Raw genomic sequence first — 113178 nt, 5'->3', positions numbered from 1 at the left:
GGCGCGGCGCTATATCCGGTAGCACCTCGCGCCAATTGAGCACCCGGGCACCGGCGCTGCGGGCCTGCTGGGCAGTGGAATCAGTACTATCGGCATCAATGACCACCACATCGGCGGCATCGGCCAAGCAGGCTCGCACCACCGCTGCCACCGTCGCTTCCTCATTGAGCGCGGGGATAATCACACTTACCTGCATTACGCCAGACCACGCGTGGTATTTAGCGGAGCACACTCCCCCGCAATGGCCGCGGTCATGCGCAAGACATCTACTGTCTGGGCTACTTCATGCACGCGAAACGCCGCCACGCCGCGCGCCGCCGCCCAGGCCGTTGCCGCAAGCGTTCCTGCCACGCGCTCGCCCACCGGCCGGTCCACGGTCTCACCCACAAAGTCTTTATTCGACAGCGCCATGAGCACCGGCCAGCCCGTGGCCACTAGCTCATCCACCCGTCGCAGCAGCTCCAAGCCGTGGAAGGTGTTCTTGCCAAAGTCATGGGTGGGATCAATAAACGTTAGGTCGGCGCGACAGCCCAGTGCCACGGCGCGCTCGGCTAGCGCAGTGGTCTCTGCGATGACATCGGCAACAACATCATCGAAGTGCACCCGGTGTGGCCGGGTGCGTGGGGTAACACCGCCGGTATGGGAGCACACATAGCCCACGCCGTGGGATCCGGCGACCTCAATAAGCTCGGGGTCCCAGCCTGCCCAGGTGTCATTGACCAAAGTGGCGCCGGCTGTGATGGCGGCATCGGCAACCTGCGCACGCCACGTGTCCACAGAGATGGTCACCCCTGGGTGGCGGGCGTGGATGCGTTCGATAGTGGGCACCACCCGCTCAATTTCCTCGCTGGCATCAACGGCCTGGCCTGGCCCAGCTTTGACCCCGCCGATGTCAATAATCTGCGCCCCTTGGGCCACAACCTCATCGGCACGCGCCAGCGCCGGGTCTAATTCAAAGGTGCGGCCCTGGTCGTAGAACGAATCTGGCGTGCGGTTGATAATTGCCATGACCCGGGGCAGGCTTTCGGGTGCATTAACAGTCATTGTGCGCAGCAACGATGTAGGCCACGGCCTCATCGACGTCGTCGGTAAGCAAAAACAGATCCAGATCGGCTTCGTCAATATATCCCTGCGCGGCCAGGGAGTCGCGCAGCCACTCAATTAACCCGGACCAGTACTGCGTGCCCAGCAGCACGATGGGGAAATTGGTTACCTTACCGGTTTGGACCATGCACATGACTTCAAAGAACTCATCCATGGTGCCCAGGCCGCCGGGCAGGCACACAAAGGCTTGGGAGTACTTCAAGAACATGGTCTTGCGGGCAAAGAAGTAGCGGAAATTCAGCCCCAAGTCCACATACTCGTTCAGGCCTTGTTCCTTAGGCAACTCAATGCCCAAGCCCACCGATAGCCCCTGGACCTCATGGGCGCCGCGGTTGGCGGCCTCCATCAACCCAGGCCCGCCGCCGGTGATCACGGCGTAATTGGCCTGCGCCAACTTGCGCCCGACTTCCACGCCCAGGTTGTAGACCTCGGATCCTTCCGGGGTGCGCGCTGAGCCGAATACGGTCACTGCCTGTGGTAAATCCCCCAGCGCATCAAACCCGGAGACAAACTCGCCCTGGATGCGCAGAACCCGCCACGGGTCCGCGTGTTGCCACTGATAGCCCTCCTCAGATTCCAGCAGGCGCTGGTCATAGGTAGAACTCTGCTGCCCCTGGGGGCGCATCAGGATGGGACCGCGCAGCATACGGCGGGGGTTAAGGCTCATTATTACACTCTCTTTCTGGGGTTACTTGGCACTGAGGTAGGCGCGCAGTGCGTCTGCGACTTCAGTAATCTGCGCGACGGGGACCTGTTCATCCTTCTTGTGGGCAAAACCTGGATCCCCGGGACCAAAGTTCACAGCCGGTGTGCCCATCTCTGAAAAGCGGGCCACATCCGTCCAGCCGTACTTGGCGCGCACGCGCCCACCTACGGCACTGATAAGTGCCTGGGCACTCGGCTGCCCTAATCCCGGCAATGCCGCTCCGGCAGCGTCATCGACCTCAATCTCAATGTCCGGGTGCTCGCCGATAACGCCGCGCACGTGCTCCAATGCCTGCTCTAGGCTGCGGTCCGGGGCGAAGCGGAAATTGACAAACATCCAGGCCTCATCCGGCAGTGTATTGGTGGCCACACCGGCTTCCAGGTGGACAATGTTGAGCCCCTCACGATAAGTGCAGCCATCAATGGTGACCTCGCGCGGCTGATACTCAGCCACGGCCAGCATGACCGGGGCCAGCCTATGGGCGGCATTCGAACCCAGCCAAGCGCGCGCCGAGTGCGCCCGCACTCCTCGGGCCGTCACCCGCAGGCGGATGGTGCCCTGGCAGCCGGCCTCAATAATGGCCCCGGAAGGCTCTCCCAGCAGCGCCAAGTCCCCTTCCAACCAGTGCGGGTGGTCGCGCTGCAGGTGGCCCAGGCCGTTGTACTCAGTAGAGACCTCCTCGCCCTCGTAAGCAATGAGGGTGAGGTCGTGCGCCAGGGAGGGGGCACGGTAAAGGTGTGCAAAAGTGTGCAGATACACCGCCAGCCCGGACTTCATGTCCACGGTGCCGCAACCATACATGGTCTGGCCGTCGGTAGAGAAGCTATGCGGCACATTATCTGCCAGCGGGACCGTATCCACATGGCCTGCCAGCACCACGCGCGAGCCCAAACCCCGGTTGGTGCGCGCACACACCGTATTAGCAAAGCGCACCACCTCCAGGTCCGGCAAGGCGCGCAGCGCGGCCTCAATGGCGTCTGCAATCGGCGCTTCCGAGTGGGAGGGGCTGGCAATATCTACCAGCGCTGCGGTTAGGTCTATGGGGTTGGCATGTAAATCTAGGCTCACACCCCGCAATGGTAGACGATTCGCGATTGCCCGGTCACGGTGGCAAAATTTTTCCCGTCATGACTAAACACTTGCCTGCCGGTTCCGCGCCTGCTAATTCCGCGTCTGCCAATTCCGCTTCTGCTCATGCCTCGCTTGCCGATACCCCCGCCCCCTCCCGCCTCAAAACCCGCCACCTAACCATGATGGGCCTGGGCTCCGCCGTAGGAGCGGGTCTTTTCCTAGGCGTAGGGGTGGGCATCCAAGCCGCAGGTACGTCCATTCTGCTGGCCTACGCGCTGGCCGGGGTGATAATCGCCCTCGTCATGGCGATGTTGGGGGAATTGGCCGCAGCCCGGCCCTCCCTAGGTTCCTTTTCTACCTACGCCGGCCAGGCCTTTGGCAATTGGGCGCACTTCACTCTGGGCTGGCTGTATTGGTTCATGCTGATTATGGTCATGGGATCCGAAATCACTGGCGCTTCCGCGATTGTTTCTGCCTGGCTGGGGATTGACCCGTGGATACCTGCGCTGGTGGCGGTGTCTTTCTTTGCCGTGGTCAACATGGCGGCGGTACGCGGGTTTGGCGAGTTTGAGTTTTGGTTCTCGCTGATCAAGGTCAGCGTGATTATCGCGTTCATTGTCATCGGTACCCTGCTAGCGGCGGGATGGTGGCCGGGAGCTACCGGCGCGGTATCGGCCAACTTCACGCAAAACTTCCTCCCCCATGGCATTCCGGGGTTTGCGGCAGGCCTGTTGGCGGTAGCCTTTGCCTTCGGCGGTATCGAGCTGGTGACCATTGCTGCGGCTGAGTCCGAAGACCCCGCCCACAATGTGGCCACCGCCGTGCGCGCCGTGATCGTGCGCATCTTGGTGTTTTATGTGGGCTCTGTGGCGGTGATTTCCTTGCTGCTGCCCTTCGACGCCATCCGCGACGCCGACGTCGCCGCCGACTCACCGTTTACCCTGGTACTCCAACAGGCGAACTTGCCAGGGGCGGTGGGATTTATGGAGGCCATCATCGTCGTCGCCCTATTGTCTTCTTTCAATGCGCAGATCTATGCCACCTCCCGTCTGGTGCACAACTTGGCCACAACCGGCAATGCCCACCGCGGGTTCTTACGGACTTCTGCCACCGGCTCTCCCAGTGCCGCAGTGATCTTGTCTATGCTGTGTGCTTTTGGCTCGGTGGGTCTGCAGTACTGGAATCCGCCGGGGTTGTTGACCTTCCTGTTTAACGCGGTGGGCGGCTGCCTGCTGGTCATCTGGCTGTTTATCGTGTGCTCCTACATCAAGCTGCGGCCGCAGTTGGAGGGGGAAAACTCCGCCCTGCGAGCACCCGGCTACCCCGTGGTGCCGTGGCTAGTTCTGCTGGCTCTGGTGGGCTTGATTGTGTTGATGGTCTTTGACGCCTCCGCACGTGGGCAGGTGTTGGCGGTGCTGGTGCTCACCACTGCACTAGTCGTTGCGTCGAAGGTATTTCGGGTAAAATAGCCGCGATCCGCTGTCCCGTTTAACGTAAAGGTTTATTTATTTTATGACTTCTGCATCCGCACGCGGCCTGGCCACCTTGACCCATGACGGCACCGTGTTGGACGTGTGGTTTCCCGCCGTCCACCTAGACGGTGAGGTAAGCCAGTCCGGCACCGTCCGCCTGGAGACCACCCCCCAGCAATTTGCGGCGCTGGTTGGCCCCGATGAGGATCGTGGGGTCGCCCGCGTGGCCGTAGAGACCTCCATTGAGGATCTTGATGCTGCCCCCATCGACGCCTACGACGCCTACCTGCGCCTGCACTTGCTCTCCCACCGCGCGGTAAAGCCACACGGGTTGAATATGGACGGCATCTTCGGCCTGCTCAGCAACGTGGTCTGGACCAACTACGGCCCGTGTGCGGTCGCGGACTTCCAGATGGTGCGCGCTCGTTTAGCCTCCCGCGGCCCTGTCACCGTCTACTCGGTGGATAAGTTCCCGCGCATGGTGGACTACGTGGTTCCCAGCGGCGTGCGCATTGGGGATGCCGACCGCGTGCGCCTAGGCGCCCACCTGGCTGAGGGCACCACCGTGATGCACGAGGGCTTTGTCAACTTCAATGCTGGAACCCTGGGGGCTTCTATGGTCGAAGGTCGCATTTCGGCCGGCGTGGTGGTAGGCGATGGCTCGGACTTAGGCGGCGGCGCCTCCGTCATGGGTACGCTCTCCGGCGGTGGCAAGGAAGTCATTTCCATCGGTCAGCGCTGCCTGCTAGGAGCTAACTCCGGCGTGGGCATTTCCCTGGGCGATGACTGCGTGGTCGAAGCCGGCCTCTACGTCACCGCCGGCACCAAGGTGACTGTCTTTGGCGCAGTGGCCCGGGCCGCCGGCGTGGCTGAGGGAGAAACCGTCAAGGCGTCCGTGCTCTCCGGAGCCTCTGGCGTGCTGCTGCGCCGCAACTCCCTCAACGGTGCCGTAGAAGCCACCGAGTGGAAGACCGCAGCCGTCGCTCTCAACGAGGACCTGCACAAGAACTAGGCTCCACGAGGCCTAAGCCCGGGCGCGGACTAAGATGACAAGGGTGTCTGAAACATCCTCTTCTCCGGGCCAGTCTCACAGCCAATCTCTAGGCCAATCTCTAGGCCATGGCCTCAAAGTCCGCCACCTGACCATGATGGGGCTGGGCTCCACCATCGGTGCAGGCTTGTTCCTGGGAACCGGCGTGGGAATTGCCGCTGCCGGTCCCGCTGTTTTGCTGGCCTATCTCATCGCCGGCATCCTGGCCATCATGGTCATGCAGATGCTAGGCGAGATGGGCACCGTCATCCCCGCATCCGGGTCTTTTTCTGAATACGCCGAACATGGCATCGGCCGGTGGGCCGGGTTTACCCAGGGCTGGATCTATTGGCTGGCCACCGTAGCAGTATTGGGCGCCGAAATCACCGGTGCCGCCGCCTTCATCGGCTCCTGGTTCGACGTCTCCCCGTGGATCCCCGCGGCCATCTGTGTGGCGGTCTTTGGCACCATTAATCTGCTACACGTGCGCAGTTTTGGCGAATTTGAATACTGGTTCGCCGCGATCAAGGTCACAGTCATTCTCGCCTTCCTCGTCATCGGCACACTCCTGGTCTTAGGACTTTTGCCCGGACACAGCTTTGTGGGCACCAGCATTCTGCTCGAAGATGGCTTCATGCCCAATGGCCTGGGCGGGGTTGCCGCAGGTCTGCTCGCTGTCGTTTTTGCCTTCGGCGGCATTGAAGTCGTGGCGATCGCCGCAGCCGAGTCCGAAGACCCAGAGCGTTCCCTGGTCAACGCGGTGCGCTCCACCATTTTGCGCATCTCGGTGTTCTACCTGGGATCTGTGCTGGTGATTATCTTCCTGCTGCCCTACTCCTCTCTAGGTGCTGCGCAATCTGCCGCTGAGTCCCCCTTCACCCTCGTGCTCGAGCGCGCCGGTATCCCCGCCGCGGCCGGGTTCATGGAGGTCGTCATCGTCCTGGCGCTGCTTTCTGCCTTTAACGCCCAAATCTATGCCTCGTCGCGCATGATGCACTCCTTGGCCTCCCGCGGCGAGGCCCCGCGCATCTTTCGAGCCACCAACTCCCGAGGGGTGCCTACCAACGCCATTGGGCTTTCTGTAGCCTTGTCCATCGTGATGGTGGTGCTCAACTACGCCGATACCGGCTGGTTGCTCAGCTTTATGCTCAATGCCGCCGGTGCCTCACTGCTTATCGTCTGGGTCTTCATCGCGGTGTCCCAGCTGCGCCTGCGTCCCCAGTTGGAAGCCAACTATCCCCTGCCGGTGCGCATGTGGGCCTACCCCTACCTGACCTGGGCCGCCCTCGCACTCTTTGCAGGCATTGCAGTGCTCATGCTTGCCGATTCCTCCGCCCGCGTCCAGCTGCTTTCTGCCGCAGCGATGTTTGCTGTATTAGCCGTCGCGGGCGTGATCAACGCCAAGGTGCGCGGGCTCTCGCCGACCTCCACCCTGCCCTTGCCGCCCGCGCCACAAAAATAGCCCCCTCCTCAAACACCGTGGTGATCGTCGGCGGTGGTGGTCGGCGCCTCGCGCGATCCGACGAACCTAGCGCGGCACGGTTTCTTCAACCACCACAGGCTGCTTGGGCTTGGAGCGGAAGGTCCACAGCTTGTTGATGATGAAGTTAATGGGCATGGCCACGATAATGGAGAACATATTGGCCCAATAGCCGCGGTTGCGCAGGCCAGAGGAGTCATCAAAAACGTCCGTGGGCAAGGCCACCGGGGAGTTGTGATTGAGCAAGGCGACCATAACCACCTGGGAAACCAGCATCGCGCCCACGCCGGTGACCAGGAAGGGGAAGAACCCCCGCAGCCACGACACCTTATTGACGGCACCGAAGGTCCACTTGCGATTGAGCTGGTAGTTCCACACGTTGGCTACCAGGAAGGCGATGAAGGCGAAGACGTTGTAGTAACGGATGTTGAAATCCGTGAAAGGGATGGGCAGGAACGGGTCGTAGTAGTGCAAACCAAAGGCAAGGTCGAAGAGCTTCTTGGTGGCAATAAATACTGCTTGGTTCACCACAACGCCAGAGCCGCCTACGAGACCAAATTTAATAAACTGGCGCAAGTTAGCGGCCACCCGGCCAATGGTGATTGATGAGCTCACAGATACGACCTTCCGCCCAAACAGGAGACTAACTAGTCAAGACTACCGCCGAAAGAATACGGTGCCACGTATTTGCGCGCGCGTGATGTTAACGGATCGGTAAATTCCAGGCTATAGGCTAGCAGCTGTAGCGGAGAAGAAAAGTCATAGAGATCCAGGCCCTTATCCACCGGGTAGGTATCATCCCCCACTATCGGCGCTCCCAGGTGGTTCAGCAGCACCCGCAGCTGATGGGTGTGCCCTGTCAGCGGCCGCAACTCCACATATTCGGGGTGGGGCTGGACCCAGGTGCGGGTGGGGGTCCCGGCGGCATCGGCAAGCACTTGGCGGCACCCCTTAACCTTGCGCATACCCAGCACGATTTCTTGCGGGGGAGGGCTCACGGGGCTTAAGGGACGCACGGTGCGAGCCTGGTAGGTCTTGCGCACCTGCCGCTGACTAAACAACTGCTGGTAGGCAGCGCGGGTCTGGGGGTTGCGCGAGCACACCACCACCCCGGCAGTAAGCCTATCGAGCCGGTGCAGCGGCACAATATCGGGCTCAGCAAAATCCACCCGCAGGCGGGTCTGCAGAGTCTGGCGCACCAGCCGACCATTCGATGTGGTGGGCAAAAAGTGCGGCTTATGCACGATGATCAGGTCGGCATCAACGTGGAGGACCTGATAATCGAAAGGAATGGGCGCTTCTTCCGGCAGGTCTGGAAAGTGCCACGCCGGAACCGGCCCCAGCAGCTGCGTACCGGGCTCCAGCAAGGTCCCCGGGGCAAAAGGGCTATCGCCAGCCCGGGCGGCCCAAAACTGCCCGGGCGGTACTACGCCGCGCAGCACCGTCTTCGTTGCGCTAATGCCCTCGCGGGCCGGGGGCCTACCGGAGGCGGGAGACGGCGGCATCGATACGCTCATCGGTGCCGTTAAGGCCCACGCGCACGAACTTTTGGCCAGCCGGGCCATAGAAGTCACCTGGCGCCACCAAAATGCCCCGTTGGGCCAGCCAGTCCACCGTATCCCGGCAGTCCTCACCGCGAGTGACCCACAGGTACATGCTGGCTTCGGAGTGCTCAATGCGGAAACCGGCATCCGTCAGAGCGCGCACAAGCTTCGCACGACGCTGCGCGTAGCGGCGCACCTGCAGGGCCTCGGAGTCGGCATCCCCCAGCGCCTGCACCATGGCCGCCTGGATGGGGCCGGGGACAATCAGCCCGGCGTGCTTGCGCAGCTCCAACAGCTCCGCAATCAGCTGCGGATCCCCACCAAAGAACGCGGCGCGGTAGGAGGCCAAGTTATGGGACTTGGACAAAGAGTGCATGGCAATCAAACCGGTGTTATCACCGTCCGTCACCCGTGGGTCCAAGATAGAGACCGGGCGCTTGGAGTCATCCCACGCCAAGTCCAAGTAGCACTCGTCCGAGGCAATAATCGCGCCGTTCTCCCGCGCCCAAGCCACCACGGCGCGCAGGCGCTCGACACTGAGCACCTCGCCAGTCGGGTTGGATGGCGAGTTGATAAACACCATAGCGGCAGAGCCGAAATCGCGGGGGTCATCCGCACGGACCAGCGTCGCGCCTGCCATGAGTGCTGCTACCTCATAGGTGGGATAAGCCACCGAAGGAATCACTATAGTTTCTCCGCGCATGCCCAGCAGCGTGGGCAGCCAGGCAATGGCCTCTTTAAGACCCATGACGGGCAGCACCCCGATGGAGGAGTCCACGCCCGTGCGGCGCGCCAGGTTATCACGCATGGCCTGCTGCAACTCTGGCGTGCCCGTGGTGGCCGGGTATCCGGGCTTGTCCGCGTACTGAGTCAGCGCCAACTGCACGCCGGGAGCCACCGGGTCCACGGGGTTGCCCACAGACAGATCCACAATGCCGTCCGGGTGGGCCTGCGCCGTGCGCTTCGCCTCAGCCAGCGAGTCCCACGGAAAATCTGGCAATAGGTGTACAAGGGGCTGGCGCATATTAATCCTGATTCTGTGGCGGCAGCGCGGCAATCATCGCCGCGTCGAAGTCCTGCGGGCCCAGTGCGGCTGCCCCGCCCGGCGAGCCCAGATCATCAAAGAAGGCAGCGTTGGCGTCGTTGTAATCCAGCCACTCGTCCGGAACATCGTCCTCATAGAAGATTGCCTCTACCGGGCAGGCTGGCTCGCACGCACCACAGTCCACACACTCATCCGGGTGGATGTAGAGGGATCGCTTACCTTCATAGATGCAGTCAACCGGGCACTCTTCAACACAAGAACGGTCCATCACATCGACACAAGGTTGGGCGATGGTGTAAGTCATGGGGTACTCACTTCCAAATGAACGCTAAGGGCAATTTTGAACTGAACTAGTATGTCACTTCCTAGCCACAAAAGGCCAGCCGCCACCGGCAATACCTGCGAAAAGCAGGAGCAAACTGAGAATATTATTACCCAAGGCCTGGATGTTGCTCGGAATAATCACCACTGCGCCAAAGCCCACCACCCACACCATCAGCGGGATAAGGCCCACCCACACCTGCGGCGACCACAGCCGTGCCGTCCGGGTGAGCACCGCGTTAAACAAAGCCGCTATGACAATCATCAGGGGAAAGTCCAGCAAATACACCACTTCTAGCAGCAGTGACACCAAGGCGCCGACGCTCAGCCACACCAGGCCAGTGATCTTCTCCCCGCGGGTAGGCTCCACCACTACTCCACCCCCGCTAACAAAAGCTCTGCGCCAGACAAACCGGGTTCTAGCGTGCAAGCTTGTCCCGGTTGGTAGAACTCCGCGTCCAAGACAGGCATGGCCAGCTTATTGGACAGCGCGTAAGCCCCCTGCTCCTCTTGTAGCCAAATCTGCGTCGGGTGTGCCTTCATGGCTGCTAGCTTTGCTGTCAAAGCCGCGGGTGGCAACGCATAACGAACCTGGGCGACGTTGGTGAAGTTGTCTAAGTACTGCGTGCTGGGGCGGCTCCACGGCTGCGGAATCTCGCGCTCCAGCCCCGCATAGTTAGACTCCCGGTCGAAGACCGCCCACCACACCCGCTGCTGGGCAGGCACTGCCGCGTGTACCGCGCGATGAACTGCAATGTGATCGCGATGCCCGTAGCCGCCGTCCGGACCGTAAGTCAACACGATGTGGGGGGCAAAATCCGCCACCTCACGGGCAATGGCTGCAGTGGCCTCCTCCACCCGATTGACCAAGGCCCGCGGGTGGGCGGGACCAGCCATGCCGGAATCACGGAAGCACCCCAGGCCACCCAGCAAGCGAGACTCCACACCGAGGGCTGCGGCGGCATCGGCAAGCTCTCGCGCCCGGTAACCACCCAGCAGGCCAGAAGCCACCAGGCCCTGCAGCGCAGAACCAATGACCTCGCCCTCCTCCCCCAGCGTGGCGGTCACCACCCGGACCTGCGCACCACGGTGGGCCATATCCGCCAGAGTTCCACCGGTAAAAAGCACCTCATCGTCCGGGTGCGCGTGGACCGCCAGGACGCGGAACCTACTCAAATCCTCCATGCCTACTCACCTTTCTATCCAGGCTTGGCTCTGGGCCAACCCGCCACTGCGCGGCAGAGACCAGACCACTGCGCCAATCGCTGACCTTATCGCCCGGCCCAGAAATTCCGGTGCCCAGGGCGTTCATGCGGGTCTCATCCAACAGCGGAACATAGTAATAGTCCTGCGCATTGTGCTCACGCACCAACTCCAGCGCCTGGCCTGGGGGAATCTCTCCCGACAGAATCTCGCGCTGCACCGCCACCGCGTCCGCCGGGCAATCACTGGCCACCTGGCAAACGAAGAAATCCGCCATGTTTCCCGGCGTAATCGCCGTGTCATTCCAGGCCACCAGGCCATCAAGTTCGCGATAATCCGCGATCAAATCACTGAGGCGATCACTGACCACCGTGGCCGAGGCTCCGCGGGAGTTGAGCTGATCCACAATCGCGTGCGCGGCGGCCAGCGCCACCGCATCCGTCGGATCCGCCCCAATGCGCAAGGTGCGTTCTAAAGGCGGACCCGGCTGTGGCGTGCGTCCGCCATAAGGCACCCGCAGATTATCCGTGCGCCCCGTAGCCAGGCGGGCAATCTGGGCAGTATCGAGAGCACCGGCAAGCTCCTCGCGCGCCCCCTGGCGCGCACTGGTCAGGTGTAAGCGCAGCTGCCGCGTGGTGTGAATAAACTCCGCGTCGACCTCCGGCAACAAGGACAAAGCCTCCGGCGTAGTTTGCGCCGGGACAAAAGAAGCAAAGCCCACCTGACCCGAGCGCAGCATGGCCACCGCCTGCTCTGGCGCGCGCAACTGATGTAGCTCAATGATGTCGATGTGTGCCGGGTCTGCACCCCAAAAACGGTCGTTGCGGTTAAGTGTAATAATTCCGCGCGCAGAATCTACCGATTCCACCGCAAAGCGTCCCGCCGAGACAGGAATTGAAGTACTTAACGCGCTAGCAAAATCTTGCTCCGCCAGCACATGGGCGGGAAGCAACGTGGGGAAGAGACTACGCCAGTCCTCAACGCGGGAAGTAAAGTCCACCGTGACAATCTTGCCCCCGGCTGAAGACGTCACAGCCGAGATCGCCCGGTAGCCAGCCGGGTGCACCACACCCGGGGTGGTCTTCATCCCCTGCCAGACGTAGCGGAAATCCGCCCCGGAAATGGGGGTACCATCTGACCACTGGGCGGCCGGGGAAATCTCATAGCGCACGCGCTGAACACTGCCCTCCGGCGCGTCGACTTCCTCAGCGCTGCGCAACAGATCGCTGTCCATTACCCCACCGCGAAACGGCGAGGGCAGCACCAGCTGCGCTATCTCCTGGACAATCTGCTGGTTATCGGCCATCAGGTAGGGGTTAAGCCCCCCGATGAGCGCGTCTACGCCCACGCTGACCTTGGTGCGCTCCGGGGCTGGAGCTGGAGCCGGGGTGGGAGTCGTGTCCGAGGCTGAAGTCGAGGAAGTCACCGCGACTTCCGGCTCGTCTTCCACCACCGGGGGCGGGCCCGGATTGGCTGCGCACCCGCTGAGCAAGCAGGCCAGGAGCAGAGGCAGCGCGCGCTTCATGGCTCTACTTGTTTAGCTGCTTGGCCCGCGATGCCGCGCGGCGGCGGTCAGTAGCGGACAGCTCCACCTTGCGCACGCGCAAAACGTTGGGGCCCACCTCGACGCACTCATCGTTGCCACAGAACTCCAAGGCCTCATCCAGGGAGAGGGTGCGGGCCTTGGCCAGGGTCACGGTGGCATCGGCAGTAGCCGAACGCATATTGGTCAGCTTCTTTTCCTTGGTGATGTTGATGTCCATGTCTTCATCACGGTTGTTGGCGCCCACCACCATGCCCTCGTAGGCCTCCATGCCGGGCTCCACAAAGAAGTCGCCGCGGTCTGCCAGCTGCTGCAGGGCGTAGGCGGTGATCTGGCCAGAGCGGTCCGCAACCAAGGAGCCGGTGGCGCGGGACTTGATTTCGCCCGCCCACACATCCAGGCCGTCGGCAATGGAGTTGGCAATGCCAGCGCCACGGGTCTCGGTAAGGAACTGGGTGCGGAAGCCAATAAGGCCGCGGGCGGGAACGCGGAAGACCATGCGTACCCAACCGCCCTCGCGCACGTCCATAGACTGCATTTGGCCCTTGCGGGTGGCCAGCAGCTGGGTCACCGCACCCTGGTGGTCTGCAGGGGTGTCGATGGTCAGCATCTCATAAGGCTCCATGGTCTTGCCATCGATGACCTGGGTGACCACCTGCGGCTTGCCCACGGTGAGCTCGAAACCCTCGCGGCGCATGTTTTCGATCAACACAGACAGGGCCATTTCGCCGCGACCTTGCACCTCCCAGGCATCGGGACGCTCAGTGGGCAGCACGCGGATGGACACATTACCAATGAGCTCCTGGTCCAGGCGTGACTTCACCATACGGGCGGTGAGCTTATCGCCGCCACCTTGGCCCGCCATCGGAGAGGTATTAACACCAATCGTCATGGAGATGGCGGGCTCATCGACCTTGATCGGCGGCAAGGCCTGGGGGTCATCCACCGCGGCGATGGTATCGCCAATCATGATCTCCGGGATACCAGAGATAGCAATGATGTCACCGGCAATGGCTTCCGTATCAGGCTGGCGCTCGAAACCCACGGTACGCAGCAGCTCTGCCACCTTGACGTTCTTGACCACTTGGTTGCCCTCTTCGTCCCAAGAAATCCACGCCACCTGCTGGCCCTTCTTTATGCGGCCAGAGTAGATGCGCAGCAGCGCGATACGGCCCAGGAAGTCCGAGGAGTCAAGGTTGGTCACGTGCGCCTGCAGCGGGGCATCAACATTAGCGGAAGGCTCCGGGAGCACCTCATAGATAACGTCAAAAAGCGCCTGCAAGTCTTCGGCGGCGGGCACATTGCCATCGCCGGGGTTTTCCGTGGAGGCGCGCCCCTCACGGCCGGAAGCATAGAGCACCGGCAGGTCCAGCAGGGTCTCTGCCGCTGCAGCAGCCTCTTCGTCTTCTAGGCCAGCGGCAATCTCTAGCAGCAGGTCGTGGGACTCAGAGACCACCTCATCAATACGGGCGTCCGGGCGGTCAGTCTTGTTCACGCAGATAATCACCGGCAGCTTGGCCTCCAGGGCCTTGGTCAGCACAAAGCGGGTCTGCGGCAAGGGACCCTCAGAGGCGTCCACCAGCAGCACCACGCCATCGACCATAGAGATACCGCGCTCAACCTCGCCACCAAAGTCCGCGTGGCCCGGGGTGTCAATGACGTTGATAATCAAGTCACCGCCGTCTTTACCCTTGCCCTTGCGGGTAATCGCGGTGTTCTTGGCCAGGATGGTAATGCCACGCTCGCGCTCCTGGTCATTAGAGTCCATCACGCGGTCGGTGTGTTCACCATGGTCACTGAAAGCGCCGGACTGCTCCAGCATGCCATTAACAAGGGTGGTCTTACCATGGTCAACGTGGGCGACAATCGCAACGTTGCGGAACTCGGTCTGGGTCACGAGGGGGATTCTCCTTTAAGAATCTATTGAAGCTCGGTTCGATGTAATACAGGCCGGTGCCTGCGCGACGTATCTACTAGGAGAGTGGGACACTAAATAGCAACGCCGTGCAATCCTACTCCTGCACACAAAATTTAACGCAATCGCGTGACAATTGGGCTTGAAGTGTCTACTGTTACTGAAGGTACATTTGTGAACCTTGCGTTGAACCCTGCACAGAGCCTCGCTCTGCACCGCACGTCGAACCCCACTTGAAGGACTTACCCGTGAGCAATCGGACTCTAGCCCACGCCGCCCTGGCGGTCACTGCGGCTACTTTCCTCGGTTTGGCCCCGGCCACAGCCCAATCGGCCCTAGCCCAATCAGCTTCAGCCCAACCGGCCACAACCCAATCGGCCACCACCCCCGCCCAACCCGCCTTCGGTATCGCTGCGCCCCATTCTTCGGCGAACCCGCTGGATCACCTCGGCCGTCCAACACCTGCCACGCAGCAACGTGTCCGCGATTTCGCTCACCAGAAGTGGATTCCCCAGGACGTGCGCAACGCGATTCTTTCCGCCCTGGCCTTTAGCACAGGCGAAGGTACTTCCGGTGGCCCTGCCCTCATTGAAGGCGGCCCCCGGTTCAAGCAGTTCTACTGGCCCACGGTCTCCGGCAACTGTATTGGCGGCAGTAATGATGCCGTCGGTTCCGCCATTGCCGTTCCCGGCCCCACCAAGGTTCCGGCCCCCGGCGCACAAGCCGGGGAGACCGTGTTTCTCTTCACCGCCCTGGGCACCCCCGCCGCGAATCCAGAACAAGGCCGCATGAAGGTGCAGTGGTTCAACCTCAACACCCTGGCTTCCGGGGAGACTCGCCTGCACAACCACGGCATCAACACCGATGGTCCAGCCACTATTTCTGGGACCGCACGCACCGGCAAGGGCACCGTCATCGCCGTGCTTTCCGGAGCCGTGGCCGCCGGTGAGCACACTTGTACCTTTGCTCCCACTGCCGCAATCATCGAGGTGAAATAGGTGCACTCCCCTAAACTCGAGTCCTTCAACCTGGACACAAAGACCAACGTCGACCCCAAAGGCATCGACCGTGCCGTCGATTCTTTCCAGGTCACCGATTTTGGTCTCTACATGGCCCGCGGTGCCAACCACCCTGCTTTCGGCTACTTGGAGTCCTGGCTGCTGCCTTCCCTGGGCTTAAGGGTAAACAAGTTTCACGAGCGCGCCAGCAATGTGTACCAGGATTTCTACATCGACATCGCGGAGATCCGCCCCGGGCAGACCTGGTCTACCCGGGATCTTTACGTGGACCTGTTGTGCACCACGGGCACTCCGGTCACCGTCGACGACATCGACGAGCTCTCCCGCGCCGCCAGCGAGGGCCTGATTAGCGCCGAGGACACCGAGTTCGCCATCGAGGCCACCCTGCGCGCGGTGGAGGGCATCACTCGCCATGGCGATGACCCTTTAGCGTGGCTGTCCAGCTTGGACCTAGAGCTCACCTGGGCTTCCGCCGTCGAATTGACCCCGGAGGGCTAGGCCGTGGCTGGTGGTCTTTTAGCCTTGCTTGATGATGTCGCGGCTCTGGCGGCCAAGACTTCCGCCAAGGCCGCTGGTGTGGTCATTGACGATGCCGCGGTGGCCCCGCAATACTTCGAGGGTGTCTCTCCCGCCCGCGAATTGCCGATGATTTGGCGCATCACCAAGGGCTCGCTGATTAATAAGCTGGTGGTCATCCTCCCCATCCTCTTGGTGCTGTCCTGGATAGCCCCGTGGGCGCTGACCCCCATCCTCATGGCCGGTGGCACCTTCTTGTGTTTTGAGGGCGCCCATAAGATCCTGCACCGCTTCCTCCCCCATGAGGAACAGGCTGAGGAAGCCGCAGATGAGGACGCGTTGGTCTCTTCGGCTGTGACCACGGACTTCATCCTATCGGCAGAGATCATGGTCATCTCTCTTAATGCCGTCATTGCAGAGCCCTTCTGGATGCGCTTGGTAGTCCTGATTGTGGTGGGCATCTTCATCACCGTCGGCGTCTACGGTGTGGTGGGGCTGCTGGTCAAAATGGACGATATTGGCCTGCGCCTGCTAGAGCGCAGCAACGGGTCCTCTTTCCTCGGCTCCATTCTGGTCAAGGCCATGCCTGTGCTCATGCGCATCATCTCGATCGTGGGCACCGCCGCCATGCTGTGGGTAGGCGGCCACATCGTCATCAACGGTCTGCACGAATTTGGCCAGGATGAGGCCTATGACATCCTCCACCACGCCACGCAGAATTTCTCCGGCGCTACGGCATGGCTCATCGAGTCCGGCATCTCTGCCGCTTTCGGCTTTCTGCTGGGTGCGGTGGTGCTCAGCGTCGTAGAGTTCCTCAAGGCCGTGATTAAGCGAACAACTGCAACGACAACGCCATAACCGCCATTCCAGCAATCAGGCCATAGATCGCATGGTGGTGCTCGCCGGTTGCCTCCGCAGTCGGCAATAGCTCATCTAAAGAGATAAACACCATAATCCCGGCAATCGCGGCAAAGGATAGCCCCATGGTTACCGGACCTAGAAGGGGCATCAGCAGCATAAAGCCCACCAAGGCCCCTAGAGGTTCGGCCAGCCCAGACAGGGCCGCCCAGCGAAATGCGATCCGCCGCGAACCAGTGGCTTCCCGCAATGGCACCGCCACCGCAATGCCTTCGGGGATGTTGTGGATGGCAATTGCCACTGCTACCGGCAAGGCAATCTCGAAGTCTTCCATGCCCGCCAGGAAGGTGGCAAAGCCTTCCGGAAAATTGTGCAAGGTCAGCGCACCGGCGGTAAATAATCCGGTTTTCATCAGCCTTTTGCGGCGCGCAGCGTCCTCGGTAGTCCCCGGTTCATGGGGGTTAATCTCTGCAGGTACCAGCCGGTCAATGACCGCTATCAGGCCAATTCCACCGAAAAACGCCGCCACCCCAGCCCACCCGGGCAGCGATGTGCTGTCTAGTTTGTTGATGCCCTCCGGCAAAATCTCCATAAAGGACACATAGAGCATCACGCCAGCCGAAAGCCCCAGGGAACTGGCCATAAAAGCCGGTCCCGGGTTGCGTTTACTCACTGCAATAGCGCCACCGATGGCGGTGGACAGCCCAGCTAGCGCGGTGAGTGCGAATGCGAAGAGTACTTGCGACACGGCCCCTAACCCTAGCACTGCCAACTTACTACGATGGAGTAGTCCCGATTTGCCGAAGGAGGCCTGTGTGTACCCGCTGCACCACACACACTGTGGCACCACCCACCTAGTCGCTGTGGATGCGGTCTACTCCGCCGCGGCGCTGTCCATTCCGCACCTGCTTGTAGAACCAGTCACGGTGCCTGTCACCCTCAGCCGCAACACTTTCGGCAGCTGGGGCGTGCGCGCCGCAGATACCCTCCTGGGCACCCTGGACGTCACGCTCGAACGCGTGGAGTCTTTGACTTTGAGCACCCTGGCCACCGTAGAGATCACCGATGGGTGGCTCGATGTCTCAGTCCACATGGGCCTGCCGTGCTGGAACATTCCGCGTAATGATGCTCCCCTTCCCGTGCTTTCGCCAGGGGTGGGCTATCCCGTGGATACCTCCGTGGTGGATACGGACATCCATGCCCTGGGAACGTGCGCGTTCTTTTCCACCTTGCAGCGCGTGGGCGAGACCACCCTGCTTACCTTGGACGACACCCCCCTGGGCGCCATCAGCATTCCGCATCAGCTCCCCGAGGAGCCAGTGTGCGTGTGGACCTACTCCCACGCTGGGCGCTTGGCGGTAGACATCGGCTCTGGCATCCAGCCTGCTCCTCCTGCACTTGGCAACGCAGAAATCCTCCATGCCCCTAATTGGCATGTGCTTGCCGATGCCCCCTCCCCCGCCCCGCACGGCCCCCGGCCGTTTGCTCCGCTACCCCAACCAGCATTCCCCATCGATGCTGTCCCCGCCTTGCCGGTTGGCTACACGTCACAACCCACATTGCCGGTGGGGTATATTCCCCAACCCAGCCCGGGGCGCTACAGCAGCGAATCCCAGCGCGTCGCTGCGCGCCGCCAAGGCAGAACCCGTCACCGCAAAAACTAGCGCAGCATCTCCCACGGTGGAACTAGCGCAGCTGGCGCGTGCCATCCTCGAGCCGGCGGGTGATTTTTAGCTCGTCCAAATGCTCCAGCAGCGGGATAGCCACCCTGCGGGTAGTCTCCAAAGCCTGGCGGGCCTGCGAGGTACTAAACGGCTGTTCCAATTCGCGTATACGCGCAACCGCGATCTCCACGGCGTCCGGCAGAAGCACAATTGCGCCCAAGCGCACAAGCTTGCCAGCCCGGACGGCCGCAGCGATTTCGCGGGAGCTCAACTCACCGGCCTCCGGGGCGTCGAAGGGGCGTTCGCGCAAGCGCTGCTCCAGCTTGGCCACTGCCTCGCCCAAGTCCGGGGCCTCACGGAAAATGAGTCCATCCTCGTGGCGCAGCTGTGCCGCGGCAACAATGAGCGGAAGCAGGGGCTCGGGAAGCCCCAGTTTCTCTATCGCTGCGGCCTTGCTCAGCGGGGAGAGAGGATCCTGCGCGTCAACCGCGGCGATGAGCTGCTGCTTCCACTCCACCACCGCCGTGGCCAGGACAATCCAGCCGCGAAACTCCACGGTGCCGCTAACATTGCGGTGGCCCAGGAACTCCAAGTGTTCAGCTGTGACCGCCTTGACCCGCTCTATATATGCCTGGGCGGGATTGTGAAGCTCTTGCGCCCGTCGCGCAGCGTCACCGCGACGTGTTAAGGGCGCAACATCGACGTCGAGTACCTCAGCGCCAATGAGCTCCTCCGTGCGCAGCACCATCCGGTCCCCTGGCTCCAAGGCAATTGGCTCGCGGAAACGCAGCCGGGCAAACTCTGTGCCCAAAGGACGCACCCGCACTGGGTACGCCCCGGAGCCAATGTGCGCGACAGCTTCTGCCACCCGGATTCGCGCGCGTACATCCACGGTATCCGTCAGCGGCCAGGGATCACCTAACACCTGCTGGCCCCGGTGCAATTGCTTGGCCTCTACCCCGCGCAGGTTCAGCGCCACCCGGGTTATCGGCTCTGCGCACTCAATGGCCCGGTTCTCGCTATGAATCCCGCGCACCTGCACCCGGCCCACACCGGGAATCTCTACGGTATCGCCCACCTCAATGCTGCCCTGCCCCAGCGTGCCAGTGACCACAGTGCCAGCCCCAGTGATGCTAAACGCGCGGTCAATCCACAGCCGCGTCCTGCCCTCAGGCCGTGGCGTCGCCGCCAACACGGCAGCCAGCCGCTCCCGCAACTCCTCAAGGCCAGCGCCGCTGTGGGCACTGACGGGGACCACGGGGGCATCGGCAAGCAAAGTGCCTGCAAGCTCCGCTGCCACCTGCGCCCGGGTGCGCTCGATGTCGGCTGCACTCGCCTTATCACTGCGGGTAAGCGCCACCACCCCATAGCGCACGCCAAGGGCCGCGATGGCATCCCGATGGTCACTACTTTGCGCCTGCCAGCCTTCATCGGCTGCCACCACCAACAACACCACCGGCACGGGTGCCAAACCCGCCAACATATTGCTCACAAAGCGCTCGTGTCCCGGCACGTCCACGAATGCCACATCCATGCCCTGCACCTGGGTCCAGGCAAAACCCAAATCAATGGTCAGCCCGCGCTCTTTTTCCTCAGCCCACCGGTCCGGGTCCATGGCGGTCAAAGCCTCTACCAGCGTGGACTTTCCGTGGTCTACGTGGCCGGCGGTAGAAACTACGTACATGCGGCCGCCTTGATGGCCTGGGCCACGGTGGCATCGGCAGACTCGGGGATACAACGCAAATCAATAAGGCAACGACCCTCATGCACCCGCGGCAACACGGCAGGCTGCCCCAAACGCAAGGGCCGGGCCAGGTGGGCGGGCAGGGCCAATGCCCAGCCTTCCAGCGGGTACTCCGGGGCACCGCCGCCGCCCACGCGCCCAGTGTGCTCCACCACCTCACTGCCGGGAATCTGCTGCTGCAACCAGCGCGTGCGCTCTAGCAAACGCTGCGGGGAAATATGCAGCGCCGCTTGTACGGCATTGGGGGTATTCACGCTGGCCTCTAAGGCATTGAGCCGCAGCTTGTCTATACGCACGGCCCGCGCCAGTGGGTGGGTACGGATCGCGGAAATGGCGGCCTTCTTCCCCAACAAGATTCCTGCCTGCGGCCCGCCGAGTAGCTTATCGCCGCTGGCAATGACTACATCGGCGTCCAATTGCGCAATAAGCGCAGGCTCTTCCGGCAACACCGCGTCCGGGCGCAACAACCCAGAGCCCAGGTCTACGATGAGCGCCAGGCCATGTTCATCGGCCAGGCGACGCAGCGGGGCCACCCCCACGGAGGAGGTAAAGCCCTCCATGCGGAAATTCGAGGGGTGGACTTTGAGGATCGCCCCGGTGTTGTCCCCGATAGCGGCCGCGTAATCGTGCAGATGGGTGCGGTTGGTGGCGCCTACTTCGCGTAGGCGCACGGGCGTGGACTCGATGAGCTCCGGCAGGCGGAAGCCCGCGCCGATCTCTATGAGTTCTCCCCGCGAAATAATGACTTCGGATTTTCCCAGCGCGGCCGTTGCCAGCAGCAAAGCCGCCGCCCCGTTGTTGACCACCAGGGCGTCTTCGGCCGGGCAGGCCGCCAGGAGCGCTTGGGTGGCTTCCACCCCACGCGCACCACGAGTGCCCGTGTCCATGTCGAGTTCCACGTCGGTGTATCCGGCTGCGGCCACCAAGGCATCTACTGCCGCGGGTGCCAGCGGCGCGCGGCCCAGATTGGTGTGGATGATGACCCCCGTTGCGTTGAGCACCGGGTGCAGGGAATACGTCCGGGCCGCCCGGCGCTTGACCTCCGCTTCTACGTCTGCAACTGGAATGTCTCCAGCGCGGGCGGCATCTTGGACCTCGCGGATAATCTGCTTGGCCTTTGCGGGACTCAAGTGCGGGACGAGCTCCAACAGTGTGTCTGTGCGGGGGATATTTCGGCGCGGATCAGTCATAATCTTTCCCAAGTGGCGGAGGCGGACAGGAATCGAACCTGCCAAACCAAGCTACTTGATTTCACCGGTTTTGAAGACCGGGGCGCCCACCAGGACACGTACGCCTCCAGGAAGAGACTGTACACGGTAGGATGCACCCCATGGAACCTATCGCCTTGACCTCCCTGGCCGCCGGTGGCGGCTGTGCCTGCAAAATCCCTGCTGGGCAACTTGAAAGCGCTGTTGCCGGCCTAGTGGGTACCGCGGATCCAAATGTCCTGGTGGGCCTCGATGATGGTGATGATGCCGCCGCTGTGCGTCTCCATGACGGGCTTGCGGTGATCTCTACCGCAGACTTCTTTACTCCCATGCTCAACGACCCCTATGACTGGGGCCGCGTCGCCGCCGCTAACGCGCTATCCGATGTCTACGCCATGGGCGGAACCCCGCTGACCGCAATCAACTTGGTGGGCTGGCCAGACCTTCCCCTGGATATTTTGCGGGAAGTGCTGCGCGGCGGCATGGATGTGGCAACTCAGGCCGGGATCTCCGTGACGGGCGGGCACTCGATTACCTCCCCGGAGCCCATCTACGGCATGGCTGTTACCGGGACCGTTGCAGAAGACAAACTCATGCGTAACGATGCCGCCGCGGCCGGGCTGCCCATCACCTTGACCAAAGCAATCGGCGTGGGCATCTTCAACAACAAGCACAAGGCCACCGGGGAGGTCTCGGCTGAAGCCGTGGAGTCCATGACTACCTTGAATGATCGCGCAGCTCGCCTGGCGGTCGAGGCCGGAGTCAAGGCAGCCACGGATGTGACCGGGTTTGGGCTGCTGGGCCACCTCTACAAGATGTGCCGCGCCTCCGGCGTGGGTGCCGAAATTGAGTTAGACGCCGTTCCAGAGATTCCCGGCGCCAAGCAAGCCCTTGCCGAGGGCTTTGTCCCCGGCGGGTCTCGCCGCAATCTGGAGTGGGTGCGCAGCCACCTGGACACCACAGCTAGCGAGGAGGACTTGGTCTTTCTTGCCGATGCCCAGACTTCCGGAGGTCTGCTCATCATCGGCGAGGTCCCCGGCTACCCCGTTATCGGCCGCACTGTTGCTGGCGAGCCGCGCATCCGTATCGTTTAATTCCGGCGCCACCAGGACGTCTTCGACGTCTTCGTAGGGGTGATGGCCTCCTCGCCCCTACGGAAGACGAAGGTCATGCGCGCACCCACGCGAGACGGGGTGCCTACCAGCTCATGCCCTGCTGCGGTGGCATCATCCGGCACATTGCGGAAGGCTTGCGGGCAATCCGTCGTAACCTCCAAGGTCTGCCCGGGTTCAAGGCCCTCCAAGGCCTCTAGGGTGTGGATAACTGGATATGGGCAAGACTCCCCGCACAGATCCAGGGTGAAGTCAGGCCTAGTTGTCATTAAGGCTCCTTTCCGGGGAAGCGGCAACCTGGTACTGGGACTCCAAGCGAGTCTTGCGGTCAGCGCGACGCGGGCTCATGGCCACCCACCATACCGCCAGCGCCGCGAGGGAGGCCACCAGTGCCGGCCATGGCCCCCAGGCGTCATAGAAGTTGATCTTGGGTGCGTTGGCCACTAGGGCGGCGTGGATGCCCCAGTGGTCCCACCCATAGGCCAAGACCGTGGCGCCCACGATGTTGCCCGCGAACGCAACCCACGCCACCAGTTGGCCCTCCATGGCGCGATACATCATGCCAGTCTCACAGGCACCGGCAAAGATGATGCCGAGGCCAAAAAGGAACCCGCCAATAACGGTGCCCCAGCCGGCCGGTTTGGTCAGCGGCTGGGCATCGGTTGCCAGCAGCACCACAAAAGTAACCACCACCGCTGCGGCCAAGCCCAGCACCAGGGAATCCGCTAGCTTCGTCTTGCGCGTGACCCACAGATCTCGAAACGCCGCGGTGAAGCAAATCTGCCCGCGCTGGATCAGCACCCCAAATGCCAGACCAAAGACCACAGCCACCGCCAGCGAAGCCCTATCGCTAGTCAGGTACCAGACAGCCGCGCCAAGGGTGGCTACGGCCAGCGCCACAGCAATGGCAACATGCAACGTGCGGGAGGAGGCGGCAGCGGCAGACTCCCCCTGGTTTGCCGGCTGCGGGCGGGTGGGACCACGCCACCAACGCTGCTTAATTATCTGGACGCCCACCCAGGTGCCCACCGCGGTGAACAGGGTAAAAATCCAGGCGTGTAAGGAGAACTGCGGGATGCCGGTAAACATGGCCGCCAGGTTGCAACCAAAGGCCAAGCGAGCCCCGAAGCCGGCGATGATGCCACCGCACAATGCCTGAACCCACCGGCGCTTTAGCCGTGGAAAACGCAACCGGAAATCCCCCGCCGCCAGTGCGGCTATTAGTGATCCAAGCAACATGGCTACCACAATCCAACCATCGGTGCGCTCCAGCGGGCTGCCGCTAATTGTGGTGACTTCCGCGAAGTACTGCCACTGAGAAATATCTGCGCCCAAACCTGCCACAACATGGCCGCCCAGGCGGGTAAACTCCCCGGTCACCGCCCATACGGTGCCCGTGAGCCAGAAATATAGTCCACTGAGTACGCCCAACACGACGAAGACCGGACCGGGGGGCAAACCCACCCGCGTCCGGTGCGGCGAATCATAAGAGGTCTTGTTGTAGTGCGCTAGAGACATGCCCGCTAGTTTAGCTTGTGCTAATGACGTCGCCTTCTAGCCCTTGGGACTGCCGGCGTTCCTTCGCGCGGCGCGACTGCGGGCCAATGACCGCCTGGGGGTCTTGCGCGGATGCCAGGCCGGCTTCCAAGATGCCAAAGCGCGTGCAACAAGATCCTGCCGCCAGGGCCACTCCTGCCAGCACAGACACAGCCTTGGACTTCGTGACCGCGGCTGCAACCGTGCCCACGCCGCCCACGGCCACCAAGACCTCAGCCGCCTTCATCAACTTGGTGCGGTGCAGGTGGCGCACAGTCTCTGGCTGCATAGTCTCTTCCATCTTGCGCGTGGCGGCGAGGTCTGCGGCTGCGCCCACCATGGCCACGGTACGCGCGGGAGCGGCGTTTGCCACCGGGGTGGTCACCATAGCCACGCCCGAAGAGGCTAGCGCTGCCGAGGAGACAAAGACATACGGCAAATGGCCGCGAGTATCCGACCACACAGGGTTGGACGTATCGCCCAACAGCACCGCGGTATAGGCGGCCAAAGGACCGCCGAGGACCCCGGCGATAATGCCCGCGGCATTAGCCAACGGCAGCGGCTTCCGTGCCAGTTCGCTTAGCGCTGGCAGCGAGGATGCCGCGCCGAAGCTGGCCAGGATCCAGGAGCCCACGGACATGGGCGAACTCAGCTTGAACACGCGGAACATGTTCAGCAGGCGCTCCGGGCGGCCCAGGTCGAGCACCAGCATGGCTGAACCGGCTCCGGCTGCGCCAAAGGCCGTCAGTCGGGTGGCGGTGCGCAGCGGTGCATTGCCCGTTGCTTGTGCACCAGCGGCCAGCAGCGCACTGCCGCCGGCCACGCCGCCTAAGAACAGATAGGCGCCAATCGGCCATTCCCACGGCGGGGCCTTGACCACGGGCTTGCCGTAGTAATCGGAGAACTCAAAGTCTTCCGCTACCCGGACTTCCTTGCTGCCGTCCTGGCCACCGGCGCCGATGCTCCTGTTGTGACCGCCTTTGCGACCATCTTGGCGGCCGCCTTTGCGCCCCCGCTTGCGGGGTTCCTGGGGCGGGCGATATTCGTCAAACTCATTCGGCATTTAGTGTCCTCCCAGCGCAAACGAGGCCGCCACCACGGCGGTGAATCCAGCCACAGCCTTGCAGGCAGTCTTAAACATCTTGGGCAAGTCCTCCGTGGGCACCCGCGGGTCTGGCGGCAGACCATAGACCTCGGGGGCATCGAGCAGAAGGAAGATGGAGCCGGTGCCGCCGACGCCGTCTGCAGGGTTAGCACCGTAGAGCCGGGCTTCGCTGAGCCCTTGCTCATGTAGTTGGGCCACGCGCGCCTTTGCCTCAGCCAACATCGCCTCGTATGTCCCAAATTTAATAGACGTGGTGGGACACGTCTTGGCGCACGCCGGTTGCTCCCCGCCTTTGAGGCGGTCGTAACACATGGTGCACTTCTGCGCCACGCCCAAGTTCTTAATGGGCATGGCCTTACCCGGGGTGTGATCGGGCCCCTGTGGGCGCAGCTGCTTGAGCTTAGCCAGGACATTGACCCCGGCATGGGAATTATCCTGGTGCTCCACGGTGGCGGTTTTATCCGTCTTGAGGCTCACGCCGCCATCGTCGCGCCGCTCGATCACCCCAAAGGGGCAACCTGCCACGCATGTGCCGCAGCCATTGCAGACGTCATCTTGGACCACCACGGTGCCGTACTCCGTGCGAAAGAGCGCACCCGTCGGGCACACGTCCAAGCACCCCGCGTTAGTGCAATGCTTGCATACATCAGAAGACATCAGCCAGCGGAAGTCATCGGTGTCCGGAATGGTGGGCGCGCCATCGCCGGGCGTCTCATCGCCTGGCTTCCCAACGCTGGGTGCCCACACCCCGGGCGCCCCTACGCTAGGCAGGCCCAGGGCCACCAGCTGGCGGCCTTCCTCGCGCGCTTGGGTTATCCGCTGCTCATTTTGCTCCACGAATGCCACATGCCGCCAGGTGTTTGCGCCCAGGGACCCGGTGTTGTCATAGGAGTTACCAGTAACGCCATATCCCTCTACGGGGTTGCGGTTCCATTCCTTACACGCCACCTCACAGGCCTTGCAGCCGATACAGATGGACGTATCCGTGAAGAAGGCCATGCGCTGGAAAGAGTCATAGCCTGCGGCGTGACCGGCCTCGACTAAGCGGTTTGCCATTACTGGTCCTCCTTTTCCAGCTCCGAGTGGGTGGCCGTTTCCGGCTCAGGGTGCGTGGTCTGTTCCGGCTCGGGGTTGATGGTGAAGGAGTCCTCCACATCCACCAAGTTATTTCCAGACTCCACAGTCAGGCCCGCGCGCTGTTGGTATTCCTTGACCAAATCCACGCGCGCCTGTCCCCGCGGGCGGCGCCCCGGGATGATGTCACACGCGGAGACCTTGGAGTTTTGAATGAACACATTCGGCTCCAGGGTCAGCCCCAGCAGGTCATTAGCGCCATCACCTGTAACCGCCGTGGTATCGGAGTCGCCGTAGTGGAACGGCAACCCGATCTGGTGGTAGTCCTGGCCGTTGATGCTAAACATCGGCATGCGCTCAGTCACCAGGACCTGGGCCTCGATGGCTCCGCGGGGAGAGATGATGGTGGCCCATTGGCCGTTTTCCAAGCCGCGCAGCTTAGCCAGCTGTGGGGAGACCTCACAGAACAAGCCCGGCTGCAGCTCCGCCAAAAATGGCAGGCGCCGCGACATTGCGCCAGAGGTGTACATCTCCGTCAAGCGGTAGGTGGTGAACATGAACGGATACACGTCCGCGCCCGGCTCCCCCGGCTGCGGCCGAGAAAGGTTATCGGGGCGCTTGATGGTCAGGCGCGTGGGCGACTGCTGCTGCTTGTAGACCGCATTAGGCACCGGGGACTCATGCGGCTCATAGTGCGCCGGCAGTGGCCCGTCGGAAATACCCTTCGGCGCAAACAGCCAACCCAGGCCGTCGGACTGCATGATGAAGGGGTCATCACCATTCAAAGCTGCAGGGCCCACGGCATCGGCAGGCGCGCGGTAGCTGGGGTCCTTGGTCACCGGGAAGTCCGGGACATCGTCGCCGGTCCAGCGGCCAGACTCCGCGTCCCACCAGACATACTTCTTGCGCTCGGACCACGGGGTGCCATCCGGGCGTGCCGATGCCCGGTTGTAGAGCAGCCGCCGGTTCGCAGGCCAGACCCAGCCCCAATCCGGAGCCACCTCATTTTGCTGGGAACCGGGCACCTTCTTGGCGGCATGGTTAATGCCGTCCTTAAATACGCCGGTATAAATCCAGCAGCCACCTGCGGTAGAGCCGTCGGCCTTCATCTCCGTAAACGCGGGCAACAGCTCGCCCTCGTGGGGACCTTCCAGGTAGTAGCCGTTGATCTCCTTGAGGATCTCCTCATTATCCGGCTCACCCTCGGCATCCACCTTGTAGTCCCAGGTAACCTGCTGTACCGGCAGATCCCGCGGATCCGTCGAGTCCGCCAGGCGCTGCCTAATCTTGCGCCCCAAGTGGTAGAAGAACCAGGACTCACTGGTGGCATCTCCCGGCGGAGTCACCGCCTGATAACGCCACTGCAGCATACGCTGCGTCTGAGTAAAGGTTCCAGCCTTTTCCACGTGGGTGGCCGCTGGCATCAAGAAAACCTCGGTGCCAATTTCTTCCGTCTTGAGTTCGCCGCTGCGCACCTCCGGGGAGTCGTACCAGAAGGAAGCCGTCTCAATCTCCTGGAAGTCGCGCACCACCAACCACTTGAGGTTGGCTAGGCCCCGGCGTTGCATGGAACCGTTGGACTGGGCCACCGCAGGGTTTTGCCCGAAGACAATGTAGCCCTCCACCTCGTGGTCCAGCATGCCCATGAGGGTCTCATAGGTCGAGTGCGCGCCACTGATGCGCGGCATCAGGTCCAGGCCCCAGTTATTCTCCTCCGTGGCGGCGTCGCCCCAATAGGACTTCATCAAACTCACCGCGTAGTTCTCCCCTATCTGCCAGAAACCCTTTTGGTCTTCACTGCGGAAGCTATCCAGGTATTGCTGCCAGTTCTGCGCCTGCACGTGCGGCATGGGCAGATACCCCGGCAGCGAGTTAAACAGGGTGGGGATGTCGGTGGAGCCCTGGATGGAGGCGTGTCCGCGCAGGGCCATAATGCCCGAGCCCGGGCGACCCACGTTGCCCATCAGCAATTGCAAGATGGCCAGGGTGCGGATGAATTGCACGCCCATCGTGTGCTGGGTAAAGCCCAAAGCATAGGCAAAACACGTGGTGCGATCCGGCTTGGAGTTATCCGCAATCGAGTTCGCCAGGTAGTAGAAGTCCTCCTGGGAAATACCACAAACGTCCTGCACCATCTCCGGTGTATAGCGCGAATAGTGGCGCTTGAGAATCTGGAACACGCAGTTCGGATGCTGCAGAGTCTCATCCTTTTCCACGTTCCAGGAAGAACCCTCCTCCTTGGAAACGTAGCTCCACGAATCCGTGACGTACTTGCCCGTCTCCGGGTCGTAGCCAGAAAACAGCCCATCTAGATCCTCGGTGTCCTGGAAATCAGGAGAGATAATGGCCGAGGCATTGGTATAGGCCACCACGTAGTCATGGAAGTACAAGTCATTATCAATGAAGTACTTGATCAGCGCACCAAAGAGCACAATGTCACTTCCAGCACGGATCCCGATGTGACGGTTCGCCGACGCCGAGGTACGGGTGTAGCGCGGATCAACATGGATCACGCGAGCCCCGCGCTTTTTGGCCTCAATCACCCACTGGAAACCCACCGGGTGGCATTCAGCCATGTTGGACCCTTGAATGACAATGCAGTCCGCATTTGCCATGTCCTGCAGCGGTTGGGTCGCTCCGCCGCGGCCAAACGAGGTTCCTAAACTAGGAACGGTGGCAGAGTGTCATATGCGCGCCTGATTTTCGATCTGTATCGCCCCTGTGGCGGTAAACAGCTTCTTAATCAGGTAGTTTTCCTCGTTATCCAGGGTCGCACCGCCCAGCCCGGCCACACCCATGGTGCGGCGCAGCGGACGGCCTTGCTCATCAACGTCCTGCCACTTATTCTTGCGGGATTCCACAAAGCGGTCCGCAATCATATCCATGGCGGTCTCGGTATCCAGCTCCTGCCACTCGGTGGCATAGGGCGCGCGGTACTTAATCTTGGTCAGGCGGGTTGCGGAGTTGACCAACTGTTCAGACGCCGCACCCTTGGGGCACAGGCGCCCGCGCGAGATCGGTGAATCTGGGTCGCCTTCAATCTGAATGACCTGGTTATCTTTGACGTACACGCGCTGCGAGCAGCCAACAGCACAATACGGGCACACCGATTGCACCACGCGGTCTGCTTCAACCAGGCGACCGTCAAGCTCACGGCTCTTTTTCGACTGGGTGTTGACATCCCGCGCAAACGGGTCACTGCCGCGGAGCTGCCGTACCACCGGCCAGTTGAGCGGACTGAATCTAGACATGTGTCCAACCTAGCGGGTTACACCCCCAATTCCCAGGAAGGATTGCCTTACTTTACCCGCCCTTAAGCTTGCCGATGCCTCCCCACCCTCCCGCTTTCTTATGCGCGCCGCTTCTCTGCCGATCCACCAACGTCGGGAATACGGTCAAGCGGTAGGGTGTTGATTGTCGGAGTGAACCGCTTTATTCACACCTTCCGTACCGATCGGTCTATTATTGTCGGTCTGCTGGTGGCGCTCGGCCCCCTTGGCCCTGCCCCACGCATGGACTCTCTCAAATACAGAACCTCCAGTTAAGGACTTTCTATGAATAACTCTTCCCGCCTGCCCCGGTGGGCCACGGGCTTTGGCGCGCAGGTCATCGCCGGCCTCATCATCGGGCTTATCCTGGGCTTTATTGCCGCCAACCTGGATGCCTCCCAGCCTGATGCTGACAACGGCAGCTGGCTAACCCAGCTGCTTGGCGGTGTAGGCAGCGCCTATGTGCAATTGCTCAAGGTCATGGTCCCACCGCTCATCTTCGCCGCGGTAGTCACCTCGGTAGCTAATTTGCGCAAGGTGGCCAACGCCGCCTCCCTGGCAATTTCTACCCTGGTGTGGTTTGCCATAACGGCATTCTTCTCCGTCATCGTCGGCATCCTAGTTGCCCTGGTGATGCGCCCCGGCGTGGGCACTACTGTCGATGCCTCCACCGCCGCTGATCCGTCTCGCGTCGGCTCCTGGACCGCATTCTTACAACAACTGGTGCCGGCAAACTTCCTGGGGCTAAATGCCAACTTGGGCTCTGATTCAGTCTCCTTAAGCTTTGGTGCCCTCCAGCTGCTGGTCATCTCCCTGGCCCTGGGCATTGCCGCAGTCAAGGCCGGCGAGGCCGCAGACCCCTTCTTGCGCTTTACGGAGTCCTTCCTCAAGGTCATCCAGGTAGTCCTGTGGTGGATTATTCGCCTCGCCCCCGTTGGCACCGCAGCACTAATCGGTACAGCCGTAGCCACCTACGGTTGGGACGCACTGAGCTCCTTGGGCAAGTTTGTCCTGGCCATGTACATAGGCTTGGCCCTGGTCATCCTAGTGGTCTACCCCGGCGTGCTGGCCTTCAACCGTATCCCGGTGCTGGGCTTCTACAAGCGCATTTGGCCAGTGACCTCCCTGGGATTTGTCACCCGCTCCTCCATGGGCGTGATGCCGGTAACCCAGCGCTTTACCGAGCGCGCCATGGGTGTGCCCCGCGAATACGCCTCCTTTGCCATCCCCCTGGGAGCAACCACCAAGATGGACGGCTGCGCCTCGGTCTACCCCGCCATCGCCGCGATCTTCATTGCCCAGTTCTACGGCATTGACCTGAGCCTGACGCAGTACCTGCTTATCATCTTCGTCTCCGTGATCGGCTCTGCCGCTACTGCGGGTACCACCGGCGCTACCGTCATGCTCACCTTGACGCTGTCTACCCTGGGCTTGCCGCTAGCTGGCGTAGGCTTGCTCCTGGCCGTCGAGCCGATAATTGACATGGGGCGTACCGCCGTTAACGTTACCGGCCAAGCCCTGGCTGCCACCGTGGTGGCCAAGCGCGCTGGCCTGCAGGACCAGCAGGTGTGGGATGACGCTGAGCAGGGTGTGGCAGAGCTTGTCGATGCCCGCTAGTGCAGCGCCCCAGCCCCCTGTGCGGGTGCCTGCCTGCCCTGGACCAACGCTTCCAGGGCGGCACTAATGCCCCGAGTCATATCCGCCACGCTCATCGCGGGCTGGGCTACATCTACCACCTGCTCCAAGCAGTAGGGCACGTGGATAAAACCCGCCGGAACATCCAGGTGGTGCAATACCCAGTACATCAGGTGGTTACATACGAAGGTTCCCGCAGTATTTGATACCTCCGCGGGTACCCCGGCCTCCCGCATGGCCGCGACCATTGCTTTTATCGGCAGGGTAGAAAAATAGGCCGCCGGGCCATCTGCCACAATCGGGCGATCACTGGGGGTATCGCCAGCATTATCAGCAATGGGGGCATCGGCAACATTAATGGCCACCCGTTCTGGGCAGACCTGGGGCCGGCCACCCGCCTGGCCGAGGCAGACCACGGCATCGGCAGACTCGCGCTGGGCCGCCTGCACCACAGCCGGACCTGCCGTGGCAAACACAGTGGGCACCACTACCGTATGAATGTTGGCACCGGCAATAGTTGACGGCAAGGACTCCAAAATCTGCTGGGAGGGGTTGATTTTCTGCCCACCAAAGGGCTCAAAGGCCGTGACCAACAGATTCATACATCCTCCTTAAAAAGGCCCGCGCAGGCGCCGGTGTGGCACGCCCGCAGGCTCAACATGAATAAAGACCTCCGCACCAGGGAAGAGGCCATCAATGCGTTCTTCGACCATATCGGCATGTTCATGGGAGGCCTGCACCGACCACTGCGGAGGCACATCCATAATTAGGTACACAAAGCGCTGGCGGCCAGAGGCCATGGTGCGCCGCTGGGTAAACTCCACCGGGGCTTGCGCCGCAATGTGGTCCAATAACTCATCAAGGGCCTGGTTTTCTTCCGGGGGCAGGGCCTCTGAGAGCAAGCTGCGCACCGAGGCCCGGGACAGCCGGTAGCCGGTCCAAATGATATTAATGCCCACAGCCAGGGCAATAACCGGGTCCAGCCATACCCAACCCGTAGCCCACACCGCCGCTACACCCAGTACCACCCCGGCAGAAGTCCACACGTCTGTGAGCAAATGATGGCCATCGGCATTTAACGTGGCAGAGCGGTACCGCTTGCCGGCGCGCAACAATACCAAGCCCACCACCAAGTTAAGCACCGAAGCGGCCACGGACAGCACCAGACCCATCCCGGGGGCTTCCAGCGGCTGGGGGTGCAACAGGCGATCCAAACCGGTATAGATAATGGCACCGGCGGCCAAAAAGATCAGTGCGCCTTCGAGCAGGGCGGAGACATATTCGGCATGACCGTGCCCAAAGTGATGGTCCTCATCTGCCGGTTTGGCAGCCACCCGCAGGGCAATAAACCCGGCAACAGCGGCAACTAAATTGACCAGGGATTCGAGGGCATCGGAAAGAAAGCCCACCGAGCCCGTAACCCAGGCTGCGGCCATCTTCACTGCGATGGTAACCACGGCAGCAGCGATGGAAAGCTGCATAAACCGCTCCAGCACTATTTGTTCTGAGCGGTCGATCCCCGGGGCGACGGCGGCGGGCATGGGTATCCTTCCTGGAGGTCAACAGCCTAGACAGTTAAGGCTTGCCTTATTTCGGGTAAGCATTTCACCACTTACGCACCGCCGTGTCAAGGTCTGCACACCCAAATAGGGGCCTCATATAGGGGTGGCAAAGATATAGGGGTGGCACAGCGCCCGGGCGGCCTTAACCGCCAACAGGCTACGGCGGCTCTAGCCGCCAATCTTGAAGTCGCAGACGTCGCCGTCGCACATGATGTAGTCCTTGCCCTCTTGGCGCACCTTACCTTCGGTACGTGCCTGCGCCATCGAGCCGGCCGCGTCCAAGTCCTCGAAGGACACAATCTCCGCCTTGATGAACTTCTTCTCAAAGTCCGTGTGGATAACACCCGCGGCCTGCGGAGCGGCCGAGCCCTGCTTGATGGTCCAGGCGCGGGCCTCCTTCGGGCCCGCCGTCAGGTAGGTCTGCAGTCCCAGGGTGGCAAATCCGGCCCGGGCCAAGGTGGCCAGCCCCGGCTCGGTCTGACCTACCGCTTCGAGCAATTCCATGGCTTCTTCTTCATCCAGCTCCAGCAGCTCAGTCTCCGTCTGGGCATCCAAGAAGACGCACTCTGCAGGGGCAACGAGTTCTGCCAACTCCTGCCTGCGGGCGGAATCGGCAAGCACGGCCTCATCGGAGTTGAAGACATAAAGGAAAGGCTTGGCCGTCATCAGGTGCAGCTCACGGACCAAAGCCAGGTCAATCTCCCCGTTCTTCGCGGCAGCAAAGAGAGTACGGTCATCTTCTAGAATCTCCTGGGCCTGCTTGGTGGCGGCCACAGTCTCTGCCAGGTCCTTGTTCTTGCGGGCTTCCTTTTCCAACCGCGGCAGGGCCTTTTCAATGGTCTGCAGGTCAGCGAGGATAAGCTCGGTATTAATCACGGAAATATCGTGGGCCGGATCCACCTTGCCGTCGACGTGAATCACGTTCTCATCTGCAAAGGCGCGCACCACCTGGCAGATGGCGTCCGCTTCCCGGATATTAGCCAAGAAGGCATTGCCCATACCCTCACCCTTGGAAGCGCCCTCCACAATTCCGGCAATATCCACAAAGGACACGGTGGCTGGCAAAATGCGCTCGGAGCCGAAGATTTCTGCCAGACGGTTGAGGCGGGCATCGGCCAGCTCGACCAAGCCCACATTGGGCTCAATGGTGGCGAAGGGGTAGTTCGCAGCCAAAATGTCGGAACGGGTTAGGGCGTTAAACAGCGTGGACTTGCCCACATTGGGCAGGCCGACGATTCCAAGTGTAAGACTCACGGGCCCAATCCTAACGCACTGCCAAAGTTTTCAGGCAAGATAGTCTCGTGAGTTCTGACCAACCATCCCAGGCCCCTAACGTCCGGCTTTCCGCAAAGCTCGACGGCTCAGTTGATCCTGAGCTGCTCGCCTCCATTTCCCCGCACCCACCCGGGGACCAGGTAGACCGTTCGGTGGTGGTGGCAGACATGGTCAAGGCTGCATCCCTATGGGCGCTGCGGCTGTTTATCATTGGTGCATTCCTCTATGCCCTATCGCAGATGCTGGGCAGCTTCTGGCGCGGCATTCTCCCGGTGCTCCTGGCGCTCATCGTCTGTACAGTCTTGGCGCCGCTGGCCAGTAAGCTACGCCGGGCAGGCCTGCCTTCTGCGGTTGCCGCCATCTTGTGCATCCTGCTCTTCTTTGGCATATTCGGCGGCCTCTTTGCCTTCATTGCCCCGGACTTTGTCCGCCAATCACACACGCTGTATTTGCAAACAGTGGAGGGCATCCAGCGCCTGCAGCTGTGGGTCCAAGGACCACCACTAAACATTGATAGCGAAGACCTGGGCAATTATGTTGATGAGGCCGCCCGGTGGATCCAAAACCAAGCCGGCGCTATTGCCGGCGGCGTCTTCTCCGGCATTGGTTTGGCCACCTCCGTGCTGGTCACGCTATTTATCGTGTTGGTGTTAACCTTCTTCTTCCTCAAGGACGGCCATAAGTTCTTGGGCTGGCTGCGCGGCACCACCGGCCGCTTGGCTGGCTGGCACCTCACCGAGGTACTGACGCGTTCCTGGAATACCCTGGGCGGGTTTGTGCGCGCCCAGGCAATGGTTTCTGCAATCGATGCCGTCTTTATTGGCGCAGGGTTGGTCATCCTGCAGGTGCCGATGGCGCTGGCGCTGGCCATTATCACCTTCATCGCCGGGTTTATCCCCTTCGTGGGCGCCATTGTTGCCGGGGCACTTTCGGTGATTATCACCTTGATCTCCCTGGGCTTTACCAAAGCGATCATTGTGCTGATTTTGGTCCTGGTGGTCCAGCAATTAGAGGGCAACGTGCTCAGCCCTTGGCTGCAGTCCAAGGCTATGGACTTGCACCCGGTGGTGGTGTTGATTTCGGTGACCATTGGCTCTGCGCTGTTTAACCTGATTGGCTCTTTCCTGGCGGTTCCGGTGGTGGCCACGCTTGCGGTGATGTGGCGCTACCTGCAGGATATTTTGCAGCTGCAGTCCGGGGAGAAAAAGGCCGAGGATCTGGAGTTTGCCACGGTGGCTGGCTACCTCATTGGCACCTATACGGAAGAAGAAGGCCGGGTGCAGCGTGCTGCCAGGGCTCAGTCTGCCGATTCCCCCTCCACTCCCCCAGCCACTGCCCCTCTGGGTTCCTTGGAGGACGTAGTGGATATGGACGCCTCCCTCCAACCTTCCCGGGTGCGCTCCCACAGCCGCACCAAGGATGTCTTCGACCGGATTTCTACGAAGGTGTTCGACACGTTGCGCAAGTAATGGCCGGGGTTGTGCAAGGAGTGTTAGCGAGCATGTGGCGGCTTGCGGCTAGCCTTTGCCCGCCGGCGGTGAGGTCACGGTAAGATAACTTTTTGTGTCTCATGCCATGTCCAAAGCCCCAGCACCCCGCCGCTCCAGCAGATCGGGCTCCACGCTGCGCGCTGGCATGAAGACGGCTTCCGCCTGCGGGTTGCATGCGTTCTTCCTCAGCCTGGGCCTGGTTATCGCCCTGTTTAGCCAGCACATGTCCTGGGGCTTCGTTATCTGTTTTGCGTTAGGCGCCCTAGGGGCGACGTTTCTGGTCAATCTGCGTGGACTCTTCCTCACCGTGGCTTCGATCCCGCCCCTCTTCGCGGTCTTTGTCCTCTTCGGCGGGTGGGCCCTCATCGCCAGCGGTGCTGTGGGGGGCAGCATGTGGTCATTAACCACCCTGGCCGCCTCGGCCTATCCCCTGGCGGAACTGTTTCCACCACTGTTGATAGTCACTTTGGCCTGCGCGCTCTTAGCCGTCGTGCGCCTGTGGCACGCCAATAAGGTGACCCAGAACTTGCGTGAGCGTGAAACCGCCACCCGGCGCGCCACCGCTGTGGCAGAGCGCCGCAACAGAGATTCCGCGTCCAAGGCGCGCCGCCTGACCGTGGCGGAGTTAAGCGCACGCAACCGTGAAGAGTTGAGCGCACGCAAGCGTGGGGAGCGGGCGGCATCGGCCAAGCCAGCCCGCCGCAGGTTGGATGAGGACCTCTACGGCGGGCACTAACGTCGGCTACTTGCTGCAAGCAGGGCTACTTGGTGCGAGCAAGGATATTTGCTGTATGCGAGGCTACTTAGTGCGAGCCGGGCGCAGGTCGCGCGGCAAGGAGAAGGTAATGGTCTCCGTGGAGGTGGTCACCTGCTCCACATTGCTATAACCGCGCTGATCCAAAAACTCCAACACCTCGCGCACCAGCAGCTCGGGCACGGATGCGCCACAGGTTACTCCTACGGTGCGCACGCCGTCTAGCCAGGACTCGTCAATCTCGCGGGCGAAGTCCACCAGGTGGGCGTCTTTAGAGCCTGCGTCGAGGGCCACCTCCACCAGACGGACGGAGTTGGAGGAGTTCTTGGAACCCACCACAATCATTAGATCACACTTGGGTGCGATGGCCTTGACGGATTCTTGGCGGTTCTGGGTGGCGTAACAAATATCGTCTGAAGGGGGGTTCTCCAAGTGCGGGAAGCGCTTGCGCAGCTCATTGACAATCACCACGGTCTCATCCACAGACAAGGTGGTTTGGGACAGCCAAATCAGCTTCTCATTCTGCAAAAATTCCGGCAGCTTGGCCACCCCTTCTACCCCATCAACCAGGTGAGTGACCTCCGGAGCCTCGCCCGCGGTGCCTTCTACTTCTTCGTGGCCTTCGTGTCCTACCAGCAAGATGTGGTAGCCATCGCGGTGGAAGCGGCGGGCCTCGTTGTGCACCTTGGTGACCAATGGGCAGGTGGCATCCAGCGTGAGCTGCTTGCGTTCTTCGGCCTCCTCGCGCACGGCGGGAGAAATACCGTGGGCAGAAAAGACCAGGTGCGCGCCTTCGGGGGCTTCGGAGGCCTCGTCGACAAAGATGACGCCGCGCTCAGCGAGGGATTCCACCACGTAGCGATTATGCACAATCTGCTTGCGCACATAGATGGGGGCTCCGTACTTCTCCAGGGCCTTTTCTACTGTTTCTACTGCACGGTCTACGCCGGCGCAGTAGCCGCGGGGGGCTGCGAGGAGAACATTCTTGCCTGCATCAGTCATGTCCCCCAGAGTACCGAGTTAAAGCAGTAAACAATACACTGGGTGAGCACCCCGGTTATCACGCTGAAATCTAAGGTAGGTCACTTTTATGGCACGTGCCAGCTCCACTCCAGAAGCCCCCTGGCCGGTCGCGCGGGTCAACGAACAGGTCAAGGGCTGGATTGAGCGCCTGGGCTATCTGTGGGTAGAGGGGCAGTTAGCACAGATTAGCTTTAAGTCCACGTGGGCCTTTGCCTTCATTACGCTGCGCGACGTGCAGCAGGACAAGTCCCTTGCGTTGCGGATACCTACCCGCCAATTTGCGGCACTGCAGCCGCGGCCGCAGGAGGGCGGCCGGGTCATTGTCCACGGCAAGCCTAATTTTTATGAAGGCCGCGGCGAGTTTTCCCTCATGGTTGATGAGATTCGCCAGGTGGGCATTGGCGAGCTGTTGGCCCGAATCGAGTTATTGCGTAAGTCCTTGGCGGCAGAGGGCCTATTTGCCCCGGAGCGCAAGCGAGCGCTGCCCTATCTGCCAGGCTGTATTGGTCTGATTACCTCGCGCGGCTCCCATGCGGAGCGCGATGTCATTTCGGTGGCCCAGGACCGCTGGCCGGCGGTGCGCTTCCGCGTAGAAAATGCCGCGGTGCAGGGCACGCAGGCGGTGGCGTCCGTAATTGCGGCCCTCCAAACCTTGGATGCTGACCCGGATGTCGATGTCATCATCATTGCCCGTGGTGGGGGTTCCGTGGAGGATCTCCTGCCCTTTTCAGATGAGGCCCTGCAGCGCGCGGTGGCTGCCGCGCGCACGCCGGTGGTTTCGGCCATTGGCCATGAGCCAGACAATCCAGTCCTGGATAATGTGGCGGACTTGCGGGCGGCTACGCCTACCGATGCCGCCAAGCGCGTAGTCCCTTCCGTGCTGGAGGAACGCGAGCTGCTAGCCACGGCGCGCTCACGCATGGCGGCTGCCCTGCGCGGCTGGGTGGACCGGGAGCGCTCCCAGCTCAATGCGCTGCGTTCAAGGCCGGTGCTCGCGAATCCATATGCACCAATTGAGGCCGCCCAGGAGGAGCTAGACCGCCTACGCCAACTGGCCCGCCGGGAGCTCACCCACCAGCTGCGCCAAGAGCGCAGTCGAATCGAGGCGTTGCGCAACCAGGTGGGCGCGCTGGGCCCAGCCGCCACGTTGGCGCGCGGCTATTCCGTGGTGCAGGTACTCCCCCGTGATGGTTCTGGGCCGGAAGTGGTCACGTCGTATCAGCAAGCCCCACCGGGCAGCCAGCTGCGCATCCGCGTGGGCGATGGCTCTATAACCGCCGCTTCCATGGCGGCTACCCCGGCCGACTAGGCGGGTAGACTGAGCCCAGCCTTACGCTACCCATCAATCGCACACACACCGACTGTTAAAACCGTGTAAACAACCCCGCTGAAGGAGCATCCATGTCCGAGCACACCATCGCCACCGGCACCCCGGGCCAAGACGCATTCCCGCCGGTAGAAGAGCTCAGTTATGAGCAAGCGCGCCAGGAACTCATAGAGACCGTCAAGATCCTCGAGCTAGGCCAGATGGGGCTCGATGAGTCACTGAAGTATTGGGAGCGCGGCGAAGCGCTAGCTAAGGCGTGCGAGGACCACCTCGATGGGGCTTCGCGCCGGGTCGAGGCCGCGCTGGGCGCTGCAAAGGAGGAGTCCTAAACATGCAGATTCACGGCTATCCGGGCCAGCGGGTGGACTTTGTCTCCGCTTCTGGCTCCGCCGGTTCTATTCTCTTTGGGGATCCACGCTCGCTAGTGGAGGAGTTTTTTGGCCCGCCCCACACCAGCAGTGCCACCCAGGTGGGCTACTTTCACGATGCAATTGTGCTGCAGCTTGACGATGCCGCCGGGGTCACCGCCATCACCATCACCCCAGGGGTTTCCCGGGAGAGAGTCTTGGTATTTTGCGGCAAGGATCGTATTACCCCGGAAACGGCCCACGAGCTCATCGACGTCCGCACCGACATGGAAGGCCAGGTGGAGTCAGTGACTTTCCGCTCCCGTTAAGGGCCAGCTTAGGGCCAACTAAGGGCGAGCTAAGGGCGCAGCGGCGCGGAAGGCACGCACCAGGGTACGGAAGTCATCCTCAGAGGCAGAACCGGTGAGGATCACGCGGGCATCGCCTAGATCGAAGCCCCACAGCTCACGCACGCCGCGCTCATCACTGGCATAAACCTGTACCGGAGTGCCGTCGACGTCGATGGTGCTGCGCTCCCCGCGGTAGTTGCCGTCATAGTTTTTCAGGGCGTCCTCCAGTTCCACGGAGGTTTGCGCGGCTTGGACAAAGCCATCCTGGGCAGTAACCCAGCCAACGACGGCCGCGCTCTGCCCAGCTAGGCTAGTGCGCCGGGCCGAATTGGGGCTCCACCCTTCCGGTACGTCAGGGTGGCGCAGTGGGGTATCTGTTGTGCGCGATTCCAGGTCGATGAAGGTCCGCGAGTCCACGGGATTGGAGCGCGCGTAGTCGGTTTCTTCCGGGTTGATGGTGCACAGCCCGGTTGCGCCCACCACCACCAACATCATGAGCACGGTCACGCCCAAGGACAGAACCATGTCCCGGCCGCCTTCAAAGATCTTGGGTTTTTCTTCAGCCACGGCTCCTAAGTATGGCATGGATACCCATAGGGTGCCCCATTTACTCCATGTGAGCTGCCGCTTCCCCATTCGGGTGTAGTGGTGGGTTCAAGCCGGGCAAAAGTGTAACAATGAAGGGGATGTTATCGACCACCCCCTACCTTGCCAAGGAGCGTCCAACCCATGACTGTTTCAGCGGATAATACGTCCTACATGCCCGATCGCAACCTCGCCATGGAGTTGGTGCGGGTGACGGAAGCCGCCGCCCTGGCCTCGGGCCGCTGGGTCGGGCGCGGAATGAAGAATGAAGGCGATGGCGCCGCCGTGGATGCCATGCGCAAGCTCATCAACTCCGTAGAAATGAACGGAGTGGTGGTCATCGGCGAAGGCGAAAAGGACGAGGCCCCCATGCTCTTTAACGGTGAGCAGGTGGGCACGGGCCAGGGCGCGGCCATGGACATTGCCGTTGATCCCGTGGACGGCACCCGCCTGATGGCAGAGGGCCGCCCCAACGCGATTTCCGTGATTGCCGCCGCTGAGCGCGGCACCATGTTTGACCCTTCCGCAGTGTTCTACATGAACAAGATTGCCGTGGGCCCGGAAGCCGTTGGGGTTATTGACATCGAGGCCTCCGTCAAGGACAACGTGGAGGCCGTGGCCAAAGCCAAGGGCATCCGCACCGAAGAGGTCACCGTGGTGGTCCTGGACCGTCCGCGCCACGAGCAGCTGATCCAGGATATCCGCGACGCGGGTGCCAAGGTGCGGCTGATTATGGATGGCGATGTTGCCGGCGCTATTGCCACCTGCCAAGACTCCAACTCTATCGACATGATGATGGGCATTGGCGGTACCCCAGAGGGCATTATCACCGCCTGCGCCATGAAGTGCATGGGCGGGGAGATTCAGGGCAAGTTGTGGCCGAAGGATGAGGCAGAGGCGGAAAAGGCTCGCGCTGCAGGCCACGACTTGGACCGCGTGCTGACCACGAATGACCTGGTCTCATCTGAAAACTGCTACTTCGCAGCTACCGGTGTGACCAACGGCGATATGCTGCGCGGAGTGTCCTACCGTTCCAACGGTGCTACCACCCGCTCCCTGGTTATGCGCTCGAAGTCCGGCACGATCCGCTACATCGACTCAGTACACAAGCTGGCCAAGCTGCAGGAATACTCCGTGGTGGATTACACCGTGCCGAACACGGCGCAATAGCCACCCCCGTGGCTCACGCCCGCGCTGAGATTAGGCATACTATAGGTGCGCAGATGTGAGCTACACATTTTACGTTTCCAGTTCCATTTCACGTCTATAAAAGGTGGATTACATGACTGAGTACCGCATTGAACACGACACCATGGGTGAGGTAAAGGTCCCAGTTGATGCCCTCTGGCGCGCGCAGACCCAGCGTGCGGTGGAGAACTTCCCAATCTCCGGCCGCGGCTTGGAGTCCGCACAAATCCGTGCCCTGGGCTTGCTCAAGGCCGCATGTGCGCAGGTCAACAAGGACTCTGGCGCCCTGGATGCGGAGAAGGCAGATGCCATCATCGCCGCCGCAAAGGAGATTGCAGATGGCAAGCATGATGATGCCTTCCCCATCGACGTCTTCCAGACCGGATCCGGTACCTCCTCCAACATGAACACCAATGAGGTCATCGCCTCCTTGGCACATCAGGCTGGCACGGAGATTCACCCGAATGACCACGTCAATATGGGGCAGTCTTCCAATGACACCTTCCCCACCGCCACCCACGTGGCGGCCACGGAAGCCGCAGTCAATGACCTGATTCCGGGCCTGAAGGTGCTCCATGACTCCCTGTTGGCTAAGGCCAAGGAATTTGCAGATGTGGTCAAGTCTGGCCGCACCCACCTGATGGATGCCACCCCCATCACCCTGGGCCAGGAGTTCGGCGGCTACGCTCGTCAGATCGAGCTGGGCATTGAGCGCATCGAAGCCACCCTGCCGCGTCTAGGCGAGCTGGCTATCGGCGGTACCGCTACCGGTACTGGCCTGAACACCTCCGCTGACTTCGGCGGCAAGGTCACCGAGGAGCTGAAGAAGCTCACCGGGATTTCGCAGCTCAAGGAGGCAGAGAACCACTTCGAGGCCCAAGCTGCACGCGATGGCCTGGTGGAGTTCTCCGGTGCCATGCGTACCGTGGCAGTATCCATCAACAAGATTGCTAACGACATCCGCCTGATGGGCTCTGGCCCGCTGACCGGCCTTTCGGAAATCCACCTCAAGGACCTGCAGCCGGGCTCCTCCATCATGCCGGGCAAGGTTAACCCGGTTATCTGTGAGGCAGTCACCATGGTGGCCGCGCAGGTAATTGGTAATGATGCCGCAGTGGCTTTCGGCGGCGCCAACGGCCACTTTGAGCTCAACGTCTTCATCCCGGTTATGGCCCGCAATGTCTTGGAGTCCGCGCGCCTGCTGGCTAACGGCTCCCGCGTCTTTGCAGAAAAGTGCATTGATGGCATCGAGGCCAATGAGGAACGCATGAAGAAGTTCGCAGAGTCCTCCACCTCCATCGTCACCCCGCTGAACTCCAACATCGGCTACGAAAATGCTGCTAAGGCTGCCAAGCACGCGCTGTACCAGAAGATGACTGTCCGCGAGGCCGTCATTGACCTGGGCTTCGTCGATGGCGAGAAGCTGACGGAGGAAGAGCTGGACAAGAAGTTGGACGTGCTGTCCATGACCAACCGCGACCGCGACAACTTCTAAACATCCCCGCCGTGCAGGCCCGGACCATTGTGCCAATGGCCCGGGCCTGCTTTGTGCATTCACGGATAGGAATCCCCGGAAAGGATAGGCATGAGCAGCAGAAACCAGCACGATAGCTTTGCTAGTCTGCACCCGGAAACCCAGCGCAGTGGGCGCAAAGTCATCCTCTCCGGCATCATTGTGCTGCTGATAGCACTTGGCGCAGCGGCTGCCGCCGGATACGTGTCCCTCCAGCGCGAGCCAGCCCCCGTAGTTGTCCAAGAAGCCCCTACCACGACCCTGGCGGCACCGCTCGCGGCCCAGGAGTTGGTCGGCACCTATTCCGGGCACTTTTACTCAGAGGGGAAGTCCTGGCCTGGAGTGGTGGCACTGAGCGGTACTACTGGGTTACTCACCTACCCGGAGGATGATTGCCAGGTGTGGCTGCACAGCGCCCGCGCAGAGGGCTCCCAGGTGGTCTTTGAGGCTTCCGGTTTGCAGGGCTGCACTCCGGCCGGCACCTGGAGTTTTACGCGCACCAACACCGGTCTTGCCGCACGCTACCACGAGGAGGGCGTCGCCCCGGTCGAGGCAAACCTGAGCCTGGAGCAATAGCTACCCCGCGGGAAGCGGCGCTGGGGCCGAGCAATAGCCGCCCCGAGCAATAGCCCGGGGCCCACTTTGGCTAATTCTTGCACTGGGTGTAAAGTTGCACGCCGTGCAAGAAGAACTCTCCCTGCGCGAGCAAAAGCGCCTCGCGACCCTCCACCGCATCGAAGATTGCGCCACCGCACTGGTGGACGAACGCGGTTTCCGGGCTGTCACAGTGGAGGACATCTGCCGCGCCGCAGGAATTTCCCGGCGCACTTTCTTTAACTATTTCGACTCCAAAGACGCCGCGGTGCTTGGCACGCCTGCTGCCGACTTCACCGATGCGCAGCGCGAGGCTTTCCTGAACACCGACGCCGAATCCATCTTGGAACTCATCCGGGCGCTGATTATCGACCACATGGCTACCCACCATGCCAACGATGACATCGCTGCGCGGCGCCAGCGCATCAGCTCTGACCGCGATGTCGCTTTGAGCGCACTAAGCCGCAAGCAAGCCAAGTCACAAGAGCTGACCTCGCTTATCGAGCAGCGCTTAGAGCGCACCCCGCAGTTGCGCAGGCTGCCACAGGTCTGCGCCGCCACCGAGGCCATGGCGTTGAGCGGTCTGACGCGTGAAGCGGTGTGGATAGCCCTGTCCGCCCCCGCCATGGACTCGGGTGCCTCTCTACCCCAGCGGCTCGATGTCGCCTTCGAGCTCTTAACCTCTACCGCGAAAGGACTGTCATGGTAGCTAAACCCACCCACAACCTGCCGTTGGTATTTTCCGCCCTGGTATTGACCATGCTCATGAGCTCGCTGGGGCAAATGATTTTCTCCACAGCCCTGCCTACTATCGTGGGCGAGCTGGGTGGGGTCGAGCACATGAGCTGGGTCATCTCAGCGTTTTTGACCACAATGACCATCGGCATGCCACTGTCTGGCAAGCTCGGGGACATGGTGGGGCGCAAGTGGCTCTACATCGGCGGCATCGGCGTCTTTGTCGTGGGCTCCACCTTGGGCGGCTTCGCGCAATCAATGGCAGTGCTGATCATTGGCCGGGCCATTCAAGGTTTCGGCGCTGGTTTTATGATGATCTCCTCCCAGGCAATCATCGCAGAAGTCACCACCTCGCGTGAACGCGGCAAGTTCATGGGCATCATGGGCGGAGTCTTCGGCCTTTCTTCCGTCCTAGGCCCAGTTCTAGGCGGCTGGTTTACCGATGGCCCCGGCTGGCGCTGGGGTTTGTGGATGAACATTCCCTTAGGTCTTCTCGCCATGACGGTATGCACCCTGGTGCTCAAGCTGCGCGTCGGGGAGGTAAGTCTGAAGCGTTTCGATGCCCTCGGCGCCACCACCATCGCCATTACCACCACCTGTCTTATCCTCATGACCACCTGGGGCGGCTCTGAGTACGCCTGGACCAGCCCAACCATCCTGAGCTTGGCTGCTGCGGTAGTCCTGGGCATTGCCGCAACCATCGTGGTGGAATCCCGTGCCGATGAGCCCTTGATCCCCATTGAACTGTTCAAGAACCGCAACATGGTGCTCACCACCGGTGCGACCACCGTTTTGGGGTTGACCATGTTCGGTGTGCTGGGTTATATGCCCACCTATTTGCAGATGGTGCACACCCTCACCCCCACGCAAGCCGGCCTGATGATGATCCCCATGATGGTGGGACTTATCATCACCTCCACCGCAGTGGGCTTCCTCATCGCGCGCACCGGGCACTACAAGGCCTACCCCATCATCGGGCTGGCCATTACCGCCGCCGCCTTGTGGTGGATGTCGCATTTGAGCGCGCAGACCTCCCTGCAACAGCTAGGGGTGGAATTCCTGGTCTTCGGCATCGGTTTGGGGTTTGTGCAGCAGGTCCTGGTGCTCATCGTGCAGAACTCTTTCCCCCTCACGCTGGTGGGCACCGCCACTGCGGCGAACAACTTCTTCCGCCAGATCGGCGGCGCCCTGGGTGCCTCCCTGGTGGGTTCCTTCTTCATTCACAACATGAAAAACGAGCTGGAAGCCAACCTCCCCCAAGCCTTTGCCCGCATGGGGGATGCAGGTGCCGCCTACGCTCAAGAGTTCGCCCACTCGGGTGCATCAAGTCTTACCCCCAGTAGCGTGTCCGCCCTCCCGGACCCCATCCGGGAGGTGGTGCTCCACGCATACAACGACGGCCTAACCCCCGTCATCGCACTGATGGTGCCCCTGGCCATCGCAGCCCTACTTTTGGTGCTCCCGATTACTGAGGAGCACCTCAAGGAAACTATTTCTTAAGCCCCCGGCTTGGGCAGCAACAGCTCATAGACGTCAGTGTCCCGCCACTGCCCTGCCAGCTCCCCGTAGGTCATCTTTGCCAAGTGAGAGAATGTACCCACCTTGACAAAGCCGCGGGACTCGTGCAGCCCGGCGGACCCGGTGTTTTCCGGGAAAATCCACGCATGTATGGCCCACTTGTGCAGTTCCTGGCACACCTCGATGAGCTTATCCAACAGCGCGCCGGCCACCCCGCGCCCGCGGGCGTCAGGATGAATGTAGATAGAATCCTCGACTACTCCGTGGAACACGCTGCGCGAAGAAATCGGGGCTGCGGACACCCAGCCCAGGACCTTCGAATCATCGCCACTTTCTACGGCGACGAACACCGACGCCATGATCTTGGAGTTGTGGAACTGCTCCAGAGTTAAGGCCTTGGTCTCATACGTGGCATGGCCGGTATCCAAGCCGTGTTCGTAAATGGCCTTCATCTGGGGGTAGTCTGCGCTGCGGAAAGGCCGCAGCACAAAGTCCTGCCCGTTGTTGTCTGCCATTCGCCGCGCCCTAGTTCTTCTCAATCTCCGGGCCGAACTCACCGGCCGCGTCCTGCAGCCAGGAGATGCTTCCACCAGCGAATTCCTGGATCCACCCGGTGCCCTGGTCCAACACCTGCTCTGGGCTCAGCGGCAGACCCAGGCCAGAGTCCAGGCCGCCCTCGTTCAGGTAGGTCTGGGCAATCTTGCCAATGACCGGAACCGAGTGCGCAGACTCATTATCAAAGGCCACTAGCTTGTCTTCCGCCAGCACGGCCAGGGAGCCAGCGTCGGTGGTGTGGATGTCCATAATTGCTTGTGGGTCGATGCCCCACTGAGCCGCCTGGTCTTCAATCGCGGTAGCGAAGGCCGCCGGGACCTCTGCCTCACCGGCTGCGGTGGCGATGGTTACGGTCTCTCCTGCCTCGGCGTTAGCGCCAGAGGTGTTCTCAGCGGAGTTCTCAGCCGAGTTGGCCGTGCTGCCCATCGCCTCATCAGCCTTATCCTTGGCCGCAGTGGCGGCATCACCAACAGCAGAGGTGGCCTCCGCAGCCACGGAGCCCGCAGAATCCTGTGCCTGCTTGGCGTCGTCGCTAGAGCAAGCCGCCAAACCCAGCGTCAGGGTAGTAGCGGCAAATCCGGCGGCAACGCGACGAGTCATAGTCTTCATTATGGTCTAGATCCTTTCAGTAAACGTTTATCAACGTTTTTCACGTTGTGTTAGTCATGTGCACCTTAGCGGCGCAACACTGATCGACCTTAACGAAATCTTAAGGATTCTTTCAACCTCCGACGCCACCACTAGCCTGCCATTACCCGCATTTACCGGCGTTTGCCCTGGCTGGTGCCTTTCTTACGTTTCGATAACGGTTTGCGCCCGCTGGCCTGAAGGCGCCTTTCTTGCTTAGCTCTTGTCTTCTCCCGTGCCGTCTTCTTGGTAGCGCTCGTGCGGGAGGAATTGGGGGTGCGCCCCTTGCAAATACCCACAAAGTCTTGAATGGCTTCTTTATCGTCTACCTTGCGCCACACCAGGGACACCACCGTGTGGGGGCCTTGCCAGTCCCGCAGCCCCAGATCCACTACTTGCTTCTTTGCCAGGACCTTCAGCAAGGGCCGCGGGGCGTACACCACCCCCACGTTGGCGCCCACCACCTGCAATCCCGCGCGCACGGCGGCCACGTCTACTCTTCCATCGGCCGGGGTGCGATAGTTGCAGATTTCTTCTGCCACATCATCACTGTGCACCGGCTCTCCTACTTCTGCAAAGATGGAATCCTTCGGCACCGCGATGCCGGGTTCCTCCGCATAGAGCTCCACCACGTGGTAGTCCTCCCCCACCCGTGGGTCTCCCTCACGGGGCAAGCGGGCCAAGGCAACAGCCCCTGGGCGCAGCGCCGCCACGGCATCATCAGCCGGGCAAGGGTCCACCCCGCCATGGTTGGTGTAATCCGCGTAGCGTTGGAACCACTTGTCAGGCTGTGTGCCGGTGGCGAAAATGACCTCTAGCATGCTTCTAGCATAGGGTCTAGTGCTACCGTGGTGGGCATGACTAACTCCACCAGCCAGCCTTCCGGCACTGCTATGCGCCCGCAGACGGCGGCAAAGAAGCTTGGTATCTATCTCCCGGCCACCCCGGAGAGCTTTCGCGACGGCGCCATCACTCACGCGCAGCTGCGCGAACTCCAAAACGATCCCCCACAGTGGCTCCAGGAGCTGCGCCGCGAAGGCCCGCACCCGCGCCCGGTAGTGGCTCAAAAGCTCGGCATCTCCGTGACGGCTTTGAAGAAAAACGATCTGGACCGTCCCCTGACCACGGCAGAGATCAAGGACCTACTTGCGGATCAGCCGGAGTGGCTGCGCGCTGCGCGCACTCAACTGGCACAGTCCCGCGAAGAAGCCGCTAAACCAGAATCCTCGGACCAACAGGCTTCTAAAGAGGCATAGCCTGCTCCCACAGAGCAGCATTAACCGCGGCGGCATCGAATGCCTCCGTGCGCGGTGCGACAACCTGCCCCCACGCGCCAATCCAGTGCGTCACTGGGGTCCACCCGTGCAAGGCGCTGGCAGCAAAGGCCGGCAGGCGTAGTGCCTGCGCAATGCTGACTTGCCGCCGCTGCACCCGCGGCAACAGCCCGGCCTCCAGGGTGGCCACTACGGTGGTTGAAAGCAGGGTCTCCCCCTGCGGCGACAGCACGGCCTCCCCGCCGTCAATAAACATCACTGCCGCATTAGCGGCCTCTAACGCCCAGCCCCCGCGGTGCAGCAGGGCATCATCAGCGCCAAGGGCCACGGCCCGGGCCCGCAGCTCAGCTAAAACTCCCAAGTCCGGCCCCTTCACCTGCGGAACTACGCGCGGGTCCTCCTCCGGGCCTATCCATAGCCGCGTCGCGCTCCGCAGCGGCGGGGCCGGCCGCAGTTTAACGGAAACACCCGTGGCGGCTTCCGCGACAGCATCCACGCCCGCGAGATGGCCAGAGATCCGCGGAAACCACTCGCCGCGCTCCGGGATACTCCCCCGCAAGTCCGGGTAAGTTCCTCCCGCTGCTTCAAAACGCTGCCGGTGCAGGTCCGGACGCACTACTCGCCCATCGCGCACCAAAAAGGAATCCACCAGCATCATGGGCGCGCCTCCAGGTACCGCGTCAGGGGCCGCGCCTTGACCACCGTTTCTTCCCATTCGGCTTGTGGGTCGGAAACCGCCAGCACTGCGCCGCCTACCCCGTAGTACGCCCCGCGCGCGGTATTAACCACGCTGCGAATAGTCATGGAAAAATCAGCCGTGCCCACCAAGGACAGGTACCCGAATGCGCCGGAGTACACCCCGCGCCAGGTTCCCTCCAGATCCGCAATGATCTCCATGGTGCGCCGCTTGGGCGCCCCCGTCATCGAACCGCCCGGAAACGCCGCGCGCAGGGCATCCACCGCCGTGTACTCGGGGGCCAGCGTGCCAGTAATGTGGCATAGCAGCTGGTGCACGGTGGCAAAAGACTCCACCACAAAAGCCTCCGGCACCGCTACCTGTGTGCACACCCGCGCCAGGTCGTGGCGCACCATGTCGACCACCATCAGCAGCTCAGAGCGCTCCTTTGCTCCCTGCAGCTGCGCCCGCAAGGCAGCATCTGAGCTTGCCGATGCCCCTCGTGGCCGCGTCCCCTTAATCGGCTTGGAGTGCACCACTCGGCGTTGGTCCACCGAGACAAACAGCTCCGGGGTGGTCGAAAGCAACTGCACATCCGCAAAACCCAAGTATCCGGTTCGCCCACTGGGGTTAGCGGCGCGCAGATCACCAAAGGTGCCCAGAGGATCCGGCACGCGGTCGAGTTCAATGCGGTTAGTCAAGCACACCTCATAGCTCTCGCCCGCCACCATCAACTCCTGCGCGCGGTGAATCCGATCAAGGTAGGCGGGTTCGTCGTGGACCCACCGCAGCTCGCTGTGCCATGGCTGGGTGGGGGTCACGGGGGCATCGGCAAGCTCCCAGGCATCATCGCCTGCCAGGGAGAGCAAGTAAGTACACCCGGCGGCGTGGTCGATGACAACGGCACGGGTGGCGAAGATAAACTGCGCATCCGGCTCCGGGCCGCGCATCAGCTCCGAGCCGGCCTCATATCCCAGGTAGCCCACCCACCCCAACGCAAAATCCAGGCCGGGAATGGGGCTACCCACCCGTGTGGGAAGACCGTGCTGCGCCACCTCCGCGGCCAAGAGCGCAAAAGGATCCTCCTGCTGGCAGACCAGGTGGCGGGCTCCGGGTGCGGTGTCATCGCCCAGAATGCTCCACTGGCCAGAATCCAGCCAAAAGACGTTCCCACCCCGGCGCTCCAAGCCGCGGGCAACCGCGGCAGGGTCAGCGCCCGGACGCGTGCGCACGCAAAAATACCGCCGCGCGTAGAAACGGCGCACCGCATCCAGGAAGTTATCGAATAGCAGCTGGCCGTCCTGGCTAAGCAAGGATTCCGGATGGAACTGCACCCCAAAAAGGCGCTGGCCATCGCTTAAGCCCATGGCAATACTTTGGCCAGAATGCGGATCAGTACAGCGGGCGGTGACTTGCAACGAAGGCGGGATGTCGGTAGCCACCAGCGAGTGGTAGCGCACCACCTCGGTGCCCTGAGCTATCCCGGCAAAAAGCTCCTCGCCGCTATGGTCTAGGTGGGCGATCTCCCCGTGTGCAGGGCGCTGCGCGCGGGTGACCGTACCGCCCGCAGCGTGGACCAAGAGCTGAAAGCCTAAGCATACTCCCAGGATCGGGCCGGGGAATTCCTCCACCACCCGGGCGCTGATGCCCACGTCCGCAGGAACCTCTGGACGGCCGGGTCCGGGAGAGATAATGACGGCATCGAAAGACTCCAGATCCAGCTGAGCCCACGGGGTGTCATTAGGCACCACCGTGGGCTCGGTGCCTGCTGCCCGTCGGACATAGTCCACGAGGTTGTACGTGAAAGAGTCGTAATTATCGACGATTAGCAGGCGCATCGCAGCGAACTAGACCAGCTTCCAGTCTTCCAGGCCGTCGTAGAGCGGGAAGTCCGCAGCGACCTTGGATACCCGGGCGCGTAGGGCGGCAACGTCGGCGTTCTTGCCCTGAGCCAGGGCGGTGCCGATGATGTCTGCGACTTCGGTAAAGGCCGCGGCATCCAGGCCGCGGGTAGCCAGCGCCGGGGTACCAATGCGCAAACCGGAGGTAACCATCGGCGGGCGCGGATCATTGGGAACCGCATTGCGGTTAACGGTAATGCCTACCTCATGGAGCAGATCCTCTGCCTGCTGACCATCGAGTTCCGAGTTGCGCAGGTCTGCCAGGACCAGGTGCACATCCGTGCCGCCGGTCAGCACGTCCACGCCGGCCGCGCGCGTGTCCTCCGCAGTCAAACGCTGCGCCACCAACTTCGCGCCCTCCAGCGTGCGTTCCTGGCGGTTCTTGAATTCCTCGGTAGCGGCAATCTTGAGGGCAATGGCCTTTGCGGCCACCACGTGCATCAGCGGCCCGCCCTGCTGGCCCGGGAACACCGCGGAGTTGAGCTTCTTCTCCAGCTCCTCCTTGGCCAGGATCAGGCCGGAACGCGGGCCACCTAGGGTCTTGTGCACCGTCGTGGACACCACATCCGCATAGGGCACCGGAGAGGGGTGCAAGCCAGCGGCCACCAGACCAGCGAAGTGGGCCATGTCCACCCACAGGGCGGCGCCGACTTCGTCCGCAATCTCACGGAAAGCCGCAAAGTCCAGCGTGCGCGGGTAAGCGGACCAGCCAGCGATGATGACCTGCGGCTTCTCGGCCAGAGCCTGGTCGCGCAGCTTATCCATATCAATGCGCATGTCTTTCGGGTCCACCTCGTAGGCCGCGACCTCATAGAGCTTGCCAGAGAAGTTCAGCTTCATGCCGTGAGTCAGGTGACCGCCGTGAGCCAAAGACAAGCCCAGGATCTTATCGCCCGGGTTGGCCAGCGCATGGAGCACCGCTGCATTGGCCTGCGCACCGGAGTGCGGCTGCACGTTGGCGTACTCAGCACCGAAGAGTTCCTTAGCCCGGTTCCGAGCCAGATCCTCAATGACATCAACATGCTCGCAGCCGCCATAGTAACGGCGGCCCGGGTAGCCTTCTGCGTACTTATTAGTCAGCACGGAACCTTGCGCCTGCAAGACTGCGCGCGGCACAAAGTTCTCAGAGGCAATCATCTCCAAGGTGTCACGCTGGCGGGCAATCTCGCCGCCGATGGCCTCAAAGACCTCCGGGTCCAATTCGCGCATCTCCTGGTAGCGCACATCATTGTTTGCAGTCATTTACGTCCCTACTTTGCAGTGGTCTCGGTCGTGTGAGCAGTGACATGTGTGCCGGAGCAGACACATCGCTATTCATCATAGAGTAGGCGCGGCCTTTAAACCCCCCTTATCAACCCCCGATTTTGGCTAGTGCGACAATGGAGCCCATGGCGCGTTTCCCAGATACCAGCCCCTACCTCGTATTCGACCGCGCGCAGTGGAAGTCTCTGCGCAACTCCATGCCCCAAGTGCTCACCGCCCAAGAGGTCGAAGCACTCTCCGGCATTGGCGAAAACATTGATCTCACTGAGGTCGCAGAGGTCTACTTGCCCCTCTCCCGCCTGATCCACATGCAGGTCGCTGCCCGCCAGCAATTGACCAAAGCCACCGAGAACTTCCTGGGAAACGAGCCCACCCGCGTGCCCTTCGTCATCGCCGTCGCCGGCTCTGTCGCCGTGGGCAAATCCACCACCGCCCGCCTGCTCCAGGTCCTCCTCCAGCGCTGGGACTCCCACCCCAAGGTGGACTTGGTCACCACCGACGGCTTCCTCTACCCCACCTCCGTGCTCAAAGAACGCGGGCTGATGAACCGCAAGGGCTTCCCCGAGTCCTACGACCGCCGCGCACTCATGCGCTTTGTCACCGAAGTCAAATCCGGCCAGGAAGAAGTCTCCGCGCCTGTCTATTCACACATCGAATACGACATCATTCCCGGGCAATACCAGGTAGTGCGCAGGCCAGACATCATGATCCTCGAAGGGCTCAACGTCTTGCAGACCGGCCCCAGCCTCATGGTCTCCGACTTGGTGGACTTCTCCGTCTACGTCGATGCCCGCACGGAAGTCGCCCAGAAATGGTACATCGACCGCTTTCTCAAATTGCGCAAAACTGCCTTCCGGGAGCCCGGCGCCCACTTCGCCCACTATGCAGAGCTTGACGATGCCCACGCGGCCGAACGCGCCCGCGACATCTGGCAAACCATCAACCTGCCCAACCTGGTGGAAAACATTCTGCCCACGCGCGTGCGAGCATCCTTAGTCTTGCGCAAAGGCCCCGACCATCTGGTCGAGCAGGTCCGGATGCGCAAACTTTAACTATTTTCCAAAGCGCCGTGAACGCTGCGAGTAATCGCGCAGCGCCCGCAGCAGGTCAATCTTGCGAAACGCCGGCCAGTAGGTGTCCGTGAACCAAATCTCCGAATAGGCGGACTGCCACAACAAGAACCCGGACAAACGCTGCTCACCAGAGGTGCGAATAACCAGGTCCGGGTCCGGCAAGCCCTTGGTATATAGGTGCTCTGTAATGGAACCCACGGTGACGTGCTGAACAATGTCCTCCGGGGTGGCATCGGCAGGCTGTGCCTTAATCAAGGCATGGACGGCATCGACAATCTCCTGGCGCCCACCATAGCCCACAGCGATATTGACAATAATCCCCCTATTATTCTGCGTGCGCGCTGCAGCCTCCTGCATGCGCTGCGACACCGCCTCCGGCAATAAGTCCAGGTGCCCCACCAGGCGCACCTGGCAGTCCAAATCCCTGCCCGATAGGTGCTCCACCACTTCAGAAATGATGTCAAAAAGCAACCCCACTTCCTCCGGGGAACGCTTCAGATTCTCCGTGGACAGCAGGTAGATGGTGACCACTTCAACCTCAGTGTCCGCGCACCAGGAAATCATCTCCCCAATCTTGGCGGCGCCGTGACGGTGCCCGTGGCTGACGTCTGCAAACCCTGCTTCCCGAGCCCACCGCCGGTTGCCGTCAGCCATAATCGCGATGTGTTTGGGCTGCGGCTTGCCCCGCAGCTCGCGCAACAGCCGGGCCTCATACAGCGGATAGAGGATCTTTGGCAGCTGGGGTAAGCGGGGCTCGAACTTCACGCCCCACAGTCTACCGGACTGCACTGCCAGCTAGACGCACGAAGACCTCCAAGCTAAACGCGCGAAGGCGTCCCAGCTAAACGCGCAAGGATCTTCCTGCTTAACGCACAGGGCTCTGCCGGCTATACGCACAACGATGAGACTCGGAGGTGAGCCCTGACCGATGAAAGCTAGAGGATAGGCTTCTTCCTCTGGTCGTAAATCCCCGCCTCCCGCATGGCTGCGTCTACTGCCTGCTCATCGAAGGGATCGAGTCCACGGTCCTGCGCAAACATGGTGCGCCGCCGGAAGCGCGAATATCGGCGGTGGAAGAACCACCCAGCCATGATCACGCCTACCCCCATTAGCGCCAGAATCAACAGCCCAATGGGCGAGGCCTTTCCAAATTCCGGGCCCACCGGCCCACTGGCACCCTGCTGCGCCAGCACTGCAACGCTGGGGTGCGTGGCGGCGGCAAAGTAAAGAGAGTCAAGCAAGTCCATGCCCCTAAGCTTGCTCTATTTCGGCAATACCCGCAAATAGATCAGACTCGGGCAAATCTGCCGCCACCCTGGTGCGCGCCAACTCAAATTCCTCCGTGGGCCACAAGCGCTGCTGCACCTCCACAGAGGTCGCGAGGAATGCTCCCGCCGGGTCAATCTGGGTAGCATGCGCGCGCAAAGCGTCCTCGCGCTGCTGGAAGTAATCCGCACACTCGACCTGGGTGGTCACCCGCGCCATAATATCCCCAAATGCAGTGTCCCAACGCGCCATCATGGCTGCGTACGGGCTGGTCCTGCCCTCTTCCACCAAAGCGTCATGGAAAAGCTTCATGCGCTGGTAGACAAAGCCATGGGAGTAATACAGCTTCAGCGGCTCCCAGGCCTGGCCCAGTTCCGGGTGATAGTTCGCGTCGCCGGCCTTCTCCCAGGCGATCATTGAAGCCCGATGTACCATCAGGTGATCCGGGTGCGGGTAGCCGCCATTTTCGTCGTAGGTCACGATAACGTGTGGCCGAAAGTTGCGGATAACCTGCACCATCTCCTGCGCGACCTCATCGTCGTCTTTGCGTGCAAAGCAGCCCCCTGGTAGCAAAGACTCCATATCCTCATTGCCCGGGTCGCCGCCCGGCAGGCCTGAATCGACATGGCCCATCCACTGGTGTTGCACACCTAATGCAGCCGCAGCCTTCGCCATCTCCTCTCGCCGAACCGCGCCGATATTTTCCGCTACCCCCGGAAGCTGCATGGCCGGGTTTATCACGTCCCCACGTTCCCCACCAGTGCAGGTCAACACTAAGACGTCGTGGCCCTCAGCTACGTACTTCGCCGTGGTGGCCGCGCCCTTGGAGGACTCATCGTCCGGGTGCGCGTGGATAGCAAGCAAACGCATAAAAAATCTTTCTTTGTTAACGAGCATAATGTTGGTGGGCCTGAAGTTGGCAGGCCTCACACAGACATAAAACTGCCAAAAGCCACCATCTATTTCCAGCAGCCACTTTACAGTTGAACGATTAGCGGCCACCGTAGGGCCCACGAAAGTTCACGGTCTACAATAGGGCTCCATGAGCACCTCCCGCCCCAGCACCGCCCGCTATCAGCAGCGGACCTCCCACGAAGGACGCCAAGACTCGTTTAATATCAGCGGTAAAGCCCTGGCGTTGGTGTTCCTGGCCACCATCGTGGCATTCATCTTCTACGGGTTCCAGTATTTCCAAGCCCGGGAGAAGGTCAATGCGGAAATCTCCCTGGTCACCCAAGAGGTTCTTAGCGATGATGTCACTCGCGTGTGGGTAGATGTCACCCGCGCCCGCCCGGACGAGGCCGCGTATTGCATTGTCCAAGCCTATGACTATGCCAAGGCTGAGGTGGGCCGCCGTGAAATCGCCCTGGCAGCTGATGGCCAGCAAGCGCTGCGTATTCCTGTCGATGTCCCCACTAACGCCCGCGCAGTCGCTGGCGGCGTTTACGGGTGCTCCAGCACCATTCCGGTGTATTTGGACACAGACAATCCCATCTACGGCGAAGACGCCGCCCAAAACTGAGCCCGGCCTGCGAGCTGTGCTACACTTCGGTGCGCATAAAGCAGGCTCATAGCCTCACTCCGGCCCAGTGCCGCCAACAATAAAGACGTTAAGATCCATCGGAAGGTTGCCCAATGGCTGAGCAGCAGAAGCAGTACATCACCCCCGAGACCAAGGCCAAGTTGGAGGCCGAACTCCAGGCGCTGATCGATCACCGCCCAGTCGTTGCCGCCGAGATTAACGAGCGCCGCGAAGAAGGCGACCTCAAAGAAAACGCTGGTTATGACGCCGCCCGTGAGATGCAGGATCAGGAAGAAGCCCGCATTAAGCAGATTTCTGAGGTCCTCGCAAACTCCACCACTGAGCGTGAGGGTATCCAGGAGGGTGTGGCCACCGTCGGCACCGTGGTGCACGTCTACTACAACGGCGATAAAGAGGATAAGGAGACCTTCCTCATCGGCACGCGCGCTGCCGCCTCCGACAACGCTGATCTGGAGACCTACTCTGAGCAGTCCCCTCTGGGCGCAGCCATCCTGGGCGCCGCGGAGGGCGAGACCCGCGAATACACCGCACCCAACGGCAATACCATCTCCGTCACCATCGTCAGCGCTGCTCCTTACGACTCTGCTAAGGCCGCCACTCCCCGCCAGGCTTAGGCCTTCGGGGTAATATATTCTTTTGCGTGCGCCGCACGTTTTGAGCACCATCAGAAGGAACCGTCCATGAAGAAGCTTTCTCGCACTCTCACCGCAGGCCTTGGTATTGCCGCCGCTTTGACCTTGAGCGCTTGCCACCCGCCGCACCAGCAGGACTCCGACCTCAAGGTTGACACCGCAGGCACCTTCAGCGCCATCACCCCAACCTCTGCAGCTCCGTCTGCCGATGCCGCTGAGCCCACCACCGTCACTTCCGAGTAGGTCCTCTAAGGTCCGGTTCTGTTCCCTCACCCCCAAAGGGAGCAGAACCGGGGTTTCTGGGTGTGCACCACCCCACCCTTTAGTGCAACCAGTTATTTAATTGAACCTAGGACACCGGGGCGCGTTATCTACGGGAGCAGTCAACGCAACCCTGGTGTTCCAGGCCGCCACCGGAGTCCGGTGGACTTCGTTCCCCCCGTACGGCATATTGTGCCAGACGCTGCGCTTTCTCCGCAGTCTTATAAATAAAAACTTTTCAGTCCATCCTTCACCAGCACAACTATCCCCTCCAAAGGGGGACCTTATCGTTGCAGCTAGAAGCGGCCGCATTTCGAACAGATGGCACAAAAGGACCGACGGTACAATTAACCCCGTCCCCTCCCCCGAATCCGAACCATGTAATTCTCTCTTCCCACGAGTTTAGGGACGCCCCATAATCACTTCGAAGGGCTTTCCACCCCCGAGTGCGCAATGTTCGCGGACCATCAATAGGCGCAGAAACACAAACAGACCCGCCGAAGCGGGTCCGTAGATTCTTAAGCAGCCGGGAGCTAGCGGTTCTGGAAGTAGCTCAGCAGTCGCAGAATCTCGGTGTAGAGCCAGACCAGAGTCACGGCCAGGCCAAGGGCAACACCCCAGGCATGCCCAGCGGGAGCGCCAGTGCGAATGAGGTGGTCGGCCTGGTCAAAGTCAGCCAGGAAGGACAGCGCACCCAACACGATGCAGACCAGGGAGAAGACAATGGCCAGCGCACCACCGTCGCGCAGCGGGCTCATACCAGTGAAGATGGCCAGCAGGAAGTTGCCCAGGGCCAAAACCAGCACGCCAATCATGGCTGCGGTAAGAATCTTGGTGAACTTCGGGGTTACACGAACAGCACCAGTCTTGTAGACAAACAGCATGCCCAAGAACACGCCGATGGTGCCCAGCACCGCCTGGCCAATCATAGAGGCCGCAGAAGCACCGCTAACTGTCACGTTGGTGAACATGAAGGAGAAGCCACCTACGAAGAGGCCTTCAAACGCGGCGTAGATGAGCGTGACAGTTGCCGAACCCCACTTCTTACCGAAGCTGGCAACCAGCACGGTAATCAAGCCGCCCAGGGCACCTACCAGGGTCAGCATCATGGCCAAGCCTGGATTGACAGCGGTTGCGATGAAGAAGTTGACGACAGCACCCAGGACAATAACGCCCAGGGTAATTCCCGTCTTGGTCACCACGTCATCGACCGTAATCGGTCGCTCAGTCGAGTCAAGCCCCATGCCGGCCGTATTGACCGCGTATGGGTTGGTGGACTCGGAGTTCGTCAGTGAGTTCATAACCGGATTGCTTGAGCGCACGGCGTACTCATCCTTTCAGTCTGCACAAAGGCAGGTTTGCCAAGATTTTCAAGGTTCACGTGGTTTAACGCACCACCGCACCAAAAAGTTCCCGAACAATCCGGGACTTGTGTAGACATTCTGGGAATTGGGCTACTCATTTGCAGATTAGCGGTCTTCTATTCGCTGGATGTACTCCGGTAAAGCCTTGGCCAGCCTTAAACATGACGCGATGTTGCACTATAGTGGTTATTAATCGGGCAAGAGGCGCACAAGTCAACCCCGGGGCGCTGGCTAGACAAATTAGCCAGCCCCTCGGGGCTTGCCCTCCACACTACCGCAAAGGAACAAACACCATGAACACCACCGGCCGCACCATCAGCGCCATCGCCGGCCTCGTCGTTGCAGCACTCTGCGCAGCGTCACCGCAACCATTGTGGCCACTTGCCGCCGCCATCGCCATCCTCGCCAGCTACAACCTCTACACAGCCCAAATCCGGGACAAGGAATAACCATGCGCCCGATCATCATTGATGCCGATACCGGCCGGGAACTATGGCTTGGAGAAGACTGCGCAGCACACATCGGAGTCACTAACTCCACATGGCGCGGCTACTCCTCCCACGGGCGCACCCCCGCCCCGGTAGCAACAATCCTCGGCAAAACCCACCTCTATGATGCCGAGGAAGTCAAAGCCTGGCACGCGGCCCGCCCCGGCAGCCCGGTTAGGAACGCACCCCGCGCAAAGCGACGCTAAACCCACCTCCCCTACGGGGCAGGCACTCCACGCCACAGCAATAGCCCAAAGGAATACCACCGTGAACCATCCAATGACCTACGCATTCGCTGGCATGTTCGCCGCTTTCATCCTCGTCTCAACCGTTATACCCAACTGGGTAATCATCTTCCCCCTAACCCTTGCCATTTCAGAGATAGCCCTGGCAAACAGAAAACAAAGGCAGTAGTGCTGAAGGCACAAACCCACTATGCCCCACCGGGGACCGGTATGCCCCAAGTCGAACAAATTACGATCCGGCTCGACCGGGCCCCAACCCTACACACAGCAAAGGAAGCACCAATGTTCAGAGTCATTTACTTGGCAGCATTCGCCTTGGTCTTTATAGCCCTCGCCCTCGAAAGCATCTCAATCATCCGCAACTACCTAAAGTAACAAGGACGCGCCCCACCGATTCCCGCGTAATTTGTGCTCACCGGCTTCCGGCGGCGTTTTAGCGGAATTAGTGGTGCCCCCACTGGGACTCGAACCCAGACTGAATTGATTTTAAGTCAACTGCCTCTGCCGATTGGGCTATGGGGGCAACGCTCCCAATCTTAAAACACAAGAGGCTGGGAGGAAAATTACGGCAGCTACGAGGCCAGACCAGCGATGATGCCGTCGAGGATGTCCTTTTCGCTGATCACGAAGGAATCCGCTGTGGTTTCTTGCTCCATGGTCTCAATGATCCCCTGCACCACTGCGCAGCCGCCGCCAATAACGTCCGCGCGGCCGGGGTGGATAACGGGATTGAGGCTGCGATGCTCGGAGGACTCGCGCATTAGCTGGCCTGCGAGCACCCGCAGGGCATCAAAACGCAGCACAGAGCCATGGATGGCATCCGGGTCGTACTTCTCTAGACCTTGCGCCAAGGCTGAGAGGGTGGTGAAGGTCCCGGCGCAGCCGACAATGGTGCGTGCCTTGCCAAGGGGCACTGCCCGCGCAACTTCCTCCATGCGCTCGGCCACGAAGTCGTGGGCAATCTCGATCTCTGTTTCTGTGGCTGGGTTTCCCCGCATGATGCGCTCCGTAATCCGCACACAGCCCATCTGTGCGGAGTGCGCGCCAAGCAACGTGCCATCAGGCTCGCCCACCACAAATTCGGTAGACCCGCCGCCCAAATCAATGACACAAAAAGGCCCCTTGGCCGGATCCAAATCGCTGACTGCCCCCACGAAGGACAAGCTGGCTTCTTCTTCACCAGAGATAACCTCCGCAACCGCCCCAGGCTGAACCTCACCCAGGAGTTGACGAGTCATCTCAAAGAACTCCTCGCGGTTGGAGGCATCCCGGGTAGCAGAAGTAGCCACCATGCGCACCCGGGAGACCTGTTCAAACTTCATCTGCTTGACATAGCCCTCCAACGCGGCGCGGGTACGCTCCAGCGCGGCCTGACTAAAAGCACCGGTGGCGTCCACGCCCTCCCCCAGGCGCACGATTTCCATGGTGCGCACAATATCGCGGACTTTACCGGCGGAATCTACCTCAGAAATCAGCAAACGAATGGAGTTGGTTCCGCAATCCACCGCGGCAACACGAGTCATAAGGTTTCCTTCCAGACCTAGAAGCTAAACTGCGCCATGTCGATACCCAGTTCCTCCACGCTGGGCCAATCCTGCGGGATGGCGCTACCGCGCAAGTTGCCGTGCTCAGCGGCCAGAGCCACCGCCTCGGTGCCCAACCGGAAATGTTGCGGGCCCTCCGCCAGCGCGTAGGCAATCAACACGTGTAAGCACTTGACGCGATCCGGCATACCCCCGCCGGAGAATGTGGTGCCTAAATCCTCCATCTCATTGCGCTTGGCCAGGAAATACTCGTGCGCGCGGAGGTAATCAGCCGCCAACTCCTCATCCTGCGCCAGGCGGGACTCCATCCACTTCATCACATGCGCGACCTCTAGCCGAGAGGCCTCCGCCGTCAGCCGCGGATCCGTAAGGTAGTACAGGGTGGGAAACGGTGTGCCATCGGGAAGCTTCGGTGCGGTCTTAACCACCGCGGGCTGCCCATCCGGGGTGCGGTAGGCGATAGCCACTACCCCACGGGCGGGCCTGCCAAGTTGTTCTTTAACAATTTCCAGATCTGCTTGAAACTGAGAGTCTTCTTCTGCTCGCTGCTGCGTCATGCACTCATTGTGTCATAGACTCCGGCGCAGTAGCCACGGAGTCCCACAAGACCTCATACCACACGCGAGTATCCTGCTCCTCGCGCTTTTCCGTAGTCAGCGTATCCCCCTGAGTCATCTGCGGATCCAGGATACGGTAGGCGGTCTCACCCGGCTTTACCACGCCCAGCCGCCGCCGCGCCTCCTGCTCTATATAAGAAGAAGACTCATATTTATCTATCTCCTCTAGCAGCCGCTCCTTCTCCGCGGCCTTAGCGCTGATGGACTCTTCCAGCCGGGCAAGCTCAGCATTACCCGAATAGAAGTTGTTGAGCGGCACCGCGATAGTCACCATCACCATCACAATGGAAGCGACGATCACGGCCACCCCGGCCATGTCCAAGCGGGAGCGCTGTGCGGGCCGCGCGGGCTCTACCACCCGGTCTGCGGCACGCGAAGCCACCGGAACAGTATTCCGGTGAAACTTCCTTGCTTTACGCTCCTGTGCCATAGGGACCTATATTAGCAGGTACCCCTAGCCCTGGAACCGGGGGAAAGCACTGCGGCCGGCATACACAGCGGCATCGCCAAGCTCCTGCTCAATGCGCAGCAAGCGGTTGTACTTAGCCACGCGTTCAGAACGCGCCGGAGCACCAGTCTTAATCTGTCCGCAGTTCAGGGCAACAGCCAGGTCCGCGATGGTGGTGTCCTCAGTCTCACCCGAGCGGTGCGACATCATGGTGCGGTAGCCGTTGCGGTGCGCCAGCTCCACGGCGTCGAAGGTCTCCGTCAAGGTGCCAATCTGATTGACCTTAACCAGCAGCGCATTGGCGGCCTTCTTCTCAATGCCCTCGGCCAGGCGAGCCGGGTTGGTGACAAAGAAGTCATCGCCCACCAGCTGCACCTTATCCCCAATGGCGGCGGTCAAGGCGGTGTAGCCTTCCCAGTCATCTTCCTGCAGCGGGTCCTCAATGGAGACAATCGGGTATTCAGCAATGAGCTGCTCGTAGACCTTTGCCATCTCCTCTGCGGTGTGCTCGCCGCCCTCGAAGTGGTACTTGCCATCCTTGAAGAACTCAGAGGAGGCCACGTCCAGTGCCAGGGCAATGTCCTTACCAGGCTCGAAGCCGGCCTTCTTGATTGCCTCGACAATCAGATCCAGGGCCGCACGAGTGGACTCGGCTTCCGGGGCAAAGCCGCCCTCATCACCCAGGCCAGTGGACAGTCCCTTGGACTTAATCACGGACTTCAGGCTGTGGTAGACCTCTGCGCCCATGCGCAGGGCCTCAGCGAAGGAGTCAGCGCCAATGGGGGCGATCATAAATTCCTGTACGTCCACCCCGGAATCCGCATGCGCGCCGCCGTTGACAATGTTCATCATGGGCACCGGCAGTACGTGCGCGTTCGGCCCACCGATGTAGCGGTAGAGAGGCAACTCTGCCGATGCCGCCGCCGCCTTCGCCGTGGCAATGGAGACACCCAGGATGGCGTTAGCACCCAGGCGGGCCTTATTGTCTGTGCCGTCCAGCTCGATCAGTGCTTGGTCAATCAGGCGCTGGTCATCGGCCTCGAAGCCAGCGATGGCGTCTGCGATCTCTTCGTTGATGTTTTCTACCGCCTTGAGCACCCCCTTGCCCAGGTAGCGGTCGCCGCCGTCGCGCAGCTCGTGCGCCTCGTGAACACCCGTGGAGGCGCCGGAGGGAACCCCCGCTACGCCGTGTGCACCATCATCCAAAAAGACCTCGGCTTCCACGGTGGGGTTACCACGCGAATCCATGATCTCACGACCAAAAACGTGAATGATGTCAGCCATTGTGTGCTTGCTCCTCTAATCCGGGGTCAATTCCTCTGCCGATTCTCCCAGATTTTCTATCCCCGTGGGGCCCACAGGGGTAAAAAAGGACAACGTCACACTTGCTCTAAGTCACACCCGCGCCAGCCGCTGCGCCGCTCAGCACGCCAGTTGAGCCTTCGGCCACGGCCCCAAGCCAAACGCCAGTTGAGCCGTCGGCCAAGGCGCCAAGACAAGCGCCGGTTAGGAGACCGCCGGTTGCTCCAGCGCATAGGAATTGGCCGCGCGGGCCACCCGGCTGACGTAATCGCGGGAATGATTGTAGGAATAAATGGCCTCCAACCAGCCCTCTTCGGTGCTCATGTCCCGGCCACCGGAACATAAAAGATTGGCTGCGGCGACGGCGGCATCGGCAATGTTTTGCGGATTTCCAGCGCCGTAGCGCTCCCAGGAGGTAGGAATAAACTGCATGGGCCCCATAGCACGGTCAAATTCGGCGTCACCGTCCAGCACCCCGCCGTCGGTGTCAGCAATGCGCGCGGTGCCATTAGTACCATCGAGGGCAATGCCCACTATCGGCGGGGTGGCCACCCCAAAATCATCCAAGTGGGAAGGCTTAAACCAATTACCGCCGTAAGTACCGTGCCGGGTCTCCACCCAGCCAATGCCGGCCAGGGTATTCCACCGCAGGCCGCAGCCCGGCCACGCCTGCCGCGCATGGTCCTCGGCAGCAATATAGGCGCGCAGGGCCTTGACATCGACGTCCATGGACCCAGCCAGCTCACCGAGGGCTTCCTGGTCCACAACTGCTGCGCCCGCCGCCGGCGGGACCTGCTCAGACACCGGCTGGAGCTGTCGGGTGGGCGGCGGCACGTGGAAGAAGGACAACGCCCACGCCACCAGAGCAACAATGAGCACCACGGCCACCACCGTGTCGCAACCTAGCCGGACAAAGAAGCGGCCCATACTTTAGCGCTGCCCAGCCTTTGCGGCCTGCCACAGGCTCTCCTGTACCTCCGTGGGCACCACCGCCGTAGAGCCGTCGAAGAGATACGGCGCCCGCGCGCGCATCTTGTCTACAAAGGACTGCGCCACCGCGGCAAAGTCAAAAGCACCCCGGCGTGAGGCAATCTCAGCATGAAAGAGTACTTGGAGCAGGACATCCCCCAGTTCCTGGCACAAGGCGGCATCGTCAGCACCAAGGCGTACCGCTTGGGCGAACTCCCCGGCTTCCTCCTCCAGATACGGCAAAAGCGTGGCATGAGTCTGCGACATCTCCCACTCGCCGATGTCGCGCGCACGCTGCATGGTCTGCTGTGCCTGCCATACCGGGTCCCGGCGCGAGGGTGCCTCGATGACCTCCTCCCCCGCTGCCTGACGGCGCTGTACTTCTGCGTCGTTGGCATCAGTGCTTAGCACCGTGCCGATGCCCCGTGGGCACTGTGCGCTGATGAGGTCACCGAAGTTCCAGCGCACTGCCACCGGCACTTCCCCGGAATAACTAATTGGGTGCGCGACCCGGCTATACGCCTCCAACGGGATCAGCGTGGGCCAGCGAGGGTCAAGCAGCACTACAGTCATGGGCTCCAGTCTAAATAGTGGCCCGGCTGGTTTCCTATCCTGCCGCGTCAGCCGGTATTTTTATGCGAATGAATGAAACGCGCTCACACTCGGTTACCGTCTGGACGCTCGTCGCTCTCATCATCGGGTCTACAGTGGGTGCAGGCATCTTTTCTCTCCCGCAAAACATTGCGTCAGTGGCGGGGCCGGGGGCCATGCTCATCGGCTGGGCCATTGCCGGGGTAGGCATGCTGTCAGTGGCCTTTGTGTTCCACATTTTGGCCCACCGCAAACCCCACCTGGACTCCGGGGTGTATTCCTATGTGCGCGCGGGCTTGGGCGACTTCATCGGCTTTACGGCAGGGTGGGGTTATTGGCTGGGCTCCGTGATGGCCCAGGTGGGATACGCCACGCTCTTCTTTAACACCGTCGGGCACTATGTGCCGGTTTTCGAGCACCGCTGGCTGTCCGCACTAGCGGTTTCTGCGTTGTCCTGGACCATTTTTGCGGTATTGGCCCGCGGGATTAAACAGGCAGCGATAATGAACATGGTGACTTCTGTAGCCAAGATAGTCCCGATTCTGGCCTTTATAGTTCTGGTGGCCTTCCTGGGCTTTAGTTGGGATACCTTCACCCTGGACTTTTGGGGGCGCACGGTAGAGGCCAGCCTGTTTGAGCAGGTCCAGGGCATCATGCTGTTTACCGTGTGGGTCTTTATCGGTGTCGAGGGTGCCTCCGTCTATTCCAAGCAGGCGCGCACCCGCAGCGATGTTGGCCGCGCCACGGTTATTGGGTTTATTAGCGTGCTGGCCTTGTTGGTGTCAGTCTCCACGCTGTCTTTCGGTGTGCTCAGCCAGGAGCAACTGGCCGCGCTGCCGGATAATTCCATGGCTTCGGTGCTCACGGAAGTAGTGGGCCCCTGGGGCGGGGCGTTAATCTCCTTGGGCCTGTGCCTATCTGTACTGGGTGCCTACGTGTCCTGGCAGATGTTGTGCGCGGAGCCAATTGTGCTCATGGCCGTCGATGGCTTGCTGCCGCGGCGCATCGGCACCATCAATGTCGCCGGTGCTCCCTGGGTGGCGCAGCTGATTTCCACGGTAGCTATCCAAATCTTCGTGCTGGTCTTCTTTATCAATGAGACCTCTTATAACGCCATGGTGCAGCTAGCCACCATCATGTACCTGCTGCCCTACATTTTCTCCGCGCTCTACCTGCTGCTTTTAGCCGCCCGCGGCAAGGGGCTGTCCCGGGCGGAGGCCCGCTTTGATATAAGTGGACCAGAAATTTCGGCGCGCGATAACCGCCGCCATCTGTTCATCGCTGCGGCCGCTTTTGTCTACTCACTGTGGCTTATCTACGCCGCGGACCCCGTCTATGTGCTCTTGGGGGCCTTGGCCATTATCCCCGGCATGGTGCCCTATGTGGCCACTCGTCTCTCTAAGAAGGAGCGGGTATTCAACGCCTTCGAATGGTGCGTAGTGGCCCTGGTCTTTGCCGGCGCCATTGCTGCGGTGTGGGGTATTGCCACCGGCGAGCTAGCGCTCTAGAAAGCGTGGGCTTTCTAGAGCTACTGTTTTCTAGAGCCACTGCTTGCTAGAGCCACTGCTTTCTAGAGCTACTCGCTGACAGAAAACACCTTCCGCGGGCGGGCAGCTTCTACGCTGCCCACGGTCACGCGGTCCAGGTCAAACATGTCGCTTAGAAAGTCCGCCACCCATTGCAGCAGAGCCTCATCACGCAGTTGCGGGGCATTAATGCCGCGCCCCGCCTTGGGGAAAGGCAGCTGGATAGCCTGCGCGGCCGCCCGGTAGGTGGCTCCGGAATACAGCCGCTTGAGACGCACCTGCTTAGAGTCTGCCAGCTCCACGGGGTGAATCTTTATCCGCGAGCCCTGCACCGTGATGTCAGAGACTCCCGCACGCCGCGCTTGGTGGCGCAACCGAGCCACCGCCAATAGGCGCTCGACAGGTTCTGACACCGGACCATAGCGGTCCGTCATCTCCTCTACGATCGCTTGCAGGTCAGCGTCCTCTTTGGAGGCGGCCAGCTGCCGATAGACCTCCAGGCGCAGGCGCTCCGCGTTGATGTATTCCTCCGGAATGTGGGCATCGACCGGAAGGTCTATGCGGATCTCCTTCGGGGAATTATCCGTGGCCTTAGGGATTTCCCCCTTGGCCATGGCTTTGAAGGTCTCCACGGCTTCGCCCACCAGGCGGACATAAAGGTCAAAGCCCACGCCGGCGATGTGGCCCGATTGCTGGGCGCCCAACACATTGCCCGCACCGCGCATCTCCAAATCCTTCATAGCCACCGCCATGCCCGCACCCAGATCATTATTCTGGGCAATGGTGGCCAAGCGGTCATAAGAAGTCTCCGTCAAGGTCGCACCCTTAGGGTAGAGGAAGTAGGCATAGCCACGCTCCCGGGAGCGCCCCACGCGCCCGCGTAGCTGATGCAACTGCGACAAGCCCATGTGGTGGGCGTTCTCCACAATCAGAGTATTAGCGTTAGCAATATCCAGCCCGGTTTCGACGATGGTGGTGCACACCAGCACGTCATACTCCCGGTCCCAGAAGCCCTGGACAGTCTTTTCTAGCACGTCCTCATGCATCTGCCCATGTGCGACCACAATGCGTGCCTCCGGCACCAGTTCCCGCAACTCCCGGGCCTTCTTTTCAATATCGGCGACCTTGTTGTGGATGAAGAACACCTGGCCATCGCGCAGCAGCTCCCGGCGAATAGATGCCGCTACCTGCTTGTCCTCATAGGCCCCAACATAAGTCAGCACCGGGTGGCGGTCTTCTGGCGGGGTCAGGATGGTAGACATCTCCCGGATCCCGGCCATGGACATCTCCAGGGTGCGCGGGATGGGGGTCGCTGACATGGTTAGCACATCCACAGAGGCCTTGAGCGCCTTGATGTGCTCTTTGTGCTCCACACCAAAGCGCTGTTCCTCGTCGACTACCACCAGGCCCAGGTTCTTCCACCGCACGCCCGTTTGCAGCAGCCGGTGGGTCCCGATCACCACATCTACTTCCCCACTGGCCAAGCCCGCGATAATCTCCTTGGCCTCCTTGGCCGTGCTAAAGCGCGAGAGCACCTGGATATTGACCGGAAAGCCCTGCATACGCTCGCGGAAGGTATCCGCGTGTTGTTGTGCCAACAGCGTAGTGGGCACCAGCACGGCCACCTGCGTGCCGTCCTGCACGGCCTTGAAAGCCGCACGCACGGCCACTTCCGTCTTGCCGTAGCCCACATCGCCCACCACCACCCGGTCCATGGGCACGCTGGATTCCATGTCCTCTTTTACCGCGTCGATGGCCAGCATCTGATCCTCGGTCTCTACATAGGGGAAGTTATCTTCCATCTCCGCTTGCCAGGGGGTATCCGGGCTAAATGCATGCCCGGGTGCAGACTGGCGCTTGGCGTAGAGTTCCACGAGTTCACCGGCGATTTCACGCACCGCCGCCCGCGCCTTCTTCTTGGTGTTCTTCCAGTCACTGCCGCCCATCTTGGACACCCGGGGCGCTTCCCCACCGGTGTACTTGGACAGCAGATCCAAAGAATCCATGGGCACCCACAGCTGGTCGCCTGGCTGCCCTCGCTTCGACGGCGCATACTCCAGCACAATGTATTCGCGCCGGGAGGTTTCCTCTCCTGCTTGGATGGTGCGCTCGGCCATCTTCAAAAACTTGCCGATGCCGTGGGTCTCATGCACCACAAAATCCCCAGCCTTCAGCGCCAAGGGGTCCACCCGGTTGCGCCGCTTAGCCGGACGCCGCTTAGCACCGGTAATATCGCCCACCCGATTGCCGGTTAAGTCAGTCTCCGTTATCACCACCAACGGCAGCGCGGCGGCGTCTTTGAGTTTACGCACCTTGGGGAAAACCAACCCCGCGTGGGAAAAGGCGTGGTAGAGGGTGACCTCGCCCGGGGTGGGCTCCCAGCCGGGAGTGGCCACTTTAGTGGGAATGCCTTGCTCGCGGAAGCGCTCCACCATCCGCTTGATCGCCCCCTGGGCGGGTGCGATGAAGGCTGCGCGACCGCCATCGCGAGTGTGCGCCAACAGCTGAGCCATCATGGATTCAATCTCTTTAAGATCACCACGTGGGGTGGGCCCGTGCTCAAACTCCAGCGGCAACACGAGGTCTTCTTGGGCCAGCGCCATCCCCGGCGGGGAAAAGTTCCACCACGCATAGCCGTGCTGAGCACACGTAGCGCGCAGGGACTCAAAAGAACGATAACTCGCAGCCGCGGTATCGAGCCCCTGGCCAGCTAGCGGACCATCAGCGCCCATCGCCGCAGCCTCCCACCCGGCGGCCAAAAACTCCGCATCCGTAGACTCCAAATCCGCAATACGGGTGCGAATCTTTTCTGGCGCCACCAGCACCACGTGGGTATCCTGCGGCATAAATTCCACCAGGGGGATTAAGGGGGCATCGGCAAGCACGGGCAACAGAGCCTCCATGCCATCGGCCGGAATCTGCTCGGAAACCTTGGTCAAAAGCTCCTGCAACGCGGCATTGCCAGTGTGTGCAGCGGCCAACTGACCAGCCCGAGCGGCCACCTGCGGAGTAATCGGCAACTCCCGGGCAGGGAAAATATCCACCGCACCCAGCTCAATCTCGGTGATAGTGCGCTGGTCCGCCACCGAGAACTGGCGAATATCACTAATCTCATCCCCCCAAAACTCCACGCGCACCGGGTAGTCCAAGGTGGTGGGAAAAATATCAATAATCCCGCCGCGATTAGCGTATTCGCCACGCTTGGCCACCATATCCACATGACGGTAGGCCTTAAACTCCAGCTGGGCAATCACCTGCTCCAGCTCAATCTCCTGGTCCTGGGCCAGCGACAGCGGCGCGCGGCCCTCCACCTGGGACAAAATGGGCTGGGCAAAGCCGCGAGCCGCGGTGACCACCACCCGCGGGAGCTGCTCCAACACCCGGGCACGCTTGCCCACAATGTCCACCCCCGGGCTCAAACGCTCATGCGGCAAGGTCTCCCAGGACGGGAAATGAGCCACCTTATCGCCCAGCATGGCCCCCAACTCCGCGGCCAAGTCCTCTGCCTCGCGGCCCGTGGCGGTGACTACCAGCACCGGAGCGTGATGCGCCAAGGTGGCAATCGACCAAGGGCGGGCCTGGTCCAGGCCAGTCAGGTGGAGCTCAGGCTCCCCCACCCGTGCCACCAAGCCCTTGAGTTTGGGATCCGTTGCCGCTACCTTGAGCAAGCCCGCCAGCATTGGAGTGGCCATTTATGCTTGTCCTTTCAGTTTGGGTTTCGTTTCCATACCGGAAAGACCATTCCAGCACAGATTCACAATGTGCGCCGCCACCACTTCCTTCTCCGGAGTGCGCACGTCCAGCCACCACTGGGCGGTCATAGACACCGTACCCACCAGCGCCTGCGCGTAGAGCGCCGCCAAGTCCTGGTCCAGACCCCGGTGGGCAAAGGCCTCCGCCAAGATATGGCTGACCTGGTTAATCGCCGTGTTAAGCAGCGTGGAGTAACTACGCTGATTGCCGGGCTTGGAGTCGCGCACCAAAATGACAAAGCCATCGGTGTCTTGTTCCACATAGGTCAGCAGCGCCAGGGTCACCTGCTCTATGCGGCTGCGCCAGGAGCCGGACTCCAAGGCAGCGGTGACCAGCTTTTCCAAGGCCAGCATTTCGCGGTCGATCACCACCGCGTACAGGCCTTCCTTGCCGCCAAAGTGCTCGTAGACCACCGGTTTAGATACTTGGGCGCGCGCGGCAATCTCTTCCACACTCGCACCGTCAAACCCCAGCTCTGCAAATGCAGCGCGCCCAATAGAGATCAGTTGCTCACGGCGCTCCCGGCCGGTCATCCTTTGTCTAACCATGTGTCCCACACTATCGCACCCCCATTGCTTCCCCACCAGGACTCGAACCTAGAATGACGGTACCAAAAACCGTAGTGTTGCCGATTACACCATGGGGAACCGCGCGCTAACGCGCGCTGGTCCTACATTAGCGCATAGCCCCGCAGGGGCGAAAACCAGGCCCCTACTTGGTGGCGGTGGCGCTGCTCGTCGCGCCGGCAGTGGCGTTAGCAGTGGCGTTTGCAGTGGCGCTGGCATAGGGACTACGGGAGGCATCCACCACCTGGCCTGTATGCGTCGAGTGCGCCCCACTTTCTGCAAAGACCAGCGCGGCAGGCTGCACCCGCACATCGGGTTTCTCCCCGCGCTCAACCACCACGTACTGGCCCATCATGCCCTCATCCTCGTGCAAGAGCATGTGGCAGTGATACATGTACGGGATGGTGGGATCCGGGAAATACCCGAACTCCACCAGCAGCTTCGCCGTGGCTTTGGGAGGAAGATTGACAATGTCCTTCCACCCATAGGTGGGCACCTCCACGTCCGTTCCGGAATACTCCAGCACGCGGAAGCGCGCGTTATGAATGTGGAAGTTGTGGGGCCAATCAGCATTCTCATTACTCACTGTCCACACTTCCGGCTCCTTACGGTCGATGACCTGGTCCACCCGCGCCATGTCCATCTGCTCGCCGTTAATCATGAAGGTGTTGAGCACAAAGTTGCGCTCCACCAGCCCACTAGTGCCGGGGACCTTGGCCGCAGCAGGGTCCAGAACGCCAGGAATGGGTGAGGCGGAAGCGGCATCGGCAGACTCAGGCCCCAGCAGGTGCAGAATCTCAAACTCATCCCCAAAGCCAAAGTCAGCGGAATACTCGTCTTGGGGAATGCCAAAATTGTCCTTGCGCGGCACCGAGCGCAGGGTAACATCCTCGCCCGGTTCCAGATCCACCAGGACCTCTACGCGCTCGCCCGGGCCCACCAGCACGTGCTCGGCCTCCACGGGGGCATCGAGCAAGCCGGAGTCAGTGGCAATGACCTGCAGCGGCGCCCCGTTGGACAGCGCAAAAGTATAAAAACGCATGGAGGCCCCATTGAGCAGGCGCAGGCGCAGCCGGGACGTCGTGGCCTGGAACTGCGGGTTAGTAATGCCATTGACCACCGGGGTCGTCCCCAACAGCCCCAAGGTGTTATCGGAGCCATGGTCTAGCTGACCGTCCGCGGTAAATTTGGCGTCCATGACCACCACCGGAATATCGTCCACACCGTAGTCGTGGGGCAGGTCAAGGTTCTGCGAGACGTCATCATCGATAATGAACATCCCCGCTAGACCCCGATAAGCGTGCGTGGCGGTGGCCAAGTGCGGATGCGGGTGGTACCACACGGTGGCGGCGGGTTGGATAATCTCCCAACTCGGACTCCACGTCTTACCCGGCTCAATGGGCGAATGCGGCCCGCCATCAGCAAATGCCGGCAGCTTCATCCCATGCCAGTGGACAGTGGTCATCTCAATGAGGTTATTGCTAATCTCTGCACGCACCCGCTCCCCCCGGCGCGCCCGCAGCGTAGGCCCCAAAAACGCGCCATTAAAACCCCAGGTACGCGTGGAGGTGTTGCCGGGCAGGACTTCCGAGTGCCCGTCTTGGGCGGTGAGTTTAAACACGCGCACCCCTTCGGCGTCCACCTCCCCTTCCAGCACGGGAGGAATAGGCAACGGTCGGGGCGGGCCGTCGTAGCCCTCCGGCGGGGTCTGCTGGGAGCTGGTAGAGCAAGCGCTGAGCACGGGGACGGCCACCGCACACGCCACCGCACCCCGGAAGAAAGTTCGCCGATTAAAATTCGTCACCCTGAGATTCATAATCTCAGCCTAGAACAGTGGCTTATCCTAGGGGGCATGTCGGATGCTTCTCACACCCAATCTCACAATTCGCGCCGCTTTATCATCTCCAATGGTCTACAAAGTTTAGGGGATCAATTGGTCTCCGCGAAGACGGTGCTTCCGTGGCTGTTCCACTCCGCTGGGGTGCCGGGGTTCTTTAGTGCCCTGCTGGTTCCGGTGCGCGAGGCCGGCGCAATGCTCCCTCAGGCCGCGCTGACCCCCTGGGTCACGTCCCACCGGGCGCGCAAAGGACTGTGGGTGGCTGGGTCCGTGGGCCAGGCTGTGGCTGCTGGGGTGATTGCCGCGGCCGCACTGTGGGCGGATGGGGTGGCGCTAAGCGGTATAGTCCTGGTGGCCCTGGCCGCCCTGGCGCTATGCCGTGCGGTGTGTTCCTTGGCGGGTAAGGACGTGCAGGGGCGCACCATCCCTAAGGGCTCCCGCGGGCTGATTACCGGCCGTGCCACCCAGCTTGGCGGCGCCGCCACCCTGATTGCGGGCCTGGGCCTGGCGCTGTGGAGCGACATTCCCCGCTGGGGGCTGGCCTTGCTGCTGGCCATCGGCGCCGCCACGTGGCTAGGCGCTGCGGTGTCCTTCCGCGGCATTGTGGAGCCCGAGTCTGCCCCTGAGTCTGCCCCCGAGTCTGCCGATGCCCCCTCCGCCAGCCCTGCAGGCACTGCCGGCACTGCTTCAGCCTGGTGGGTTGATACGTGGTCGCTCTACCGCAAGGACCGCAACTTCCGTACCTTTGTCAATGTCCGCAGCTTGCTCTTGGTTTCTGCGTTGTCCTCATCGTTTATTGTGCTGTTGGCGCGAGAGGCTGGGCAAGATGTGCTCAGTGGGTTAGCGGGCTTCATCTTGGCCTCAGGTCTTGCCTCCCTGGTGGGCGGGCGAGTGACCGGCATGTGGTCTGATAAGTCCTCGCGGCTGGTCATGGCCAACGGCGCTGCGGTGGCGTCACTGGTTGTGGTGGCGCTGGTGGCAGCCGCGCACTGGCTGCCAGGGACTGCGGTGGCCTGGATCATGCCCATTGGATTCTTCATGGTCAACCTGGCGCATACCGCCATCCGGGTGGCACGCAAGACCTACGTGGTGGATATGGCCGGTGGGGACAAGCGCACCCAATATGTGGGCGCGGCAAATACCATGATGGGGGTAATCCTGCTGATTGTCGGCGCGATCTCGGGCGTTTTTGCTCTGGCCGGGCCCAGTACCGCGCTGTTGTTTTTGGCCGCCATTGGTGCCCTCGGTGCGTGGAAGGCGCGCTCGATGGAGGAGGTCTCTGTCCGCGACTAGTCCCGCCCTGCCGGGGCAAAAGGGCTATGATGTCGGACATAGCTTGAAGCACCGCGACTATTTCAGGAGAAGAATCCCCCGTGGCATCTACCGCAAACACTTGTGCCGTTATTGTCCTCGCTGCTGGCGCGGGCACCCGTATGAAGTCTGCGAAGCAAAAGACGTTGCATGAGATTGGTGGGCGCACGCTGCTAGGCCATTCCCTCCACGCAGCCGCAGGGCTTAACCCGCAGCACTTGGTCACAGTGGTGGGCCACCAGCGCGATCAGGTTGCGCCCGCGGTCGAGGCCGTGGCCACGGAACTGTCCCGGCCGATTGCGCAGGCCGTGCAGGAAGAGCAGTTGGGCACGGGCCACGCTGTGGCCTGTGGGCTGGAGCCGCTGGGGGATTTTGACGGCACGGTGATTGTCACCAACGCAGATGTGCCTTTGCTGCGTACGGAAACCATCGCAGCATTGTATGAGGCCCACTGCGGGGCGAATAATGCAGTCACGGTGTTATCCATCGAGCTGGAAGACCCCACTGGTTATGGCCGGGTGGTGCGCGAAGGCGGTGCGGTGACCGCGATTGTGGAGCACAAGGACGCCACCGACGCACAGCGGGAGATTACAGAGGTCAACTCCGGAGTCTTTGCATTTGATGCTGCAGTTTTACGGCAGGCATTAAGCCAGCTGGATTCCAATAATGCTCAAGGGGAGCTCTACATCACCGACGTGCTGGGTATTGCCCGCGCCCAGGGCCACGCGGTCGGCGCCCATGTGGCGGCGGATGCAAACGAGCTGGCCGGGGTCAATGACCGGGTGCAGCTGGCTGCGGCTGGGCGTGAGCTCAACCGCCGCTGCGTGGAAGCCGCTATGCGTGGTGGGGCCACCATCATTGACCCGGAGAGCACCTGGATTGGCGTGGATGTGCGTCTTGGCACTGACGTGGTGATCCACCCGGGAACCCAGCTGTGGGGCACCACCTCCATTGCCGATGGCGCGGTGGTAGGCCCGGATACCACGTTGAGCGACGTAGAGGTGGGCCCGGGTGCCAGTGTGGTGCGCACCCACGGCTCCGAGGCCCGCATTGGGGCCGGGGCCACCGTGGGCCCGTTTACCTTCATTCGCCCCGGCACCGTGGTGGGCGAGGAAGGCAAACTGGGCGGGTTTGTAGAGGCGAAGAACGCGCAGATTGGTCGCGGCACCAAGGTCCCGCATTTGACCTACATTGGGGACGCCACGGTGGGCGAATACTCCAACATCGGGGCCTCTAGCGTCTTTGTCAATTATGACGGGGTGAACAAGCACCACACCGTTATCGGCAGCCATGTGCGCACCGGATCTGACACCATGTTTATCGCTCCGGTGACCGTGGGTGATGGGGCGTATTCGGGTGCGGGTACAGTAATTAAGGACGATGTTCCGGCGGGAGCACTCGTGGTCTCCGGCGGCAAGCAACGCAACATTGAAGGCTGGGTGTTGGACAAGCGCCCGGGCACCGCTGCGGCGGAGGCTGCGGCAGCTGCGCTGGCCCAGGACTCAGCAGACTCTGCGGAAGCCTAAAGCGTCTGTAGAGTACGCACAGTGAAATCGATTCTCAAGGAAGGCAAGAGCCACACATGACCGGCAAGGTAACTGGCAGCAGCAAGAACATGAAGCTCTTTTCCGGGCGTGCCCACCCGGAGCTGGCGGAGGCAGTAGCGCGCGAGCTCAAGTGCGAGCTGGTACCCACCACCGCCCGCGACTTCGCAAATGGGGAGATCTTCATCCGTTTTGAGGAGTCCGTGCGTGGCGCAGACTGCTTTGTCATGCAATCGCACACTCAGCCGCTGAACAAGTGGCTGATGGAGCAGCTCATCATGATTGATGCACTCAAGCGCGGCTCCGCCAAGCGCATCACGGCGATTTTGCCCTTCTACCCCTACGCCCGCCAGGACAAGAAGCACCTGGGTCGCGAGCCAATCTCCGCGCGCCTGGTCGCGGACCTGCTGGCTACCGCGGGCGCTGACCGGATCGTTTCTGTTGACCTGCACACGGACCAAATCCAGGGCTTCTTCGACGGCCCGGTGGACCACATGCACGCCCAGCCCATCCTGACGGATTACATCAAGAGCAAGTACAACATCGAAGACATCGTGGTGGTCTCCCCCGACGCTGGTCGCGTGAAGGTGGCAGAAAAGTGGGCCCACGATCTGGGGGATGCCCCGCTGGCCTTCGTACACAAAACTCGTTCTACCGAGGTAGCTAACCAGACGGTCTCCAACCGCGTGGTGGGTGAAGTCGAGGGCAAGGACTGCATCTTGCTCGATGACATGATTGACACCGGCGGCACCATCGCCGGTGCGGTCCGTGTGCTCAAGGAAGCTGGCGCAAAGAAGGTAGTTATTGCCTGTACCCACGGCGTCTTCTCCGACCCGGCCCGCGAGCGTCTGTCTGAGTGCGGCGCGGAGGAAGTCATCACCACCGACACGTTGCCGCAGTCTACTGAGGGCTGGAAGAACCTCACCGTTCTCTCCATCGCTCCGCTCCTGGCACGCACCATCAATGAAATCTTTGAGAATGGTTCTGTGACCACTCTCTTCGAGCGTTCCTAAGCCCACTCCAACTCTCGGCTCACGCCACGGCGCGAGCCGCCCCATAACCCCAGTTCAGTTTGAGGTTATGGGGCGTATTTGTTATCATTGTGCGGTCTCGGCGAGGGTGAGTCGGCCTTAAGAGCTGGCGAACCGTTATCGACGCGATTGTTCATAAGCATTAAGCCTGCGATGACTGCTGCCAAGACGTCCATCGGCAGGCTTTTGTCGTTTCGACCGAGCCCGCCACGTACTCCCCCAATTCTTCAAGGAGAATGACATGTCTAACCAGACTCCCGTAGTAAAGGCCGCTGCTCGTACCGAGTTCGGCAAAGGCCCGTCCCGTCGTCTGCGCGTTGCCGGCCAGGTGCCGGGCGTTCTGTACGGCCACAACACCGACCCCGTCCACTTCTCCGTTAACCGCCTGGAGCTGACCGCTCTGGTGCGTAACAACGGCGTGAACGCGGTCCTGGAGCTCGAAATCGACGGCGAGCAGCACCTGTCCATGGTCAAGCACGTGGACCAAAATGTGCTGTCCCTGGAGATCGACCACGTGGACCTGCTGGCCATCAAGCGCGGCGAGAAGGTTGAGGTTGAGGTTCCGGTGACCCTTACCGGCGAGTCCGCTCCGGGCACCCTGGCCAACCAGGACGCTTACGAGCTGCTGGTTGAGGCTGACGCCCTCAACATTCCGGAGGAGATCGTGGTCTCCATCGACGGCTTGGAGGATGGTACCGTGATCACCGCTGGTGACATCACCCTGCCGGAGAAGACCACCCTGGCAGCTGAAGCTGAGACCATCATCGCCTCCATCGGCCTGCCGGAGGTTGACGAGGAACTCGAGGCTGCCGCTGAGGCCGCTGAGGAAGGCGGCGCTGAGGCTGGCGCCGAGTCCTCCGAGTCCTCCGAGGATTCCGAGGATTCCGACTCCGAGTAAATCCCAGTAAAACTGTGGCCACCTCCCCTGTGTTGATTGTCGGACTGGGCAACCCCGGTCCGCGCTACGCCGGCACGCGCCACAACATTGGCACTGATGTTGTGGCGGAGCTAGTGCAGCGCGCTGGCAGCAGCTTGTCGGTGCATAAGAAGACCAACACGGAGGTGGCCCAGTTGCCTGCGGGGCGCCTGCTGGCGCGCCCCGCCATCGTGGCTAAGCCACGCAGCTTTATGAACCTCTCAGGTGGCCCCGTCAAGGCATTGGCCGCCTACTACGGCGTTGCTCCCGCCGACCTCATTGTGATCCATGATGAGCTGGAGCTCGATTTCGGGGCCGTGCGACTGCGTGCGGGGGGCGGGGACCATGGCCACAACGGTCTGCGATCGATTACCAAGGCCCTGGGTACCAAAGACTACCAACGCCTTGCGGTGGGCATCGGCAGGCCTCCGGGCCGCATGGACCCTGCCAGCTTTGTGCTCAAAGCTTGGTCCAAGCAAGAGGCCGCAGAAATTCCAATTCTGTGTGCGGACGCCGCGGACGAGATCCTTCGCGCCCACGGTTAGCCCACCCCGGTAACATGGGCGCCCATGAGGCTTGCAACACTTCGCACGACATTTGGCACCACCTGTATCCGCATCGAGGGCGAGGGCATAGGTGTCGACCTGGACCACGAGGATGTCGGTGCTTTGCTGGCTCAACCAGATTGGCGCAAGGCCGCCGCACTATCGGGCGAGCCGGTGGCGTTCCTGCCTGAGGACTTAGCCCCAGTACTGCCCCAGCCCGGCAAAATTATCTGCGTGGGCGTCAACTATGCCCGCCACGCCCGGGAGATGGGCCGGGAGCAACCGGAACAACCCACCTTGTTTATCAAGTTCCCGGAGGCACTCACTGGCCCCTTTGATCCGGTCCACATTCCGCCCTTCGCCCAGGAACAACTGGACTATGAAGGCGAGTTGGCCGTGGTCATTGGTCAACGCGCCCACCACGTCCCCGCAGCGAGGGCGCTCGACTACGTGGCTGGATACGCCATTATCAACGACTACACCCTGCGGGATTTCCAGCGGGCGACCACCCAATTCCATGCGGGAAAATCCTTCTACCGCACCGCCGGTTTTGGACCGTGGCTCACCACTGCTGATGAATGGAGCCCCGGGGAGCACGCGCGCCTACGCACCCTGGTCAACGGGCACGTTCGCCAAGATGACGACACCGATGATCTGCTCTTTCCTATCCCGCGCTTGATCGAGTTCATCTCCTCGCTCTACCCCCTCAATCCCGGGGATGTCATTGCCACCGGCACCCCGGAGGGCGTGGGTTTTGCCCGCGACCCGCAGGCCTTCCTTAGCCACGGCGATGTGACCCGGGTGGAAATCGCGGGCCTGGGCTACATCGCCAACACCACCATTTTTGATGCGGCAGCGCCTGCCCTGGACTAGGGCCTCAGAATAGAGACCCCAGAATAGCGGCCCGAGACTAGAGGCACCCCTGTACAAGAGGCCCTTAGACTAGTGACCCTTCGACTAGAGACCTAGACTAGGAGGCATGGCACAACCACGGAAGCTGAAGAAGAAGGCCTACGAGGCAGAGCTCAAGCGCCTCCAGGCAGAATTGGTAGAGATGCAACAGTGGGTCGTCGAAACCGGCGCCCGCGTGGTCATCATCATGGAAGGCCGAGACGCAGCCGGCAAGGGTTCCGCCATCAAGCGCATTACCCAGTACCTCAACCCCCGCACCTGTCGCATTGAGGCCCTGCCCAAGCCCACCGATCGCGAGGCCGGGCAGTGGTACTTCCAGCGCTACATAGAAAAGCTGCCCACTGCGGGCGAGATCGTCATCTTCGACCGTTCCTGGTACAACCGCGGCGGCGTCGAGCGCGTCATGGGCTTTTGCACCCAGCAGGAGCACGTGCGTTTCCTCCACCAGGCCCCCATCCTGGAGCGCATGCTGGTCGAGGACGGGATTATCCTCCTCAAGTACTGGTTCTCCGTCTCCGATGAGGAACAGATTGCCCGCTTCAAGTCGCGGCGCAATGATCCGCTGCGCCGCTGGAAACTCTCCCCGATGGATCTGCAGTCCATCACCCGCTGGGAGGACTACTCCCGGGCTAAAGATGAGATGTTTGTCCACACCGACACCCCCGTGGCCCCGTGGTACACGGTGGAAAGTGAGGATAAGAAGCGCTCACGTATCAACGTCATTAGCCACATCCTCGAGACCATCCCCTATGAGCGGGTGGAACAAGCAGTCCCAGAAATCCCGGAGCGCCCGGCCAGCAGGAAGGACTCCTACGAACGCCCTTCGCGCGATCACTTTGCTTATGTGCCGGATGTGGCGGCCAAGCTCGAGCGCAAGAAGAAGGACAAAAAGTAATAGCCGCCTGGTTTCCCAAGCGGCTATTTCTGCCGATGCCCCGGAGCCCCTCCTGTGGGCCCGGCGCTTCTGTGCCTAGAGCTCCAGCGCCTAGAGCTCCTGCGGGTCTACGCGCTGCGGCAGCACCACCGGGCGGGCGCCTGCGAGTTCCTCCACAATGCGGATGACCTGGTTGGAGTAGCCGAACTCGTTGTCATACCAAACGTAGAGCACCAGGTGCTTGCCGGATGCGATGGTGGCTAGGCCATCCACAATGCCAGCGTGGGTGGAGCCAACAAAGTCCGAGGAGACCACCTCCGGGGAGGCAATGTAGGAAATCTGCTGGCGCAACTCCGAGTGCAGGGAGACATTGCGCAGGAAGTCATTAACCTCTGCGGCGTCGACTTCCTTTTCTAGCTCCAGGTTGAGCACGGCCATGGAAACGTCCGGGGTGGGAACGCGGATGGCGTTTCCGGTCAGCTTGCCCTCAAATTCCGGCACAGCCTTGGACACTGCCTTCGCCGCGCCGGTCTCCGTAAGCACCATGTTCAGGCCTGCGGCGCGGCCACGCCGGTCGCCCTTGTGGAAGTTATCAATCAGGTTCTGATCGTTGGTAAAGGAATGCGCGGTCTCCACGTGGCCGTGCACCACCCCGTACCGGTCGTTGATTACCTTCAGCACCGGGGTAATGCCGTTGGTGGTACACGATGCTGCGGACAGAATCTGGTCCGAATCCTCAATGTCTGCATGGTTGATGCCGTAGACAATGTTCTTCAAATCGCCCTTGCCCGGGGCGGTGAGCAGCACGCGGGAAATGCCCTTGGACTTCAGGTGCTGTTCTAGGCCCGCGCGGTCGCGCCACACGCCGGTGTTGTCCACCAGGATGGCATCTTCAATGCCATAGGCGGTGTAGTCGATATCCGCCGGATCATTGGCGTAGATCATCTGAATCTTGGTGCCATTGGCCCAGATGACTTCGTTTTCCTCATCCACGGTGATGGTGCCGTTGAACGCCCCGTGGACGGAGTCGCGGCGCAGCAAAGAGGCGCGCTTAAAGATATCAATGTCGCCCTTCTTGCGCACTACGATGCCACGCAGGCGTACACCGTTGTAGGCGGCCTCGCGGGCAATGAGGATGCGGGCCAGCAGGCGCCCGATTCGGCCAAAGCCGTAGAGCACCACGTCGCGCGGCTCCTTGTGCTCGTCTTTGCCGATGACGCTGGCGAGCTCTTCTTCCACAAAAGCCCGCAGGTCCTGCTCACCCGATTCCGCGAACTTCACTGCCAGCTGGCCCAAGTCAATGGAGGCCGATGCCAGGTTGAGATCCACCAACACCTCCAGGATGGGCAGGGTCTGGGCGGTGGAGAGCTCCTGGCCGGCTATGCGGCGGGCGTAGCGGTGAGCCTTAACAATGTCGATGTCGGTCACGCCCTCCAGCAGGGAGCCGAAGATCGAGGTGACAACGTTGGAACGGCGCAGCTTGTGCAGTAGCGGAATCATTTCCTGCGCGCGTTCGATGCGCTGGTTCCAGTCCTCGTGGCCAACCTGTCGATTATCGGTCACTTGCATCATTCCTTTTACTCATTGTGGGGTTAGTCGTTTTCCCACATCCTACCGGCTCCGCACGCCCGTTTAATAAAGTTGGTGCAGGATTTCACCCGCACTACCCCCACGGATTTTCTCCGGCTCAATACCTACTAGACAATAGGCAACCTCCAGGTCCCCCTGGGCCCGTCGCGGCGCGAGGATGGGGTTGAGGAAGGGATAGATCGGCGCGAGGTCACCATGGGCGTCGCTAAAGGCGGTGGCCAGGCCCCGGGCATAGCGTCCACTGAAGGCACGGGTGGACACAGTGCGCCCGCCAGCAGCAATCAGTTCCCGGTTGCTTGCCGATGTCCCCGCCTCTTCTGCAAGCAAAAAGGCCGACCCGCAGCTCACCGCACGTACCCCGGGCAGCTGCAGGGCCGCAGTCACCCCGGCGGCGTCGCGAATCCCGCCAGCAGCAATCAGGGGCCGTTCCAATCCTTCTGCCTCCAGCGACGCGTGCATTGCCCGGACCAATTCGGCTAGTGGGTGCCAATCCGGTTCGGCGCGAAAGTCCACGGTGCCGCGGTGCCCACCGGCTTCAGGCCCTTGCACGCAGAGCACATCTGCGCCCTGGCGTGCGGCAACTACTGCTGCCTCCGGGTCAGTCACGCTTACCCACGCTTCTGCCCCCACCGCGTGAATACGCTGGCACTGTTCGGGGCTAAACGCACCGAACATAGCCCACAGCACCGCTGGCGGGTGCGCAGCCTCCAGGGCCAGGCTTAGCTTTTCTTCCCACCCGAAGCTGTAGTCCACCTCCGGTAACTGGCCTTCGGGCGCCAAGGCACGGGCTGCCTCCAACTCCGCTGGCTCCAGGGCTTCTTGCGGGGCAAAGAGATTAACCCCATAGCGTTCATTTCCGATTTCTGCGAGCTGCGCGGCTGCGCCTTTGATGTCGATAGTTCCCCACGCCAGCGCGCTAAACGCACCGTGCTGAGCAGCCGCGCGCACCAGCGCCGGGGTGGTGGGACCACCGGCCATAGGCGCAATCACGATGGGGATCTCCAAAGAATCCAACACTGCGCTATTTCGCTGCGCGGCGCTGTCTGGGCGCGCAGCACTTCCTGGCTGCGCGGCGCTGTCTGGGTGTGTTTCGCGTGGCTTCAAACTACTCATGGCGCCTAGTGTAGGACGGCAACGCCGGCCGTGGGAAGATGGTGCGCATGAGTTTTCTGCGCGACTTCCTGGCTCGTTTTTCCCGCCCGCGGTCCACCAACGCCGCGCGCCCATCCGGCGTGGACCCGGCCGACCTCACCGCAGACTTTCTGGTGGTCGGACTGGGCAACCCTGGGCCGCAGTACGCCGCCACGCGCCACAATGTCGGCTACATGGCGCTCGATGATCTCCTGGCGGCCCACGGTGCAGTACTGGAACCCGTCCGCGGAATCGCAGCCCACGCCGCGCAGCTTAACCTCGACGGCGTGCATGTTGTGGCCGCCCGGTCTACCGACTACATGAATGTGAGCGGGGAGGGCATCGGCCAGTTGGCCCGCCATCTGGGAATTGCGGCGGAGCGCGTCATCATCCTCCACGATGAGCTAGACCTGCCAGCCCACAAGCTACGTCTCAAGCTCGGCGGTAACGAAAACGGCCACAATGGTCTGAAATCCATCAGCGAGCATCTGGGCACCCGAGACTACTTGCGCGTGCGGATCGGCATCTCCCGCCCCGCACCTGGTACCCCGGTTCCCGACTACGTCCTGGGCCCCGTCGATGCCGGGGCGGGTTTTGACGAGTCCATCGCCGGTGCCGCCCACGCTGCCACCCTGCTAGCCACCCGCGGATTAGCCGCCGCGCAGCAGGAGATCCATCCGCGCTTCAAGTAGCTAACCCAGCTTCGCCTCCAACTCCTCCAGCGTCGCCTGGAGTTGGGTGAGCACTGCGGAGGTTGGCGTAAAGGCGGCATCGGCAAAGTTGGCAGCCAGGTCCACGTCAGTTGCGGCATCAACTGCCTGCATCTTTAGCGAACCTGTGACAGACATGCGCCAGCTCTCCAGCACCCGCCGGGAGTTGCCAAAGCTATAGCCCACGAAGGCAATCGGCTTGCCAGCCCACTCCTGCCCCAGGCAATCAAAAGCGTTCTTAAACGGGCCCGGGACATTGCTGTTGTATTCCGGGGTGACAAAAATATAGCCATCAAAGGCGTCGATGGTATCCGACCAGCGCTGCACCGCCGAGTCCGCATACGCCTTCTCTGCTGCGGCGGGGACTACTTCTGCATCCATCAGCGGCAGCGGGTGGTCCAGCAAATCCACCAACGCATAGTCGTGGTCGCGGCCCTGGGCCTGGTCAACCACCCAATCGGCGACGGCTTTCCCGGCGCGGCCCTTGCGAATAGAGCCCAGCACCACTGCAATCTTTGCCATAACTTCTCCTTTACTTGGCCTAAACAATCCTGGCCACTTTACCCGAAAAACGTGAATACACTTAGCCGCATGCATACGGCACGCACGACCATGGTTATAACGGGGGCATCGGACGGTATCGGCAAAGCAGTAGCCCAAGCCCTAGCCCCGCGCCCGGTTGCGAGGAAGTTGAGCGTGGCCCAGCGGGTCTTCGATGAACTTGGCCGCCAGCTCAATGTGGAATGCTAAATTGCTCCCGCTAGACTTTTGGCCATGAGTTCTGTAGCACAAGAGGCCTCGCGCCGCCGCACGTTTGCCGTCATTGCCCACCCCGACGCCGGTAAATCCACCCTGACGGAGGCCCTTGCGCTACACGCCCACGTTATTAATGAGGCCGGCGCGGTGCACGGCAAGGGTAACCGCAAAGCCACCGTCTCTGACTGGATGGAGATGGAAAAGGAGCGCGGCATCTCGGTCGCCTCGTCTGCGTTGCAGTTCGAGTACGCTCCGGAGGGACACGAGGGGCAGCCCTACATGATTAACCTTGTGGATACCCCTGGCCACGCGGACTTTTCTGAAGACACCTACCGCGTGCTTACTGCTGTTGATGCCGCTGTGATGCTTATCGATGCCGCCAAGGGTTTGGAGCCGCAGACGCTCAAGCTCTTCCGGGTGTGCAAGGCGCGGGGTTTGCCCATTATCACCGTGATTAACAAGTGGGACCGCGTGGGGCGCGAGCCGCTGGAGTTGATTGATGAGATTGTCTCAGAGATTCAGCTCCAGCCCACACCGCTGTATTGGCCGGTGGGTATTGCCGGGGACTTCCGCGGGTTGGCGCACATTAACGCCGAAGGCGAGGCGGATAATTACGTGCACTTCATCCGCACCGCTGGTGGTTCCACCATTGCGCCGGAGGAGCACTATGACCCGGCAGGCGCTGCCGCGAAGGAAGGCGAGGCGTGGGAGACTGCCGTGGAAGAAGCCGAGCTGTTGGCGGCAGACGGGGCTATCCACGACCAGGAGCTGTTTGAGCAGTGCATTACTTCCCCGGTGATTTTTGCCTCTGCCATGCTCAACTTTGGTGTGCACCAGATTTTGGACACCCTGTGTGCAATTGCCCCGGCCCCGCGGGCCCGGGAGGCGGAGGCCAGCGTGCGCGAGGTGGGCGATGAGTTTTCCGGGGTTATCTTCAAGGTCCAGGCCGGTATGGATAAGAAGCACCGCGATAACCTGGCGTTCATGCGGGTGGTCTCCGGTGAGTTTGAGCGCGGCATGCAGGTCAATCACGCCCAGTCCGGGAGGTCTTTTTCCACCAAGTATGCGCTGACGGTCTTTGGCCGCACGCGCGATACCGTAGACACGGCCTATCCAGGCGATATTGTGGGTCTGGTCAATGCTGGTTCGCTGGCTCCGGGGGATACCATCTACGCCGGCAAGCAGGTGCAGTTTAAGCCGATCCCGCAGTTTGCGCCGGAGGCGTTCCGGATTCTGCGAGCAAAGTCCTTGGGCTCGTATAAGGCCTTCCGCAAGGGTCTGGACCAGCTGGCTGCCGAGGGCGTGGTGCAAATCTTGCGTAACGATGCCCGCGGGGATGCCGCCCCAGTCATGGCCGCCGTGGGCCCCATGCAGTTCGAGGTCATGCAGGCGCGCATGGAGCTGGAGTACAACGTGGAGACGATTACGGAGCCCATCCCCTACTCCGTGGCCCGGCGCACTGACGCTGAGTCGGCGCCGGAGTTGGGCCGCCAGCGCGGGGTGGAGGTCTTTACCCGCACGGACGGTGAGCTCATTGCGCTCTTCGGCGATAAGTGGAAGTTGGCTTTTATTGAAAAGGAGCACCCGGAGCTGACCATGGAGCCGCTGGTCGCGGATTAAGCGAGCCAGACGGCCGGAGTGCTTGCGCGGGTCCCGGGATCAGGGCAGACAGGCCGGTGCTTGCGCGGGTCCCGGCACCAGGTTGTCTAAGCCAGCCCCGGGACCAGGGCAGCCAGCCCCAGCATGAAGGCCAGGGTGGCCAAAGGGATGGCCACCGTGACCATGGCGACGTCTTTATACGCCAGCTTGTGGGTCATCCCGCACACCAGCAGCATAGTCAGCACCGCACCATTATGCGGCAGGGAGTCAAAGCTTACCGATGCCATGGCGGTCACCCGGTGCATGAGCTCAAGCGAGATGCCTTGTTCGCTGGCCAGCTGCGCGAGTTGTTCGCCAAGCGTTTGCATGGTGATGGACAATCCGCCGGACGAAGAGCCGGTGATACCGGAGATGACGGCGGTGGATACTGTGGAGACCACGAGTGCGTTATCGCTAATACCCAGCATGTTGTCCTTGATGAAGGCGAAGATGGCCAGGGCGGCGATGACCGCGCCGTAGCCTACCTCCGAGGCAGTGGTAAAGCATGGCACGATGGCGTTTTTGGCGCCTTCGGAAAGCTCACTCAGCGATTCACGGACACGGGAGGGGAACATGGCGATGATCACTACGACGGCCAGGGCCAGGGCGATGGTGGGTGACCACACCCCCAGTAGCGCGCCGAGGGAGGTCTCTCCGTATTTTTCTTCCGCCAGGTAGGCGGCATCCCAGTGCTTGGAAAAGCCGTAGACAATGGAGAAATTCACTCCAATGACCACCGCGATGGGCAGCAATCCCAGAAGACCTTGCACAGCGGTGGAGGGTTGCTTCAGTGGGGTGGCCACGGCGATCTCCTCAGCCTGTTGGGCTAGTGGGGTCTCAATAATGTTGCCGTGGGCGTCGCGCGGGGCGAAGGCCTCTCCCCCAGCGCGCAGGCGGCGCGCCCGCCACTGCAACCAGGCTATTCCGGCGCAGAACATGATGGCTGCGGCCAGGAGGCCGAAGACGGGCGCGGCATAGGTATTGGTGCCGAAGTAGCTAGTGGGGATAGCGTTGTGGATCTGCGGCGAGCCGGGCAAGGCCGCCAGCGCAAAGGTGATGGTGCCCAAGGCGATGGCGGCGGGCATCAGCCGGTGGGGGATCTCGTTTTCTTGGAACAAGGCGGTGGCAATGGGCACGATGGTAAAAGCCACCACCCAAGCGGACACCCCGCCGTACGTGAGCAAAGCGGTAGCCACCACGGTGGCTATCAGTGCACGCTTGGCCCCGAACAGGGCGGTAATCCCATGGGCCAGGTAGCGGGCCAGTCCCGTAGACGTCATCAAATAGCCAAAGATGGCGCCGAAGAGAAATAGCGGAAAATACTTGCCGATGAACCCAGCTAACGCGGGCATGAAGATCTGGGTGTAGGTACCCATGATGGGCACCCCAGAGGTAATAACGGCGATGAGCGAGGCAATGGGGGCTACCACCACCACGGAGTGTCCACGGTAGGCAAATACCACCAAGAACGCCAGCGATGCCACAACACCAGCAAAAGAAATCAGCTGCGACAAATCCACGTCGAACTCCTCACGTATGAAGGCAGATGGTTACAGTAGTGCGCATGAGTAGTGACGCCCTTCCTCCTGCCCGCACCCGGATTCTCGAGTGTTCCCGTCAGCTCTTTAGCGAGTACACCTTCGCAGAAGTCTCCCTCAAAGACATAGCTGGCGCGGCGGGGGTCTCCGTGGCGTTGATAGTCAAGCACTTCGGCAGCAAAGACGGCCTCTTTGAGGCCACCGTGGACTTCACGGCCTCTTCAGCTGCACTGTTTGCGGGTCCGTTTGCGCAGCTTGGCCACACGGCGGTGGTAGAAACCTTAACGGCTCCCCACAATGCCCCCTATTCAATGGCGCGTACCATTTCCGTGGCGGCGGGCGACCGGGATAGCCTCAATGCCATTGGCAAGCGCATCAAGTCGGACCTGCTGCAGGTTTTAGCGGAGCGAATCCGGGCAGAAGCGCCCTGGAGCAGCCCCTCCCCGGAGTTGCGGGCGCAATCTGCGCTGGCTTTGCTGATGGGCTTGTCCTTTATGCGGCGTTTTGGGGATACAGAGTTCCGCAGCTTCCACACGGACACGCTCATCAGCTATTACTCGCCATTGTTGCAGTCTATTCTCGACGGCGAACCTCATTGATGATGGCGGAGAAGTCCAGCCCGCCGTGACCTTCGTCAACGAAGTCCGCGTACTGCTGGGCGGCAATCTTACCCAAGACGGTGTCCGTCGCAGTGTCCTCCGCCGCCGCCATGGCCAGCTTGAGGTCCTTGAGCATCAATGCCGCAGCAAAGCCCGGCGTGAAGTCGCGGTTAGCTGGCGAGGTGGGCACCACCTCCGGGACGGGGGCATTGACCGACAGCGCCCACGAATTGCCGGTGGCGTTAGAAACCACGTCGAAGAAGGCCTGGTGGTCCAAGCCCAGACGTTCGCCTAGGACCAGGGCCTCTGCCAGCACAATCTGGTGCACCGCCAGAATCATGTTGTTGCACGCCTTGACCGCTTGGCCGTTGCCGGTATCCCCGCAGTGGGTCACCGAGCGGCCCATGATGTCGAGCAGCGGCTTGGCCTCCTCAAAGGTCTCGGCCGGGCCGCCCACCATGAAGGCCAGGGTGCCTGCCGCAGCACCGGCGATGCCGCCGGAGACGGGGGCATCGAGAAAGCGCGACCCTGCCTGCGTAACCTTCTGCGCCAGGTCCCGGGCTTCGGCAACGGCGATGGTAGAGACGTCGATGAACAAACGGGGGGCATCGGCAGACAAGATGGAATCAATGACCTGGCCCACCAGCGCGCCGTTGGGCAGGCTGGTGATCACGACTTCTGCGTCCTGGGCAGCAGCCTCGGCGGTGTCGATGACGTTTACTCCGCTGGCGGCGGCGCGGTCACGGGCTTCTTCGACAACATCAAAGCCGTTGACGGTATGTCCGGCGGCGACCAGGTTGGCGGCCATAGGCCCGCCCATATTACCCAGTCCGATAAAGGCAATGGTGCTCATGAGGCTTCCTTTCTAAGGGTGTACGTACAGACTGTGTGCGTGTAGCTGGTGAAGTTAGTTCATCACCGGCATGGTGAACTGCGGGCCTGCCTGGGAATCATCCGGCCAGCGGGAAGTCACGGTCTTGGTCTTGGTGTAGAAGCGGAAAGAATCAGGGCCGTGCTGGTTCAAGTCGCCAAAGCCAGAGGCCTTCCAGCCGCCGAAGGTGTGGTAGGCAATCGGCACCGGAATGGGAACATTGACCCCCACCATGCCGACATTGATGTTCTTAACAAATTCGCGGGCCGCGCCACCGTTTTGGGTAAAGATGGCCACGCCATTGCCGTAGACGTGGTCGTTGGGGTAGGAAATGGCTTCCTCCAGGGTCTCGGCGCGCACCATGGCCAGCACCGGACCAAAAATCTCCTCGGTGTAGATGGACATCTCCGCGGTGACATTGTCAAAGAAGGTGGGGCCACAGTAGTAGCCACCTGCGAGGGACTCGCCCTCAAACTCCGCCCCGCTCATATCCAGCTCGCGGCCGTCTACTACCAGGTCGGCCCCGGCCTCCACGCCTTCTCCGATCAGCCGGAAGACGCGGTCGCGGGCATCGGCAGTAACCAGCGGGCCGTAGTCCGCCTGGGGGTCCAGGCAGTGGCCGACGTTGAGGGAAGGAATCTTGGCCACCAGGGCCTCGCGCAGCTTATCTGCGGTCTCCTTGCCCACCGGAACCACCACGGACAGTGCCATGCAGCGCTCGCCGGCGCTGCCGAAGGCGGCGCCCACCAGGGCATCGGCAGTGGCGTCAATGTCAGCATCCGGCAGCACAATGGCGTGGTTCTTCGCGCCACCGAAGCACTGGGCGCGCTTGCCGGTTTCTGCGCAGCGAGCATAAATGTATTGAGCGATAGGGGTCGACCCCACAAAGCCCACGGCCTTGATGGTGTCCGAATCGAGGATGGCATCCACGGCCTCCTTGCCACCGTGGACCACATTGAGCACGCCAGCCGGGGCACCTGCCTCGATAAACAGCTCAGCCAGGCGCACTGGGACGGAAGGGTCGCGCTCCGAGGGCTTGAGCACAAACGCATTGCCAGCCGCCAACGCCGGGCCGGCCTTCCACAGCGGAATCATGGCCGGGAAGTTAAAGGGAGTAATGCCTGCCACCACACCCAGCGGCTGGCGCAGCGAATAGGTGTCAATTCCGGTGCCGACCTCCGTGGAGTACTCCCCCTTGAGCTGATGCGGCGCGCCCAGGGCGAACTCCAACACGTCCACGCCGCGCAGGACGTCGCCCCTGGCGTCATCGAAAGTCTTGCCGTGCTCCAGGGACAGGGTGCGGGCCAGCTCATCCATGTTGGCGTGAATGAGGCGGATCCACTCCATGATGATCCGGATGCGCTTTTGCGGGTTCATTGCCGCCCAACCCGGCTGGGCCTTCGCGCTGGCCGCGATGACCGCGTCCACGTCTGCGCGATCTGCGAGCACCACCTGGGCCTGCTCCGTGCCGGTGGACGGGTTGAGTACCGGTTGAGTCTTGCCCGTGGTGCCCGCGAAGGCCTCCCCGTTGACAAAGTGGTTAATGGTACGCATATCTGACACTCCTTTTCTTCGGTGCTGCTAGCTGATGTGTTGCTGCTGGCGGTTCCGGCGTGCAACGCTGTTCTGCCGTGCAACGCTGGTGTACCCCACAATATATAGAGACAGTCATCACAAGTCACCCCGTCAAGCGGCGCTGAACACTATTTACCCCCTAGGCTTAGTTAACGAGCTGGGGCGATGCACGCCACACCCCCGTCGCCAAGGGGTGAACGCCATTCACGGCACTAAAGTGTGCACCAACGCCCCCGCCCCCGCCCACGGCCCAACCGGCTCCGCCGGCCACTATCGGCTCCGGCCTGACCGAACCCGACCGACACGAACCCAACCAACCCGAACCGAACCGACCGACACGAACCCAACCAACCCGAACCGACCCGACCGCCGCGAACCCAACCAACCCCGAGCCCAGGCCCTACCGAGAAAGGAGCGCCCATGTCGCAGCAACACACATTGCACTGGGAAGCCGACGTGATCCTCAACGACGGCGACATCGCCACCCTGCGCGCCATCCAGCCCACCGACCGCCCGGCGGTCGAGGCATTCTTTGAACGTGTATCTGACCACTCGAAGTACCTGCGGTTTTTCTCAACCCACCCGCACCTTACGGAGGAAGACTGGCAGCGCTGGGCCCACACCCGCGGCTATGACAAGGTGACCATAGTGCTAGAAGAACGCGGGGACATTGTGGCCATTGCCGGCTATGAGCTGGTGGAGTCCTTCCTGCCCGCCCGGGTGGGCGATGTCTCCTTTTTGGTCCAAGACTCCCACCACGGCAAGGGCGTGGGAAATATCCTGCTCGAGCACCTGGCAGAAATTGGCCGCGAGGGCAAAGTAGAGCGCTTTTTTGCAGAAATGCTGACCCAAAACCGGCAAATGGTGCAGGTGTTTATCCGCGCCGGGTATTCCGCCGCCCCGGAGCTGGCAGACGGTTTTATCAGCGTGGACTTCACCATCGCGCCTAATGCCACCTCCCGGGAGGTCATGGAGCGCCGGGAACTGCGCGCGGAGGCCAATTCCATCCGCCGCCTGCTCAACCCCGCCACCGTGGCCATCGTGGGCAGCCCGGCGGTGAGCCAGCCCGATGCCGCGCACTTTGACACGCTAGAAGATCTGCAGGGTCCTGCGGATTTGGTCATCGCAGAGTCCGGCCAGGACTATCGGGCGCTTATGCAGGCAGCGGCACAAGCCGGCGCCAAGGGCGTGGTAGTCATGGCGCGCAGCCAGAACCCGGGGGTAACGCGCACCGACGCCCGGGATATTGTCTTAGCCGCCCGCGACTATGGCCTCCGCGCCCTGGGCCCGGCAGCGCTAGGACTTATCAACACCTCCCGGGGCCTTAATGCCACCCCTGCGCCGATGCCGCGCGCAGGCCAAGTGGGTTTGTTTACTCAATCTGCTGGCGTGGCTACGCTGACCCTCTCCCATGCCATCGAGCGCGGCTGCGGGTTGTCGAACTTCCTGGCGGCAGGGTCCTTTGCAGACGTCACGGGTAACGACGTCATGCAGTTTTGGTCTGACGATCCGGACACCCATATCTGCCTGCTGTCCTTGGACACCATCGGTAACCCGCGCAAGTTCTTCCGCGTGTTGCGGCGCCTGGCCCTTGACAAGCCCGTGGTGGTCTTCCTGCCATCCCGCGCGCTGCAGTCTGCCCGCCACTACGAGCAGGAGGGGCTGATTGCTGCTAGCCCCGCGGTGCTAGATGACATCATCCGCAACACGGGGGCCATGGTGGTCACCCGCCGCGATGAGATGTATGACATTGCCCAGCTCCTAGCCCGCCAGCCGGTGCCCCGCGGCCGACGGATTCGGGTGATTTCCAACTCTGCTGGGCTCAGTGACCAGATGGTGGCATCGGCAGCACGGTTTGGCCTCAAGGCATCGGCAGTGACGGTCTACGACTCCCCGGCAGCGGGCATCGCCCAGCAAGCAGCCCAAGCTTTGGCGGACCCGGACGTCGACGCGGTGCTATGCGCGGTGGTCGAAATTGGGGAGTTCATCCTCAAAGACGCCCACTCCCGCCTGGCCGCGCTGGCCGCAGGCCCGGCCGTGGAACACCACACCCCGCTCATTGCCTCCTTCGTGGGCTTCGAGTTTCCAGAGTTCCGCGCCGCCCAGGGCCCAGAAGCCCCCGGACAGTTACCCGTCTTTGGCACGTATGCGGACGCCCTGTCGGCCCTAGCCACCATCATTGACAACGACAAGCGGCGCGCCCTGGCCCGCCCCGCCCCGCACGATGAGGTAGCCAGCGGCGACGAGGCCGCAGCCACCGCCGTGGTGGCAGACATCCTGGCAGACTCTCCCACCGGACGCTGGGCCACCGACTCCGAGTGCGCCGCCATCCTCTCCGCCTATGGCATAGACATTGTTCCCTGGCAGCCGGTCGACGGCATGGAAGAAGCCATCGAGGCCGCGGAGGAATTCGGCTGGGACGTGGTGCTCAAGTGCACCAGTCCCATGGTCCGCGGCCGCTCTGAACTACCCACGGTACTGCGCCACATTCATAGCGCAGTGGACATGGAACAGGCGTGGGAGACTTTGGTGCAGCTCACCCAGGACCTCCACCTGGGCTGCGACCCCGCCATTTTGGAGCCGGCCGTCCAACCCACGGTCGCAGCCGGGGCCTCCCTGACCGCCCGCGCTATTGAGGATCCAGTCATTGGCCCCATGCTCAGCGTGGGCATTGCCGGGCTGCCCAGCGATCTCTTGGGCGATGTAGCGTGGCGCGTTCCCCCACTGCGGCGCACCGACGTGTTGGATATGCTCTCTGAGCTCAAGGCCGCACCCCTGCTGGCCGGCTACCAAGGCGCGAAGGCCGCCCATATGCACGGTATCGAAGACGTGCTCATGCGCCTGGCCAGGCTGTGTGATGACATCGCCTCCATTGTCGATATTGAGCTCACTCCCATCGTCGCCGGGCTAGACGCCACCTCTGTGGTGGGCGCGCGCATGCGTATTGCGCCGCTGGACACCCAACGCGACCCCCTGGCAAGGAGGCTAGGAAAGTGACCGCCCTCAAGCCCCTGCTGTTTCACACGGAGGAAATGCGGCGCTATTCGCTGGGCCCGGACCACCCCATGGGCCCCGACCGCGTCCGCCTGGCCTTCGAGCTGGCGGAGTATTTTGAGCTCACCCAGCTCTTTGAGATTGTCTGCCCCACAGCCGCCAATACCGCCCACCTGCAATTGGTCCACACCCCGGACTACATTGCGGCCACCCGCGCGGAGGTGCCGTCCAAGCGCTTCGGCCTGGGCACTGAGGACAATCCTATTAGTCACGGGTTGTCCACCGTCGCGGCGCGCATTACTGGTGCTACCGTGCAGGCCACCCAAGCGGTGTGGGAGGGCCGCGCTCCCCGCGCCGTGAACCTGGCTGGCGGGCTACACCACGCGTTCGCGGACTCGATGGCGGGGTTTTGCATGTACAACGATGCCGCCGTGGCCATCCGCTGGCTGCTTGCCAACGGCGCCCAGCGCGTGGCCTACCTTGACCTCGATGCTCACCATGGCGACGGCGTGGAGCGCCTCTTTTGGGATGACCCTCGGGTGCTAACTATCTCTGTCCACGAATCTGGCCTCTACCTCTTCCCCGGCACTGGGTTTGCCCATGAGATTGGTGGCCGGGGCGCTGAGGGCACAGCCGTCAACCTGGCCTTGCCCCGCGAAACCGCCGATGCCTCCTGGCTCCAAGCCATCCATGCCCTAGTGCCGCCGTTGTTGCGTAAGTTCCAGCCGGAGTTCATCATCTCCCAGCACGGTGCGGACCCCCACCGCAGTGATCCGCTGGCGGACCTGAATATTTCCCTCGATGCTATGGCTCATGCCTATCGTTCCGTGTCCACGTGGGCTAATACCTATGCGCATGGGCGGTGGGTGGCCTTGGGCGGTGGCGGGTATCAGCTAGATTCCGTGGCGCGGGCGTGGACCTGCGTCTTAGCTGCGGTGGCCGAGGTTGAGCTTTCACCCACCCTTGCAATGCCGAAGGGGTGGCACGGCAGCCCCACGCTTGGCGATGAAGGAGCCAGCGCAGACATCTACGACTTCGACCCCCACAAAATCATGGCCTCCCAGCCGCACACCGCGCTGGTGCAGACCTCCCGGTCCATCTTCCCCTATTGGGGTCTGCCCGCCTACGGCTAGGCCCCTCCCCGTTCCTCGCAGCCAGCCGCCCCGTGCAGGTGCGCACGCACGTCTAGCCCCTTCCGCGCGCTTTTGTGGTCGCGGTTGGGGCTGTGTGCTTTCCGATGCCGCCAGCTTCCTACCTTCAGCATTCCTGTCATCTGGCAAGAGGTCGCTTATCTTCCGGTTGGTCAGCTGGCTAGCGGTTAGCTTTTCGGTGGTGGTGGTGCCTGCTGGTGGGCTTCCGGTGGTGGTGTGGCCTGGTGGTGGGCATCTGGCGGGGAGTTGGTGGGTTGGTAGTTGGTGGGTGTGGCTGATGGTGGTGTGGGCGCGGGCCGGGTTTGTATCGGTGGGCCGCCACCGGGTGCTTGCCACCCAACCCCGGTACCCATGCGCACCATCCGACCCCGGGCTATCGGGATGCCATCTGGTGGGTGGTCCTCATTAGCACCATTATGGTGCGGACACAATGGGGTCAGGTTTGACATGTTGGTCTGGCCACCCTGGTTCCAGGGCTGGATGTGGTGGATCTGGCACTTATCAAACGGCAAGTGACAGCCTATCCAGGAGCATTCTGCACCCTCGGCGAGTAGCAATAAGCGTTGCTTAGAGTTAGCGGTCCGCGAATAACGGTACAAGTCCAACGGACCATGCTCACGCGATAGCGCTGCGATAAACCCGTAGTCCAGACACAACCGCTCCAACAGGTCCTTGCCGGTGAGGATCGCGCCGTTGGAGGCGCGGACGCGAATATCGGCATCAGTGGGATATCGTCCGGGGTTGTGCATCCGGTCGACGAACTCACAGATCTGATCCAGGTAGATGGGGATGATCGGGATGTAGCGTTGTTTGCCAGCGCCCCCGCCCCTGAAGGCTGCAAGGAAGCTTTCTACTTGGTCTTGAGGGTCAACCACAGCGTGGACGTCCATAATGTCGACAGACTTGCCTGTGGCCTTGAGCGTGGCTAGCCCATTAGCGTGATGGGTGAGGCTCACGCCTTCTTTAACCTCACGCGGCCTGGCTAGTTCTTTTAGCTGCTCGCGGGCAACGGCCTCGATTTGTGCTGCAGGCGCCTTGCAGAGTTTGACGCGCAGTTTCCATTTAGCGAGTTTGTCACTAACCCGCTTGGTTTTGGACTCGATGAAGTCTAAGGCTTCAGCAGAATGGCCTTGGCTGCGGGCAGCGGTTAAGGCTTTGTATTGCAAGCCGGTGTAGGTGGTGGGTCCGTAGTAGGTGTTATACAGCGTGACGTACTTGCGTGCGACAAATGGGCATAGCCCGTTTGCGGTGAGGTCTTCGACGCTGTGGCCGGCGAAACCAGCCAGGGCGTCGATGACGGGGCCTTGGCCCGCAAGTAGTGTCTCGAAGTTCATGCCATCGAGAGTAAGCACTCTCGCGGGAGGTTCGCAAGGGTTGTCGGAAAATTGTCCACTCGAGTGTGCAATGAGGGTAAACTTTGGGAGGATTTACCGATGGTAATGGGGGCACCCACACGGGGGTAGGACGATCTCGGCGCACAAGCGGGATTGTGGTCGAGGTGTCGGCGCTAGGTCTCGGGCACGGGCCACGCGTAGGCGGCAGCCGGTAGCGATGGCAGTCGGGGTGTCGGCGCTAGGTCGTGGGCACGGGTCACGCGTAGGCGGCAGCCGGTGGGGAGGGGCAGCGATGCGGCAGCACACTTCGCTGCCAGCGAAGCGCCGCGGCACTAGTGTTGCAGCACTAGCGGGGTGACACTAGCGGGGTGACACTAGCGGGGCGGCACTAGTTTTGCGGCACTAGTGTTGCAGCACTAGCGGGGTGGCATTCGGAGCGCGCCGTCCAGACGGATGGTTTCGCCGTTGAGGTAGCCATTGTCGATAATCGATAGCGCCAAATGCGCGAATTCCTCCGGCTTGGCCAGGCGCGGCGGGAATTGCACCGTAGCTTCGAGCTGGGCCCGGAACTCTGGGGTGATCTGCTCCATCATGGGGGTGGCCACCACGCCGGGGGCAATGGCATTGACACGGATACCCAGGGAGGCAAGGTCGCGGGCTGCCGTGATGGACAGGGCGTGGACTGCGCCCTTCGACGCCGCGTAGGCAGCCTGGCCGACCTGGCCTTCAAAGGCCGCCACGGAAGCTGTATTGATGATCACGCCGCGCTGGCCATCGGCATCGGCAGGCTCAAGCTGGGACATGGCCTCCGCTGCGGACGTAAGGACATGGAAGGTGCCTAGCAGATTGACGTTGATGGTGGTGGCGAAGACCTGCGGATCGTGCGGGCCTTTGCGGCCCATAATCCGGGCAGACGGGCAGATGCCCGCGCAGTTGACCGCGATGCGCAGGGGCGCGCGCTCGGCAGCTTGGGCAACAGCGGCACGAACAGCCTGTGCATCCGTGACATCAACCTCGACGTACTCGATGTTGTCATGGGTGGCGCCTGCCCGCAGGTCGAAGCCGGTCACGGCCACGCCGCGCTCGGCTAGCGCCAGCGCCGTTGCTGCACCCAGCCCGGAGGCCGCGCCAGTAACAATGGCAGAAGTGTTGTGAAGATCCATGGAATGCTCCTTCAATGGTGGGACTAGACGAATGCGGAGACGCCAGTGACGGCGCGGCCTACGATGAGGGAATTGATGTCATAGGTGCCCTCGTAGGTGAAGAGGATTTCGGCGTCGGACATCATCTTGGACAGGTCGTACTCGGTGAGGATGCCGTTGCCACCGCCGATATTGCGGCCAGCTGCGGCAGACTCGCGCGCGAGGCGGGTGGTGGTGGCCTTAGCCAGAGCGGCAAAGGGCATTTCCAGGCGGCCTTCTTCTTGCACCCACGCGACCTGAGCCATCATGGTCAGCGACGCCGAGGCATTGCCCAGGATGCGCGCCAGTTGCTCCTGCACCAGCTGGAACTTGGCAATGGGCCGGCCGAATTGCTGGCGCGACACCGCGTACTCACGGGCCTTATCGAAGATGCCCAACTGCAGGCCAGCGCCTTGCCAGCCCACCCAGGCACGCGAGTAGCACAGGAAGTCATTGACGTTGGCAAAAGACTGCGCCCCCGGAATGGCGTTATCCAGCGGGATGACCACATTGTCAAAGTGGATGTCCGCGTTTTGCATAATGCGCAGGCCCATCTTGCGGGAGATCTTAGTGCGGGTAACGCCTTCGCGGTCGAGTTCCACAATGAAGGCCCGGATTTCGTTGTCCGTGGTGTCGCGGGCAAAGGTGATGGCGAAGTCCGCGAACGTGCCAGCGCCAATCCACCGCTTGGAGCCGTTGATAACCCAGCCGTCCTCAGTGCGCTGGGCTGTGGTGGCCAGGCCACCGGCAATGTCTGAGCCGTGGTCCGGCTCCGTCAAGGCGAAGCAGCCGACTTTTTCAAAGGTGCGCAGGCCTGGCAGCCAGGTGTCTTTTTGCTCCGGGGAGCCCAACTTGTCTATCAGTCCCACCACTAGCTCGTTGTGAATGCCCACCAGGGCAGATAGCGAGACATCGGCGCGGGTGACTTCCGCATAGACCAAGCCGCGGTACAGCCGGGAAGTACCAGAGAGCTCAATTTCACCCAGCCCGTGGGCTGCTAGTGCGGGAAGCAGGTCGAAGGGAAGCTCTTCACGGTCCCAGTACTCCCCCACTGCGGGGCGTATCTCAGTCTGGAGGAATTCGTGGATGGTTTGTAGTTTGCGTTGCTCCTCTGCGGGCAAGCGGTCTGCCACGCTTAGGATGTCAGCATGGGGGAAAACGATGCCCTCTAGGTGGGCGGCGTGCTGTGGAGGGAGGATGGGCGGCATGGGATGTCCTTTGTTCGGGCGGCGGCTGCGGCCACCGCGTAACAGTACGGTTATGGCCAATACTGTACAGTCAAGAACGCCCCCACAGCTACCCATTTGGGAAGGATTTTTTCCCTGACTATGATTTAAGCAGCTCACAGGCACCCCGCCGCACACCCAAAACACCCACCCCGCCGTCCCCAGCCCCCAACTGCAACCCCGGAGCCGCCGCATGCACCAGCCACTTACCCCACGCCAGCGCGAGCTATTCAACGCCATCCTCAACGACTTCCTCGCCGAGGGCTTTGAGAGCTTCACCATCGAAGGCGCCACCCGCCGCTACCACTGCTCCAAATCCACCATCTACGCGCTGGGCAACACCCGCGACGCCATCGTTCGCCGCGTCCTGGTCAGCTTCTTCAAGGAAGTCGCCCGGCGCACCAGCCCGCCAGAGGGCAAAGTCAGTTCCTACTCACGGGCCCTCGAGGACTATTTCCAGTCCATTACCAGCGCACTTACCCCGGCAAGCACCGCCTTTATGCGCGATCTAGCCACGGAGGACGTTGCCCAGGAAATCTACGCTGTCAACACCGCCGCAGCCGTCCACAACATTGCCACCTTTCTGGAGCGCGGCGTCCAGGCGGGCGAGTTCCGGGCGGAATCCACCGCGTTTGTCTCCCAGCTCATCCACCGCACCATGACGGATATTCAGCAGGGCCACTACGCCCACACTTTGCCCGCCGGGCAGGCGTACCACGCACTGGGACAGCTGGTTTTGCAGGGAATTTCCAAAAACTCCATCAAAAGCTAGCAATTAATTCGAATTGGAACTAAGGTAGCCAGCGAGGCAGATCACAAACAGCATTCCGCTGCGGCTGGCGCCATAGCACGGCCATAACACGGCCACAACAAGGCCATAACACAGCCACAGCACCGCCATACCATCGTCTGTCCGCGTTCCCTGTAGCGAAGGAGTCCTACATGACTACGGTTACCCAACAGTTCCAGCAAGCCCGCGACCAGCTGGTGTCCTACCAGACTGACTACGAGTCAGCCCGCGCCAACTTCGTCTGGCCCCGCTTTGAACACTTTAACTTTGCCCTGGACTGGTTTGACCACCTGGGCGCAGACCCCGCTTCCCGTGACCGGGAGGCCTTGGTCATCTGCGAGATTGATGGCTCCAGCACCCGCCGCACCTTCGCTGAGCTGTCCGCCCGCTCTTCCCAACTGGCCCACTGGCTTAGCCAGCAAGGCGTCAAACGCGGCGACCGTGTCATGCTCATGCTCAACAACCAGGTAGAGCTGTGGGAGTGCATGTTGGCCTGCATCAAGGCCGGCTTCGTGCTTAATCCCGCTACTGCCATGCTGGGCACGGCAGACCTGCAAGACCGCACTGAGCGCGCGGACATTTCTTGGGTGGTGGCCAACGCGGAAGACGCCGTGAAGTTCCAGGACGTCACTGGGGACTTCACCATGATCCAGGTCGGAGACGAGCCTAATGCCCAAGATGCCCACCCCACCTTGCGCTACTCAGATTCCTACGATGGCCCACAAGACTTCACTCCCACCCAGCCCACTGCGGCGGATGAAACCCTGTTGCTCTACTTCACCTCTGGCACTACCTCCAAGGCCAAGTTGGTGGAGCACACCCATACCTCCTACCCGGTGGGCCACCTGACCACCATGTATTGGATTGGCCTGGAGCCTGGCGATGTCCACCTTAACGTCGCCGCCCCCGGCTGGGCTAAGCACGCCTGGTCCAATTTCTTCGCCCCGTGGATTGCGGGTGCCACTGTCTTCCTCTACAACTATTCGCGCTTTGATGCCGCCGCGCTGATGGCGAAGATGGAAGAAGAGGGAGTAACCAGCTTCTGTGCCCCGCCTACCGTGTGGCGCATGCTGGTCCAAGCGGATCTGTCCAGCATGAAGACCCCGCCGCGCAAGCTGGTGGCCGCCGGCGAACCACTCAACCCGGAGCTCATTTCCACCATCGAGCGCGCCTGGAATACTTCCGTGCGCGATGGCTTTGGCCAAACGGAAACCACCTTGCAGGTAGCCAATACTCCCGGCCAGGTGGTCAAGCCTGGTTCCATGGGCCGCCCGCTGCCTGGCTTCGAGGTCGTGCTCAAGGATCCGGTCACGGGTGAGATTGGTGATAGCGGCGAGATCTGCCTGCGCACCGACCCCCGCCCGGTGGGCCTGACCAAGGGCTACTTTGGGGACCCGGAGAAAAACGCCGAGGTCTTCCGTGATGGTTTCTACCACACGGGCGATACCGCCGAGCGCGACGAAGACGGTTACATTTTCTACATTGGCCGCGCCGATGATGTCTTTAAGGCCTCCGATTACCGCCTCTCCCCCTTCGAGCTGGAGTCCGTGGTTATCGAGCACCCGGCGGTCGCCGAGGTCGCTGTGGTGCCCTCCCCGGATCCCATCCGCTTGGCTGTGCCCAAGGCCTATGTTGCCCTGGCGCCGGGCCATGAGCCCACCGCAGAGACTGCAGAGGACATCCTGCGGCATTGTCGCGACGGCTTGGCGCCGTACAAGCGCATCCGCCGCCTGGAGTTCTTCGAGCTGCCTAAGACGGTTTCCGGCAAGATTCGCCGCGTTGAGCTGCGCAAGCGCGAGACTGAGATCCATGCCGCTGACGGTGGGCAGACCTCTGCGTCTACCGAGTTCGCGGATACGGATTTCCCCTCTTTGAAGGGATAGTTCCCGGCGTATAAGGGTGAGGTAGTAAAACGGTTAGCAGCGAAAGGAGTCCCCCTGTGCCGTCGACCGCATCTACTGCCGTGCCCTCTGCCCCTGATCCACTGGCGGAAGCCCACCGTCAGTGGACCAACCATTTTTCTGCCGATGGCGCCGATGGCCTTGCCACAGTGACTTCCGCTGCGCACATTGCCCGGCTGCTGCGCCAGGGTGCCGAGGATGCCCTGGCGCCATACAACATCTCCTACGCCCATTTTGAGCTGCTTACTCTTGTGATGTGGTCCCGCAGCGGCGGCCTGCCCATGAATAAGATTTCTTCCCGGCTCCAGCTGCCCCCGGCGTCGCTGACGCACACGGTGGGCAAGTTGGAAAAGGCTGGCCTGGTGGCCCGGGTTCCTGATCCCAAGGACAAGCGCTCCCTCCTGGTGTGTATTACGGACCAGGGCATCGCCTTGGCTGCCGCTGCTGGCCCGGCCCTCAACGCCTTCTATGAGTCCCTGAGCCTGACCGCCGGCGAGCAAACCCAGCTGCAGCAGGTTGCCAAGAAGCTGCGCCAGCAGGCCGGCGAGTTAGCCAAGGACTCACCCTCCGCTTAGCTTGCCGATGCCCCCTCCCCTCACCGTTTGCCCCTTCAATGGTGTACTCGATAGTACTATTCACGCGTCGAGCCTAATCGTCCCGATGTAGTGGCCCTGATAAGCCATTTCCGGTGACAGATATTGTGACTTGTGCGCTTGCCCGGCCCAGGCGCCCAGCCTGAGGCACCAGAACCAATACAGTTTAAAGTGAGCCCCAGCCGATCAGAAAGAGAGGACACCGGTAATGGCGCAACAGCGACTCCAACTTACCTGGTACAACAAGGACAAAGCCCTGATCCCTACTGAGACCGGCAGATACGGGTACACGTGGGTCGATCCCTCCGATCCCCGTTACTGCGAAACCCATACCCTCATTTACGACGATTTCGTACAAGGTGCGCAAGCACCCAAGTCGGATGAGTTTGAGTACTCCGAACGAGCAGACCATGAGCCCCAAGACGATAACCTGCTTATCCTCGGTGAATCAGGAGATGTTCTCGAAGCCTTGACGCGCGTGCCAGAACTGGCTGAGAAGTACGTCGGCAAGGTCAAGGTCATCTACATCGATCCCCCTTTCAACACCGCGCAGACCTTTGCCAGCTATGAAGACAACCTCGAGCACTCCATATGGTTGACCATGATGCGCGACCGCCTGCTGCACCTGAAGAAACTGCTTGACGACGACGGCTCGATCTGGGTGCACCTTGATGACGTGGAAATCCACCGGATGCGCATCCTGCTTGACGAAATATTCGGTGCGGTCAATTTTGTCTCTTTGCTCTCTTGGGAGAAAGTAGCCGGACGGGATAATCGTTCCGTGATGTCTAAGACTTGTGACTTTATCTTGGTCTACGCTAAGTCGGCATCCAGCTTTAAGAACATGCGCAATCTACTTCCACGAAGTGCTGCGAAGACCGCATCAGCCTATGCGAATCCCGATGACGATCCCCGAGGACCATGGACATCGGGAGATTTCACGGCACAATTCAACCCCGCTGAAAACCCGCGGTATTCCCAGCGTTATACCTTGGTGACGCCAAAAGGAAGGACTTTCGAACCTCCCTCGGGAAGCTGTTGGCGGTACACCAAGGATCGCTATGAGGAACTGCTCGCTGACAATCGTGTCTGGTTCGGTGAAGACGGAGACAATATTCCACGGCTTAAGCGCTTCCTTTCGGAAGTCCAGGACGGGCTCGTCCCAAAGACACTCTGGTCTCACGTTGAGGTTGGTCACAACGACTTGGGGAAGAAGGAGATTCAATCTCTCTTCCCGGAGGAAACGCCTTTCTCCACTCCCAAGCCAGAGCGTTTGCTGGAGCGCATCATCCACATCGGCTCTAACCCCGGCGATATCATTCTCGACGTATTCGCAGGTTCCGGCACAACCGCTGCTGCGGCACAGAAGATGGGACGTCGATGGGTGACGTGCGAGCTGCTGGAGTCCACCTTCAAAACGTTTACTCGGCCGCGCCTAGAAAAAGTCATCAATAATCAAGACTCTGGTGGAATCACGCGCACGAAGGGCGAGCGGGTTGATGCAACTGTGGAGGGACTGCCTGACGGCGTTTCGCCTGATGATGCAGCAAAGTTCACGTCGGTTTTGAACAAGCTGATTGCTGATGATCCGGAGGCAAAGTTAGATCCACGTGTGAAGGCGCTGAAGGCCGCTGCGAAGACCAGGCGCACCAAGGAAGTGGTGAATTGGCGTGGTGGTGGCGGTTTCCAGGTTGCGCATCTATCCCCAGCGTGCTTCGACTACGACCCGGCTCTTGATCGGGTGATGCTGACTCCGGAGGCAACTGGCGAGGTGCTTGTGGCGTCGGTGGCCGCTAACCTCGGTTTCTCGCTCCTGCACCCCGACGATGGCATTGTGTTTGACGGTCGGCGGGGCAATTCCCTGCTGAAGGTCATGGAGGGCGTGGCAACGATAAAAGAGGTCGACCGTCTAGTGGAGCAGATCCAGCCAGGTGAAACGGTTGTGTTGGCAGCTACTGTAGTGCTAGATGGCGTGCGGGAGCATATGCGTCGCGCCTGTAAGGGGTCGAGAGTGGTGGCGATCCCGGATGATATTTTCCGCTACACGCAAGGTGGTGAACTCTAATGGCGAAGCGATTAAGCATCAGCTTCGACTCGGACTTGCTAGAAGCGATCAGCTCAGACTTCGATCTACGTGCCCCTAACAAAGAAGCTCTCCGCCAGCTTGTATTCACCCTCGACGGCGACTATGACCCGAAGATGCAACAGGTTCTCAACCTTGCTACGGGAGTGGGGAAGACTTATTTGATGGCCGCGTTCGTGGAGTATCTACGCCGTCAAGGGGTGGGCAACGTGGTCATCGTAACCCCGGGAAAGACGGTACAAGCCAAGACGGTACAGAACTTTTCGCCCGGTTCACCGCGGTTCATCACGGGTTCGCCGTTACCGCCTGAGGTAGTGACACCGCAGGATTACTCGGCGTGGATTGCCCGTACCAACGGTGCCGCGATGTTGTCTTTTGGCCGTGAAGTGCCCATGCTCGCGTTTATTTTCAACATCCAACAGCTCATTGCCCCGAAATCCGTCGAGGGCGACACCCTCGGCGCTACAAAGGATTCAATCCGCCGTAAACCGCGTCGCTTCGACGAGAACGCTGGAGTGTTGTTCGACTACCTTAAAGACCTGGATGACCTGGTGGTGATAGCCGATGAGTCCCACCTATATGGCTCCAATGCGGTGTCGTTTAACGCAGCACTCCGAGAACTGGATCCAGCAGTATCCATTGGTCTAACTGCGTCTGTGGATAAGAAGACCGATCATGTGATCTACGAGTACCCACTCTATCGTGCGATTCAGGACAAGTTCGTCAAGGCTCCAGTACTGGCATTCCGTAAGAGCGGCTACGGAACCGACATGGCGTCTGAAGAGCAGCAGCTCCGTGATGCGTTACGGCTGCGCGAAATCAAGCAGACGTACTACGACTCCTATGCTTCGAACCAGAGCCACACCCGTATAAACGCCGTATTATTCGTGGTTTGCTCGGACGTCGACCATGCGACCCAAATCGCCGATTTGCTGCGGACTCCCGAGTTTTTCGGTAAGGACTCGGCGGTGTTGCAGGTGGATTCCAAGCATGAGGACGATACAACGCAGAAGCTGCTCGAGTGTCTCGACCAACCTGAGTCTCCTGTGCTTGCAGTGGTGAGTGTGAACAAGCTCAAGGAAGGCTGGGATGTCAAGAACATCGCAGTCGTTGTAACACTACGCGCCATGGCATCTGAGGTCCTGACTCAGCAGACGATGGGTCGTGGTCTTCGTTTGCCGTTCGGGAAGTACACCGGGATCGGGCAGATTGACCAGCTCGACATTATTGCTCACCAGTCCTTCACTGAGCTGCTTGCGGCCGAAAACGTGCTCCAGCAGTTCGGTCTGGAGGAAGCTGTCAAAGAAAAAGACAAGAAGCAGGTGGAAAAAGCTATCCGGACCGCCGCAGAACATGGCTCCAATTCTCCGGAAACTAGGACTACTCCACTGGCGACGGGTGAACATGCCTTTACCCGTCAGCCTGAGGTTGGGAATGGTGAACCCACCCCCGGGCTGCCGACAATTGGGGACGGCACGGATGGCGGCGTGGCTTTGCCTCGGGCTGGTGTCCGGACGATTGATGACGAGCTTCCAGCAGAAGACAACGTGCCAGCGCTTGAGGTCGTGATCGTGAAGCGCAACCCAACCTTTTCGACCGTAGACTATACCTTCCCGACCAGTACGATCGAAGTCCAACAGCCGCCGATAGATTTGTCCGAGATCGATGACTTTGAATTAGAGAAGGCGGCTCGCAAGGTCACTTCGACCGGTGACGTACTACTCCGCAAGGAAATCATCGCGGCACTCGGCAAGAATCTACGCACGGAGGATCGTGAAAGCGCTGAGGTCGACTCGGTTCAGGTTGATGATGCGGGTGCTAAGGACACCCTGGTGCGGCTTGTGATGAACATCAGCTTGGTGCCCAAGACCAGTGGCACGGCACGTTATGTCGAGACCTTCCTGGTGCCGAAGTTCATGTCAATGGTCACCTTCTCGGGCTGGACCATGAAGTCATTGGACTCAGCTCGAAACCAACTGCAACAGCTCATTCATGATTACGTCGACAAAACGCTGCGTTCTACTCGCGAGGTTGCGAAAGTCTATCCCAAAGTAATGAGGATCGAGGATTATAGCCTGCCGCTCGGAGAGACTGTCCATGTTCAAGTGGAAGACCGTGCTGATTTCGTGGCGCGGCGTACTTACGGTGGCTGGTTCAAGTCCCTCATGGAGTCCGAGTCATTCGACTCCTACAGTGGAGAGTACGTATTGGCGAAACTCCTTAACACTTCGCCCAGCATCGTGTGGTGGCATCGTCTGCACCCACAGGCAGGTGCATTCGTGCACTATAACTCGATGGACCGCTACTTCCCAGACTTCGTCGCCCTCGACACTGACGGCGTCCACTGGATCATCGAGGGCAAAGACGAGCGTGGCCGCGACGATGTACGAGTCCAAGCAAAGCGCAAAGCCGCCGAATCACTAGTTCGCCGCCTCGCCGCCGAAGAAGCATTTGTCGGACAGAAGTGGGGTTATCTAATCGCGTATGAGCAAGACACAGCACGAGCTGACACCTGGGAAGATCTAAAATCATTCGCACAGCCAGTCAGCAATGCTCTGTGACCTCGAGACGGCCAGAAAACACCACCGTAGTCCGGGTCCGGTGGGCATCTCTTCGAGGTTTCTGGGCATTGGCGCAGGCCCGCTAGCTTGGCGCGAAGCTAGCGTCGCTGCAATCGTCGCAGAACGAAAAGGGCTCATAGGAGCCCATTCGCTGGCATTCGATTCGTGTGGAGCTGTAGAAAGAGCCGCTGCCCTCCTGGGCAAGCAAGGGCTCGCCGGCGCCGTATCCGGCCTTGATAGCGCGATTAAGACGATTAAAAACGGCGAAGAGGTCTTTACCGAGCTAGAAACCGCGCACTTCAACATTCCGCGGGCTGCGAAGAACCTGGGTGTCCATCCAAATACGGTGCGCAACCGCATGGAGGAGCTGGACAACGCAGTGGACTTTCAGCACGCGGATCTGGTCTTGTGGGCGCTGTGGCGCAGGCTTGCCGTTCGGGAACTCTAGCGCGGGTAAGCCCAGTGCGCCGGGCTGCCCCGCTGGGGAAAGTGCAGTGACAAGCCAAGCCTCTAGCAGTGCTTAAACTGCGGGTCGCGCTTCTGGGTGAAGGCCTCCATGCCTTCCTTCTGGTCCGCGGAGGCAAACAGGGCGTGGAAGGTGCGGCGCTCAAAGGCCAGGCCTTGGGACAGGCTGGTCTCCGCCACGGCGTTAATCTGCTCCTTGATCAGGGAGGTGGCCACGAAGGACTTGTTGGCGATGGAGGTGGCGGTGGCCAAGGCGGCATCGGCAAGCTCATCGGCGGGCACCACCTGGGCCACTAGCCCGGCGCGCTCTGCTTCTTGTGCATCCATCATGCGGCCGGTTAGGCACATCTCCATGGCCTTGGCCTTGCCGATAGCCCGCGTAAGCCGCTGCGAACCACCCATGCCGGGGCTGACCCCCAGGTTGACCTCGGGCTGGCCAAACTTGGCTTTGTCACCTGCGATAATGAAGTCGCACATCATGGCCAGCTCGCAGCCGCCACCTAGCGCATAGCCATTGACCGCGGCAATAATCGGCGTGCGTGCCCGCAGCAAGCTATCCCAGCCCGCAAACCAATCTTGCAGGTACATCTCCGTGGCGGATTTCTCAGCCATCTCCTTGATGTCTGCACCTGCCGCAAAGGCCTTCTGGGAGCCGGTGATGATGATGCACCCAATGCCCGGGTCAGCGTCAAAACGCGCGACAGCCTCGGTGACTTCTTCCATGGTGGCAGCGTTGAGCGCATTGAGGGCCTCGGGGCGGTTGAGGGTAATGGTGGCCACGCGGCCGGTGGTCTCCGTGATGATCATTGAGTATGTCCTCCTGTGGTTAATCCTGGTCCCTAGGGTGAGACCGGGGTCTGTGGTTAGTCTGCAAAGTGCGGGGGCTCAAAGCCGTCGAGCGGGGCAAAGATGGCCTCTACCACCTCCGCGGGCACGGTGTCCACGCTGGCGTAGCTCCACTGCGGGTTGCGGTCTTTGTCGATGATTTGGGCCCGGATGCCCTCCGCAAACTCGGGGTGGCGCTGCATATTCAGCGACATCCAGAACTCGCGCTCCAGCCCCTGCGCCAGGGTGGCCGGCGGGTTATCCAGCGCATACTGGGTCACGGCCAGCCCCAGCGGGGAGTGCCGGCGAATGGCCTTGGCTGCCTTGGCCGCCCACTCAGACTCGCTTGCCTCTAGGCGCTGCAGGGTCTCCCCCACAGTTGCGGCAGCATAGATGTCCACCATCTCCGCCCGGTCAGCGCCAAAAGCAGGCCCGCAGTCGGCGCTAAACTTGCCGATGCCCCCTGCCTCCCCCGTGCCTGCCAAGTACTCCACCAGGCCGTCAAGCTGGTCTTGGGGCACGTAGTAGTCCGCAAAGCCGGTATCGATGGCCTCTGCCGCGCCCACATGGGCGGCGGTGTAGGCCAGGTGGCGGCCCAGGCGGTCGGGCACGGCTGCCAGCAGGTAGGAGCCGCCGGCATCGGGAGAATAGCCAATGCCCACCTCGGGCATGCCAATGCGGGAGTCATCCGTGACCACCCGGTGGGAGGCGTGGGCGGAAACGCCGATGCCCCCGCCGAGGACGATGCCGTTCATTATCGCCACGTAGGGCTTGGGGTAGACGGAAATGTAGTGGTCGAGCTCGTACTCTTCCTTCCAGAAGGTTGCGCCCGCAGTCCCGCCGTCCAGGGCGTCCTGGTAGAGCGTGGCAATATCGCCGCCAGCGCACAGACCACGCTCGCCGGCGCCGCGCAGGATGACCAGCTCAACGGCGGGGTCTTCCGCCCAGGCACGCAGTTGGGAGTGCAGTTGGCGGATCATCTCCAGATTCAAGGCGTTGAGCGCCTTGGGCCGGTTGAGGGTGAGGATGCCGACGCGTCCGCGGACTTCTGCGAGTACGAGTGAGTTCTCAGTCATGGTTATACCTCCAGTAGTAGTGCTTCGCCTTGTCCGCCGCCGCCGCACAGGGCCACGCCGGCCTTGGCGGCCTTACCTGCGGCGATCTGGTGGGCGGCGTGGACCACCAGCCGCGCCCCGGAAGCACCGATGGGGTGGCCCAGGGCAATTGCGCCGCCGTGCGGGTTAATGCTGTCTGGGTCCAGGCCCAGCTCGCGGGCGGAGTGGACCACTACGGCGGCAAAGGCCTCATTGATTTCCACGTGGTCCAAGTCGCCGGCCTGCCAGCCTTGGCGGGCCAGGGCAGCATGCAGGGCTTGGGCGGGTTGGGCCTGCAAGGAGGCATCGGGGCCCGCGACTTGGCCAGGGGCACGCAGGGTGGCAAGGATATCCAGCCCCTGGGCTTCGGCGTGCTCCCGGGTGCACAACACCACGGCGGCAGCGCCGTCGGTAATCGGCGAGGAATTGCCCGCGGTAATCGAACCATCCCGCTCGAAGGCCGGGCGCAGCCCGGACAAGGACTCCACGCTGACACCTTCACGGATGCCTTCATCAGCATCCACGGTTACTTCCCCGGCGCGACTGCCCACCACAATGGGGACAATCTCTGCGCTGAAGGTGCCGTCGCGGGTGGCCGCCAGGGCGCGCTGGTGGGACAAAGCGGCGCAGTGGTCTTGTTCTTCGCGGGTAACTGGGTAGCGCTGCGCGTAGCGCTCAGATAGCGAACCCATGGAAATCCCCAGATCCGCTGCCCGCAGGCCATCGTGTTCCATGTGATCTAGGGTGTTCAGGCTGCCAAACTTCTTCCCCGCGCGGGTGCCGGGCAGCAGGTGCGGGGCCTGGGACATGGACTCCATGCCGGCGGCGACAACCACGGTGGCTTCCCCGGCGCGCAGCAGACGGGCGGCATCGATAATGGCAGTCAGCCCCGACAGGCACACTTTGTTTACGGTCGAGGTGTGCGCGCGCGGGGAGATCCCGGCTGCCAGGGCGGCCTGCTTGGCGGGGTTTTGGCCCACCCCGGCCTGGAGGACTTCCCCGCAATAGACGGCGTCGACATCCGCGCCGTCTATACCGGCCTGGCTCAGGGCACCGCGGATGGCGTAGCTGCCCAGCTCCGGGGCAGAAAGGGTGGAAAGCTTTCCCAGCAATTTGCCAAACGGAGTGCGCGCGGCACCCACGATGACAATATCGGTGGCCGCGCGGGCGGCGGTAGCGGCAGAAGGAGTTGTCATGATTGGTGGTCCTTTACGGGGCATCGGAAATCTAGCTGTACGCAATCTAGCTGTACGCAATCTAGCTGTACGCAGATAGCTCAAATCGTACAGTTAAAGTGTGCTCCGCGCCACCGCCGCCACCAAAGTGGTGCTAGCCCTGCAAAAACTCCTCCCAGCGCGGCCACTCGGCATACATCTGCGACGCCCCTGCAGCGTAGTTAGCCCGCAGCTTCTCCACATTCCGCTCCGTGGAGTTGACCTGCATATCCTCCGGGAAGAACAACAGTGCCTTCCCCTGCGCCTCCAGCTCCAACAAGCGCTGCTTAGCGGCGTTGTAGCGCGCCGGACGGTCAATCAGCGCCTGCGCCACCGCGGGGGTACGCCGGAAGATCCTGCGCACCGCGGCCTCATTATGCAGCTCCGGGCGCACATAACCGCGCGGCTTGGTGCCCACAAAGAGGAACTTCTCATAGCCCGCACGCTCAGCAGCCTCAATCAACAGCCCGCCAGACTCCCCCAGGGCGCCATCCACATAGGGCACGCCGTCGATAAACCGCGTGGGCATAATCAACGGCAGGGTCGATGACGCCCGCACAAAGGCATTCAAATCCGCCTCGCTGACCATGTCTTCGCGCCTAAAGTACACCGACTCCCCCGTATCCGCCCGGGTGGCCGCGAGTTCCACCTGCGCCGGGTGCGCGCTAAATGCTTCGAAGTCGAAGGGCAAGTCCTTATCGCTGGCGCGCTCGTAGATAAATTCCGCATTGAAATACCCCTGGCCACGCAAGAAGGAGGACACCCCACCAAAGCTGGGATTATTAGCAAAGTCCACAAAGCACTCCTGGGCGCGCCAGGCGTCCCCGGAGGCATAATTGACCGCATGGCTGGCCCCGGCGGATACCCCACCAACCCACCCCACCTGCACGCCATGTTCAATCAGCGCGCCCACACACGGGGCGGTATAGGAGTTGCGCATCCCGCCGCCTTCAAAAATCAGGGCAATATCCTTAGCAACAATCACGCGCTCCCATAGTACCCGCGTCTAGGATGTGCCCATGAGCTTGTTTTCGCGTACCCCGCGCCTGGCCAGCACCGCGCGTTCCCGCAAGGAGCAGCCGGTGGCACACTTAGCGGTCCACCCCGCCGGGGAGATGATCATAATCGTCACCTCCCCCGATGGCGCCCAGGCTCTGCGCACCCATGCCGCCGCCGGCCAGGCCATCACACTGACCCACGGCAGCACCCGGGTGCACCTGACCCCCCAAAAGCGCGCGGACATCCCCGTGCACAGCCCCACTAGCGGGTGGATCATCGCACTGACCCCCGCCGAACAACGCCAGCTAGCCACCCTGCCGGATAGCGGCGACGCCCAGCTGTCTTCCCGCCTGGCCGTGTCCGTTGAAGCCCCGGCCACCAATTAGAAACCCCCGCAACCAGAACCCCAAGGAGCCCCCATGTTGATCCTCCCCTACCGTGGCGTCCGTCCGCGCATTCACCGCAGCGCTTACATTGCCCCGAACGCCACCATCATCGGCGATGTGGAAATTGGCCCTGACTCCTCTATCTTCTACGGCTGCGTACTGCGCGGGGACGTCGGGGCCATCCGCATTGGAGCGCGCACAAATGTCCAGGACAATAGTGTGATCCACGTGGAGGCACACACCCCCTGCATCTTGGGCGATGACGTGACCATAGGCCACATGGCCATGCTGCATGGCACCCACATCGAGTCCGGGAGCCTAATCGGCATGCACGCCACGGTGCTCTCCCGCTCCCACATTGGCCCCGGCAGCCTGATTGCCGGTGGCGCCGTGGTGCTCGAGGGCCAGAAAATCCCCGCCCGCAGCCTGGCCGCCGGGGTGCCGGCCAAGGTGCGCCGCCAGCTCAGCGAGGAAGAATCTGCCGCCTTTATCCCCCACGCTGCCCGCTATGTTGGCTATGCCTCCCACCAAGCACAGCTTGCCAGTGCCCTCTCCCTGGACGACGTCCGCTTCGACTAGGCCGCCCGGGCGACGATGACCGCGCCCATGATGATCAGGAATACCGCCACCACGTAGCCGCCCACCAGGGACACGGTGGCGGAGTTCGTGCGCGCCCAGCTAAATGCCCGCCCGGCCCAGGAGTCCGGCATGGCGCGCACCACCCCAATAAACACCGCGCACACCGTGGGCAAGGAGAGCGCAAAAGTGGCATAGAAGAATAGCCCCCCGTAGGTCACCAGCGGGGTAAAGTCCCCGGCCACCAGGTACATCAGGCCCATATAAAACGGCACAGACGTCAAAGACTGCACCACGCCTAGAACGTAGCCCAGCACCACAGTGCGGGCAGAGGCCTGGCGCAGCGGGCCTAAAAGCTTATCCACCATGGCGTTGGGTTGGCCTTTGGAGCGCCAGGCCAAGACCGCCAGCCCCACCCCCACTGCCACCAGAGTCCACCCGGCTACTGGGGATTCCAGGGCCGCCATGACGTGCTCGCGAATACCCACAAACAAAAACGTCACCACGAGCGCCGCGCTGAGTACGCCCAGCCAATCCCCGGCAATAAGCCGTGTGGCTACCCGCCGGTATTGCCCCTGCGGCAGCATAATGCCAATAGCCACGAGCACGCCGATGAGCAGGGCGTTGACAGAATCAGCAAAGGCATTGAGCACGGCAGCGAACATGCGGGCCATGTTACCGCGCTAAGATAAGCGGTGCTGCGGGGGCTCCCCGCGTTGTTGATCCGCAAAGAAGCCTGCGTGCTTCCACACCGCAAGGAGGCCCCTGACTCCATGTCTGTTGCTCCGCCGCGCACCCTCAACGATGTGGTCAGTGATGGCCTCTTCATCGCCGCCGCCCAAGATGTTGCCTTTGAGCAGGCCATGGGGTTTATCCAGCATGTGGAATATGACTTTGGCACTGCGGTGGCGGCCGGCATTGCCGATGCCCCCGTAGGCGTCCGGCTAACCACCGCCACCGGGACCCACCGCCTGCCCGCCCGGCGTTTGGCCACCGTGCATGCTGGCCGGTGGACATGGGCAACCAACCTGACTGCCTCTTTGGCCATCCCCGAGTTGCACGGCACGTGGCCGTACCGTTCCGCGTTGGTGGCAGCAGCCCGCACCCTTGCCGCCGGTGCGCCGCTTCTTTTCGCAGAGCGCGCCGGTGGGCACGAGGTAGTGGCCCTCGATTTCAAGGGCCACGGCGTTCCCATCTCCCACGCCCTTACCCGGGCACTAGCCATGTCCACCCCCATGGTGGATGAGCGCCGTGCCGCTGCGACCTATGGGCACATCCCCGGGGCGGTCTTTAGCGGCACACAGTTATACAGCTGGCAGCCCGATCACCTGGGCACCTCACCCACCTTGGAAGAAATCCGCGCCGATGCCCACTACATGGCCATCGAGCAACGCCTGTGGTGGGACGCCAACTTTGCCACCAGCAGCGTTAACTTACGCCGCGAATCCCCCACCGCCAGTATTTCTCCCGGCCGCGTATCCACTGGCAGCGCCTCCGCTGGCGCATCCTCCGGCGGCGGATTCTCCGGCCATGGTACGTTTACGGCCGCCGCCTTTGTGCTGGCGCTGATCAATTCGCGGGCCGGGACCTGGCGCTGGGGCTGGGCGGAGCCTGAGTGGATGGCGCTGCACGAGGGAACGGGCAATGTCCGCCGCTTCGGCGCCGACCACGGCCTCGCCCTGCTGCTGCGCCCAGAACTGCCGCTGAAGCAGGCCCAAGAGCAGCAGCTGGCACAGGTGGCCATGCCAATTTTGAGCCTGTGGACGCTGCGCGAAGTCCCGCTGGATGCCTCCACCAGTGCGCTGGTCTTTCTCGATGCCCCACAGCTGCGGCTTCCGCCGCTGCGCCCGGAGATTCGCGATGCCGTCCTCGCCCACCCCGCACCCGGCCTGGACGCAGACCGGGCCCGGGCGGCGTACCTGCGCCTGCGCCAAACTTAGTGTGGACCGGCTAGCCGGACCCGGCCAGCCCTGGCCAACAACACAGCCCAGCTGGGCTGCACAGCTAGCCAGACCCGGCTAGCTGTCCCCGGCAATCACCCGGGCATATGTGGCGCCATCGACGGCCTCCACGCTATCCGGGGTGAACTGGGCGTCTTTGGTCTTATCCACCAGCACCGCGCGCACGCCTTCGACAAAATTGGGCTCCCGCAGCATCACGTGGCTTAGCCGCGCCTCTGCCTCCAAGGCGGTGCGCACGTCCGGCGCGGTGGCGGAATATTCATACAGTGCCAAAGCCGCCACAATGGAGGCCGGGCTTGCCTGCGCGGTTAGCTCATCAACAAGCTCACGCAGCTGAGGCGAACACGCCGCCAGAATCTCCGGCCACGTGGAGTGGCTAAACGCCGCCTCAATGTCAGCAGCCAGCTCTGCCAGCGGGGCGGACTCTGCTGTGCTGGTGGCAGCGGCATCGGCAGTTTCAGCACCGGCAGTTTCGGCATCGGCAGCATCAATGCCCTGCTCAATGACGGCCTGGATGTAGGCCTGCGCATCCTCCACCATGCCCGTG

The 113178-nt window shown here is 61.6% G+C and carries 108 protein-coding genes and 2 tRNA genes (2 of these 110 only partly in view); 49 read left to right on the top strand and 61 right to left on the bottom strand.

The window, feature by feature from the left end; all coding sequences use genetic code 11:
- The 4 genes in view from G7Y31_RS04330 to dapE are tightly spaced (at most 21 nt apart) and all read right to left on the bottom strand, a layout consistent with a single transcriptional unit that may run on beyond the window.
- On the bottom strand, nucleotides 1-196 hold the 5' portion of the coding sequence (locus G7Y31_RS04330) for a glucosyl-3-phosphoglycerate synthase (RefSeq protein WP_165007560.1). The gene continues 551 nt to the left of window position 1, outside the view; only the first 196 of its 747 coding nucleotides appear in the window; it begins with the start codon at nucleotides 194-196; the stop codon falls past the left edge of the window.
- Nucleotides 196-1044, bottom strand: coding sequence for a dihydropteroate synthase (folP, locus tag G7Y31_RS04325; protein ID WP_235923002.1), 849 nt, complete (start codon nucleotides 1042-1044; stop codon nucleotides 196-198). Before folP ends, G7Y31_RS04330 begins: the two co-directional genes overlap by 1 nt.
- Nucleotides 1034-1771 (bottom strand): LOG family protein, encoded by a 738-nt coding sequence (locus G7Y31_RS04320; protein WP_165007563.1) that lies wholly within the window; start codon nucleotides 1769-1771, stop codon nucleotides 1034-1036. The genes folP and G7Y31_RS04320 overlap by 11 nt, the downstream gene beginning before the upstream one ends.
- 21 nt (nucleotides 1772-1792) lie before the next feature.
- Nucleotides 1793-2878 carry a succinyl-diaminopimelate desuccinylase gene (dapE, locus tag G7Y31_RS04315; RefSeq protein WP_165007566.1) on the bottom strand — a complete coding sequence of 362 codons (1086 nt, stop codon included), beginning with the start codon at nucleotides 2876-2878 and terminating at the stop codon, nucleotides 1793-1795.
- 59 nt (nucleotides 2879-2937) lie between these two features.
- Between dapE and G7Y31_RS04310 the strand changes: the two genes are divergently transcribed.
- The 3 genes from G7Y31_RS04310 to G7Y31_RS04300 all read left to right on the top strand — a co-directional run bounded on the left by G7Y31_RS04310 (nucleotide 2938) and on the right by G7Y31_RS04300 (nucleotide 6845).
- Nucleotides 2938-4350: an amino acid permease gene (locus G7Y31_RS04310; RefSeq protein WP_165007569.1), complete on the top strand. Its 1413-nt coding sequence runs from the start codon at nucleotides 2938-2940 to the stop codon at nucleotides 4348-4350.
- Between the two features lie 43 nt (nucleotides 4351-4393).
- A complete protein-coding gene (gene dapD / locus G7Y31_RS04305) occupies nucleotides 4394-5365 on the top strand; it encodes a 2,3,4,5-tetrahydropyridine-2,6-dicarboxylate N-succinyltransferase (RefSeq protein WP_165007572.1) in 972 nt (323 codons plus the stop codon).
- 133 nt (nucleotides 5366-5498) lie between these two features.
- Nucleotides 5499-6845 (top strand): amino acid permease, encoded by a 1347-nt coding sequence (locus G7Y31_RS04300; protein WP_244977463.1) that lies wholly within the window; start codon nucleotides 5499-5501, stop codon nucleotides 6843-6845.
- A gap of 66 nt (nucleotides 6846-6911) precedes the next feature.
- On the opposite strand, the gene G7Y31_RS04295 is transcribed toward G7Y31_RS04300, so the two are convergent.
- From G7Y31_RS04295 to typA, 8 genes are read right to left on the bottom strand one after another with little or no spacing between them, the layout of a single operon-like run.
- On the bottom strand, nucleotides 6912-7478 hold the full coding sequence (locus G7Y31_RS04295; protein ID WP_165007578.1) for a GtrA family protein: 567 nt from the start codon (nucleotides 7476-7478) through the stop codon (nucleotides 6912-6914).
- 32 nt (nucleotides 7479-7510) lie between these two features.
- Complete coding sequence (locus G7Y31_RS04290) at nucleotides 7511-8380, bottom strand: pseudouridine synthase (RefSeq protein ID WP_342356037.1); 870 nt, start codon at nucleotides 8378-8380, stop codon at nucleotides 7511-7513.
- Nucleotides 8343-9431 carry a succinyldiaminopimelate transaminase gene (dapC, locus tag G7Y31_RS04285; protein WP_165007584.1) on the bottom strand — a complete coding sequence of 363 codons (1089 nt, stop codon included), beginning with the start codon at nucleotides 9429-9431 and terminating at the stop codon, nucleotides 8343-8345. The genes G7Y31_RS04290 and dapC overlap by 38 nt, the downstream gene beginning before the upstream one ends.
- 1 nt (nucleotide 9432) lies before the next feature.
- Nucleotides 9433-9756 (bottom strand): ferredoxin, encoded by a 324-nt coding sequence (gene fdxA / locus G7Y31_RS04280; protein ID WP_165007587.1) that lies wholly within the window; start codon nucleotides 9754-9756, stop codon nucleotides 9433-9435.
- Between the two features lie 54 nt (nucleotides 9757-9810).
- Nucleotides 9811-10146, bottom strand: coding sequence for a hypothetical protein (locus G7Y31_RS04275; protein WP_165007590.1), 336 nt, complete (start codon nucleotides 10144-10146; stop codon nucleotides 9811-9813).
- Entirely contained in the window at nucleotides 10146-10958 is an 813-nt protein-coding gene (locus G7Y31_RS04270) for a PIG-L family deacetylase (protein ID WP_165007593.1), read from the bottom strand. Before G7Y31_RS04270 ends, G7Y31_RS04275 begins: the two co-directional genes overlap by 1 nt.
- Nucleotides 10942-12501, bottom strand: a complete 1560-nt coding sequence (locus G7Y31_RS04265; RefSeq protein ID WP_165007596.1) for an ABC transporter family substrate-binding protein — start codon at nucleotides 12499-12501, stop codon at nucleotides 10942-10944. Before G7Y31_RS04265 ends, G7Y31_RS04270 begins: the two co-directional genes overlap by 17 nt.
- A gap of 4 nt (nucleotides 12502-12505) precedes the next feature.
- Entirely contained in the window at nucleotides 12506-14416 is a 1911-nt protein-coding gene (typA, locus tag G7Y31_RS04260; RefSeq protein WP_165007600.1) for a translational GTPase TypA, read from the bottom strand.
- A gap of 266 nt (nucleotides 14417-14682) precedes the next feature.
- Here typA and G7Y31_RS04255 point away from each other — a divergent pair, with 266 nt between their 5' ends.
- The 3 genes from G7Y31_RS04255 to G7Y31_RS04245 are packed head-to-tail and all read left to right on the top strand — an operon-like array spanning nucleotide 14683 to nucleotide 16827.
- A complete protein-coding gene (locus G7Y31_RS04255; protein ID WP_165007603.1) occupies nucleotides 14683-15432 on the top strand; it encodes an Rv1157c family protein in 750 nt (249 codons plus the stop codon).
- Nucleotides 15433-15951: a ribonuclease FAU-1 family protein gene (locus G7Y31_RS04250; RefSeq protein WP_235923003.1), complete on the top strand. Its 519-nt coding sequence runs from the start codon at nucleotides 15433-15435 to the stop codon at nucleotides 15949-15951.
- Between the two features lie 3 nt (nucleotides 15952-15954).
- Nucleotides 15955-16827 (top strand): DUF808 domain-containing protein, encoded by an 873-nt coding sequence (locus G7Y31_RS04245; protein WP_165007606.1) that lies wholly within the window; start codon nucleotides 15955-15957, stop codon nucleotides 16825-16827.
- Here the strand turns inward: G7Y31_RS04245 and zupT are convergent.
- Nucleotides 16796-17575, bottom strand: a complete 780-nt coding sequence (gene zupT, locus G7Y31_RS04240) for a zinc transporter ZupT (RefSeq protein ID WP_165007609.1) — start codon at nucleotides 17573-17575, stop codon at nucleotides 16796-16798. The two genes, G7Y31_RS04245 and zupT, sit on opposite strands and share 32 nt — an antisense overlap.
- 67 nt (nucleotides 17576-17642) lie before the next feature.
- On the opposite strand from zupT, the gene G7Y31_RS04235 reads away from it, so the two are divergent.
- Nucleotides 17643-18491, top strand: a complete 849-nt coding sequence (locus G7Y31_RS04235; RefSeq protein WP_165007612.1) for a hypothetical protein — start codon at nucleotides 17643-17645, stop codon at nucleotides 18489-18491.
- A 22-nt stretch (nucleotides 18492-18513) separates the two neighbouring features.
- On the opposite strand, the gene selB is transcribed toward G7Y31_RS04235, so the two are convergent.
- The 3 genes from selB to G7Y31_RS04220 form a co-directional block, all read right to left on the bottom strand.
- Nucleotides 18514-20175 carry a selenocysteine-specific translation elongation factor gene (selB, locus tag G7Y31_RS04230; RefSeq protein WP_165007615.1) on the bottom strand — a complete coding sequence of 554 codons (1662 nt, stop codon included), beginning with the start codon at nucleotides 20173-20175 and terminating at the stop codon, nucleotides 18514-18516.
- Complete coding sequence (gene selA / locus G7Y31_RS04225; protein WP_196823616.1) at nucleotides 20166-21425, bottom strand: L-seryl-tRNA(Sec) selenium transferase; 1260 nt, start codon at nucleotides 21423-21425, stop codon at nucleotides 20166-20168. The genes selB and selA overlap by 10 nt, the downstream gene beginning before the upstream one ends.
- Before the next feature lie 13 nt (nucleotides 21426-21438).
- Nucleotides 21439-21533, bottom strand: a tRNA-Sec gene (locus G7Y31_RS04220).
- A 32-nt stretch (nucleotides 21534-21565) separates the two neighbouring features.
- On the opposite strand from G7Y31_RS04220, the gene selD reads away from it, so the two are divergent.
- Nucleotides 21566-22537 carry a selenide, water dikinase SelD gene (selD, locus tag G7Y31_RS04215; protein WP_165007618.1) on the top strand — a complete coding sequence of 324 codons (972 nt, stop codon included), beginning with the start codon at nucleotides 21566-21568 and terminating at the stop codon, nucleotides 22535-22537.
- Here selD and yedF read toward each other — a convergent pair.
- Genes yedF through fdnG form a run of 5 tightly spaced genes read right to left on the bottom strand, consistent with a single transcriptional unit; the run spans nucleotide 22534 to nucleotide 29521 of the window.
- Nucleotides 22534-22824: a sulfurtransferase-like selenium metabolism protein YedF gene (yedF, locus tag G7Y31_RS04210; protein ID WP_165007621.1), complete on the bottom strand. Its 291-nt coding sequence runs from the start codon at nucleotides 22822-22824 to the stop codon at nucleotides 22534-22536. The genes selD and yedF overlap by 4 nt on opposite strands.
- A complete protein-coding gene (gene yedE, locus G7Y31_RS04205) occupies nucleotides 22814-24073 on the bottom strand; it encodes a selenium metabolism membrane protein YedE/FdhT (protein ID WP_165007624.1) in 1260 nt (419 codons plus the stop codon). Before yedE ends, yedF begins: the two co-directional genes overlap by 11 nt.
- A gap of 10 nt (nucleotides 24074-24083) precedes the next feature.
- A complete protein-coding gene (gene nrfD, locus G7Y31_RS04200) occupies nucleotides 24084-25154 on the bottom strand; it encodes an NrfD/PsrC family molybdoenzyme membrane anchor subunit (RefSeq protein ID WP_165007627.1) in 1071 nt (356 codons plus the stop codon).
- Nucleotides 25155-26252: a 4Fe-4S dicluster domain-containing protein gene (locus tag G7Y31_RS04195; protein WP_165007630.1), complete on the bottom strand. Its 1098-nt coding sequence runs from the start codon at nucleotides 26250-26252 to the stop codon at nucleotides 25155-25157.
- On the bottom strand, nucleotides 26252-29521 hold the full coding sequence (fdnG, locus tag G7Y31_RS04190) for a formate dehydrogenase-N subunit alpha (RefSeq protein WP_244977436.1): 3270 nt from the start codon (nucleotides 29519-29521) through the stop codon (nucleotides 26252-26254). Before fdnG ends, G7Y31_RS04195 begins: the two co-directional genes overlap by 1 nt.
- A gap of 303 nt (nucleotides 29522-29824) precedes the next feature.
- On the opposite strand from fdnG, the gene G7Y31_RS04180 reads away from it, so the two are divergent.
- Nucleotides 29825-31156 carry a dicarboxylate/amino acid:cation symporter gene (locus G7Y31_RS04180; protein ID WP_165007641.1) on the top strand — a complete coding sequence of 444 codons (1332 nt, stop codon included), beginning with the start codon at nucleotides 29825-29827 and terminating at the stop codon, nucleotides 31154-31156.
- Here the strand turns inward: G7Y31_RS04180 and pcp are convergent.
- The 3 genes from pcp to ychF all read right to left on the bottom strand — a co-directional run bounded on the left by pcp (nucleotide 31153) and on the right by ychF (nucleotide 33990).
- The gene (gene pcp, locus G7Y31_RS04175) at nucleotides 31153-31776 is read right to left on the bottom strand and encodes a pyroglutamyl-peptidase I (RefSeq protein ID WP_165007644.1); all 624 of its coding nucleotides are present in this window, start codon (nucleotides 31774-31776) and stop codon (nucleotides 31153-31155) included. The two genes, G7Y31_RS04180 and pcp, sit on opposite strands and share 4 nt — an antisense overlap.
- Nucleotides 31777-31785: 9 nt before the next feature.
- Entirely contained in the window at nucleotides 31786-32715 is a 930-nt protein-coding gene (locus G7Y31_RS04170; RefSeq protein WP_244977435.1) for a cation diffusion facilitator family transporter, read from the bottom strand.
- Between the two features lie 189 nt (nucleotides 32716-32904).
- The gene (ychF, locus tag G7Y31_RS04165; protein ID WP_165007647.1) at nucleotides 32905-33990 is read right to left on the bottom strand and encodes a redox-regulated ATPase YchF; all 1086 of its coding nucleotides are present in this window, start codon (nucleotides 33988-33990) and stop codon (nucleotides 32905-32907) included.
- Nucleotides 33991-34037: 47 nt separating this feature from the next.
- On the opposite strand from ychF, the gene G7Y31_RS04160 reads away from it, so the two are divergent.
- Nucleotides 34038-35480, top strand: a complete 1443-nt coding sequence (locus tag G7Y31_RS04160; protein ID WP_425321654.1) for an AI-2E family transporter — start codon at nucleotides 34038-34040, stop codon at nucleotides 35478-35480.
- A gap of 166 nt (nucleotides 35481-35646) precedes the next feature.
- Nucleotides 35647-36237 carry a DUF6542 domain-containing protein gene (locus G7Y31_RS04155; RefSeq protein WP_165007650.1) on the top strand — a complete coding sequence of 197 codons (591 nt, stop codon included), beginning with the start codon at nucleotides 35647-35649 and terminating at the stop codon, nucleotides 36235-36237.
- Nucleotides 36238-36300: 63 nt separating this feature from the next.
- On the opposite strand, the gene G7Y31_RS04150 is transcribed toward G7Y31_RS04155, so the two are convergent.
- Nucleotides 36301-37257 (bottom strand): 4-hydroxy-3-methylbut-2-enyl diphosphate reductase, encoded by a 957-nt coding sequence (locus tag G7Y31_RS04150; protein ID WP_165007653.1) that lies wholly within the window; start codon nucleotides 37255-37257, stop codon nucleotides 36301-36303.
- An 88-nt stretch (nucleotides 37258-37345) separates the two neighbouring features.
- On the opposite strand from G7Y31_RS04150, the gene xseA reads away from it, so the two are divergent.
- The 3 genes from xseA (at nucleotide 37346) to G7Y31_RS04135 (ending at nucleotide 39281) form a co-directional block, all read left to right on the top strand.
- Nucleotides 37346-38587 carry an exodeoxyribonuclease VII large subunit gene (gene xseA / locus G7Y31_RS04145; RefSeq protein ID WP_165007657.1) on the top strand — a complete coding sequence of 414 codons (1242 nt, stop codon included), beginning with the start codon at nucleotides 37346-37348 and terminating at the stop codon, nucleotides 38585-38587.
- Nucleotides 38588-38679: 92 nt separating this feature from the next.
- Nucleotides 38680-38934, top strand: a complete 255-nt coding sequence (locus G7Y31_RS04140) for an exodeoxyribonuclease VII small subunit (protein ID WP_165007662.1) — start codon at nucleotides 38680-38682, stop codon at nucleotides 38932-38934.
- Nucleotides 38935-38936: 2 nt separating this feature from the next.
- Nucleotides 38937-39281 (top strand): hypothetical protein, encoded by a 345-nt coding sequence (locus tag G7Y31_RS04135; protein ID WP_165007665.1) that lies wholly within the window; start codon nucleotides 38937-38939, stop codon nucleotides 39279-39281.
- 18 nt (nucleotides 39282-39299) lie between these two features.
- On the opposite strand, the gene G7Y31_RS04130 is transcribed toward G7Y31_RS04135, so the two are convergent.
- Nucleotides 39300-39869 (bottom strand): DUF4245 domain-containing protein, encoded by a 570-nt coding sequence (locus G7Y31_RS04130; protein ID WP_235923005.1) that lies wholly within the window; start codon nucleotides 39867-39869, stop codon nucleotides 39300-39302.
- Between the two features lie 162 nt (nucleotides 39870-40031).
- Between G7Y31_RS04130 and glpX the strand changes: the two genes are divergently transcribed.
- The 5 genes from glpX to G7Y31_RS04105 all read left to right on the top strand — a co-directional run bounded on the left by glpX (nucleotide 40032) and on the right by G7Y31_RS04105 (nucleotide 45417).
- The gene (glpX, locus tag G7Y31_RS04125) at nucleotides 40032-41057 is read left to right on the top strand and encodes a class II fructose-bisphosphatase (RefSeq protein ID WP_165007671.1); all 1026 of its coding nucleotides are present in this window, start codon (nucleotides 40032-40034) and stop codon (nucleotides 41055-41057) included.
- Between the two features lie 112 nt (nucleotides 41058-41169).
- Complete coding sequence (locus G7Y31_RS04120) at nucleotides 41170-42570, top strand: class II fumarate hydratase (RefSeq protein WP_165007675.1); 1401 nt, start codon at nucleotides 41170-41172, stop codon at nucleotides 42568-42570.
- 90 nt (nucleotides 42571-42660) lie between these two features.
- Nucleotides 42661-43164, top strand: coding sequence for a hypothetical protein (locus G7Y31_RS04115; RefSeq protein ID WP_165007678.1), 504 nt, complete (start codon nucleotides 42661-42663; stop codon nucleotides 43162-43164).
- A gap of 103 nt (nucleotides 43165-43267) precedes the next feature.
- Nucleotides 43268-43891, top strand: a complete 624-nt coding sequence (locus G7Y31_RS04110; RefSeq protein WP_165007681.1) for a TetR family transcriptional regulator — start codon at nucleotides 43268-43270, stop codon at nucleotides 43889-43891.
- Entirely contained in the window at nucleotides 43783-45417 is a 1635-nt protein-coding gene (locus tag G7Y31_RS04105) for an MDR family MFS transporter (protein WP_165007684.1), read from the top strand. Before G7Y31_RS04110 ends, G7Y31_RS04105 begins: the two co-directional genes overlap by 109 nt.
- Here the strand turns inward: G7Y31_RS04105 and G7Y31_RS04100 are convergent.
- From G7Y31_RS04100 to G7Y31_RS04090, 3 genes are all read right to left on the bottom strand, one after another.
- Nucleotides 45414-45950 carry a GNAT family N-acetyltransferase gene (locus tag G7Y31_RS04100; RefSeq protein WP_165007691.1) on the bottom strand — a complete coding sequence of 179 codons (537 nt, stop codon included), beginning with the start codon at nucleotides 45948-45950 and terminating at the stop codon, nucleotides 45414-45416. The two genes, G7Y31_RS04105 and G7Y31_RS04100, sit on opposite strands and share 4 nt — an antisense overlap.
- 10 nt (nucleotides 45951-45960) lie before the next feature.
- Nucleotides 45961-46590, bottom strand: a complete 630-nt coding sequence (locus tag G7Y31_RS04095) for an LGFP repeat-containing protein (RefSeq protein ID WP_244977434.1) — start codon at nucleotides 46588-46590, stop codon at nucleotides 45961-45963.
- A gap of 161 nt (nucleotides 46591-46751) precedes the next feature.
- On the bottom strand, nucleotides 46752-47438 hold the full coding sequence (locus G7Y31_RS04090; protein ID WP_165007696.1) for a LysR family transcriptional regulator: 687 nt from the start codon (nucleotides 47436-47438) through the stop codon (nucleotides 46752-46754).
- Nucleotides 47439-47474: 36 nt separating this feature from the next.
- Between G7Y31_RS04090 and G7Y31_RS04085 the strand changes: the two genes are divergently transcribed.
- A complete protein-coding gene (locus tag G7Y31_RS04085; protein ID WP_165007700.1) occupies nucleotides 47475-47873 on the top strand; it encodes a DUF5997 family protein in 399 nt (132 codons plus the stop codon).
- Here the strand turns inward: G7Y31_RS04085 and G7Y31_RS04080 are convergent.
- Genes G7Y31_RS04080 through glyA form a run of 3 tightly spaced genes read right to left on the bottom strand, consistent with a single transcriptional unit; the run spans nucleotide 47860 to nucleotide 51710 of the window.
- The gene (locus G7Y31_RS04080; protein WP_165007702.1) at nucleotides 47860-48549 is read right to left on the bottom strand and encodes an aminotransferase class IV; all 690 of its coding nucleotides are present in this window, start codon (nucleotides 48547-48549) and stop codon (nucleotides 47860-47862) included. The two genes, G7Y31_RS04085 and G7Y31_RS04080, sit on opposite strands and share 14 nt — an antisense overlap.
- Nucleotides 48546-50405 carry a chorismate-binding protein gene (locus G7Y31_RS04075; RefSeq protein ID WP_165007706.1) on the bottom strand — a complete coding sequence of 620 codons (1860 nt, stop codon included), beginning with the start codon at nucleotides 50403-50405 and terminating at the stop codon, nucleotides 48546-48548. Before G7Y31_RS04075 ends, G7Y31_RS04080 begins: the two co-directional genes overlap by 4 nt.
- A 9-nt stretch (nucleotides 50406-50414) precedes the next feature.
- On the bottom strand, nucleotides 50415-51710 hold the full coding sequence (glyA, locus tag G7Y31_RS04070; RefSeq protein ID WP_235923008.1) for a serine hydroxymethyltransferase: 1296 nt from the start codon (nucleotides 51708-51710) through the stop codon (nucleotides 50415-50417).
- A gap of 146 nt (nucleotides 51711-51856) precedes the next feature.
- Here glyA and coaA point away from each other — a divergent pair, with 146 nt between their 5' ends.
- On the top strand, nucleotides 51857-52783 hold the full coding sequence (gene coaA / locus G7Y31_RS04065; protein WP_165007709.1) for a type I pantothenate kinase: 927 nt from the start codon (nucleotides 51857-51859) through the stop codon (nucleotides 52781-52783).
- Here the strand turns inward: coaA and G7Y31_RS04060 are convergent, their stop codons facing one another.
- The 3 genes from G7Y31_RS04060 to mca all read right to left on the bottom strand — a co-directional run bounded on the left by G7Y31_RS04060 (nucleotide 52784) and on the right by mca (nucleotide 54940).
- Nucleotides 52784-53569, bottom strand: coding sequence for an isoprenyl transferase (locus G7Y31_RS04060; RefSeq protein ID WP_165007712.1), 786 nt, complete (start codon nucleotides 53567-53569; stop codon nucleotides 52784-52786). It lies immediately after the preceding gene.
- A 170-nt stretch (nucleotides 53570-53739) separates the two neighbouring features.
- Nucleotides 53740-54051: a hypothetical protein gene (locus G7Y31_RS04055; RefSeq protein WP_165007715.1), complete on the bottom strand. Its 312-nt coding sequence runs from the start codon at nucleotides 54049-54051 to the stop codon at nucleotides 53740-53742.
- A 4-nt stretch (nucleotides 54052-54055) separates the two neighbouring features.
- Nucleotides 54056-54940: a mycothiol conjugate amidase Mca gene (mca, locus tag G7Y31_RS04050; RefSeq protein WP_165007718.1), complete on the bottom strand. Its 885-nt coding sequence runs from the start codon at nucleotides 54938-54940 to the stop codon at nucleotides 54056-54058.
- Between the two features lie 172 nt (nucleotides 54941-55112).
- Between mca and G7Y31_RS04045 the strand changes: the two genes are divergently transcribed.
- The 3 genes from G7Y31_RS04045 (at nucleotide 55113) to G7Y31_RS04035 (ending at nucleotide 56488) form a co-directional block, all read left to right on the top strand.
- Nucleotides 55113-55592, top strand: coding sequence for a DUF4307 domain-containing protein (locus G7Y31_RS04045; RefSeq protein WP_165007721.1), 480 nt, complete (start codon nucleotides 55113-55115; stop codon nucleotides 55590-55592).
- A 113-nt stretch (nucleotides 55593-55705) separates the two neighbouring features.
- Nucleotides 55706-56227: a transcription elongation factor GreA gene (gene greA / locus G7Y31_RS04040; protein WP_165007724.1), complete on the top strand. Its 522-nt coding sequence runs from the start codon at nucleotides 55706-55708 to the stop codon at nucleotides 56225-56227.
- A gap of 66 nt (nucleotides 56228-56293) precedes the next feature.
- The gene (locus G7Y31_RS04035) at nucleotides 56294-56488 is read left to right on the top strand and encodes a hypothetical protein (protein ID WP_165007727.1); all 195 of its coding nucleotides are present in this window, start codon (nucleotides 56294-56296) and stop codon (nucleotides 56486-56488) included.
- A 551-nt stretch (nucleotides 56489-57039) separates the two neighbouring features.
- Here G7Y31_RS04035 and G7Y31_RS04030 read toward each other — a convergent pair.
- Nucleotides 57040-57828, bottom strand: a complete 789-nt coding sequence (locus tag G7Y31_RS04030) for a Bax inhibitor-1/YccA family protein (RefSeq protein ID WP_165007731.1) — start codon at nucleotides 57826-57828, stop codon at nucleotides 57040-57042.
- A gap of 335 nt (nucleotides 57829-58163) precedes the next feature.
- Here G7Y31_RS04030 and G7Y31_RS04025 point away from each other — a divergent pair, with 335 nt between their 5' ends.
- Nucleotides 58164-58319, top strand: a complete 156-nt coding sequence (locus G7Y31_RS04025; RefSeq protein WP_165007733.1) for a hypothetical protein — start codon at nucleotides 58164-58166, stop codon at nucleotides 58317-58319.
- A gap of 2 nt (nucleotides 58320-58321) precedes the next feature.
- Nucleotides 58322-58564: a hypothetical protein gene (locus G7Y31_RS04020; RefSeq protein WP_165007735.1), complete on the top strand. Its 243-nt coding sequence runs from the start codon at nucleotides 58322-58324 to the stop codon at nucleotides 58562-58564.
- Nucleotides 58565-59049: 485 nt separating this feature from the next.
- Here the strand turns inward: G7Y31_RS04020 and G7Y31_RS04015 are convergent.
- From G7Y31_RS04015 to G7Y31_RS03985, 7 genes are all read right to left on the bottom strand, one after another.
- Nucleotides 59050-59126: transfer RNA gene (locus G7Y31_RS04015), tRNA-Leu, on the bottom strand.
- Nucleotides 59127-59175: 49 nt separating this feature from the next.
- A complete protein-coding gene (locus G7Y31_RS04010) occupies nucleotides 59176-60126 on the bottom strand; it encodes a Ppx/GppA phosphatase family protein (protein ID WP_165007737.1) in 951 nt (316 codons plus the stop codon).
- A 17-nt stretch (nucleotides 60127-60143) separates the two neighbouring features.
- Complete coding sequence (locus G7Y31_RS04005) at nucleotides 60144-60704, bottom strand: DUF501 domain-containing protein (RefSeq protein ID WP_165007739.1); 561 nt, start codon at nucleotides 60702-60704, stop codon at nucleotides 60144-60146.
- 4 nt (nucleotides 60705-60708) lie between these two features.
- The gene (locus G7Y31_RS04000; RefSeq protein WP_196823615.1) at nucleotides 60709-61194 is read right to left on the bottom strand and encodes a septum formation initiator family protein; all 486 of its coding nucleotides are present in this window, start codon (nucleotides 61192-61194) and stop codon (nucleotides 60709-60711) included.
- A 24-nt stretch (nucleotides 61195-61218) separates the two neighbouring features.
- On the bottom strand, nucleotides 61219-62496 hold the full coding sequence (gene eno, locus G7Y31_RS03995) for a phosphopyruvate hydratase (RefSeq protein ID WP_165007742.1): 1278 nt from the start codon (nucleotides 62494-62496) through the stop codon (nucleotides 61219-61221).
- Between the two features lie 222 nt (nucleotides 62497-62718).
- Nucleotides 62719-63441, bottom strand: coding sequence for a lysozyme family protein (locus tag G7Y31_RS03990; protein ID WP_165007743.1), 723 nt, complete (start codon nucleotides 63439-63441; stop codon nucleotides 62719-62721).
- A gap of 3 nt (nucleotides 63442-63444) precedes the next feature.
- Nucleotides 63445-64056 (bottom strand): MazG nucleotide pyrophosphohydrolase domain-containing protein, encoded by a 612-nt coding sequence (locus G7Y31_RS03985; RefSeq protein ID WP_165007744.1) that lies wholly within the window; start codon nucleotides 64054-64056, stop codon nucleotides 63445-63447.
- A 68-nt stretch (nucleotides 64057-64124) separates the two neighbouring features.
- Between G7Y31_RS03985 and G7Y31_RS03980 the strand changes: the two genes are divergently transcribed.
- Complete coding sequence (locus tag G7Y31_RS03980; RefSeq protein ID WP_425321653.1) at nucleotides 64125-65582, top strand: amino acid permease; 1458 nt, start codon at nucleotides 64125-64127, stop codon at nucleotides 65580-65582.
- Between the two features lie 68 nt (nucleotides 65583-65650).
- Here the strand turns inward: G7Y31_RS03980 and mfd are convergent, their stop codons facing one another.
- The 3 genes from mfd to G7Y31_RS03965 all read right to left on the bottom strand — a co-directional run bounded on the left by mfd (nucleotide 65651) and on the right by G7Y31_RS03965 (nucleotide 71723).
- A complete protein-coding gene (gene mfd / locus G7Y31_RS03975; RefSeq protein ID WP_196823614.1) occupies nucleotides 65651-69292 on the bottom strand; it encodes a transcription-repair coupling factor in 3642 nt (1213 codons plus the stop codon).
- Complete coding sequence (locus G7Y31_RS03970) at nucleotides 69293-69901, bottom strand: TetR/AcrR family transcriptional regulator (protein WP_165007746.1); 609 nt, start codon at nucleotides 69899-69901, stop codon at nucleotides 69293-69295.
- 163 nt (nucleotides 69902-70064) lie between these two features.
- Entirely contained in the window at nucleotides 70065-71723 is a 1659-nt protein-coding gene (locus G7Y31_RS03965; RefSeq protein ID WP_425321651.1) for a multicopper oxidase family protein, read from the bottom strand.
- Nucleotides 71724-71771: 48 nt separating this feature from the next.
- Between G7Y31_RS03965 and G7Y31_RS03960 the strand changes: the two genes are divergently transcribed.
- From G7Y31_RS03960 to ppk2, 7 genes are all read left to right on the top strand, one after another.
- Complete coding sequence (locus G7Y31_RS03960; protein ID WP_165007749.1) at nucleotides 71772-73049, top strand: MFS transporter; 1278 nt, start codon at nucleotides 71772-71774, stop codon at nucleotides 73047-73049.
- 80 nt (nucleotides 73050-73129) lie between these two features.
- Nucleotides 73130-74593, top strand: coding sequence for a bifunctional UDP-N-acetylglucosamine diphosphorylase/glucosamine-1-phosphate N-acetyltransferase GlmU (gene glmU / locus G7Y31_RS03955; RefSeq protein ID WP_165007751.1), 1464 nt, complete (start codon nucleotides 73130-73132; stop codon nucleotides 74591-74593).
- Nucleotides 74594-74649: 56 nt separating this feature from the next.
- The gene (locus G7Y31_RS03950) at nucleotides 74650-75624 is read left to right on the top strand and encodes a ribose-phosphate diphosphokinase (protein ID WP_165007753.1); all 975 of its coding nucleotides are present in this window, start codon (nucleotides 74650-74652) and stop codon (nucleotides 75622-75624) included.
- 259 nt (nucleotides 75625-75883) lie between these two features.
- A complete protein-coding gene (locus G7Y31_RS03945; protein WP_165007755.1) occupies nucleotides 75884-76540 on the top strand; it encodes a 50S ribosomal protein L25/general stress protein Ctc in 657 nt (218 codons plus the stop codon).
- A 14-nt stretch (nucleotides 76541-76554) separates the two neighbouring features.
- Entirely contained in the window at nucleotides 76555-77103 is a 549-nt protein-coding gene (pth, locus tag G7Y31_RS03940) for an aminoacyl-tRNA hydrolase (protein WP_165007757.1), read from the top strand.
- A gap of 24 nt (nucleotides 77104-77127) precedes the next feature.
- Nucleotides 77128-77976 (top strand): fumarylacetoacetate hydrolase family protein, encoded by an 849-nt coding sequence (locus tag G7Y31_RS03935; RefSeq protein WP_165007759.1) that lies wholly within the window; start codon nucleotides 77128-77130, stop codon nucleotides 77974-77976.
- 106 nt (nucleotides 77977-78082) lie between these two features.
- Nucleotides 78083-78910 carry a polyphosphate kinase 2 gene (ppk2, locus tag G7Y31_RS03930; protein WP_165007761.1) on the top strand — a complete coding sequence of 276 codons (828 nt, stop codon included), beginning with the start codon at nucleotides 78083-78085 and terminating at the stop codon, nucleotides 78908-78910.
- Nucleotides 78911-79000: 90 nt separating this feature from the next.
- On the opposite strand, the gene G7Y31_RS03925 is transcribed toward ppk2, so the two are convergent.
- Nucleotides 79001-80461 carry a glyceraldehyde-3-phosphate dehydrogenase gene (locus G7Y31_RS03925; protein ID WP_196823613.1) on the bottom strand — a complete coding sequence of 487 codons (1461 nt, stop codon included), beginning with the start codon at nucleotides 80459-80461 and terminating at the stop codon, nucleotides 79001-79003.
- A gap of 60 nt (nucleotides 80462-80521) precedes the next feature.
- A complete protein-coding gene (locus tag G7Y31_RS03920; protein ID WP_165007765.1) occupies nucleotides 80522-81592 on the bottom strand; it encodes a nitronate monooxygenase in 1071 nt (356 codons plus the stop codon).
- 47 nt (nucleotides 81593-81639) lie between these two features.
- Between G7Y31_RS03920 and pth (G7Y31_RS03915) the strand changes: the two genes are divergently transcribed.
- Nucleotides 81640-82302 (top strand): aminoacyl-tRNA hydrolase, encoded by a 663-nt coding sequence (gene pth / locus G7Y31_RS03915; protein WP_165007767.1) that lies wholly within the window; start codon nucleotides 81640-81642, stop codon nucleotides 82300-82302.
- On the opposite strand, the gene G7Y31_RS03910 is transcribed toward pth (G7Y31_RS03915), so the two are convergent.
- Nucleotides 82303-82842 (bottom strand): NADPH-dependent FMN reductase, encoded by a 540-nt coding sequence (locus G7Y31_RS03910; protein ID WP_165007769.1) that lies wholly within the window; start codon nucleotides 82840-82842, stop codon nucleotides 82303-82305. It abuts the gene before it with no gap.
- Nucleotides 82843-82911: 69 nt separating this feature from the next.
- On the opposite strand from G7Y31_RS03910, the gene G7Y31_RS03905 reads away from it, so the two are divergent.
- Together G7Y31_RS03905 and G7Y31_RS03900 are read left to right on the top strand one after the other, a co-directional pair.
- On the top strand, nucleotides 82912-83070 hold the full coding sequence (locus tag G7Y31_RS03905) for a hypothetical protein (RefSeq protein WP_165007771.1): 159 nt from the start codon (nucleotides 82912-82914) through the stop codon (nucleotides 83068-83070).
- Between the two features lie 24 nt (nucleotides 83071-83094).
- Nucleotides 83095-84696 carry a peptide chain release factor 3 gene (locus G7Y31_RS03900; RefSeq protein ID WP_165007773.1) on the top strand — a complete coding sequence of 534 codons (1602 nt, stop codon included), beginning with the start codon at nucleotides 83095-83097 and terminating at the stop codon, nucleotides 84694-84696.
- Between the two features lie 86 nt (nucleotides 84697-84782).
- Here G7Y31_RS03900 and G7Y31_RS03895 read toward each other — a convergent pair whose 3' ends face one another.
- On the bottom strand, nucleotides 84783-86090 hold the full coding sequence (locus G7Y31_RS03895) for a GntP family permease (RefSeq protein WP_425321660.1): 1308 nt from the start codon (nucleotides 86088-86090) through the stop codon (nucleotides 84783-84785).
- 188 nt (nucleotides 86091-86278) lie between these two features.
- Here G7Y31_RS03895 and G7Y31_RS03890 point away from each other — a divergent pair, with 188 nt between their 5' ends.
- The gene (locus G7Y31_RS03890) at nucleotides 86279-86851 is read left to right on the top strand and encodes a TetR/AcrR family transcriptional regulator (RefSeq protein ID WP_165007775.1); all 573 of its coding nucleotides are present in this window, start codon (nucleotides 86279-86281) and stop codon (nucleotides 86849-86851) included.
- Here the strand turns inward: G7Y31_RS03890 and mmsB are convergent.
- Entirely contained in the window at nucleotides 86826-87704 is an 879-nt protein-coding gene (mmsB, locus tag G7Y31_RS03885) for a 3-hydroxyisobutyrate dehydrogenase (protein WP_165007777.1), read from the bottom strand. The genes G7Y31_RS03890 and mmsB overlap by 26 nt on opposite strands.
- Before the next feature lie 54 nt (nucleotides 87705-87758).
- Complete coding sequence (locus G7Y31_RS03880) at nucleotides 87759-89276, bottom strand: CoA-acylating methylmalonate-semialdehyde dehydrogenase (protein ID WP_165007779.1); 1518 nt, start codon at nucleotides 89274-89276, stop codon at nucleotides 87759-87761.
- 441 nt (nucleotides 89277-89717) lie between these two features.
- Here G7Y31_RS03880 and G7Y31_RS03875 point away from each other — a divergent pair, with 441 nt between their 5' ends.
- On the top strand, nucleotides 89718-92294 hold the full coding sequence (locus G7Y31_RS03875) for a GNAT family N-acetyltransferase (RefSeq protein WP_165007781.1): 2577 nt from the start codon (nucleotides 89718-89720) through the stop codon (nucleotides 92292-92294).
- Nucleotides 92291-93424: an acetoin utilization protein AcuC gene (locus tag G7Y31_RS03870; RefSeq protein WP_165007783.1), complete on the top strand. Its 1134-nt coding sequence runs from the start codon at nucleotides 92291-92293 to the stop codon at nucleotides 93422-93424. The genes G7Y31_RS03875 and G7Y31_RS03870 overlap by 4 nt, the downstream gene beginning before the upstream one ends.
- A 185-nt stretch (nucleotides 93425-93609) precedes the next feature.
- Here the strand turns inward: G7Y31_RS03870 and G7Y31_RS03865 are convergent, their stop codons facing one another.
- From G7Y31_RS03865 to G7Y31_RS03855, 3 genes are all read right to left on the bottom strand, one after another.
- The gene (locus tag G7Y31_RS03865) at nucleotides 93610-94776 is read right to left on the bottom strand and encodes an HNH endonuclease signature motif containing protein (RefSeq protein ID WP_165007785.1); all 1167 of its coding nucleotides are present in this window, start codon (nucleotides 94774-94776) and stop codon (nucleotides 93610-93612) included.
- 416 nt (nucleotides 94777-95192) lie between these two features.
- A complete protein-coding gene (locus G7Y31_RS03860; RefSeq protein ID WP_165007787.1) occupies nucleotides 95193-95939 on the bottom strand; it encodes an SDR family NAD(P)-dependent oxidoreductase in 747 nt (248 codons plus the stop codon).
- A gap of 23 nt (nucleotides 95940-95962) precedes the next feature.
- Nucleotides 95963-97165, bottom strand: a complete 1203-nt coding sequence (locus G7Y31_RS03855) for an acyl-CoA dehydrogenase family protein (protein WP_165007789.1) — start codon at nucleotides 97163-97165, stop codon at nucleotides 95963-95965.
- 211 nt (nucleotides 97166-97376) lie between these two features.
- Between G7Y31_RS03855 and G7Y31_RS03850 the strand changes: the two genes are divergently transcribed.
- From G7Y31_RS03850 to G7Y31_RS03825, 6 genes are all read left to right on the top strand, one after another.
- Complete coding sequence (locus tag G7Y31_RS03850) at nucleotides 97377-97955, top strand: TetR family transcriptional regulator C-terminal domain-containing protein (RefSeq protein ID WP_165007791.1); 579 nt, start codon at nucleotides 97377-97379, stop codon at nucleotides 97953-97955.
- Between the two features lie 170 nt (nucleotides 97956-98125).
- The gene (locus tag G7Y31_RS03845) at nucleotides 98126-99856 is read left to right on the top strand and encodes an AMP-binding protein (protein WP_165007793.1); all 1731 of its coding nucleotides are present in this window, start codon (nucleotides 98126-98128) and stop codon (nucleotides 99854-99856) included.
- A 56-nt stretch (nucleotides 99857-99912) separates the two neighbouring features.
- The gene (locus G7Y31_RS03840; RefSeq protein ID WP_244977432.1) at nucleotides 99913-100449 is read left to right on the top strand and encodes a MarR family winged helix-turn-helix transcriptional regulator; all 537 of its coding nucleotides are present in this window, start codon (nucleotides 99913-99915) and stop codon (nucleotides 100447-100449) included.
- 226 nt (nucleotides 100450-100675) lie between these two features.
- Complete coding sequence (locus G7Y31_RS03835) at nucleotides 100676-102532, top strand: site-specific DNA-methyltransferase (protein ID WP_165007795.1); 1857 nt, start codon at nucleotides 100676-100678, stop codon at nucleotides 102530-102532.
- Nucleotides 102532-105111 carry a DEAD/DEAH box helicase gene (locus tag G7Y31_RS03830; protein WP_165007797.1) on the top strand — a complete coding sequence of 860 codons (2580 nt, stop codon included), beginning with the start codon at nucleotides 102532-102534 and terminating at the stop codon, nucleotides 105109-105111. Before G7Y31_RS03835 ends, G7Y31_RS03830 begins: the two co-directional genes overlap by 1 nt.
- Before the next feature lie 40 nt (nucleotides 105112-105151).
- On the top strand, nucleotides 105152-105559 hold the full coding sequence (locus tag G7Y31_RS03825; protein ID WP_165007799.1) for a helix-turn-helix domain-containing protein: 408 nt from the start codon (nucleotides 105152-105154) through the stop codon (nucleotides 105557-105559).
- 62 nt (nucleotides 105560-105621) lie between these two features.
- On the opposite strand, the gene G7Y31_RS03820 is transcribed toward G7Y31_RS03825, so the two are convergent.
- The 4 genes from G7Y31_RS03820 to G7Y31_RS03805 all read right to left on the bottom strand — a co-directional run bounded on the left by G7Y31_RS03820 (nucleotide 105622) and on the right by G7Y31_RS03805 (nucleotide 109694).
- On the bottom strand, nucleotides 105622-106383 hold the full coding sequence (locus G7Y31_RS03820) for an enoyl-CoA hydratase (RefSeq protein WP_165007801.1): 762 nt from the start codon (nucleotides 106381-106383) through the stop codon (nucleotides 105622-105624).
- Nucleotides 106384-106439: 56 nt separating this feature from the next.
- Nucleotides 106440-107477, bottom strand: a complete 1038-nt coding sequence (locus G7Y31_RS03815; protein ID WP_165007803.1) for a 3-hydroxyisobutyryl-CoA hydrolase — start codon at nucleotides 107475-107477, stop codon at nucleotides 106440-106442.
- 2 nt (nucleotides 107478-107479) lie between these two features.
- Nucleotides 107480-108691 (bottom strand): acetyl-CoA C-acyltransferase, encoded by a 1212-nt coding sequence (locus G7Y31_RS03810; protein ID WP_165007805.1) that lies wholly within the window; start codon nucleotides 108689-108691, stop codon nucleotides 107480-107482.
- A gap of 133 nt (nucleotides 108692-108824) precedes the next feature.
- Nucleotides 108825-109694 (bottom strand): patatin-like phospholipase family protein, encoded by an 870-nt coding sequence (locus G7Y31_RS03805; RefSeq protein ID WP_165007807.1) that lies wholly within the window; start codon nucleotides 109692-109694, stop codon nucleotides 108825-108827.
- 34 nt (nucleotides 109695-109728) lie between these two features.
- On the opposite strand from G7Y31_RS03805, the gene G7Y31_RS03800 reads away from it, so the two are divergent.
- On the top strand, nucleotides 109729-110094 hold the full coding sequence (locus G7Y31_RS03800; protein ID WP_165007809.1) for a hypothetical protein: 366 nt from the start codon (nucleotides 109729-109731) through the stop codon (nucleotides 110092-110094).
- Nucleotides 110095-110127: 33 nt separating this feature from the next.
- Nucleotides 110128-110673, top strand: a complete 546-nt coding sequence (locus G7Y31_RS03795; protein ID WP_165007811.1) for a gamma carbonic anhydrase family protein — start codon at nucleotides 110128-110130, stop codon at nucleotides 110671-110673.
- Here G7Y31_RS03795 and G7Y31_RS03790 read toward each other — a convergent pair.
- Nucleotides 110670-111335, bottom strand: coding sequence for a hypothetical protein (locus G7Y31_RS03790; protein WP_165007813.1), 666 nt, complete (start codon nucleotides 111333-111335; stop codon nucleotides 110670-110672). The genes G7Y31_RS03795 and G7Y31_RS03790 overlap by 4 nt on opposite strands.
- A gap of 108 nt (nucleotides 111336-111443) precedes the next feature.
- Here G7Y31_RS03790 and G7Y31_RS03785 point away from each other — a divergent pair, with 108 nt between their 5' ends.
- On the top strand, nucleotides 111444-112610 hold the full coding sequence (locus G7Y31_RS03785; RefSeq protein WP_165007815.1) for a DUF6882 domain-containing protein: 1167 nt from the start codon (nucleotides 111444-111446) through the stop codon (nucleotides 112608-112610).
- 78 nt (nucleotides 112611-112688) lie between these two features.
- On the opposite strand, the gene G7Y31_RS03780 is transcribed toward G7Y31_RS03785, so the two are convergent.
- A protein-coding gene (locus tag G7Y31_RS03780) for a 3-hydroxyisobutyryl-CoA hydrolase (RefSeq protein ID WP_165007817.1) crosses the window boundary here: on the bottom strand, nucleotides 112689-113178 show its final stretch. Its footprint extends 569 nt past the window's final position; 490 of the gene's 1059 nt are visible here — the last part of the coding sequence; its start codon lies beyond the right edge, outside the window; the stop codon is at nucleotides 112689-112691.

The organism is Corynebacterium lizhenjunii (genome assembly GCF_011038655.2).
GTDB lineage: Bacteria > Actinomycetota > Actinomycetes > Mycobacteriales > Mycobacteriaceae > Corynebacterium > Corynebacterium lizhenjunii.
The sequence above is the reverse complement of the archived record's forward strand: the minus strand, read 5'-3'. Positions and strand labels throughout refer to the sequence as shown.

Excerpts from the sequence above, each read along its gene's own strand:
- G7Y31_RS04085 (WP_165007700.1), top strand. The coding sequence starts at position 47,475 with ATGACTAACTCCACCAGCCAGCCTTCCGGCACTGCTATGCGCCCGCAG.
- G7Y31_RS03945 (WP_165007755.1), top strand. The coding sequence starts at position 75,884 with ATGTCTAACCAGACTCCCGTAGTAAAGGCCGCTGCTCGTACCGAGTTC.
- G7Y31_RS04095 (WP_244977434.1), bottom strand. The coding sequence starts at position 46,590 with ATGACTCGTCGCGTTGCCGCCGGATTTGCCGCTACTACCCTGACGCTG.
- mmsB (WP_165007777.1), bottom strand. The coding sequence starts at position 87,704 with ATGAGCACCATTGCCTTTATCGGACTGGGTAATATGGGCGGGCCTATG.
- G7Y31_RS04035 (WP_165007727.1), top strand. The coding sequence starts at position 56,294 with ATGAAGAAGCTTTCTCGCACTCTCACCGCAGGCCTTGGTATTGCCGCC.
- G7Y31_RS03860 (WP_165007787.1), bottom strand. The coding sequence starts at position 95,939 with ATGGATCTTCACAACACTTCTGCCATTGTTACTGGCGCGGCCTCCGGG.
- selD (WP_165007618.1), top strand. The coding sequence starts at position 21,566 with ATGGAACCTATCGCCTTGACCTCCCTGGCCGCCGGTGGCGGCTGTGCC.
- G7Y31_RS04150 (WP_165007653.1), bottom strand. The coding sequence starts at position 37,257 with ATGACTGATGCAGGCAAGAATGTTCTCCTCGCAGCCCCCCGCGGCTAC.
- G7Y31_RS03980 (WP_425321653.1), top strand. The coding sequence starts at position 64,125 with ATGAATGAAACGCGCTCACACTCGGTTACCGTCTGGACGCTCGTCGCT.
- selA (WP_196823616.1), bottom strand. The coding sequence starts at position 21,425 with ATGACTGATCCGCGCCGAAATATCCCCCGCACAGACACACTGTTGGAG.
- G7Y31_RS03950 (WP_165007753.1), top strand. The coding sequence starts at position 74,650 with ATGACCGGCAAGGTAACTGGCAGCAGCAAGAACATGAAGCTCTTTTCC.
- G7Y31_RS03820 (WP_165007801.1), bottom strand. The coding sequence starts at position 106,383 with ATGATCATCACGGAGACCACCGGCCGCGTGGCCACCATTACCCTCAAC.
- glpX (WP_165007671.1), top strand. The coding sequence starts at position 40,032 with ATGACTGTTTCAGCGGATAATACGTCCTACATGCCCGATCGCAACCTC.
- dapD (WP_165007572.1), top strand. The coding sequence starts at position 4,394 with ATGACTTCTGCATCCGCACGCGGCCTGGCCACCTTGACCCATGACGGC.
- G7Y31_RS04265 (WP_165007596.1), bottom strand. The coding sequence starts at position 12,501 with ATGAAGCGCGCGCTGCCTCTGCTCCTGGCCTGCTTGCTCAGCGGGTGC.
- G7Y31_RS04320 (WP_165007563.1), bottom strand. The coding sequence starts at position 1,771 with ATGAGCCTTAACCCCCGCCGTATGCTGCGCGGTCCCATCCTGATGCGC.
- G7Y31_RS03900 (WP_165007773.1), top strand. The coding sequence starts at position 83,095 with ATGAGTTCTGTAGCACAAGAGGCCTCGCGCCGCCGCACGTTTGCCGTC.
- G7Y31_RS04115 (WP_165007678.1), top strand. The coding sequence starts at position 42,661 with ATGAGCAGCAGAAACCAGCACGATAGCTTTGCTAGTCTGCACCCGGAA.
- G7Y31_RS04310 (WP_165007569.1), top strand. The coding sequence starts at position 2,938 with ATGACTAAACACTTGCCTGCCGGTTCCGCGCCTGCTAATTCCGCGTCT.
- G7Y31_RS04075 (WP_165007706.1), bottom strand. The coding sequence starts at position 50,405 with ATGCGCCTGCTAATCGTCGATAATTACGACTCTTTCACGTACAACCTC.
- dapC (WP_165007584.1), bottom strand. The coding sequence starts at position 9,431 with ATGCGCCAGCCCCTTGTACACCTATTGCCAGATTTTCCGTGGGACTCG.
- G7Y31_RS04195 (WP_165007630.1), bottom strand. The coding sequence starts at position 26,252 with ATGGCAAACCGCTTAGTCGAGGCCGGTCACGCCGCAGGCTATGACTCT.
- G7Y31_RS03845 (WP_165007793.1), top strand. The coding sequence starts at position 98,126 with ATGACTACGGTTACCCAACAGTTCCAGCAAGCCCGCGACCAGCTGGTG.
- glyA (WP_235923008.1), bottom strand. The coding sequence starts at position 51,710 with ATGACTGCAAACAATGATGTGCGCTACCAGGAGATGCGCGAATTGGAC.
- G7Y31_RS04100 (WP_165007691.1), bottom strand. The coding sequence starts at position 45,950 with ATGGCAGACAACAACGGGCAGGACTTTGTGCTGCGGCCTTTCCGCAGC.
- G7Y31_RS04020 (WP_165007735.1), top strand. The coding sequence starts at position 58,322 with ATGCGCCCGATCATCATTGATGCCGATACCGGCCGGGAACTATGGCTT.
- G7Y31_RS04055 (WP_165007715.1), bottom strand. The coding sequence starts at position 54,051 with ATGGACTTGCTTGACTCTCTTTACTTTGCCGCCGCCACGCACCCCAGC.
- G7Y31_RS04155 (WP_165007650.1), top strand. The coding sequence starts at position 35,647 with ATGAAGACGGCTTCCGCCTGCGGGTTGCATGCGTTCTTCCTCAGCCTG.
- G7Y31_RS03970 (WP_165007746.1), bottom strand. The coding sequence starts at position 69,901 with ATGGTTAGACAAAGGATGACCGGCCGGGAGCGCCGTGAGCAACTGATC.
- G7Y31_RS04090 (WP_165007696.1), bottom strand. The coding sequence starts at position 47,438 with ATGCTAGAGGTCATTTTCGCCACCGGCACACAGCCTGACAAGTGGTTC.
- G7Y31_RS03865 (WP_165007785.1), bottom strand. The coding sequence starts at position 94,776 with ATGAACTTCGAGACACTACTTGCGGGCCAAGGCCCCGTCATCGACGCC.
- G7Y31_RS03855 (WP_165007789.1), bottom strand. The coding sequence starts at position 97,165 with ATGCCGCCCATCCTCCCTCCACAGCACGCCGCCCACCTAGAGGGCATC.
- G7Y31_RS03890 (WP_165007775.1), top strand. The coding sequence starts at position 86,279 with ATGAGTAGTGACGCCCTTCCTCCTGCCCGCACCCGGATTCTCGAGTGT.
- G7Y31_RS04290 (WP_342356037.1), bottom strand. The coding sequence starts at position 8,380 with ATGAGCGTATCGATGCCGCCGTCTCCCGCCTCCGGTAGGCCCCCGGCC.
- G7Y31_RS04170 (WP_244977435.1), bottom strand. The coding sequence starts at position 32,715 with ATGCCCGCCGCCGTCGCCCCGGGGATCGACCGCTCAGAACAAATAGTG.
- G7Y31_RS03880 (WP_165007779.1), bottom strand. The coding sequence starts at position 89,276 with ATGCGTACCATTAACCACTTTGTCAACGGGGAGGCCTTCGCGGGCACC.
- G7Y31_RS04135 (WP_165007665.1), top strand. The coding sequence starts at position 38,937 with ATGCAGATTCACGGCTATCCGGGCCAGCGGGTGGACTTTGTCTCCGCT.
- xseA (WP_165007657.1), top strand. The coding sequence starts at position 37,346 with ATGGCACGTGCCAGCTCCACTCCAGAAGCCCCCTGGCCGGTCGCGCGG.
- G7Y31_RS04080 (WP_165007702.1), bottom strand. The coding sequence starts at position 48,549 with ATGATGCTGGTGGATTCCTTTTTGGTGCGCGATGGGCGAGTAGTGCGT.
- G7Y31_RS04300 (WP_244977463.1), top strand. The coding sequence starts at position 5,499 with ATGATGGGGCTGGGCTCCACCATCGGTGCAGGCTTGTTCCTGGGAACC.
- G7Y31_RS03810 (WP_165007805.1), bottom strand. The coding sequence starts at position 108,691 with ATGACAACTCCTTCTGCCGCTACCGCCGCCCGCGCGGCCACCGATATT.
- G7Y31_RS03815 (WP_165007803.1), bottom strand. The coding sequence starts at position 107,477 with ATGACTGAGAACTCACTCGTACTCGCAGAAGTCCGCGGACGCGTCGGC.
- yedE (WP_165007624.1), bottom strand. The coding sequence starts at position 24,073 with ATGTCTCTAGCGCACTACAACAAGACCTCTTATGATTCGCCGCACCGG.
- G7Y31_RS03790 (WP_165007813.1), bottom strand. The coding sequence starts at position 111,335 with ATGTTCGCTGCCGTGCTCAATGCCTTTGCTGATTCTGTCAACGCCCTG.
- pcp (WP_165007644.1), bottom strand. The coding sequence starts at position 31,776 with ATGAATCTGTTGGTCACGGCCTTTGAGCCCTTTGGTGGGCAGAAAATC.
- G7Y31_RS03785 (WP_165007815.1), top strand. The coding sequence starts at position 111,444 with ATGTCTGTTGCTCCGCCGCGCACCCTCAACGATGTGGTCAGTGATGGC.
- ppk2 (WP_165007761.1), top strand. The coding sequence starts at position 78,083 with ATGGCACAACCACGGAAGCTGAAGAAGAAGGCCTACGAGGCAGAGCTC.
- G7Y31_RS03830 (WP_165007797.1), top strand. The coding sequence starts at position 102,532 with ATGGCGAAGCGATTAAGCATCAGCTTCGACTCGGACTTGCTAGAAGCG.
- folP (WP_235923002.1), bottom strand. The coding sequence starts at position 1,044 with ATGACTGTTAATGCACCCGAAAGCCTGCCCCGGGTCATGGCAATTATC.
- selB (WP_165007615.1), bottom strand. The coding sequence starts at position 20,175 with ATGTACGTAGTTTCTACCGCCGGCCACGTAGACCACGGAAAGTCCACG.
- G7Y31_RS04005 (WP_165007739.1), bottom strand. The coding sequence starts at position 60,704 with ATGACGCAGCAGCGAGCAGAAGAAGACTCTCAGTTTCAAGCAGATCTG.
- G7Y31_RS03985 (WP_165007744.1), bottom strand. The coding sequence starts at position 64,056 with ATGACTGTAGTGCTGCTTGACCCTCGCTGGCCCACGCTGATCCCGTTG.
- G7Y31_RS03800 (WP_165007809.1), top strand. The coding sequence starts at position 109,729 with ATGAGCTTGTTTTCGCGTACCCCGCGCCTGGCCAGCACCGCGCGTTCC.
- greA (WP_165007724.1), top strand. The coding sequence starts at position 55,706 with ATGGCTGAGCAGCAGAAGCAGTACATCACCCCCGAGACCAAGGCCAAG.
- G7Y31_RS03875 (WP_165007781.1), top strand. The coding sequence starts at position 89,718 with ATGTCGCAGCAACACACATTGCACTGGGAAGCCGACGTGATCCTCAAC.
- G7Y31_RS04000 (WP_196823615.1), bottom strand. The coding sequence starts at position 61,194 with ATGGCACAGGAGCGTAAAGCAAGGAAGTTTCACCGGAATACTGTTCCG.
- G7Y31_RS03960 (WP_165007749.1), top strand. The coding sequence starts at position 71,772 with ATGTCGGATGCTTCTCACACCCAATCTCACAATTCGCGCCGCTTTATC.
- G7Y31_RS03850 (WP_165007791.1), top strand. The coding sequence starts at position 97,377 with ATGCACCAGCCACTTACCCCACGCCAGCGCGAGCTATTCAACGCCATC.
- G7Y31_RS04270 (WP_165007593.1), bottom strand. The coding sequence starts at position 10,958 with ATGGAGGATTTGAGTAGGTTCCGCGTCCTGGCGGTCCACGCGCACCCG.
- yedF (WP_165007621.1), bottom strand. The coding sequence starts at position 22,824 with ATGACAACTAGGCCTGACTTCACCCTGGATCTGTGCGGGGAGTCTTGC.
- mca (WP_165007718.1), bottom strand. The coding sequence starts at position 54,940 with ATGCGTTTGCTTGCTATCCACGCGCACCCGGACGATGAGTCCTCCAAG.
- nrfD (WP_165007627.1), bottom strand. The coding sequence starts at position 25,154 with ATGCCGAATGAGTTTGACGAATATCGCCCGCCCCAGGAACCCCGCAAG.
- G7Y31_RS04025 (WP_165007733.1), top strand. The coding sequence starts at position 58,164 with ATGAACACCACCGGCCGCACCATCAGCGCCATCGCCGGCCTCGTCGTT.
- G7Y31_RS03905 (WP_165007771.1), top strand. The coding sequence starts at position 82,912 with ATGCATACGGCACGCACGACCATGGTTATAACGGGGGCATCGGACGGT.
- fdxA (WP_165007587.1), bottom strand. The coding sequence starts at position 9,756 with ATGACTTACACCATCGCCCAACCTTGTGTCGATGTGATGGACCGTTCT.
- G7Y31_RS03935 (WP_165007759.1), top strand. The coding sequence starts at position 77,128 with ATGAGGCTTGCAACACTTCGCACGACATTTGGCACCACCTGTATCCGC.
- G7Y31_RS04140 (WP_165007662.1), top strand. The coding sequence starts at position 38,680 with ATGTCCGAGCACACCATCGCCACCGGCACCCCGGGCCAAGACGCATTC.
- G7Y31_RS03835 (WP_165007795.1), top strand. The coding sequence starts at position 100,676 with ATGGCGCAACAGCGACTCCAACTTACCTGGTACAACAAGGACAAAGCC.
- G7Y31_RS04010 (WP_165007737.1), bottom strand. The coding sequence starts at position 60,126 with ATGACTCGTGTTGCCGCGGTGGATTGCGGAACCAACTCCATTCGTTTG.
- pth (WP_165007767.1), top strand. The coding sequence starts at position 81,640 with ATGAGTTTTCTGCGCGACTTCCTGGCTCGTTTTTCCCGCCCGCGGTCC.
- G7Y31_RS03990 (WP_165007743.1), bottom strand. The coding sequence starts at position 63,441 with ATGGGCCGCTTCTTTGTCCGGCTAGGTTGCGACACGGTGGTGGCCGTG.
- G7Y31_RS03925 (WP_196823613.1), bottom strand. The coding sequence starts at position 80,461 with ATGATGCAAGTGACCGATAATCGACAGGTTGGCCACGAGGACTGGAAC.
- G7Y31_RS04120 (WP_165007675.1), top strand. The coding sequence starts at position 41,170 with ATGACTGAGTACCGCATTGAACACGACACCATGGGTGAGGTAAAGGTC.
- eno (WP_165007742.1), bottom strand. The coding sequence starts at position 62,496 with ATGGCTGACATCATTCACGTTTTTGGTCGTGAGATCATGGATTCGCGT.
- G7Y31_RS04180 (WP_165007641.1), top strand. The coding sequence starts at position 29,825 with ATGAATAACTCTTCCCGCCTGCCCCGGTGGGCCACGGGCTTTGGCGCG.
- G7Y31_RS03895 (WP_425321660.1), bottom strand. The coding sequence starts at position 86,090 with ATGGGTACCTACACCCAGATCTTCATGCCCGCGTTAGCTGGGTTCATC.
- mfd (WP_196823614.1), bottom strand. The coding sequence starts at position 69,292 with ATGGCCACTCCAATGCTGGCGGGCTTGCTCAAGGTAGCGGCAACGGAT.
- coaA (WP_165007709.1), top strand. The coding sequence starts at position 51,857 with ATGGCGCGTTTCCCAGATACCAGCCCCTACCTCGTATTCGACCGCGCG.
- G7Y31_RS03910 (WP_165007769.1), bottom strand. The coding sequence starts at position 82,842 with ATGGCAAAGATTGCAGTGGTGCTGGGCTCTATTCGCAAGGGCCGCGCC.
- G7Y31_RS04045 (WP_165007721.1), top strand. The coding sequence starts at position 55,113 with ATGAGCACCTCCCGCCCCAGCACCGCCCGCTATCAGCAGCGGACCTCC.
- G7Y31_RS03795 (WP_165007811.1), top strand. The coding sequence starts at position 110,128 with ATGTTGATCCTCCCCTACCGTGGCGTCCGTCCGCGCATTCACCGCAGC.
- G7Y31_RS03920 (WP_165007765.1), bottom strand. The coding sequence starts at position 81,592 with ATGAGTAGTTTGAAGCCACGCGAAACACACCCAGACAGCGCCGCGCAG.